Annotated in this window: 109 protein-coding genes and 1 pseudogene (2 of these 110 running past the window's edge); 48 read left to right on the forward strand and 62 right to left on the reverse strand. The window is 64.2% G+C overall.

Annotated features, from left to right (window positions below; translation table 11 throughout):
• Both pobA and SPBM01_RS12025 read right to left on the reverse strand, forming a co-directional pair.
• Positions 1-664, reverse strand: partial view of a 4-hydroxybenzoate 3-monooxygenase gene (gene pobA, locus SPBM01_RS12020; RefSeq protein WP_188062045.1) — the 5' portion only. It extends 506 nt beyond the left edge of the window; only the first 664 of its 1,170 coding nucleotides appear in the window; its start codon is at positions 662-664; the stop codon falls past the left edge of the window.
• 195 nt (positions 665-859) lie between these two features.
• Positions 860-1,318 (reverse strand): MarR family winged helix-turn-helix transcriptional regulator, encoded by a 459-nt coding sequence (locus tag SPBM01_RS12025; protein WP_188062046.1) that lies wholly within the window; start codon positions 1,316-1,318, stop codon positions 860-862.
• Positions 1,319-1,392: 74 nt separating this feature from the next.
• Here SPBM01_RS12025 and SPBM01_RS12030 point away from each other — a divergent pair, with 74 nt between their 5' ends.
• The 7 genes from SPBM01_RS12030 (at position 1,393) to SPBM01_RS12060 (ending at position 9,104) form a co-directional block, all read left to right on the forward strand.
• Positions 1,393-2,856 (forward strand): aldehyde dehydrogenase, encoded by a 1,464-nt coding sequence (locus SPBM01_RS12030; RefSeq protein ID WP_188062047.1) that lies wholly within the window; start codon positions 1,393-1,395, stop codon positions 2,854-2,856.
• A 55-nt stretch (positions 2,857-2,911) separates the two neighbouring features.
• The gene (locus SPBM01_RS12035) at positions 2,912-3,757 is read left to right on the forward strand and encodes a p-hydroxycinnamoyl CoA hydratase/lyase (RefSeq protein ID WP_188062048.1); all 846 of its coding nucleotides are present in this window, start codon (positions 2,912-2,914) and stop codon (positions 3,755-3,757) included.
• A gap of 86 nt (positions 3,758-3,843) precedes the next feature.
• Positions 3,844-6,006, forward strand: a complete 2,163-nt coding sequence (locus tag SPBM01_RS12040; protein ID WP_188062049.1) for an acetate--CoA ligase family protein — start codon at positions 3,844-3,846, stop codon at positions 6,004-6,006.
• Between the two features lie 24 nt (positions 6,007-6,030).
• Complete coding sequence (locus SPBM01_RS12045) at positions 6,031-6,591, forward strand: DUF3237 domain-containing protein (RefSeq protein WP_188062050.1); 561 nt, start codon at positions 6,031-6,033, stop codon at positions 6,589-6,591.
• A gap of 38 nt (positions 6,592-6,629) precedes the next feature.
• Positions 6,630-7,925 (forward strand): MFS transporter, encoded by a 1,296-nt coding sequence (locus tag SPBM01_RS12050; protein WP_262504138.1) that lies wholly within the window; start codon positions 6,630-6,632, stop codon positions 7,923-7,925.
• A 46-nt stretch (positions 7,926-7,971) separates the two neighbouring features.
• Positions 7,972-8,880, forward strand: a complete 909-nt coding sequence (locus SPBM01_RS12055) for a helix-turn-helix domain-containing protein (RefSeq protein WP_188062051.1) — start codon at positions 7,972-7,974, stop codon at positions 8,878-8,880.
• Entirely contained in the window at positions 8,877-9,104 is a 228-nt protein-coding gene (locus SPBM01_RS12060; protein ID WP_188062052.1) for a hypothetical protein, read from the forward strand. Before SPBM01_RS12055 ends, SPBM01_RS12060 begins: the two co-directional genes overlap by 4 nt.
• A 64-nt stretch (positions 9,105-9,168) precedes the next feature.
• Here SPBM01_RS12060 and SPBM01_RS12065 read toward each other — a convergent pair whose 3' ends face one another.
• The 6 genes from SPBM01_RS12065 to SPBM01_RS12090 form a co-directional block, all read right to left on the reverse strand.
• Positions 9,169-10,110, reverse strand: coding sequence for a Gfo/Idh/MocA family oxidoreductase (locus tag SPBM01_RS12065; RefSeq protein WP_188062053.1), 942 nt, complete (start codon positions 10,108-10,110; stop codon positions 9,169-9,171).
• Between the two features lie 84 nt (positions 10,111-10,194).
• Positions 10,195-11,040, reverse strand: coding sequence for a class III extradiol dioxygenase subunit beta (locus tag SPBM01_RS12070; RefSeq protein ID WP_188062054.1), 846 nt, complete (start codon positions 11,038-11,040; stop codon positions 10,195-10,197).
• Positions 11,040-11,462 (reverse strand): protocatechuate 4,5-dioxygenase subunit alpha, encoded by a 423-nt coding sequence (gene ligA, locus SPBM01_RS12075; protein WP_188062055.1) that lies wholly within the window; start codon positions 11,460-11,462, stop codon positions 11,040-11,042. The genes SPBM01_RS12070 and ligA overlap by 1 nt, the downstream gene beginning before the upstream one ends.
• Entirely contained in the window at positions 11,459-12,484 is a 1,026-nt protein-coding gene (locus SPBM01_RS12080; RefSeq protein WP_188062056.1) for an amidohydrolase family protein, read from the reverse strand. Before SPBM01_RS12080 ends, ligA begins: the two co-directional genes overlap by 4 nt.
• A gap of 119 nt (positions 12,485-12,603) precedes the next feature.
• A complete protein-coding gene (locus SPBM01_RS12085) occupies positions 12,604-13,497 on the reverse strand; it encodes a DUF1932 domain-containing protein (protein ID WP_188062057.1) in 894 nt (297 codons plus the stop codon).
• 64 nt (positions 13,498-13,561) lie between these two features.
• Complete coding sequence (locus SPBM01_RS12090) at positions 13,562-14,713, reverse strand: LysR family transcriptional regulator (RefSeq protein ID WP_188062058.1); 1,152 nt, start codon at positions 14,711-14,713, stop codon at positions 13,562-13,564.
• A gap of 104 nt (positions 14,714-14,817) precedes the next feature.
• Between SPBM01_RS12090 and ligK the strand changes: the two genes are divergently transcribed.
• The 3 genes from ligK to SPBM01_RS12105 are packed head-to-tail and all read left to right on the forward strand — an operon-like array spanning position 14,818 to position 17,454.
• Entirely contained in the window at positions 14,818-15,492 is a 675-nt protein-coding gene (ligK, locus tag SPBM01_RS12095) for a 4-carboxy-4-hydroxy-2-oxoadipate aldolase/oxaloacetate decarboxylase (protein WP_188062059.1), read from the forward strand.
• A complete protein-coding gene (locus SPBM01_RS12100; RefSeq protein ID WP_188062060.1) occupies positions 15,485-16,549 on the forward strand; it encodes a 4-oxalomesaconate tautomerase in 1,065 nt (354 codons plus the stop codon). Before ligK ends, SPBM01_RS12100 begins: the two co-directional genes overlap by 8 nt.
• On the forward strand, positions 16,546-17,454 hold the full coding sequence (locus SPBM01_RS12105) for an amidohydrolase family protein (RefSeq protein WP_188062061.1): 909 nt from the start codon (positions 16,546-16,548) through the stop codon (positions 17,452-17,454). The genes SPBM01_RS12100 and SPBM01_RS12105 overlap by 4 nt, the downstream gene beginning before the upstream one ends.
• A gap of 12 nt (positions 17,455-17,466) precedes the next feature.
• Here the strand turns inward: SPBM01_RS12105 and SPBM01_RS12110 are convergent, their stop codons facing one another.
• Positions 17,467-18,930 (reverse strand): carboxylesterase/lipase family protein, encoded by a 1,464-nt coding sequence (locus tag SPBM01_RS12110; protein ID WP_188062062.1) that lies wholly within the window; start codon positions 18,928-18,930, stop codon positions 17,467-17,469.
• Positions 18,931-19,038: 108 nt separating this feature from the next.
• On the opposite strand from SPBM01_RS12110, the gene SPBM01_RS12115 reads away from it, so the two are divergent.
• The 5 genes from SPBM01_RS12115 to SPBM01_RS12135 all read left to right on the forward strand — a co-directional run bounded on the left by SPBM01_RS12115 (position 19,039) and on the right by SPBM01_RS12135 (position 22,855).
• Positions 19,039-19,578 (forward strand): nuclear transport factor 2 family protein, encoded by a 540-nt coding sequence (locus SPBM01_RS12115; protein ID WP_262504139.1) that lies wholly within the window; start codon positions 19,039-19,041, stop codon positions 19,576-19,578.
• Positions 19,579-19,703: 125 nt separating this feature from the next.
• Positions 19,704-20,456 (forward strand): SDR family NAD(P)-dependent oxidoreductase, encoded by a 753-nt coding sequence (locus tag SPBM01_RS12120; protein ID WP_188062063.1) that lies wholly within the window; start codon positions 19,704-19,706, stop codon positions 20,454-20,456.
• A 25-nt stretch (positions 20,457-20,481) separates the two neighbouring features.
• The gene (locus SPBM01_RS12125) at positions 20,482-21,282 is read left to right on the forward strand and encodes an SDR family NAD(P)-dependent oxidoreductase (protein ID WP_188062064.1); all 801 of its coding nucleotides are present in this window, start codon (positions 20,482-20,484) and stop codon (positions 21,280-21,282) included.
• A gap of 71 nt (positions 21,283-21,353) precedes the next feature.
• On the forward strand, positions 21,354-21,929 hold the full coding sequence (locus SPBM01_RS12130; protein WP_316725873.1) for a TetR/AcrR family transcriptional regulator: 576 nt from the start codon (positions 21,354-21,356) through the stop codon (positions 21,927-21,929).
• An 80-nt stretch (positions 21,930-22,009) separates the two neighbouring features.
• On the forward strand, positions 22,010-22,855 hold the full coding sequence (locus SPBM01_RS12135; RefSeq protein ID WP_188062066.1) for a TauD/TfdA dioxygenase family protein: 846 nt from the start codon (positions 22,010-22,012) through the stop codon (positions 22,853-22,855).
• Between the two features lie 68 nt (positions 22,856-22,923).
• On the opposite strand, the gene SPBM01_RS12140 is transcribed toward SPBM01_RS12135, so the two are convergent.
• The 7 genes from SPBM01_RS12140 to SPBM01_RS12170 are packed head-to-tail and all read right to left on the reverse strand — an operon-like array spanning position 22,924 to position 29,008.
• Positions 22,924-23,235: a type II toxin-antitoxin system RelE/ParE family toxin gene (locus SPBM01_RS12140; RefSeq protein WP_188062067.1), complete on the reverse strand. Its 312-nt coding sequence runs from the start codon at positions 23,233-23,235 to the stop codon at positions 22,924-22,926.
• A gap of 3 nt (positions 23,236-23,238) precedes the next feature.
• Entirely contained in the window at positions 23,239-23,496 is a 258-nt protein-coding gene (locus tag SPBM01_RS12145; RefSeq protein WP_188062068.1) for a type II toxin-antitoxin system ParD family antitoxin, read from the reverse strand.
• Positions 23,497-23,549: 53 nt separating this feature from the next.
• The gene (locus SPBM01_RS12150) at positions 23,550-24,881 is read right to left on the reverse strand and encodes an aromatic ring-hydroxylating oxygenase subunit alpha (protein WP_262504140.1); all 1,332 of its coding nucleotides are present in this window, start codon (positions 24,879-24,881) and stop codon (positions 23,550-23,552) included.
• Between the two features lie 18 nt (positions 24,882-24,899).
• Positions 24,900-25,667: an enoyl-CoA hydratase/isomerase family protein gene (locus SPBM01_RS12155; protein ID WP_188062070.1), complete on the reverse strand. Its 768-nt coding sequence runs from the start codon at positions 25,665-25,667 to the stop codon at positions 24,900-24,902.
• 1 nt (position 25,668) lies between these two features.
• Positions 25,669-26,925, reverse strand: a complete 1,257-nt coding sequence (locus tag SPBM01_RS12160; RefSeq protein WP_262504141.1) for an acetyl-CoA hydrolase/transferase C-terminal domain-containing protein — start codon at positions 26,923-26,925, stop codon at positions 25,669-25,671.
• The gene (locus SPBM01_RS12165; protein ID WP_188062071.1) at positions 26,922-27,827 is read right to left on the reverse strand and encodes an HpcH/HpaI aldolase/citrate lyase family protein; all 906 of its coding nucleotides are present in this window, start codon (positions 27,825-27,827) and stop codon (positions 26,922-26,924) included. Before SPBM01_RS12165 ends, SPBM01_RS12160 begins: the two co-directional genes overlap by 4 nt.
• A gap of 14 nt (positions 27,828-27,841) precedes the next feature.
• Positions 27,842-29,008 carry an acyl-CoA dehydrogenase family protein gene (locus SPBM01_RS12170; protein ID WP_188062072.1) on the reverse strand — a complete coding sequence of 389 codons (1,167 nt, stop codon included), beginning with the start codon at positions 29,006-29,008 and terminating at the stop codon, positions 27,842-27,844.
• 182 nt (positions 29,009-29,190) lie between these two features.
• Here SPBM01_RS12170 and SPBM01_RS12175 point away from each other — a divergent pair, with 182 nt between their 5' ends.
• Complete coding sequence (locus SPBM01_RS12175; RefSeq protein ID WP_188062073.1) at positions 29,191-30,360, forward strand: CaiB/BaiF CoA transferase family protein; 1,170 nt, start codon at positions 29,191-29,193, stop codon at positions 30,358-30,360.
• 278 nt (positions 30,361-30,638) lie between these two features.
• Positions 30,639-32,036: an aromatic ring-hydroxylating oxygenase subunit alpha gene (locus SPBM01_RS12180; protein WP_188062074.1), complete on the forward strand. Its 1,398-nt coding sequence runs from the start codon at positions 30,639-30,641 to the stop codon at positions 32,034-32,036.
• A 41-nt stretch (positions 32,037-32,077) separates the two neighbouring features.
• Here the strand turns inward: SPBM01_RS12180 and SPBM01_RS12185 are convergent, their stop codons facing one another.
• Together SPBM01_RS12185 and SPBM01_RS12190 are read right to left on the reverse strand one after the other, a co-directional pair.
• Positions 32,078-32,992 carry an acyl-CoA dehydrogenase family protein gene (locus SPBM01_RS12185; RefSeq protein WP_188062075.1) on the reverse strand — a complete coding sequence of 305 codons (915 nt, stop codon included), beginning with the start codon at positions 32,990-32,992 and terminating at the stop codon, positions 32,078-32,080.
• Positions 32,992-34,137, reverse strand: coding sequence for an acyl-CoA dehydrogenase family protein (locus tag SPBM01_RS12190; protein WP_188062076.1), 1,146 nt, complete (start codon positions 34,135-34,137; stop codon positions 32,992-32,994). The genes SPBM01_RS12185 and SPBM01_RS12190 overlap by 1 nt, the downstream gene beginning before the upstream one ends.
• Positions 34,138-34,253: 116 nt before the next feature.
• On the opposite strand from SPBM01_RS12190, the gene SPBM01_RS12195 reads away from it, so the two are divergent.
• From SPBM01_RS12195 to SPBM01_RS12205, 3 genes are all read left to right on the forward strand, one after another.
• A complete protein-coding gene (locus SPBM01_RS12195; RefSeq protein ID WP_188062077.1) occupies positions 34,254-34,574 on the forward strand; it encodes a Rieske (2Fe-2S) protein in 321 nt (106 codons plus the stop codon).
• Positions 34,575-34,665: 91 nt separating this feature from the next.
• Entirely contained in the window at positions 34,666-35,859 is a 1,194-nt protein-coding gene (locus SPBM01_RS12200; protein WP_262504142.1) for an acyl-CoA dehydrogenase family protein, read from the forward strand.
• Positions 35,856-36,806 carry an acyl-CoA dehydrogenase gene (locus SPBM01_RS12205; RefSeq protein WP_188062079.1) on the forward strand — a complete coding sequence of 317 codons (951 nt, stop codon included), beginning with the start codon at positions 35,856-35,858 and terminating at the stop codon, positions 36,804-36,806. The genes SPBM01_RS12200 and SPBM01_RS12205 overlap by 4 nt, the downstream gene beginning before the upstream one ends.
• Positions 36,807-36,957: 151 nt before the next feature.
• Here the strand turns inward: SPBM01_RS12205 and SPBM01_RS12210 are convergent, their stop codons facing one another.
• A complete protein-coding gene (locus tag SPBM01_RS12210) occupies positions 36,958-37,971 on the reverse strand; it encodes an aldo/keto reductase (protein WP_188062080.1) in 1,014 nt (337 codons plus the stop codon).
• A 146-nt stretch (positions 37,972-38,117) separates the two neighbouring features.
• Between SPBM01_RS12210 and SPBM01_RS12215 the strand changes: the two genes are divergently transcribed.
• Entirely contained in the window at positions 38,118-39,020 is a 903-nt protein-coding gene (locus SPBM01_RS12215) for a dienelactone hydrolase family protein (RefSeq protein WP_188062081.1), read from the forward strand.
• A gap of 40 nt (positions 39,021-39,060) precedes the next feature.
• On the opposite strand, the gene SPBM01_RS12220 is transcribed toward SPBM01_RS12215, so the two are convergent.
• Together SPBM01_RS12220 and SPBM01_RS12225 are read right to left on the reverse strand one after the other, a co-directional pair.
• Positions 39,061-40,047: an alpha-ketoacid dehydrogenase subunit beta gene (locus SPBM01_RS12220; RefSeq protein WP_188062082.1), complete on the reverse strand. Its 987-nt coding sequence runs from the start codon at positions 40,045-40,047 to the stop codon at positions 39,061-39,063.
• Positions 40,044-41,039 carry a thiamine pyrophosphate-dependent dehydrogenase E1 component subunit alpha gene (locus SPBM01_RS12225; RefSeq protein WP_188062083.1) on the reverse strand — a complete coding sequence of 332 codons (996 nt, stop codon included), beginning with the start codon at positions 41,037-41,039 and terminating at the stop codon, positions 40,044-40,046. The genes SPBM01_RS12220 and SPBM01_RS12225 overlap by 4 nt, the downstream gene beginning before the upstream one ends.
• 217 nt (positions 41,040-41,256) lie before the next feature.
• On the opposite strand from SPBM01_RS12225, the gene SPBM01_RS12230 reads away from it, so the two are divergent.
• Positions 41,257-41,535 (forward strand): hypothetical protein, encoded by a 279-nt coding sequence (locus SPBM01_RS12230; RefSeq protein ID WP_188062084.1) that lies wholly within the window; start codon positions 41,257-41,259, stop codon positions 41,533-41,535.
• Here SPBM01_RS12230 and SPBM01_RS12235 read toward each other — a convergent pair.
• Positions 41,526-43,217, reverse strand: a complete 1,692-nt coding sequence (locus SPBM01_RS12235; protein ID WP_188062085.1) for an FAD-binding protein — start codon at positions 43,215-43,217, stop codon at positions 41,526-41,528. The two genes, SPBM01_RS12230 and SPBM01_RS12235, sit on opposite strands and share 10 nt — an antisense overlap.
• A 138-nt stretch (positions 43,218-43,355) precedes the next feature.
• On the opposite strand from SPBM01_RS12235, the gene SPBM01_RS12240 reads away from it, so the two are divergent.
• Entirely contained in the window at positions 43,356-44,156 is an 801-nt protein-coding gene (locus SPBM01_RS12240) for an enoyl-CoA hydratase/isomerase family protein (RefSeq protein WP_188062086.1), read from the forward strand.
• On the opposite strand, the gene SPBM01_RS12245 is transcribed toward SPBM01_RS12240, so the two are convergent.
• The 9 genes from SPBM01_RS12245 to SPBM01_RS12285 form a co-directional block, all read right to left on the reverse strand.
• Positions 44,157-45,263, reverse strand: coding sequence for a Gfo/Idh/MocA family protein (locus SPBM01_RS12245; RefSeq protein ID WP_188062087.1), 1,107 nt, complete (start codon positions 45,261-45,263; stop codon positions 44,157-44,159). It abuts the gene before it with no gap.
• Positions 45,260-45,490 carry a biotin/lipoyl-containing protein gene (locus SPBM01_RS12250; protein ID WP_188062088.1) on the reverse strand — a complete coding sequence of 77 codons (231 nt, stop codon included), beginning with the start codon at positions 45,488-45,490 and terminating at the stop codon, positions 45,260-45,262. The genes SPBM01_RS12245 and SPBM01_RS12250 overlap by 4 nt, the downstream gene beginning before the upstream one ends.
• A 124-nt stretch (positions 45,491-45,614) precedes the next feature.
• A complete protein-coding gene (locus tag SPBM01_RS12255; RefSeq protein ID WP_188062089.1) occupies positions 45,615-46,268 on the reverse strand; it encodes a carboxymuconolactone decarboxylase family protein in 654 nt (217 codons plus the stop codon).
• Positions 46,265-47,050: an acid phosphatase gene (locus SPBM01_RS12260; RefSeq protein ID WP_188062090.1), complete on the reverse strand. Its 786-nt coding sequence runs from the start codon at positions 47,048-47,050 to the stop codon at positions 46,265-46,267. The genes SPBM01_RS12255 and SPBM01_RS12260 overlap by 4 nt, the downstream gene beginning before the upstream one ends.
• A gap of 5 nt (positions 47,051-47,055) precedes the next feature.
• Positions 47,056-47,358 (reverse strand): DUF1330 domain-containing protein, encoded by a 303-nt coding sequence (locus tag SPBM01_RS12265; protein WP_188062091.1) that lies wholly within the window; start codon positions 47,356-47,358, stop codon positions 47,056-47,058.
• 20 nt (positions 47,359-47,378) lie between these two features.
• Complete coding sequence (locus tag SPBM01_RS12270) at positions 47,379-48,716, reverse strand: MFS transporter (protein ID WP_188062092.1); 1,338 nt, start codon at positions 48,714-48,716, stop codon at positions 47,379-47,381.
• Between the two features lie 36 nt (positions 48,717-48,752).
• A complete protein-coding gene (locus SPBM01_RS12275) occupies positions 48,753-49,508 on the reverse strand; it encodes an SDR family oxidoreductase (protein WP_188062093.1) in 756 nt (251 codons plus the stop codon).
• 79 nt (positions 49,509-49,587) lie between these two features.
• The gene (locus tag SPBM01_RS12280) at positions 49,588-51,006 is read right to left on the reverse strand and encodes an acyl-CoA reductase (RefSeq protein ID WP_188062094.1); all 1,419 of its coding nucleotides are present in this window, start codon (positions 51,004-51,006) and stop codon (positions 49,588-49,590) included.
• Complete coding sequence (locus tag SPBM01_RS12285; protein WP_188062095.1) at positions 51,003-52,355, reverse strand: hypothetical protein; 1,353 nt, start codon at positions 52,353-52,355, stop codon at positions 51,003-51,005. Before SPBM01_RS12285 ends, SPBM01_RS12280 begins: the two co-directional genes overlap by 4 nt.
• A gap of 90 nt (positions 52,356-52,445) precedes the next feature.
• Here SPBM01_RS12285 and SPBM01_RS12290 point away from each other — a divergent pair, with 90 nt between their 5' ends.
• From SPBM01_RS12290 to SPBM01_RS12300, 3 genes are read left to right on the forward strand one after another with little or no spacing between them, the layout of a single operon-like run.
• The gene (locus SPBM01_RS12290) at positions 52,446-53,105 is read left to right on the forward strand and encodes a TetR/AcrR family transcriptional regulator (RefSeq protein WP_188062096.1); all 660 of its coding nucleotides are present in this window, start codon (positions 52,446-52,448) and stop codon (positions 53,103-53,105) included.
• 20 nt (positions 53,106-53,125) lie between these two features.
• Positions 53,126-54,343 carry an MFS transporter gene (locus SPBM01_RS12295; RefSeq protein WP_188062097.1) on the forward strand — a complete coding sequence of 406 codons (1,218 nt, stop codon included), beginning with the start codon at positions 53,126-53,128 and terminating at the stop codon, positions 54,341-54,343.
• A complete protein-coding gene (locus SPBM01_RS12300; protein ID WP_188062098.1) occupies positions 54,340-55,203 on the forward strand; it encodes an SDR family NAD(P)-dependent oxidoreductase in 864 nt (287 codons plus the stop codon). Before SPBM01_RS12295 ends, SPBM01_RS12300 begins: the two co-directional genes overlap by 4 nt.
• On the opposite strand, the gene SPBM01_RS12305 is transcribed toward SPBM01_RS12300, so the two are convergent.
• A complete protein-coding gene (locus SPBM01_RS12305; protein ID WP_188062099.1) occupies positions 55,197-56,240 on the reverse strand; it encodes a dihydrodipicolinate reductase in 1,044 nt (347 codons plus the stop codon). The genes SPBM01_RS12300 and SPBM01_RS12305 overlap by 7 nt on opposite strands.
• Before the next feature lie 20 nt (positions 56,241-56,260).
• Positions 56,261-57,922, reverse strand: coding sequence for an MFS transporter (locus tag SPBM01_RS12310; protein WP_188062100.1), 1,662 nt, complete (start codon positions 57,920-57,922; stop codon positions 56,261-56,263).
• Positions 57,923-58,080: 158 nt separating this feature from the next.
• Here SPBM01_RS12310 and SPBM01_RS12315 point away from each other — a divergent pair, with 158 nt between their 5' ends.
• Positions 58,081-59,337 carry an acetyl-CoA C-acetyltransferase gene (locus tag SPBM01_RS12315; protein ID WP_188062101.1) on the forward strand — a complete coding sequence of 419 codons (1,257 nt, stop codon included), beginning with the start codon at positions 58,081-58,083 and terminating at the stop codon, positions 59,335-59,337.
• An 85-nt stretch (positions 59,338-59,422) separates the two neighbouring features.
• The gene (locus tag SPBM01_RS12320) at positions 59,423-59,884 is read left to right on the forward strand and encodes a MarR family winged helix-turn-helix transcriptional regulator (protein ID WP_188062102.1); all 462 of its coding nucleotides are present in this window, start codon (positions 59,423-59,425) and stop codon (positions 59,882-59,884) included.
• Positions 59,885-59,941: 57 nt separating this feature from the next.
• On the opposite strand, the gene SPBM01_RS12325 is transcribed toward SPBM01_RS12320, so the two are convergent.
• Both SPBM01_RS12325 and SPBM01_RS12330 read right to left on the reverse strand, forming a co-directional pair.
• Complete coding sequence (locus tag SPBM01_RS12325) at positions 59,942-60,250, reverse strand: hypothetical protein (RefSeq protein ID WP_188062103.1); 309 nt, start codon at positions 60,248-60,250, stop codon at positions 59,942-59,944.
• A gap of 167 nt (positions 60,251-60,417) precedes the next feature.
• Positions 60,418-61,209 (reverse strand): SDR family oxidoreductase, encoded by a 792-nt coding sequence (locus SPBM01_RS12330; protein ID WP_188062104.1) that lies wholly within the window; start codon positions 61,207-61,209, stop codon positions 60,418-60,420.
• Positions 61,210-61,433: 224 nt separating this feature from the next.
• Between SPBM01_RS12330 and SPBM01_RS12335 the strand changes: the two genes are divergently transcribed.
• The 5 genes and pseudogenes from SPBM01_RS12335 (at position 61,434) to SPBM01_RS12355 (ending at position 67,042) form a co-directional block, all read left to right on the forward strand.
• Positions 61,434-62,660, forward strand: coding sequence for a CaiB/BaiF CoA transferase family protein (locus SPBM01_RS12335; protein WP_188062105.1), 1,227 nt, complete (start codon positions 61,434-61,436; stop codon positions 62,658-62,660).
• Positions 62,661-62,673: 13 nt separating this feature from the next.
• A complete protein-coding gene (locus SPBM01_RS12340) occupies positions 62,674-62,973 on the forward strand; it encodes a hypothetical protein (protein ID WP_262504143.1) in 300 nt (99 codons plus the stop codon).
• A 10-nt stretch (positions 62,974-62,983) separates the two neighbouring features.
• Complete coding sequence (locus tag SPBM01_RS12345) at positions 62,984-64,480, forward strand: class I adenylate-forming enzyme family protein (RefSeq protein WP_188062106.1); 1,497 nt, start codon at positions 62,984-62,986, stop codon at positions 64,478-64,480.
• A 439-nt stretch (positions 64,481-64,919) separates the two neighbouring features.
• Positions 64,920-65,633, forward strand: a pseudogene (locus SPBM01_RS22155) (CoA transferase); the annotation flags it as partial.
• The gene (locus tag SPBM01_RS12355) at positions 65,624-67,042 is read left to right on the forward strand and encodes an amidohydrolase family protein (RefSeq protein ID WP_316723916.1); all 1,419 of its coding nucleotides are present in this window, start codon (positions 65,624-65,626) and stop codon (positions 67,040-67,042) included. The pseudogene SPBM01_RS22155 and the gene SPBM01_RS12355, both read left to right, overlap by 10 nt.
• Here SPBM01_RS12355 and SPBM01_RS12360 read toward each other — a convergent pair.
• Positions 66,974-67,969 (reverse strand): enoyl-CoA hydratase/isomerase family protein, encoded by a 996-nt coding sequence (locus SPBM01_RS12360; protein ID WP_262504145.1) that lies wholly within the window; start codon positions 67,967-67,969, stop codon positions 66,974-66,976. The two genes, SPBM01_RS12355 and SPBM01_RS12360, sit on opposite strands and share 69 nt — an antisense overlap.
• A gap of 325 nt (positions 67,970-68,294) precedes the next feature.
• Between SPBM01_RS12360 and SPBM01_RS12365 the strand changes: the two genes are divergently transcribed.
• Positions 68,295-69,122 carry a helix-turn-helix domain-containing protein gene (locus SPBM01_RS12365; RefSeq protein ID WP_188062108.1) on the forward strand — a complete coding sequence of 276 codons (828 nt, stop codon included), beginning with the start codon at positions 68,295-68,297 and terminating at the stop codon, positions 69,120-69,122.
• Positions 69,115-70,392, forward strand: coding sequence for an amidohydrolase family protein (locus tag SPBM01_RS12370; protein WP_188062109.1), 1,278 nt, complete (start codon positions 69,115-69,117; stop codon positions 70,390-70,392). Before SPBM01_RS12365 ends, SPBM01_RS12370 begins: the two co-directional genes overlap by 8 nt.
• Positions 70,393-70,449: 57 nt before the next feature.
• Here the strand turns inward: SPBM01_RS12370 and SPBM01_RS12375 are convergent, their stop codons facing one another.
• From SPBM01_RS12375 to SPBM01_RS12390, 4 genes are read right to left on the reverse strand one after another with little or no spacing between them, the layout of a single operon-like run.
• The gene (locus SPBM01_RS12375; RefSeq protein WP_188062110.1) at positions 70,450-71,184 is read right to left on the reverse strand and encodes a DUF2889 domain-containing protein; all 735 of its coding nucleotides are present in this window, start codon (positions 71,182-71,184) and stop codon (positions 70,450-70,452) included.
• Between the two features lie 5 nt (positions 71,185-71,189).
• Positions 71,190-72,359 carry a thiolase family protein gene (locus SPBM01_RS12380; RefSeq protein WP_188065696.1) on the reverse strand — a complete coding sequence of 390 codons (1,170 nt, stop codon included), beginning with the start codon at positions 72,357-72,359 and terminating at the stop codon, positions 71,190-71,192.
• Entirely contained in the window at positions 72,356-72,760 is a 405-nt protein-coding gene (locus SPBM01_RS12385) for a Zn-ribbon domain-containing OB-fold protein (RefSeq protein WP_188062111.1), read from the reverse strand. The genes SPBM01_RS12380 and SPBM01_RS12385 overlap by 4 nt, the downstream gene beginning before the upstream one ends.
• Positions 72,761-72,763: 3 nt before the next feature.
• A complete protein-coding gene (locus SPBM01_RS12390; RefSeq protein WP_188062112.1) occupies positions 72,764-74,014 on the reverse strand; it encodes a cytochrome P450 in 1,251 nt (416 codons plus the stop codon).
• A gap of 217 nt (positions 74,015-74,231) precedes the next feature.
• Between SPBM01_RS12390 and SPBM01_RS12395 the strand changes: the two genes are divergently transcribed.
• The 4 genes from SPBM01_RS12395 to SPBM01_RS12410 all read left to right on the forward strand — a co-directional run bounded on the left by SPBM01_RS12395 (position 74,232) and on the right by SPBM01_RS12410 (position 78,442).
• Complete coding sequence (locus tag SPBM01_RS12395) at positions 74,232-74,462, forward strand: ferredoxin (RefSeq protein WP_188062113.1); 231 nt, start codon at positions 74,232-74,234, stop codon at positions 74,460-74,462.
• Between the two features lie 25 nt (positions 74,463-74,487).
• Complete coding sequence (locus SPBM01_RS12400; protein ID WP_188062114.1) at positions 74,488-75,315, forward strand: coniferyl-alcohol dehydrogenase; 828 nt, start codon at positions 74,488-74,490, stop codon at positions 75,313-75,315.
• Between the two features lie 105 nt (positions 75,316-75,420).
• The gene (locus SPBM01_RS12405; RefSeq protein ID WP_188062115.1) at positions 75,421-77,631 is read left to right on the forward strand and encodes an acyl-CoA dehydrogenase; all 2,211 of its coding nucleotides are present in this window, start codon (positions 75,421-75,423) and stop codon (positions 77,629-77,631) included.
• A gap of 10 nt (positions 77,632-77,641) precedes the next feature.
• Positions 77,642-78,442 (forward strand): enoyl-CoA hydratase/isomerase family protein, encoded by an 801-nt coding sequence (locus tag SPBM01_RS12410; RefSeq protein ID WP_188062116.1) that lies wholly within the window; start codon positions 77,642-77,644, stop codon positions 78,440-78,442.
• Here SPBM01_RS12410 and SPBM01_RS12415 read toward each other — a convergent pair.
• From SPBM01_RS12415 to SPBM01_RS12465, 11 genes are all read right to left on the reverse strand, one after another.
• Positions 78,439-79,179, reverse strand: coding sequence for a TetR/AcrR family transcriptional regulator (locus tag SPBM01_RS12415; protein ID WP_262504147.1), 741 nt, complete (start codon positions 79,177-79,179; stop codon positions 78,439-78,441). The genes SPBM01_RS12410 and SPBM01_RS12415 overlap by 4 nt on opposite strands.
• Positions 79,180-79,195: 16 nt before the next feature.
• Positions 79,196-80,662 carry an aldehyde dehydrogenase family protein gene (locus SPBM01_RS12420; protein WP_188062117.1) on the reverse strand — a complete coding sequence of 489 codons (1,467 nt, stop codon included), beginning with the start codon at positions 80,660-80,662 and terminating at the stop codon, positions 79,196-79,198.
• A 27-nt stretch (positions 80,663-80,689) separates the two neighbouring features.
• Positions 80,690-81,448 carry an SDR family oxidoreductase gene (locus tag SPBM01_RS12425; protein WP_262504148.1) on the reverse strand — a complete coding sequence of 253 codons (759 nt, stop codon included), beginning with the start codon at positions 81,446-81,448 and terminating at the stop codon, positions 80,690-80,692.
• Between the two features lie 78 nt (positions 81,449-81,526).
• Positions 81,527-82,309: a hypothetical protein gene (locus SPBM01_RS12430; protein ID WP_188062118.1), complete on the reverse strand. Its 783-nt coding sequence runs from the start codon at positions 82,307-82,309 to the stop codon at positions 81,527-81,529.
• Between the two features lie 90 nt (positions 82,310-82,399).
• The gene (locus SPBM01_RS12435; RefSeq protein WP_188062119.1) at positions 82,400-82,828 is read right to left on the reverse strand and encodes a nuclear transport factor 2 family protein; all 429 of its coding nucleotides are present in this window, start codon (positions 82,826-82,828) and stop codon (positions 82,400-82,402) included.
• Entirely contained in the window at positions 82,828-83,589 is a 762-nt protein-coding gene (locus SPBM01_RS12440) for an SDR family NAD(P)-dependent oxidoreductase (protein WP_188062120.1), read from the reverse strand. Before SPBM01_RS12440 ends, SPBM01_RS12435 begins: the two co-directional genes overlap by 1 nt.
• Before the next feature lie 21 nt (positions 83,590-83,610).
• Positions 83,611-84,024 (reverse strand): nuclear transport factor 2 family protein, encoded by a 414-nt coding sequence (locus SPBM01_RS12445; protein WP_188062121.1) that lies wholly within the window; start codon positions 84,022-84,024, stop codon positions 83,611-83,613.
• Complete coding sequence (locus SPBM01_RS12450; protein WP_188062122.1) at positions 84,021-85,703, reverse strand: class I adenylate-forming enzyme family protein; 1,683 nt, start codon at positions 85,701-85,703, stop codon at positions 84,021-84,023. The genes SPBM01_RS12445 and SPBM01_RS12450 overlap by 4 nt, the downstream gene beginning before the upstream one ends.
• Before the next feature lie 21 nt (positions 85,704-85,724).
• A complete protein-coding gene (locus tag SPBM01_RS12455; RefSeq protein ID WP_188062123.1) occupies positions 85,725-86,708 on the reverse strand; it encodes an MDR family oxidoreductase in 984 nt (327 codons plus the stop codon).
• Positions 86,709-86,711: 3 nt separating this feature from the next.
• Positions 86,712-87,401: a TetR/AcrR family transcriptional regulator gene (locus tag SPBM01_RS12460; protein WP_188065699.1), complete on the reverse strand. Its 690-nt coding sequence runs from the start codon at positions 87,399-87,401 to the stop codon at positions 86,712-86,714.
• 306 nt (positions 87,402-87,707) lie between these two features.
• Positions 87,708-90,131, reverse strand: a complete 2,424-nt coding sequence (locus SPBM01_RS12465; protein WP_188062124.1) for a TonB-dependent receptor plug domain-containing protein — start codon at positions 90,129-90,131, stop codon at positions 87,708-87,710.
• Positions 90,132-90,361: 230 nt separating this feature from the next.
• Here SPBM01_RS12465 and SPBM01_RS12470 point away from each other — a divergent pair, with 230 nt between their 5' ends.
• The 4 genes from SPBM01_RS12470 to SPBM01_RS12485 all read left to right on the forward strand — a co-directional run bounded on the left by SPBM01_RS12470 (position 90,362) and on the right by SPBM01_RS12485 (position 93,362).
• Entirely contained in the window at positions 90,362-90,940 is a 579-nt protein-coding gene (locus tag SPBM01_RS12470) for a TetR/AcrR family transcriptional regulator (RefSeq protein ID WP_188062125.1), read from the forward strand.
• 73 nt (positions 90,941-91,013) lie between these two features.
• Complete coding sequence (locus SPBM01_RS12475) at positions 91,014-92,207, forward strand: aromatic ring-hydroxylating oxygenase subunit alpha (RefSeq protein WP_188062126.1); 1,194 nt, start codon at positions 91,014-91,016, stop codon at positions 92,205-92,207.
• Positions 92,204-92,545, forward strand: a complete 342-nt coding sequence (locus SPBM01_RS12480) for a hypothetical protein (RefSeq protein WP_188062127.1) — start codon at positions 92,204-92,206, stop codon at positions 92,543-92,545. Before SPBM01_RS12475 ends, SPBM01_RS12480 begins: the two co-directional genes overlap by 4 nt.
• Positions 92,546-92,555: 10 nt before the next feature.
• The gene (locus tag SPBM01_RS12485) at positions 92,556-93,362 is read left to right on the forward strand and encodes an SDR family NAD(P)-dependent oxidoreductase (RefSeq protein WP_188062128.1); all 807 of its coding nucleotides are present in this window, start codon (positions 92,556-92,558) and stop codon (positions 93,360-93,362) included.
• Positions 93,363-93,410: 48 nt separating this feature from the next.
• Here the strand turns inward: SPBM01_RS12485 and SPBM01_RS12490 are convergent, their stop codons facing one another.
• From SPBM01_RS12490 to SPBM01_RS12500, 3 genes are all read right to left on the reverse strand, one after another.
• Positions 93,411-93,791, reverse strand: a complete 381-nt coding sequence (locus SPBM01_RS12490) for a VOC family protein (RefSeq protein ID WP_188062129.1) — start codon at positions 93,789-93,791, stop codon at positions 93,411-93,413.
• Positions 93,788-94,261, reverse strand: coding sequence for a VOC family protein (locus tag SPBM01_RS12495; RefSeq protein ID WP_188062130.1), 474 nt, complete (start codon positions 94,259-94,261; stop codon positions 93,788-93,790). The genes SPBM01_RS12490 and SPBM01_RS12495 overlap by 4 nt, the downstream gene beginning before the upstream one ends.
• Positions 94,262-94,390: 129 nt before the next feature.
• Positions 94,391-95,278: a helix-turn-helix transcriptional regulator gene (locus SPBM01_RS12500; protein WP_188062131.1), complete on the reverse strand. Its 888-nt coding sequence runs from the start codon at positions 95,276-95,278 to the stop codon at positions 94,391-94,393.
• Positions 95,279-95,433: 155 nt separating this feature from the next.
• On the opposite strand from SPBM01_RS12500, the gene SPBM01_RS12505 reads away from it, so the two are divergent.
• Genes SPBM01_RS12505 through SPBM01_RS12520 form a run of 4 tightly spaced genes read left to right on the forward strand, consistent with a single transcriptional unit; the run spans position 95,434 to position 99,699 of the window.
• Entirely contained in the window at positions 95,434-96,252 is an 819-nt protein-coding gene (locus SPBM01_RS12505; protein ID WP_188062132.1) for an SDR family NAD(P)-dependent oxidoreductase, read from the forward strand.
• Between the two features lie 14 nt (positions 96,253-96,266).
• On the forward strand, positions 96,267-97,277 hold the full coding sequence (locus SPBM01_RS12510) for a zinc-dependent alcohol dehydrogenase (protein WP_188062133.1): 1,011 nt from the start codon (positions 96,267-96,269) through the stop codon (positions 97,275-97,277).
• Complete coding sequence (locus SPBM01_RS12515; RefSeq protein ID WP_188062134.1) at positions 97,274-98,536, forward strand: MBL fold metallo-hydrolase; 1,263 nt, start codon at positions 97,274-97,276, stop codon at positions 98,534-98,536. The genes SPBM01_RS12510 and SPBM01_RS12515 overlap by 4 nt, the downstream gene beginning before the upstream one ends.
• The gene (locus tag SPBM01_RS12520; protein WP_188065700.1) at positions 98,536-99,699 is read left to right on the forward strand and encodes a sulfotransferase family protein; all 1,164 of its coding nucleotides are present in this window, start codon (positions 98,536-98,538) and stop codon (positions 99,697-99,699) included. Before SPBM01_RS12515 ends, SPBM01_RS12520 begins: the two co-directional genes overlap by 1 nt.
• 165 nt (positions 99,700-99,864) lie before the next feature.
• Here the strand turns inward: SPBM01_RS12520 and SPBM01_RS12525 are convergent, their stop codons facing one another.
• The 3 genes from SPBM01_RS12525 to SPBM01_RS12535 form a co-directional block, all read right to left on the reverse strand.
• Complete coding sequence (locus SPBM01_RS12525) at positions 99,865-100,776, reverse strand: SDR family NAD(P)-dependent oxidoreductase (protein WP_188062135.1); 912 nt, start codon at positions 100,774-100,776, stop codon at positions 99,865-99,867.
• Positions 100,777-100,889: 113 nt separating this feature from the next.
• Positions 100,890-102,038, reverse strand: a complete 1,149-nt coding sequence (locus SPBM01_RS12530) for a MaoC family dehydratase N-terminal domain-containing protein (RefSeq protein WP_188062136.1) — start codon at positions 102,036-102,038, stop codon at positions 100,890-100,892.
• Between the two features lie 17 nt (positions 102,039-102,055).
• Complete coding sequence (locus tag SPBM01_RS12535; protein WP_188065701.1) at positions 102,056-103,621, reverse strand: acyl-CoA synthetase; 1,566 nt, start codon at positions 103,619-103,621, stop codon at positions 102,056-102,058.
• Positions 103,622-103,772: 151 nt separating this feature from the next.
• Here SPBM01_RS12535 and SPBM01_RS12540 point away from each other — a divergent pair, with 151 nt between their 5' ends.
• Positions 103,773-104,582 carry an IclR family transcriptional regulator gene (locus SPBM01_RS12540; protein WP_188062137.1) on the forward strand — a complete coding sequence of 270 codons (810 nt, stop codon included), beginning with the start codon at positions 103,773-103,775 and terminating at the stop codon, positions 104,580-104,582.
• On the opposite strand, the gene SPBM01_RS12545 is transcribed toward SPBM01_RS12540, so the two are convergent.
• The 5 genes from SPBM01_RS12545 to SPBM01_RS12565 all read right to left on the reverse strand — a co-directional run.
• Positions 104,568-106,166 carry an SMP-30/gluconolactonase/LRE family protein gene (locus SPBM01_RS12545; protein WP_188062138.1) on the reverse strand — a complete coding sequence of 533 codons (1,599 nt, stop codon included), beginning with the start codon at positions 106,164-106,166 and terminating at the stop codon, positions 104,568-104,570. The genes SPBM01_RS12540 and SPBM01_RS12545 overlap by 15 nt on opposite strands.
• Position 106,167: 1 nt before the next feature.
• Entirely contained in the window at positions 106,168-107,583 is a 1,416-nt protein-coding gene (locus SPBM01_RS12550; protein WP_188065702.1) for an aldehyde dehydrogenase family protein, read from the reverse strand.
• A 151-nt stretch (positions 107,584-107,734) separates the two neighbouring features.
• Positions 107,735-109,528 (reverse strand): thiamine pyrophosphate-binding protein, encoded by a 1,794-nt coding sequence (locus SPBM01_RS12555; RefSeq protein ID WP_188062139.1) that lies wholly within the window; start codon positions 109,526-109,528, stop codon positions 107,735-107,737.
• Positions 109,525-110,901: an aromatic ring-hydroxylating oxygenase subunit alpha gene (locus SPBM01_RS12560; RefSeq protein ID WP_188062140.1), complete on the reverse strand. Its 1,377-nt coding sequence runs from the start codon at positions 110,899-110,901 to the stop codon at positions 109,525-109,527. The genes SPBM01_RS12555 and SPBM01_RS12560 overlap by 4 nt, the downstream gene beginning before the upstream one ends.
• 100 nt (positions 110,902-111,001) lie before the next feature.
• Positions 111,002-111,607, reverse strand: partial view of a flavin-containing monooxygenase gene (locus SPBM01_RS12565; protein ID WP_188062141.1) — the 3' end only. It continues 1,224 nt past the right edge of the window; only the last 606 of its 1,830 coding nucleotides appear in the window; the start codon falls outside the window, past its right edge; the stop codon is at positions 111,002-111,004.

Below are 111,607 nucleotides of genomic sequence, written 5' to 3' on the forward strand. Positions count from 1 at the left end.
TATAATAGCGACTGCGCGTGGCCGACCGCATCGAAGCCAGAGCAAAGCCACGCGCATGATTGGCATAGATGAGTTCATGGTTACAGGGCGGCACATCGGCCAATATGCCCAGCCAGCCGAAGGGATAGACCTTCTCGTAAGCGGTCGCAACCGATGCCGGGATCGCCTGACGCGAAGGGCCATGGAAGCCATCGCAGCCGCAAATGAACTGCGCGTCGATCCGGTGAGCCGCGCCGTCCTTGGCATAAGTCACATAAGGCGCGTCGCCATCGACATCATGCAATGCCACATCGCCCGCTTCATAGATGATCTCCAGCCCACGTTCGGGCGCAGCGTCCATCAGGTCGCGGGTCACTTCGGTCTGGCCATAGACCATCACCTGCCTGCCGGTCAGCGCGGCAATGTCGATACGGATCAACCGCTCGCCATCGGCCAGATGAAAGCCGTCATGCGGAAGCCCTTCGGCGTGCATCCGCGCGCCCAGCCCCAGCCGGTCCATCAGGTCGGTCGCGGTCCGTTCCAGCACGCCCGCCCGGATGCGTCCCAGCACATAGTCAGGTGCCGCCCGCTCGACGATCACGGCCTCTATACCCTCCGCCCGCAACAAATGCCCCAGCATCAGCCCGGCCGGCCCAGCCCCGATAATAGCAACCTGCGTTTTCATGACACGCCTCTCCCATAATGTCTCGATTGTGGCGATCATGCCCGCGGATGATGGCAGGAGACATGGCTGGAGCAACGAATTATTTGGATGATCCACCAGCCAGGGGCGCAGGATTTACCCAAAAGCTGCCCGATCCTTGCCCCATGTCATGGATGATCCGGCGGTTATGCCGGATAGAGCGCGGGGCGCTACAACTCAGGCATCACTCTCGTCGCCGCGCTCGGCAATCACTCTCAATGCTTCGCGCAGACGCGCCTGATCGAATCCGTCGAGCAGTGCTTCGAACCGTGCCTCATGCGCGCTCATCAGCGCATCGACCTGCGCCCGCATCGCATCCCCCGCGTCGGTCAGCGACAGCGCCAGCGAACGGCCATCGACCGGCGACTTCGTCAGAAACCCCTTGGCGACCAGCCCGGCGATCAGCGGCACCATATTGGCCCGCTTTATCCCCAGCATCCGCCCGACATCGCTCTGTATGCAATCGGGATTGGCACCGACCAGGATCAGGATCGTCGCCTCCACTGGCCGCAGCGCAACCTGCGCCAGTTCCGCGCCCAGATCGCCCATCATCGCGGACGACGCGCGCCGCAACAAATAGCCAAGGCGCGGGGAAATCGGATCGTTCAGGCCAGAGGCTGCTGCAATGTCTGTCATGCAACTGCGATATCGCTCTTGCGCATAACAATCAACATTGATATGTTTCATAACAATAACAGTGGAGTCGGGATATGCCTGCAAATGAAGTGCTTCTGATCGTGGGCGGCGAGCAACGCCGCGCCGCCACCACATTCGAACGTATCGACCCGGTGACCGGCGACATCGCCACCATTGCCGCCGCAGCCAGTGTCGATGACGCCATTGCCGCCGTCGATGCGGCAAAGGCCGCTTTCCCCGCATGGTCGGCGCTTGGCCCGACCGCGCGCCGCAGCGCCCTTATGAAAGCCGCCGATGCGCTCGACGCAAAAGCCGCCGATTTCGTCGACGCCATGATGGGCGAAATCGGCGCGACCGAAGGCTGGGCGCGCTTCAACCTGATGCTGTCCAGCGCCATGGTGCGCGAAGCCGCAGCCCTCACCACCCAGATTGGCGGGGAAGTCATTCCCTCCGACAAGCCCGGCTGCATCGCCATGGCCGTGCGGGAAGCTGCTGGCGTCGTCCTGTCCATGGCCCCGTGGAACGCGCCGATCATCCTGGCCACCCGCGCCATCGCCGTGCCGCTCGCCTGCGGCAACACTGTCGTTCTCAAGGCGTCGGAGCAATGCCCGCGCACCCATGGCCTGATCGTTCAGGCATTTGTGGAGGCCGGGCTTGGCGGCGGCATCGTCAACCTCATCACCAATGCGCCGCAGGATGCTGCCGATGTGGTCGGCGCGATGATCGACCATCCCGCCGTCCGCCGCGTCAATTTCACCGGCTCCACAGCCGTTGGCCGCATCATCGCCACACGCTGCGCGCAAAACCTCAAGCCCGTCCTGCTTGAACTGGGTGGCAAGGCACCGCTGCTCATTCTTGAGGACGCCGATCTGGATGAAGCCGTAAAAGCCGCTGCGTTCGGCGCGTTCATGAACCAGGGTCAGATTTGCATGTCGACCGAACGGATCATCGTGGTGGATGCCGTCGCCGACGCCTTTGCCGCGAAATTCCAGGCCAAGGTCGCAACCATGGCCGTGGGTGATCCGCGCGAAGGCAAGACCCCGCTGGGCGCAGTGGTGGACACCAAGACCGTCGCCCATGTCCAGTCGCTGATTGCCGATGCGCTGGCCGCAGGCGCGACACAGCTCAACGGCGGCGACGTGTTAAACGAAGGCGGCGGCGTGCTGATGCCCGCCCATGTCATCGACGGCGTCACCCCGGACATGAAGCTGTTTCGCGACGAAAGTTTCGGCCCTGTCGTCGGCATCGTCCGCGCCCGCGACGAAGCGCACGCCATCATCCTTGCCAACGACACTGAATATGGCCTCTCCGCCTCGGTCTTTACCCGCGACACGGCACGCGGCCTGAACGTCGCGCGTCAGATCCAGTCGGGCATCTGCCACATCAACGGCCCGACCGTGCATGACGAAGCGCAGATGCCCTTCGGCGGCACCAAGGCGTCGGGCTATGGCAAATTCGGTGGCAAGGCTGGCATCGACAGCTTCACCGAACTGCGCTGGATCACCATGGAAACGCAGCCGGGCCATTTCCCGATCTGAACCGCATCCGCACGATCCAGTTGCTTATTCTTCCATGCCCTTGAGGAGCATCATCATGACCACCGAAATAGATCCCATCGAACTCGCGACCGTTGCCTACACTGTCGAAAACGGCATCGCCTGGGTCAGCTTCAATCGCCCGGACAAGCGCAACTGCATGTCCCCCCGCCTCAATCGCCAGATGATGCGCGTGCTGGACGAACTGGAATTTCGCAGCGACGTCGGCGTCCTTGTCCTGTCGGGCGAAGGCACGGCATGGTCGGCAGGCATGGACCTGAAGGAATATTTCCGCGAAACCGAAGCCGACGGCCTGCGCGGCACGCGCGGCGCGCAGCGCGAAAGCTATGGCTGGTGGCGGCGTTTGCGTTGGTATCAGAAACCGACCATCGCCATGGTCAATGGCTGGTGCTTTGGCGGCGGCTATGGCCCGCTGTTCGCTTGCGACCTCGCCTTTGCCGCTGACGAAGCGCAGTTTGGCCTGTCGGAAATCAACTGGGGCATCCTGCCGGGCGGCGGCGCGGCCAAGGTCGCGGTCGAACTCACTGGCTTCCGCAACGCCATGTATCACGCGATGATGGGCGAAAATGTCGATGGCCAGACGGCGGCGCAATGGGGCTTCGTCAATGAATCGCTCCCCCTCGCCGACCTCAAGGCGCGCGTCACCGACGTCGCCAACGTCCTGCTGAAAAAGAACCCCGTGGCGCTGAAAGCCACCAAGGACTCGATCCGTCGCGTCCGCGAAATGACCTATGACAATGCCGAGGATTATCTGATCCGCGCGCAGGAAGCGGCCAACAGCTACGACAATGAAGGCCGCAAGGAAGGCATCAAGCAGTTCATCGACGATAAGAGCTACAAGCCCGGTCTTGGCGCATACGACAAGTCCAAACATAGCGCCTGACCCTTTTCCTCCTCCCCCTGACCGGGCCGCCACATAAGGCGGCCCGGCTTTCTTCCTGCCTTCACAGTCTTTGGAGAGACAGACCCATGACGGTCGAGACCCTGAACCAGCCCGCCGCAACCGCCTCCGGCACCCACAGCCGCGCATCGCTCGACCGGCTGCTGCGGCCCCGCTCGGTCGTCATCGTCGGCGCGTCCGACAAGCCCGGCGCGCTGGGCGCATCGGTCCTGTCCAACCTCACCCGCAACGGTTTTGCCGGCGACATCCATCTCATCAATCCCAAGCGTGCGGAAATCGGCGGACGCCCCTGCCTGCCCTCGGTCGATGCGCTGCCTGACGGCGTGGACGCGGCCGTCCTTGCCATTCCCCGCGTCGCCGTGCTGGACACGATCAAGGCGCTGGCCGCACGCGGGGTCGGCGCGGCCGTCATCTTTTCCGCCGGTTTTGCCGAAGGGGGCGAGGAAGGCTTGGCGGAACAGCGTGAAATCGGGCGCGTCGCGGCCCAATCAGGCATGGTGATCGAAGGTCCAAATTGCCTTGGCATGACCAATTTCATCGACTGCGTGCCGCTGACCTTTGTGGAAACCAACGCCACGCCGCTCGGCGATCGTCCCGGCATCGGTATCGTGTCGCAAAGCGGGGCAATGGCCTGCGTCCTTGGCACAACGCTCGCCGCGCGCGACCTGGGCCTCTCCTTCTCCGTCTCCACCGGCAACGAAGCGGCCAGCGGCGTCGAGGATTATGTCGACTATCTGCTGGACGATCCCTCGACGCAGGTGATCGCCATGATCGTCGAACAATTCCGCAAGCCCGCCCGCTTCCTCGCCGCCGCCCGCCACGCGCGCGATCTGGGCAAGACGATCGTCCTGCTTCACCCCGGCAAATCCAGCGCCGCGCGCGAATCCGCCGCCACTCATACCGGCGCAATGGCGGGCGACTATCAACTCATGCGGGTCAAAGTGGAGCGCGCCGGCGTGATCTTCGCCGAAACGCTGGAGGAACTGGGCGACATTGCGGAAATCGCCCTGCGCTGCCCCACCATCCCGGCAGGCGGCGTCGCCGTGCTGGGCGAATCCGGCGCGTTCAAGGCGCTGACGCTGGACCTGTGCGAAGGCCTCGCCCTCGACCTGCCCCAAGTGGACGACAGCAATGCCCCCGCCCTGCGTGCCGCGCTGCCCGATTTCGTCGGCGTCTCCAACCCGCTGGACATCACCGCGCAGGGGCTGGTCGATCCCGACCTCTATTATCGCACCCTCGCCGCCCTGTTCGGCGACGATCGCTTCGGCAGCGTGGTCGCGGGCATCATTCAGACTGATCCGGTAACCGTCGGCATCAAACTGCCCCCCATCCTGCGCGCGGTCGGCGACCTCAAACCGACCAAGCCGGTCATTTTCGCCGGATTGGACGACGGCGCGGATATTTCGCCTGATTATATCGCGCAACTGCGCGCCTTCGGCATTCCCTATTTCCCATCGACCGAGCGCGCCTTCCGCGCCCTCAAGCGACTCAACGACCATGCCCGCCGCGACTTTGCGACCGGCGACACCAGCCCGCTACCTGCCCCCGGCCTGCCGGAAACGGGCGGCGTCATCCCCGAATATCGCGCAAAGGCCATCCTCGCCCCGCTCGGCATCCCCTTCCCCACCGGCGCTTTCTGCACCAGCGTCGACGAAGCGCTGACCGCCGCCGCCGCCATTGGCTATCCCGTCGCGCTCAAGGCCCAGTCGGCCGATCTCAGCCACAAAAGCGACGCAGGCGGCGTGGTCCTCAACCTGACCGATGCCGACGCCCTGCGCGCCGGATGGGACCGGCTCTACAATAATGTCGCTGCCTATAATGCGGGCCTGTCGCTCGACGGCGCCCTGCTCGAAGGAATGGGCGCGCGCGGCGTCGAACTCATCATCGGCGCGAAAAGCGATCCCGACTGGGGTCCGGTCATCCTCGCCGGTTTCGGCGGCGTAACGGCGGAAATCCATCAGGACGTTCGCCTGCTTAACCCCGACCTGACGCTCGAAGCAATCATCGCCGAACTCTACAAGCTCAAGGGCGCACCGCTGCTGCATGGCTTCCGCGGATCGCCCGCGCTGGACGTGGAAGCCGCCGCGCAGATGATCGCGACCCTCGGTCGCATCCTGATCGCCGAACCGGCAATACGGGAGATCGACCTGAACCCCGTCATCCTTTATCCCAAGGGCCAGGGCGCAATCGCACTTGATGCCCTCATGCTGACGGCGGCGAAAGACGACTGACGCAACACAGAAACAGGAGAGGGAATGACTGACGCCCTGCATCGCCGCACCTTGCTCAAGGCCATGCCCGCTCTTGCCCTCACGGGCGCAGCGACGCCTCTGGCCGCCACGCCACCGGCAGCGCTGGCTACGCCCGCGCTTACCCTCGCCATGCGCCTGCGCGTGCTGATCGGCGCGCCGCAGGAACTGGGCATGGTGGATGGCGTGCGCAAGCGCATCATCCCCATCACCGGCGGCACGGTGGAAGGCCCGCGCCTGACCGGCCGGATATTGCCCGGCGGCGCGGACTGGCAATCCATCCGGGCCGACGGCACTGCCGACATCCTCGCCCGCTATTCCATAGCGGCAAGCGACGGCACGATCCTCTCCATCACCAACCCCGGCTATCGCCATGGCCCCGCCCCGGTGCTGGCCCGCATTGCGAAGGGCGAAGCCGTCGATCCCGCCCTCTATTATTTCCGCACCACCCCCCGGTTCGACGTCGCCAGCGACGGTCCCCACGCTTGGCTGGGCCGCACCGTCTTTCTATGCACCGCCGCGCGCTATGGCGACCATGTCGCGCTCGACATTTTCGCCGTCGGCTGACACCAAAGACAATAATCAGAACAAGGACAGGATCGCCGATGACCGACATCAGACGTCAGCTGGATGAAGCGCCGATGGGACGGCTTCAGGTCGCGGCGATTATCCTGTGCATCCTGCTGAACGCGCTCGACGGGTTCGACGTGCTGGCCATCAGCTTCGCTTCCCCCGGCATCGCGTCAGAATGGGGGATTGATCGCGCCGCACTTGGCCTCGTCCTGTCGATGGAACTGATCGGCATGGCGGTCGGCTCGGTCCTGCTCGGCAATCTGGCCGACCGCATCGGTCGCCGCCCGACCATCCTGCTATGCCTTGTCGTCATGGCCGGCGGCATGGCCGCCGCGACGCAGGCCTTCAATGTCGTCTCGCTGTCCGCCATCCGCCTGGTCACGGGCCTTGGCATTGGCGGGATGCTCGCCTGCACCAATGCGATGGTCGCCGAATTGTCCAGCGCCCGCGCACGCAGTCTGGCCGTCGCCATCATGGCGGCGGGCTATCCGGTCGGCGCGATATTGGGCGGATCGGTCGCCTCGCAATTGCTGGTGTCGGGCGGCTGGCGCGACATCTTCCTGTTCGGCGGCATCGTCACGGCCCTGTTCCTGCCGTTAAGCTGGTTTCTGCTGCCCGAATCCATTGGCTTCCTGCTGCAAAAGCGGCCCGCCGACGCGCTGGCGCGGATCAACCGCCAGCTTGCGCGCATGGGCCACGCCCCTGCCGACGCCCTGCCCCCGGTCGATGCGGCCGCGCCAAAGCCCTCCTTCGCTGCCCTGTTCGGTCCTGGCCTTGCCCGCACGACAATTCTGCTGACGCTGGCCTATTTCTGCCACATCATGACCTTCTACTTCATCCTGAAATGGGTGCCGAAAATCGTCGTGGACATGGGCTTTGCCCCGTCGGCGGCGGGCGGCGTGCTGGTCTGGGCCAATGTAGGTGGCCTGCTCGGCGCGCTGTTGCTCAGCCTTTTGAGCTGGCGCATGTCGGTGCGCGCGCTCATCATCGTCGCCATGCTCTGCTCGTCGGTGATGGTGACCCTGTTCGGGCAGGGGCAAACCACGCTGGCGGGATTGAGCCTGATTGCCGCCGCCGCCGGTTTCTGCACCAATGCCGGGGTCGTGGGCCTCTATGCGCTGATCGCCCAATCCTTCCCGACCGCCGTGCGCGCCGGGGGGACAGGCATCGTCATCGGCATCGGGCGCGGCGGCGCGGCGCTTGGCCCGATCCTCGCGGGCTTCCTGTTCACCCTCGACTTTGGCCTGCCGACCGTCGCCATCGTCATGGCGTCGGGTTCGCTAATTGGTGCGGCGCTGTTGATGCTGCTGCGCGCGCGCCCCGCCTGACCGCTTGCGGCCGGGGACGGGCAGTGGCATATATGGATGATCCACCATGTCCATCCCGCCCGTTCCTAGCTTCTATCTCTATGGCGAACCACAGCGCAGCGTGGCCGAAGGCTTCGTCCATGTCGAAAGCCTGGACGACCGCTCTCGCCCCAGCGAATGGACGATCCGCCCGCATGTCCACCGCGACCTCAACCATATCATCCTGATCGCACAGGGCGGCGGCGCGATGCAGGCGGAGGGGGCGCAAGTCGCCTTCGACGCGCCCTGCCTGCTGCTGATCCCGGCGGGCATCGTCCACGGCTTTACCTGGCATCGCGAATCGTCGGGCCATGTCGCGACCATCGCCGACAGCTATCTGCGCCACCTCATCGCCCGCGACGCAGATCTCGCTCCCCTGTTCGCTCACCCCCATGCCGTGATGTTGCCGCATGATGAAGGCGACATCGCGCACGCCGCCATCACCCGCATGAGTCAGGAACTGGGCTGGGCCGGGCCGGGCCAGCGCGCGGCGGTCGAATCCACCCTCCTCGCGCTGATGGTGCAGGCGCTTCGCCACGCCACTGTGTCGCAACAGGCGCAACCCGGCACGCAGCGTCAGGCCGCGCTGGTCGCCCGCCTGCGCGAACGGATCGACCAGCGCTTTCGCCAGCGCGAAGCCGTGACCGACCATGCCCGTGCGCTGGGCGTCAGCCTCACCGCGCTGCGCCACGCCTGCGCCCGCGTCGCCAACAGCTCCCCTGCGCAAATGCTGGACGACCGTGCCCTGCTGGAGGCGCGCCGCCTGCTGCTATATTCGCAACTGTCGGTCACGGACATCGCCTATGCCATCGGCTTTGACGATCCGGCCTATTTCTCGCGCTTCTTCGCTCGCCATATCGGCCAGCCGCCCCGCGCCTATCGGGCAAGCCAGGGGAAGGTTGACGCGGGCGACGCCGCCTATATGGGTCGGGCATGACAGCGGAAAAGCTCATCGACCTGCTCGTGGCCCGGCTGCTGCGCGAACATGGCAAAAGCAAGCATCACTGGCGCAAGGTGATCGGCACCATTCGCCTCTACAGCATCGCCACTCATCCCCATTGCAACTGGAACGCGGCCCCCACCGGAAATTTCGCGGACGTGGCGCTGATCGAAAATATCCTCGACGACCTGCGCATGGCGCATCCCCTGCTGACCCGCTGACGCAAAAGAGGGCGCAGCGGGTTTCCCCCGCCACGCCCTCTGTGCGACCCCGAAGGGATAGCAATCAGCCCGCCAGTTGCGTTTCCAGCTCGCCCAGCACGCGATAGCAATCGAACACCTTGGTGACGCTCGAATTGGGATCGCGGCCTTCGCGGATCGCGCTGATGAACTCGCGGTCCTGCAACTCGATGCCATTCATCGACACGTCCACCTTGGACACGTCGATCGGCTCGTCCTTGCCGGTGAACAGATCGTCATAACGCGCCAGATAGGTGCCGGTGTCGCCGATATAGCGGAAATAGGTGCCCAGCGGCCCGTCATTGTTGAACGACAGCGACAGGGTACAGATCGCCCCGCTCTCGCTTTTCAGCTGGATCGACATATCCATCGCGATGCCCAGTTCGGGATGAATCGGTCCCTGCATGGCATGGGCCGACACGATCTTGCCCGCCTGATAAGCGAACAGATCGACCGTATGCGCGGCATGATGCCACAGCAGATGGTCGGTCCACGACCGCGCTTCACCCTTCGCATTGATATTCTTGCGGCGGAAGAAATAGGTCTGCACGTCCATCTGTTGCAGGTTCAGTTCGCCTGCCGTGACCAGATTGTGGACATATTGATGGCTGGGGTTGAACCGCCGCGTATGCCCGACCATGCAGGTGAGGCCCGTCTCCTGCTGCTTGGCCAGCACCGCCTGCGCATCCGCCCAGCTGTCGGCCAGCGGAATTTCCACCTCGACATGCTTACCCGCATCCATGCACGCGATGGCCTGCGCCGCGTGCATCTGCGTCGGCGTGCAAAGGATCACCGCATCGACATCGTCGCGCGCCAGCGTCTCATTCAGGTCCGTCGTCACATGGCCGATGCCATATTTCGCCGCGACCGCCTTGGTCGCTTCCAGTTCGCGGCCGATGATCGACGTGACGCTAACGCCGTCGATATTCTTGAGGCCATCAAGATGCTTTTCGCCAAAGGCACCGGCACCGGCAAGAGCAATACGCATGGGTTTCTCCATCTATCTTATGCCCCTCCCGTTCAGGGAAGGGGTCGGGTGGGTTGGCGAGCCACGCAAGCCCGCGCCAATTGCCTAGGCTACAGGTTCCAGCACCAGATGCCCGACCGCCGTGTTGCTGGCAGGCACATGATAATGGCGATGCAGCGCCTTGACCTTTGGTCCCAGCGCGCCGCGCATGATCAGCCACATGACCATCTCGATCCCTTCGGACCCGGTTTCGCGCAGATATTCGATATGGGGAATCGCCCGCAACGCCTGCCCGTCGCCCTCGATCATCATGTCGAGGAAGCGGTTGTCCCACTCCGCGTTGATCAGGCCCGCACGCGGTCCCTGCAACTGGTGGCTCATGCCGCCCGTGCCCCAGATCTGGACGTTGATGTCCTGCGGATAACTCGCCACCGCCCGCGCGATCGCTTCCCCCAGCAACCAGCAACGGTTGCCCGACGGCGGCGGGTAAGTGACCACATTGACCGCCAGCGGCACGACCTTGCACGGCCATGCTTCGGGCTGCCCGAACATCAGGCTCAACGGCACGGTCAACCCATGGTCCAGGTCCATCTTGTTGACCATGGTCATGTCGAATTCGTCGAGGATGCAGGATTGGGCGATGTGCCAGGCCAGGTCGGAATCGCCGATCACGTCCGGCACCGGGCGCGGTCCCCAGCCTTCGTCCGCCGACGTATAGCGATCGGCACAGCCAATGGCGAAGGTCGGGATGAAGTTCATGTCGAACGCGGTTGCATGGTCGTTATAGACCAGAATGACCACATCGGGCTTTTCCGCCGCTTCCCACGCACGGGTCCAATCGAACCCGGCGAAACAGTCCTTCCAATAGGGTTCCTGCGTCTTGCCATGGTCGATGGTCGCACCCAGCGCGGGGATATGGCTGGACGCGACGCCTGCGGTAATGCGTGCCATCAATAGGGATCCTTCTTGGAACGCAGGCCAACCGGCGACCGGCCGCCTGCGATCATCATCGCCTGATAGTCGGGGGCGCTCATGCCGGTCATGGTGCCGACCGCCTGCAAAAAGCTGATTTCGTCGGTGAAAAACACCTTGGCCAGGAAATAGATATTCCCGCCCAGATCCAGCGCGGCATTATAATCGCGGTCCAGCACGGCCTGCTTCTGCGGCTCGGTCATCGGCCATTCGTCCAGATAAGCCCGCTCGTCCGCCTTGAAACGGGTGCGATTGTCCGCATTCATCAACGTCATGCAGAACTGGTTGAGCCAATAGCCCTGCCGCGCCCGCGCCGTGGTGAATACCCGCGTGCCGGGAATATCCTCCAGCTCCGCCAGATATTCGTGAATATCCTGCCGCTTGGGGTCTTCGGTAATCACAGCCCGCGTTCCTTCAACTGCGCGTCCAGACGCGGGAATACGCGCCGGGCATTGCCCTCGAAAATCGCCGCCCGTTCCGTTTCGCTGATGTCCAGCGCATCGACATAGCGTTTGGTGTCGTCGAAATATTGCCCGGTCGTCGGGTCGATGCCACGCACCGCGCCGACCATTTCCGACCCGAACAATATATTCTTGTTGTCGATCACATCGGCCAGCAGGTCGACGCCGGGCTGATGATAGACGCAGGTGTCGAAGAAGATATTGTTCATCAGGTGCGTCGACAGGTCGGGCTTCTTCAACATGTCAGCCAGCCCGCGATAGCGCCCCCAATGATAGGGCACCGCGCCGCCGCCATGCGGAATGATGAAGTGCAGCGTCGGGAAATCCTTGAACAGGTCGCCTTCCAGCAACTGCATGAACGCAATCGTGTCCGCCGCGATATAATAGCCGCCCGTCGCGTGCATCGCCGGATTGCAGCTGCCCGACACATGGATCATCGCCGGCACGTCCAGCTCGACCATCTTCTCGTAAAAGGGATACCAGTAGCGGTCGGTCAGCGGCGGATGGGTGAAATGCCCGCCGCCCGGATCGGGATTGAGGTTGCAGCCGATAAAGCCCAATTCCGTGACGCAACGTTCCAGTTCGGCGATGCTGTTGGCCATGTCCGCCTTGGGCGATTGTGGCAACATGCACACTCCGACGAAGGTTTCGGGGAACATCGCCACCACCCGCGCGATCAGGTCGTTGCAACGCATCGCCCATTCCTTGGCCATCGCTTCATCGCCAACATGCGGGGCCATGGCCGACGCCCGCGGCGAGAATATGGTGAGGTCTGCGCCGCGTTCCTGAATCAGGCGCAACTGGTTCGCCTCGATCGTTTCGCGAATTTCCGCGTCGCTGATCTCCGGGTAAGGCGGCGCAGCCTCGCCCGCCTTGAATGCCGCCTTCTGCGCTTCCCGCCAGGCGTCATGCCCCTTGGGCAGGACGGTATAATGACCGTGGCAATCAATTATCAGGCTCATGCGCGCATATCTCCGACTATCCTAGCTGACTTGCCCCACGCCTGGCCGTGCTCCCGCGAAGGCGGGAGTCCAGTTCCGACGGCGGGACTAGGCTCCTGCCTGCGCAGGAGCACGTAACCCTATTCCGCAACCTCGCGTACCACAGGCACGGCCGATCGACCGATCACACCAATCTTGCCCGCCAATCCATCCGGCGGCACCTTCGCGCCCAGCGCACCAATCGCCCGCTGCCGCGCCACCGTGCCGCGCGTCATAGCGGCGCCCGTGCCAAGTCCATCGAGCGTCTTGACCACTTCCTCCATCTCCGCCGCGCGGCGCAGGCCATGCACCAGCATCCGATCGAGATTATAGTCCGCACGCGCGCCCCAGGGCTTTGCTTTCTCGCTCGCGTCCAGCGACGCCAGCACTTCGTCCAGCACATCGGCCGCATCCGCCGCCAGCACACATTCGGCCGTCAGCGCCTCGATCCCCTTGACCATGACCGACCGGATCATCTTGATAGACGATGCTCGCCCGACGTCCGCGCCGACAACGCGCATCTTGCCAAAGCCCAGCGCCCGCAAACCCACTTCCGCCGCTCCCGCCTGCGCACCGCTCAACAATAATGGCACGTTCAGCCGCGCCGGATCGACCGGGGCCATGACGGCTACGTCGACATAATGCGCGCCCGCTGCCTCGATCGCCCGTGCCGCTGCCTGCTTGGTCTGCGGCGCAACGCTGTTCATGTCGCAAAACAGCGCGCCCGGCGCGATCAGCGCAGCGGCCGCTTCCGCCACGGCCAGCGCCTGATCCGCCGTCACCAGCGACAAGATCATGCCGACCCCGTCCAGCGCATCTTCCAGAAAGCGCGCAGGCAGCACGCCCGCCTGCGCATAAGCCGCCAGCATCGGTTCGCGCGTGGTCGCACATTCCGTCTTGGCGTCATAGACATGGGCGGCAGCTGCCCAGTCCCCTGCCCGTGCAAAGGTGGACCCTGCTTCGCCAAAACCGATCAGACCGACTTCCTGCTCCATGCGTAAAAACATGCAATATCGCGCGCAGCGTCGCCAATCATATCCGGGAGCATATTATAAGAATTTACGAATGTATATCTACTACTGCCTGCGCGATGGCCGCCATGAACTGCTGCTGCAACCGCGTCGGTCGCCAGTCCGCCCGGCTCGTCAGCCCAATGGTTCGGCTGATGTCGCCCGGTGCCGGACCAATATCGGCCAGCATCCCGCTGTCCATTTCGACCCGCAACTGGTCGACCGACAACAGCGTCAGATAATCGCCGCTGACCAGCAATTGCCGCACCGTCATCACCGACCCGCACTCGATCGGCACGGCGGGCAGGTCGCCGCCCAGCGCCGCGAACATCGCTCGCCACAATTGCCGCAACGGCGTCCCTTCGGGCGGCAGTATCCACGGAAACCGGCGTAGATCGTCCGCATCCCAGCCGTGACGGAGCGGATGGCCCGTCCGCGCAAAAATCGTCGGCCTGTCCTCGAACAAGGCTTGCTGCACCAGATCCTGCCCCACCGACGCATCGCGCAGCGCGCCGACCATCATGTCGATTTCGCCGTCGCGCAATGGCCCGACCAGTTCGGCGTGCGATCCTTCGACCACCGAAATATCGACCTGTGGAAAATCCCGGCGAAACCGGGTGATCGCCAGCGGCAACAACCGCGCCCGGCTCAGCGGCATCGCCCCCACCAAAATCCGCCCGCTTTCCTCGCCGCGCAACTCGGCAATTTCCTCCAGCCCCTGCCGCAACTCCGCCAGCGCCAGCCGCAACCGCCGCGCCAGCGCCACCCCCGCGCGCGTCAGCATCAACCCCCGGCCCCGCCGCTCGGCCAGCCGCGTCCCCAGCGCCAGCCCCAGGTCGCCCACCGCCCGGTGCAACGATGGTTCCGCCACACCCGCCAGCGCCGCCGCACCGCCATAGCTACCCGCCTGCGCCAGCGCGACGAAGGCACGGACCTGCGCCGCCGTCACCCGGTTGCTGCCGATCAGCCGCAACGCCACCTCCACGCGCGGCGCAAAGCGTAACGCGACATCGGTCGGCGACATGCCGCCCGCCCGCCGCTCGAACAGCGCCACGCCCAACTGCCCCTCCAGCTTGGCAATGCCCTGCGTCACCGCAGGCTGGGTCAGGTTCACGGCCCGCGCGCCCAGGCTGACGCTGCCCTGATCGACCACAGCGACCATGGCGGCCAGGTGCCGGATATTGAACTGGTCTGCTTTCATTTCCTACGATTAGCAAAATCTAATGGCATTGCGCCAGAACGGATTTGAGAATTGCGCTGATACTGTCCATCTCGCTGTCTGTTTTGGGAGAAGGAGCAAGCCCCATGTCCGGCATCGTCGTCCAGAAAATCGAACGCGCAGACCTGTCCGTCATCGACGGCCTTGCCCAGTGCGGCGTGGCCACCGTGCATGAAGCTCAGGGTCGCACCGGCCTGCTCGCCCCGCACATGCGCCCCATCTATCCCAGCGCGCGCATCGCGGGCAGCGCCGTCACCATCTCGGCCCCTCCCGGCGACAACTGGATGGTCCATGTCGCGATCGAACAATTGCAGGAAGGCGACATCCTCGTCCTCGCGCCCACCAGCCCCTGCACCGACGGCTATTTCGGCGACCTGCTCGCCACATCGGCGCAGGCGCGCGGCTGCCGCGGCCTCATCATCGACGCGGGCGTCCGCGACCTGCGCGACCTGAAACAGATGAACTTCCCCGTCTGGTCGAAGGCGGTTCATGCCCAGGGTACGATCAAGGGGACGCTGGGCAGCGTCAACGTCCCCATCGTCTGCGCCAACGCGCTGGTCAATGCAGGCGACGTGGTGATCGCCGACGATGACGGCGTATGCATCGTGCCGCGCGCCGATGCAGCCGCCGTGCTGGAAAAAGCACAAGCCCGCGAAGCCGCCGAAGAAGCCAAGCGCGTCCGCCTGGCCGCAGGCGAACTGGGCCTCGACATCTACAATATGCGCCCGCGTCTGGAAGAAATGGGCCTGAAATATGTCTGACGTCTCCACTTCCGCAAAGGTGATGTGGATGCGCGGCGGCACGTCGAAGGGCGGCTATTTCCTCAGGGCAGATTTGCCCGCCGACACCGCCGCCCGCGATGCCTTCCTCCTGCGCATCATGGGTTCGCCCGACCCGCGCCAGATCGACGGCATGGGCGGCGCGGACCCGCTGACCAGCAAGGTCGCGGTGGTGCGCAAGTCGGAACGCGACGGCGTCGACATCGACTATCTCTTCCTGCAAGTGTTCGTCGACCAGGCCATCGTCAGCGACGCCCAGAATTGCGGCAACATCCTGGCTGGCATCGGCCCCTTTGCCATCGAACGCGGCCTTGTCCCCGCGCAGGATGGCGAGACGCAGGTCGCCATCTTCATGGAAAATACCGGCCAGATCGCCATTGCCACGGTCCAGACTCCCGGCGGCATCGTGACCTATGACGGCAACGCCCGGATCGACGGCGTCCCCGGCAGCGGCGCGCCGATCCCGCTCGAATTTCGCGACACTGCCGGTTCCTCCTGCGGCGCGCTGCTCCCCACCGGCAATGCCTTCGATATGGTCGAAGGCGTCCGCGTCACTCTGATCGACAATGGGATGCCCTGCGTCGTGATGCAGGCGCGCGATGTCGGCATCACCGGCTATGAGGACCGCGACACGCTGGACAAGGACGCGGATCTCAAGGCTCGGATCGAGGCGATCCGCCTGGCCGTGGGAGAACGCATGAACCTTGGCGACGTCACCGAAAAGTCCGTCCCCAAGATGATGCTGGTCGCCCCGCCCCGCAACGGCGGCGCCGTCACCGTGCGCAGCTTCATCCCCCACCGCGCCCACGCTTCCATCGGTGTGCTGGGCGCGGTCAGCGTCGCCACCGCCTGCCTGATCGAAGGATCGCCAGCGGCCGACGTCGCCACCATTCCCGATGGCAATCGCAAGACGCTGTCGGTCGAACATCCGACCGGCGAAACCACCTGCGTCATGGAACTGGACGATAGCGGCACCGTCACCAGCGCCGCCATGCTGCGCACTGCCCGCAAGCTGATGGATGGAGAGATTTTCGCATGACGACCCAGGAAACCGGACGTATCATCAGCTGGCATGGCAACCCGTCCAAGCCGCTCTACACCCCGCCCCCCGGCGCGGTCGATGCCCATTGCCATGTGTTCGGGCCGATGGCGGACTTCCCGTTCAGCGCGAAGGCGAAATATCTGCCCGGTGATGCAGGGCCGGACATGCTGTTCGCCCTGCGCGATCATCTGGGTTTCGCCCGCAACGTCATCGTACAGGCCAGCTGCCACGGCACTGATAATGCCGCCACGCTGGACGCCATCGCCAAATCCAATGGCCCAGATGGAATACAAAGGGCCCGCGGCGTCGCCGTGGTCGATCCGGCGATTTCGGACGCAGACCTCACCGCCTTGCACGACGGCGGGATGCGCGGCATCCGCTTCAACTTCCTCAAGCGCCTGGTCGATGACGCGCCCAAGGACAAGTTCCTCGAAGTCGCCAATCGCCTGCCAGCGGGCTGGCATGTCGTCATCTATTTCGAGGCCGACATTCTCGAAGAACTGCGCCCCTTCATGGACGCCATCCCCGTGCCGCTGGTGATCGACCATATGGGTCGCCCCGACGTCAGCCAAGGACCGGACGGCCCGGACATGAAAGCGTTTCGCGCGTTCCTCGACAGCCGCGACGACATCTGGTTCAAGGCGACCTGCCCCGACCGGCTGGACTCTAATGGCGATCCCTGGAACGCCTTTGCCGATGCCGTCGCGCCGCTGGTCGCCGACTATCAGGACCGCGTGCTGTGGGGTACCGACTGGCCGCACCCCAATATGCAGGACGCGATTCCCGATGACGGCCATCTGGTCGACATGATCGCGCGCATCGCGCCCACGGCGGACCTGCAACGCAAATTGCTCGTCACCAATCCGATGCGGCTCTACTGGCCCGAAGAAGTGGCAGGCTGAACATATTCGGGGTCAGGGGATCAGCCCGGCCCCGACATCCTGCCCGGCCCATGCCTGCCAACGCTCCGCGTCCGGCCGCGCGGCGACATGGTCGGACAGGTTGAAGACCTTTACCTGTCCCTTGTCCGCTTCATAACCGGGCCAGTCATCGCCCGGCCTGCCATGCGCCACGAAATGCGCGATATGGCGCGTCATCCGCTGACCCAGCGCCGCGCGGCGTCCGGTCATCCGCCCGCCCCGCGCCAATGCCGCGCGCCATCCGTGCATCGGCCAGGTCAGCGTCAGGTCCAGCCCATGAGTCGCGCCTGCAATCGGGTGGGCATAATCGAACCGATAGAACCATGTCGGGCTATGGGCGGCATGGCGATCGGCGAAATGGCGGGTCGGCATGACGAAGGTCAGGTCGCTCGCCAATGCGCGCCGTCCCGCCTTGGTGCGCGGATAGGCGGACAGGATCGCCTGCGCCCGCTCGCCGCCCAATTGAGCGCGCAGCAATGTTTCCAGCGCGTTCCAACTGGTCGGCAAGATATCACCCGGCATCAGCTCGAACAACCGCACCTCGTCCCGCGTCGCCCCCGCCAGCAAGGGAACCGCCGCTGCCTGCGCCCGATGCACATCGGCCAGCGTGCCGGGGACCAGATCGCCGTCCAGCCATGGCGACGCCGGGATAGTGCCGGTATTGGCGGCCCCGACAGCCGCCTGCGCCTCGAACAGACGGCGCAGATCGACCGCCTGCAACGCGGTCAGACTTGCGCCATCGGCGCCCAGCACAGCGCGATATTCGCGCGCGATCGCTTCGCTCTTTGCCCGGCCATGGATCAGGCTGACGGCTCCGCTCTGCATGATCGCCTGATGAAAGAAGGGCTGTGCCGTCTGCGCGTGCAGCAATAGTGAAACGGACATCGACCCCGCCGACTGCCCGCCGATCGTCACTCGACCCGGATCGCCACCAAAGGCCGCGATATTGGCGTTGACCCATGCCAGCGCCGCAATCTGGTCCCGCAGGCCGATATTGGTCGGGATCGCCGGATCATCCAGCGCTGCGCCGAAATTGACGAAGCCCAGCACGCCGATACGATAGTTGATGGTGACGACGATGATGCCGCCATCGCGCGCCAGCGCCGTTCCGTCATAGCCATTGCCGCTGCCCGCGACGAATGCTCCACCATGGATCCAGACATAGACCGGCAGCGCCGCTGCGGGGTCGCGGGCGTCGGGCGCGTAAATGTCCAACGTCAGGCAATCTTCGGAAAAATCGGGCGCTGCCAGCCGCGCGCGCTTGACGGCATTGCCATACATTTGCGGGCATTGCGGACCGGGCTTGAGTCCGTCGCGCACCCCCTGCCACGGGTCGACCGCGACCGGAGCGGCAAAACGCGCTGCCTGCGCATAGGGAATGGACAGCCAGCGCGCGACACCACCCGCGCTCGCCCCGCGCACTACGCCCGCCTGCGTCGTGACCAGCCGTTCCGCCATTTCTGCTCCCCTTTTTCGTAATATACCCTGCTATCAGGCGGCAGGGCGTGGCCCAATCGCCGGGCCGATATTGCGCCGTCGCGATGGTGGCAGGCGGCCGGACTTGCGATGAACATCATCGTCAAAATCACAGGAGAGGCGAAGATGGACGCATTGGCGCAACTGGTCGCAAAGGACGCGATCCGTGAACTGGCGCAACTTTATGCGCGCGGCATCGACCGCAAGGACGTGGCCCTGCTCAAAACGCTATACACCGCCGACGCGATCGACAATCATGGGCCATATTCCACCGGCCCAGTCGCGCGCTACTTCGCCTTTCTGGAACAATCGCTGCCACACATGCATATCGGCAGCCACCATATCTGCAATCACCTGATCAGCGTCGATGGCGACCGGGCGACAGGTGAAGTCTATGCTATCGCCTGGCACTTGATCCCCGATGGCAAGGGCGGCTTGGCGCATGATCTGCAAAGCGTGCGCTATGTCGACAACTACCGCAAGGAAGGCGGACGGTGGCTGTTCGCGCAGCGCGATGTCGCGTTCGACATGAAAATGCTGCTGCCCGCCGCCGACCATGGCGATCAGCCCGACCCGCTACAGGACGTCACCTATGCCGTGCTGCATTCCACGCTGTTCGCGCGCCATTGAACCGCGCGGCAGCTTCGCGGAGGCGATCTAAATCGGGCGTGCTTGACAGGGACAAGTCCCAAGTTGATCACCTGTTCAAACACAGATCAGGTTCGCATGGACCGGACGACAGGAAGGATTTTGCGATGACACGCTCTCTCAACGGCAAGGTCGCGGTAGTGACGGGCGCGGGTTCGGGCATCGGCCGGGCCATCGCCATCCGCCTGGCCGAAGATACCGCGAAGATCGCCATCTGGGACATCAACGCCGAAGGCGCGGCCGAAACCGCGCGACTGGTCGAGGCGGCAGGCGGCACCGCCATTGCCCTGACCGTCGATTGTTCGGACAAGGCCGCGATCCACGCGGCGGCACAGGAAACCCGTGCGAAATTGGGTCCGGTCGCGATATTGGTCAACAATGCCGGGATCGCGCCCTTCACCCCGTTCATGGATATTGACGATGATCTGTTCGACAAGGTCATCCATATCAACCTGCGCGGTCCCTATCTGCTGACCAAGGAAGTGCTGCCCGACATGCTCGCCGCTGGCTGGGGCCGGGTGATCAACATCACTTCTTCCTCGGTCCAGTCCGGTTCCTTTGCGCAGGGCCATTATGTATCCTCCAAGGGCGGCCTGATGGGCATGACCAAGGCGCTGGCGCTGGAATTTGCGGCAAGCGGCGTGACGTTCAACATGGTGCCGCCCGGCTTCATCGACACGCCGATGCTGCGCGCCGCGCCGATCGACGCCGACGCCTTTGCCCAGACGCTGCCAATGAAGCGCATCGGCAAGCCGGAAGATATTGCCGCTGCCTGCGCCTATCTGGCGTCGGAAGAAGCCAGCTATATCACTGGCCAGACGATCAGCACCAATGGCGGCCGCTATATGGGATCGCACTGAGGGAGCGCGGGAAAGGACAGCGTCCATGCGGCTGGCGGGCAAGGTCGCCATCATCACCGGCGCGGCGGGCGGCATGGGCGAAGCGGCGGCCCTGCTGTTCGCGCGCGAAGGCGCAAAGGTCGCTGCCGTCGATCTGGATGAAAGCAAGGTCGCACCCGTCGTCGAAGCGATCCGCGCGGCAGGGGGCATGGCAATCGCCATCGGCGCGGATGTCAGCAACACGACCGACATCCTGCGCATCGTCGCCCGGACCGAGGCGGAACTGGGCCTGCCCACGATCCTGTTCAACAATGCGGGCGTCGATACCGAAAACAAGCAATCGATCCTGACCATAGACGAAGATGCTTTCGACCAGTGCATCGCCGTGAACCTGAAAAGCGTCTGGCTGATGATCAAGCATGTCGCCCCGCGCATGATCGCGGCGGGCGGCGGGTCGATCGTCAACACCGCCTCCATTGCCGCGTCGATCGTTGCAGGCACGGTCGGCTATTGCGCGTCGAAGGCTGGCGCGGTGGCGATCACGAAAGTCGCGGCGGTCGAACTGGGGCGGCACAATATTCGCGTCAACGCGCTCTGCCCCGGCGCGACCGAAACGCCGATGGCCAAGCATCAACGGCAGGCAATGGAGAAAGCGGGCCTGCCCACCTCCAGCGTGCTGATGGACCGGATGGGCGTGCTGGGCCGGATGGCGCAGCCGGAGGAAATGGCGATGATGGCGCTGTTCCTGGCGAGCGACGAGGCGAGTTTCGCCACTGGCGGCATATTCAACAATGACGCAGGCTGGACCGCGATGAGCGGCATATCGGTGCAGGATTTCGCCCGATGAGCGTCCCGGTGGCCTCACCGCCATCCGTCCAGCGCCCTTGCGCACACGCCAGCGGCACCTATGGTCGCCCGATGGTCCAGAAACGTCGCATCGGGGCGGAAAGCTCCGAAACCCGCGCCCGCATTATCGATGCCGCCGAACAGGTGATCCGCGATGAAGGCTATGCCGCCGCCAGCAGCCGCCGGGTCGCGCTGCGCGCCGAATTGCCGCCGTCGCTGGTCCATTATTATTTCCCGACCACCGACGACCTGTTGCTGGCCGTATTCCGGCGCGGCGCGGAACAGAGCGACGCGATGATCGAACAGGCGCTGGCCAGCGACGATCCGGTGCGGGCGCTGTGGCGTTTTTTCGCCGATACCAGCCGCACCGCGCTGGCGATGGAATTTGTCGCGCTGGCCAATCACCGCAAGGCGATCCGCGCCGAAATCGCGCGCCACAGCGAAGCGATGCGCGCACGCCAGACGCAATGCCTAGAACAGTTGCTGGGCGATCGGCTGGCGCAGCGCGGCGTCAGCGCGGCGGGCCTGAGCCTGCTGCTGGCCAGCGCCGGGCGCGCGCTGGTGATGGAGGGCGGACTGGGCGTCAACGCGGGCCATGCCGATGCGCGTCAGGCCGTGGAACAATGGCTGGACGATCTGCTGGCTTAAAAAATGAGATATGTTGACTTTTTTTTCGCGCCATGCTGAACATGTGTTCAAACAACAGGCAAGACTGAGGAGAGTCGGACATGGCAACCACCGCGATCACGCGCTTCGCGCATGAAGAGATCAAGCCGAATATCGGCAGCCGCATCCTGAACAGCAAGGCAGAGTTGCTGGCCGGCGACCTGGGTCCGCAGATTCGCGAATTGCTGGAACAGCGCGGCGTGCTGGTATTCCCCAAGATCGATTTTGACGATGACGAACAGATTGCCTTCACCAAGACGCTCGGCACATTCGCGCCGGAAATGCAGGACGGCACGAACCACAAGATCCACAAGATCACGCTGGACGTGAAGGAAAACCCGCAAAGCGCCGAATATCTCAAAGGATCGCTCTACTGGCATATCGACGGCACGATGAACGACACGCCGATCCTGGCGTCGTTGCTGTCGTGCAAGGTCAAGGCGACATGGGGCGGCAATACCGGATTTTGCAACACCTATGCCGCCTATGAGGCGCTGAGCGACGAACAAAAGGCCGAATATGAAAAGCTGCGCGTGATCCATTCGGTCTGGGCGACGGTATTTTACTATGAACCCGAACCCAGCCTGGCCAAGATTCAGGGGATGCAGCGGATCGGCGAGAATGAACTGCCGCTGGTGTGGAACCACAAGTCGGGCCGCAAATCGCTGGTGCTGGGCTGCACCGCGCATCGCGTATTGGACGTGACGCCGATGCGGAGCGCGGAGGTGCTGGTTGGCCTTCGCGAATGGGCGACGCAGGAAGAATTTAGTTACAGCCATGACTGGAGCGTGGGCGACCTGGTGATATGGGACAATACCGGCACGATGCACCGCGCCGAAGCCTATGACCCCGCCTGCAACCGCATGATGCACCGCACCAAGTTGCAGGGCGAGGAACCGTTCGAATAAGCGCCTATGCGGAAAATAGGAAAGCCCGCCGCCAGCGATGGCGGCGGGCTTTGTTATGCCGGACCATATCAGGGCCGATCGTCGCGGAAACGATCCATCTGATGCATCCGTTCGTGCAGGATCGTGACGATCCCGACCGTGCCGTCCGGCAAGAGCCGCCAATATATATAATGATGTTCGAACCGGCGATAATAGCCGTCAACGCCAAAGTCGGCCGGGATCGCCCGCCATGGCACGGCGCGCGTTGCAATCCTGTCAAACTGCGCAAACAAGGCGCGCATATAGCGATCCGCTTGTTCGTCCCCCCAATTTTCGCGCGTGTAAACGTAGATTTCGTCAAGACGGCGACCGGCCGCTTCCTGAACCCGGACCGCAGTCACGCCTCAAACGCGGAGATTGCGGGCAATGACGGCGTCGGCATCCAATGGTTGATAGGTGATGTCGGGTGCAGCAAAGGCGTGCGTCAATTCCGCTTTCAACCGGTCGAAGCGGTCGGCCTCCACCCGTTCCTTGTCGCGGCGAATGAGGTCGCGGACATATTCGCTGACATTGTCATAGGCACCGACGTCGCCGACATTGGCGGCGACGAATTCGCTAAGCGCGCCGCTAACACGGACGTTGAGGGTCATGGGCTTGGACATCGCGCTCCCTTCCTGTCCTCAATATAGGGGATATCAAGGACAGGGCAAGCGCGTCAGTCGATCGGTTGCGGCGCGCCGGTTGCCATATAGCGCGCCAGATTTTGGTGCAGGCTGGCGACCGATCGCTCCATATAGGGGTTGGGCTGGGTGCCGCGAAAGCCGATATTCTTCATGCCCTGCTGGACGGCGGCCATGTTGGTGAAATCCTGTTGCAGGACGGGGGGCCATTCTTCGGGCTTTGTATATTCCCATTGTGTCGCGGGCGCTTCGCCTTCGGGAAACAGCTCATAGACGGCTGCTTCGAAAATGCACTTGTCGGGATCGCCCTGATAGGGACGGGCGGAATAGCAGAGCATGTTGTTGACGGCGTGGCCGATCTGGAAATTCGGGAATATCTGCCAGGCGGTGCCGCTCTTTGCGGTATGGGACGGTTCGACCACGGGCCAGATGACGCCACGCCGTGCGTCGTCGGCGCGGGCGGTGGCGAGCCAATGCTGCAACACCTGCGGCGCGGGGGTGCCTGCGGGCAGTTCGTCCTTCAGGCGGGTGGCGGCATTGACCAGCGTCATCGTCGTGTTGGTATTGGCATTTTCCCAGGTGAAGAGTTGCATTTCCGCCGTGGAGAGGCGCGGGTCTTCGCCTGAGCCGATGCGCAGCTTGGCCTGATTTTCGTCCATATTCTTGGGCGCGTCATAGCCGATATTGCTGTGCAGCCCATGTTGACGCGCCCAGCCGCGAAATTCGCCGAAAGCGTTGAATTCCGGGTGGGTGGTCTGGACATGATAGGTTTCGCTGAACGCTTCCATCGCGACTTTCCAGTTGCAGTCGAAAATGATCCATTTGCGCCAGCGGTAGCGCATATTCGCAAGGCCGAACGGGTCGAGCATGTCCGGCACCACGCCCAGATAGTCGGCGAGCGATCCGCCGTCGGGATCGAGGCTGATCCACGCCCAGCCGCCCCAGCTATCGACGCGCACCTTGCCCAGCGCGGTGCGATCCGCCGTCAGCTTTCCCTGCCAGTCGTCCTGATGGTTGACGAAGGTGCATTGCCCGGTCCTGTCGAACGTCCAGCCGTGAAAACCGCAGATCATGCTGGTGCGGTTGCCGCGCGCGTTGCGGGCGCCGGGCGGCGTGTCGATCAGGCGGCGACCGCGATGGGGGCAGACATTGTGGAAGGCGCGCAGTTCGTCCGGGCCGGTGCGCATGACGATGACCGAGTCTTCGAGAATGTCATAGGTGACGAAGTCGCCGACATTGGGAATGTCCTCCAATCGGGCGGCCTGTAGCCAGACCTTGCGCCACAGCCGGTCCTGTTCGGCGCGGGCATAGGCGGGCGAGACATAGGCTTCGACCGGGACGGTGACCGGCTTTGTCAGATCTGTCATAACATCCTCGCTTGTCATCTATTTGCCCTGCCATTGAGGCGAGCGTTTTTCGGCGAAGGCGCGCGGGCCTTCCTGCGCGTCCTCGCTCTGGTAGGTATATTCCGAAGCGGCGCGGGCTGCTTGCAGCGCGGCGGCCCGGCCCATTTCGGTCGCCAGCATCACCGTGTCGCGCCCGGCCTTCACCGACAAAGGCGCGCCGTCGAGTATCTCCGCCGCCAGTGCGATTGCCGTGTCGAGCAGCGCGTCCGGTTCGGCGATGCGGTTGACGAGGCCAATCTCATAGGCGCGCTGGGCGGTGATGGGTTTGCCGGTCAGAATGATTTCCATCATGATCCGTTGTGGGATCATGTGAATGAGTGGCGCGGCCCAGGGGGAGGAGCGGCCGACCTTGACTTCGGTGATGGCGAAACGCGCCGTGGTGCTGGCGACGCACAGGTCGCAAGCCTGCGCGATCATCCAGCCGCCCGCGAACGCCACGCCATTAACGGCGGCGATGGTCGGCTTGGTCAGTTCCACATTGTCATAGGGCAGCGGGAACATGGCGCGCGGCGGGACGGTCATGCCGGTTTCGACCATTTCCTTCAGGTCGCCGCCCGCGCAAAAAGCTTTATCGCCCTCCCCGGTCAGGATGGCGACGCGCAGGGCCGGGTCGGATTCGAACCGTTGCCATGCCGCGCGTAATCCTTCGCGGACTTCATGGCTGAGTGCGTTGCGCTGGTCGGGGCGGTTAATCGTCAGGATGGCGATGCCGTCGGGGCGGGCTTCGAAGAGGATGGCGTCGGTCATCTCAAAATCCCCTTTGCGCGATGATGTGGGCGGCCCGGTCCAGTTCCTCGCGGAAGTCGGGATGGGCGATGGCGATCAGGCGGCGGGTGCGTTCGGCGAGGCTTTGCCCCTTGAGTTCCGCTGCGCCATATTCGGTGACGATCACGTCCGCGTCGGTGCGGGCGGTCGTGACCGGGCCGGAAAGTTGCGCGACGATCTTGCTGAGCGTGCCGCCCCTGGCCGAGGCCGATAGCGCTATGATCGAGCGACCACCGGGCGATCTTGCCCCGGCGCGGACGAAATCGACCTGGCCCCCGGTGCCGCCCAGATAGGTGGCTCCCGATTGTTCGGCATTGACCTGTCCGGTCAGGTCAACCTCCAGCGCGGAGTTGATGGTGACGAGGCGGGAAAGGCGGCCGAGGATCGCGGCGTCATGGGTGTAGCTCGTCGCGCACATGTGGATGGCGGAGTTGCGATGCGCCCAGTCGTAGAGGCGCTGCGTGCCGATGAGCGCACCGTTGATCGAGACGCCGGGGTCGACTTCCTTGCGGGCGTTGGTGATGACGCCGGCCTCCACCAGATCGACCAGGCCATCGCCCAACATGCCCGAATGGACGCCCAGATCGCGCCGGTCGTGAAGCAGGCGCAGAATCGCGTCGGGGACGGCCCCTACCCCGGTCTGGATCACTGCGCCGTCGCCGATATAGGTGGCGCAATGACGGGCAATGGCTTCGTCGGTCGGGCCGATGGCAGCGGGGGCGACCTGAACCGGCGGGCGGTTGACATGGATGGCGACGTCGATGGCCGACGCCGGGATGGTTTCGCCCGGCGTGAAGGGGACCGCTGCGTTGATTTCGGCGATGACGACCCGCGCCTTGTCCACGGCGGCGCGGACATAATCGCTGATCAGGCCGCAGCTATGATTGCCATGTTCGTCCGCCGGGCTGACCTGAATCATCGCGACGTCGCAGGGGATGATCCCGCCGGTGATGAGCGGGCCGACCTGGCTGACATGGACGGGGATGACCTGCAATGCCCCCGCCTTGGTCATGGCGCGCAACGCGCCGATCGCGCCCATGCTGGACAGGGCAAAGCTGTCGGTGGTGGCGGGGGTGAAGAGGCCGGAGAAGCTGGTGGCGATGAAGGCGGAGAGGCCGGGAATGTCCCGGCCCTGTTCGATCAGCGCCTGCACAAGGCTGGTCGGTTCGCCGCAGGCCTGCCCCAGGACGATATGGTCGCCGGGCTTTAAGTAGACAGCAAGATGGACAATGGGTGTCACTGACCCACCTGTTGTAACAAATGTTTGGCCCGGCTGAGATAGGGGCGGTCGAGCATACCGCCCTTATAGCCGATCGCGCCGACGCCCGGATTTTGTTCAAATATTTCAACGATTTCGTGCGCCTGATCAATTTCGTCCTGCGTCGGCGTGAAGGCCGTGTTGATGACGTCCACCTGCGCGGGGTGAATTGCCAGCATCCCGCGATAGCCATCGCGTCGCACCTTTTCCGCGCGCACTTTCAGGCCGTCGAGATCGCGGAAATCGCCCTGAATCGTTTCGATCGCGGTGACGCCAGCGGTGGCCGCGCCCAGCAGGCACATGGAGCGCGCCAGTTCATAGGTGAAGCCATAGCTGCCATCGGCATTACGGTTGCAGCTGGCGCCGATCGAGTCGGCCAGATCCTCCGCCCCCCAGGTCAGCGCGACGACGCGCGGCGCGCCTTTATAATCGCCGGTGTGGAACATGGCCTGCGCAGTTTCCGTCACCAGCACGATCAGCGGGGTGGAGCCTTCCGCAATGCCATTAGCGACTTCGAGCGCGGACAGATAATGGTCGAGCCGCTCCACATCCTGCCGCCCATAGACTTTGGGCAGCATGATGCCGCCGGGCCGCGCGGGCATGATCGCGGCAAGATCCAGCAGCGTATAAGGCCCGTCGAGCGGATTGACCCGGACCCAGAGCCGTTCATGGCCCGCCGTGCGGCTGGCGAGAAAGTCGTGGACGAGCCTGCGCGCGAGCGGCTTGTTTTCGGTCGTGACGGCATCTTCCAGATCGAACAGCGCGATGTCGGCGGCGCTGTCGGCAGCCTTGGCCATCTTCTTTTCGCTGTCGCCGGGCGCGAACAGCCAGGAGCGCATCCTGATCGAGAGGGTGGCCGGGGTCGATGGGATGGGCGTGGACATGATCTTCTCTCCGGTCAGTAGGATTTGGGCAAGTCCAACACTTTTTCGGCGAGAAAGTTAAGGATCATGTGCGGGCTGACCGGCGCGGTGCGCGGAATCAGCACTTCGCGCAGTAGCCGTTCGACATGATATTCCTGCGCATAGCCCATGCCGCCCAGCGTCAACATGGCGGTATGGCACGCTTCGAACGCGAATTCGGCGGCGAGATATTTGCCTGCGTTCGCTTCGATGCCGCAATCCTCGCCTTTGTCGAATTTGGTCGCGGCCTGCATCACCATCAGGTTCGCCGCCTCCAGTTGCGCCCAGCATTTGGCGAGCGGGTGCTGTATGCCCTGATTCATACCGATCGGCCGGTCGAACACTATGCGTTCGCGGGCATAGCGCGCCGCGCGCGCGATGGCGTTGCGGCCGATGCCGATCGCTTCGGCCCCCAGCAATATGCGTTCGGGGTTCAGCCCTTTGAGGATGATGCGGAAGCCCTGCCCCTCTTCGCCGATACGGTCTTCTTCGGGAATGAAAAGATCGTTGATGAACAGCATGTTGGAGCCGACGGCGTGGCGGCCCATTTTGGGGATCAGCCGATGTTCGATTCTATCGCGATCCAATTTGGTGAAGAATAGCGAGAGGCCATGGGTCTTGTTCTGCACATCTTCGATCGGGGTGGTGCGCGCGAGCAGCATCATCTTGTCCGCGACATGGGCGTTGGTGATCCAGATCTTCTCGCCATTGACGCGATAGCCGCCATCTTCCCGCACGGCGCGGGTTTTGAGCTTGGTCGTGTCGAGGCCAGTATTGGGTTCGGTGACGGCAAAGCACATTTTTTCCGCGCCCGACAGGATCGGCGGAATCATCCGCTGCTTCTGTTCTTCGGTGCCAAACAAGGCGATGGGTTCCAGGCTGAAGACCGGGCCGTGAATGGTGGACGCGGCGGTCATGCCGCCGCCCGCTTGCGCCACCGCCTGCATCATGATCGCCGCTTCGGTGATGCCAAGGCCAGCGCCGCCGACCGATTCCGGCATGGCCACGCCCAGCCAGCCCGCCTGCGCCATCGCGCCGTAGAAATCGACGGGGAATTGGGCGTCATGATCGCGTGCCAGCCAATATTCGTCGCTGAACGCGCCGCATTGGGCCAGCACGGCATCGCGAATATTCTGCTGGTCGTCGGTAAAGGCAAAATCCACGTTTCTGGTCCCGCTTGCCGCACGTTGGCGGCGCTCATTTTGAGCCTTCGGGGTATCAGCGGGGGTTGGGGCGCACAATCGAACCGCCGCCGCGCGCCCGACATATCGGTGGGGCGAAGTGGTTGGCCATGGCGTCGGCGCGTCCCTTGTCCTAGCCCGATGGCATGGAACAGGAGAGTGAAATGGGCGAGCCGAAGGGGCATGGCGGGCCGCTGACCGGGGTGCGGGTGGTCGATCTGACCGCGATGGTATTTGGTCCCTATGCCACGCAGATCATGGCCGACATGGGCGCGGACGTCATCAAGGTGGAGCCGCCGGGCGGCGACCAGACCCGGTTCATCAATGGCGGCAATGCGCCGGACCTGGGCGGCGTGTTCACCAACGTCAATCGCGGCAAGCGCAGCATCGTGCTGGATTTGACCCAGGAAACGGACAGGCAAGTGCTGCGCGGCCTGATCGCCACTGCCGATGTGTTCATCCATTCGATGCGGGGCAAGGCGATCGCCCGGCTGGGGTTCGATTATGCGGCGGTGAAGGCGATCAAGCCCGACATCGTCTACACCAATTGCTATGGCTATAGCCGTCGCGGGCCGGAGGGGGACAAGCCGGCTTATGACGACACGATCCAGGCCGAATGCGGCATCCCGCATTTGCAGGCGCTGATGACTGGCAAGCCCGATTTCATGGCGACGATCATCGCCGACAAGGTGGCCGGGCTGACCGGACTATACGCCACGATGATGGCGTTGTTCCACCGCGAACGCACCGGCGAGGGACAGGAAGTGGAAGTGGGCATGTTCGAAACGATGGCCGCGTTCATGCTGACCGAACATGCCAGCGGCGCGATGTTCGATCCGCCGACTGGCCCTGCCCATTATCACCGCGTGGTGGCGCGCAACCGCAAGCCCTATGCGACCAGGGACGGCCATGTCGCCGCGCTCGTCTATAATGACAAGCATTGGAACGCCTTCATCGGTGCGGTGCAGCCCGAATGGGCGAGCGAGGAGTTTGACAGCCTGCCCAAGCGGGCGAAACAGATCGACCGGGTCTATGGCTTGCTGGGCGGAACATTCGCGCAGCGGACGACGCAGGAATGGCTGGATTTGCTGGAAAGCCTGCATATTCCCGCCGCGCCATTGCGCACCACCGACGAGCTGTTCGAGAATGAACATCTCAACGCCATCGGCTTTTTCGAGACGGTGGAGACGGAGCATGGCGCGGTGCGCTTTCCGGGGGTTCCGACATGGTTTTCCGCGACGCCGGGGAAGGTCGCGGGCGGTGCGCCGGGGCTGGGCGCGCATGGGGATGAAGTGCGGGGGGAGATAGGAGCGCTGGGTGACGCTTCATTGTAACGGTGGGACAGTCTCACATCACTGCCGTTCCAATATCTCGTCATGCTGAACTTGTTTAGCTGCGCTGGCCTGCGGCTCAGCATCCATCATGCCCCAAAATCATCTGCTCGTGACGAGAAATGGATCCTGAAACAAGTTCAGGATGACGATGGCGGATAGGTGTGGGTTATCGCCATTCCACCGCCACGGCGATGATGCGCGCCGCCCGCCCGATCCGTCTTGAACGGCCATCCCCAGCCTTTACCCTTCGCCCTTAGACAGACAGCGGACAGGGTGACATGGCAGAGGATTTGGCAGCGACGACATCGGTTCCGTTCGAGATTACCGACCCCGAACGCATCCCCACGCCGCGCTATTATGACGAGGGTTTCTACAAGCGCGAGTGCGAGCAATTGTGGCCCCATGTGTGGCAGATGGCGTGCCGGGTCGAGCAGGTGCCGGAGATCGGCGACTGGATCGAATATAGCAACCTTGGCCAATCGGTCATCATCGTGCGGACCAAGGACGGCATCCGCGCCTTTCACAATGCCTGCCGCCATCGCGGCGTGCCGCTGACCGAGGGGAGCCATGGCAATTGCAAGGGGAAGGGCTTCATCTGTCCCTTCCATGGCTGGCGCTGGAATATCGAGGGGAAAAACAGCTTCGTCTATGGCCGCCATATGTTCAGCGAGGGGCAGTTGGGCGAGGACGACCTGGCGCTGCGCCCGTGCCGCACGGAAATAGAGATGGGCTGCGTGTTCATCAATTTCGATGATGATGGGCCGGGGTTGCGGCAGCAGCTTGGGCCGCTGGCGGCAGGGCTGGACGCTTACAATGCCGATTCCATGCGCGCCGAATGGTGCTTTGCCACGGTGCTGCCCGCCAACTGGAAGATCGCGATGGAAGCCTTCATGGAGGGCTATCATGTCATGCGCACCCACCCGCAATTGCAGCAGAAGGTGCCGATCCTCTACAATATGATGTATGGCATGGACACCGGCGGGATCGGCGTGCCGATCAACCCCAATCGTTCGATGCGCGACAATATCGTCGATCAGGTCGACCATCTGCAATTGTTGAGCGATGGCATGGCGGGCATGTGCCATGCCAAGGACGTGGCCGTCGCGCGCACGCTGATCGACGTGGAATTGCCCGACGATCCGGGGCAGGCGATCATGCAATGGTTCGGCACGCTCAACCATTGCGTGACGCAGGCCGGGCTGGCGCGGGGCGAACCGGCGCCCGACCTCAATCACATCGCGGTCAATACGCCGGTGAAGGCAGTGGAATATATCTTCCCCAATTATTTCCTGCTGCCCTTCCTGTCGAGCATGGCGGCATACCGCATCCGGCCGCTGGGACCGGAAAGCTGCCTGTTCGAGCTATGGTCGCTGACCCATTTCGCGCCGGGGCAGGAACCGCCGGTGGTGATGGATGCGGTGATGCTGCCCTATGACAGCGACCAGTTCCCGCAAATCCCGCGTCAGGACTATGGCAATATCCCGATCCAGCAGAAGGGGCTGCACGCCAAGGGATTCGATTTCATGCGGCTGTCGAAGGATATTGAGGGGCTGATTTCCAACTATCAGCGGATCATCGACGGCTATCTGAAGGGCGTGGAGCCGGAGAAATTGAGCGCGGCGACGCAGAAGCTGGCGGGGAATTTCGACGGGCCGATACTGGATCTGGGGTTTTAGGCCCATCTGTTCCCCGGCGAAGGCCGGGGAACAGTGATTTTCTAACCCCAAAGCGTGTCCGCCGCCGCCAGTGCCTGCCCGCCGCGTCCACGCAGGTCGCCGATCAAGGCTTTCAGGCGATAGGTCCACAAATGGAGCGGATGTTCCAGCGTCACGCCCATCGCGCCGAAAAATTGGTGGAAGTCGTAGACGGTGGCGCGGGCAGATTCCTGGGCGTGGAGCGCGGCGAGCGCAGCGTCGCCGGGGTCGAGCGTCGCTGCGGCTTTGAGCGCCAGCCAGCGGACGCCATTGGCGCGCACCTGCGCTTCGGCGAGGCGATGGCGTAGCGCCTGGAAGGTGGCGAGTGGGCGGCCGAATTGCTGGCGGTCAGTGACATGGGCGACCGTGCTGTCGAGCGCGGCGGCGAGCAGGCCAGCGGCTTCGGCGGCGAGCGCGATGCGCCAGCGGGTGAGAATTTCGCTGGCGGGGACGGCGTGCGCGGTGCGGTCCGCCGGGACTTCGAGCAGCGTGGCCATGGGGTAGCCGTAGAGGGATTCGGGTTCGGCGCGGACCTGCACGGCGGTGGCGGTGAAGGTCGAAACGCTGGAGGGTCCGACGAGCAGCACGGTCGCGCCTTCGCACAGGAAGCGGATGGGGCGCGTCGTGCGGCTTTCCTCCACCAGACAGAGCGGGCGCGGGAGAGCGTCGCCCAGCAGCGGGCGGATGAGTGCGCTGGCGGCGGCTTCGACCGTTTGCGGCAGACGGGCGAGGCGTTCGACCACCAGCGCGGCGGAGACTGCGCCAAGATCAGGATCGAAACCGATGTCGAGGAAGCCGCCTTCGGCCAGATCGCGGTCCAATTGCGCATCGGGCAAGGCAAAGCCAGCATCATGCAGCGATGCGCCCGCATAGGGGCGAGTCAGCGTGTCGATCGCGTCGAGGATCGCGACCTGATCGTCGGTAAGGGACAGGTCCATCAGCGCGGCTCCCGTGGCAATTTGAGGACGTCGGTGGCGATGATGTTGAGCTGGATTTCCGCAGCCCCCGCCGCGATGCCCGCAACGATGCCGCGCTGGTGGTGCATCTTGAGATAGGGGTGCGCGTCGGCGAGCGCTTCGGGCAGATATTCGACTATGAACTCGCACACGCGCCGTTCAGCCATGACCGTGGCGAAGCGGGCGGAGCTGGATTCCGCGCCAATCGCTTCGCCCTTCGCGCGCCGATCGACAATGGCGTAGCTCGCCATGCGGGCCGCTTCGATCAGGGCGGCGGCATGGGCGGCTTCGATCTTCACCGCTTCGCCGTCGAACGCGCCCTGCGCTTTCAAAACGGAAACGGCGCGGTCGAGCGCGGCGCGGGCCAGCGCGTAACGCGGGATGCCCAGCCGTTCGTTGGTGAGCGAATAGCCGATAATCTCCCACGCCTGCCCTTCGTCGCCCAGACGCGCGGTGACGGGGACGGTCACGTCATCGAAAAACACTTCGTGAATGTCGCCTTCGCCGATCAGCGAGGGGATTTGGCGGACGGTGATGCCGGGCGTGTCCATCGGCACGAGCAGGATAGAAATGCCGCGCTTGCGGTCGTCGCTGGTGCGGCAGACGAGGAAGCAGGTGTCGGCAAGGCCCGCATAGCTGGTCCAGATTTTCTGGCCGTTGACGCGATAATGGTCCCCGTCCCGTTCCGCGCGCGTGCGCAGCGATGCGAGGTCGGAGCCGGAACCGGGTTCGGAAAAGCCCTGACACCAGAGCGCCTTGCCCGCTGCGATGGGGGGCAGATAGCGCGCCTGTTGATCGGGCGATCCGTAGCGGATCAGCGTCGGGCCGATCCAGTTGACGTTCATATATTGGCCGCCGCGCGGTTCGCCCGCGATCCACATTTCTTCGGCCAATATGGTCTGGTGCCATGGGTCCAGCCCCTGCCCGCCCAGCACGACCGGCCAGTGCGGAATCAGCAGGCCTTGTTCCGCCAGCGTGCCGCAGAATGTTTCGGCATAGCGGGTGAGCGCAGGCGAGGCCGGGCCGTGTTGCGAGAAACGCTCCCAATCGTCGGGCAGCGTGTCGGCCAGCAGCGCGCGCAGCCGGTCGCGGAAGGCGGTTTCCTGATCTGTCCATGCAAAGTCCATGGGTCCGTGATTAAGGGATGCGGCTGGGCGAGAATAGACGGCCGCCCAAGAGAACGCCCCGGTGATATGGCACGGGCGGGCTTGGACAAGCGCGGCGCGGCGGTAAAAATGGGGCCATGGATATGGACGATGCCCGCTTCACCCCCCTGTTGCCGCTGGACGCCGTGCCGGACGGCAGCGTTCATGCCGTGGAGGCGGGCGGGCGGTCGATCATGCTGTGCCATTTTGACGGGCATATCCATGCGCTCGATAATCTGTGTTCGCACGCGCAGGAGCCGCTGGCGTGCGGGCGGATGCGGCTGGGCTGGATCGCCTGCCCCGCGCATGGCGCACGGTTCGATCTGGAAACGGGAGAGGCGCTGACCGGCCCGGCGCGCGACCCCATCGCGACCTATAGGGTGCGGGTGGTGGACGGGATGATCGAAGTGGCGCTGTAGGCCATCGCCTTGGGGATATTGCCGCACGCCCCCTTGCGCCGAACCGCCCAAATGCGGCCTAGCTGATGCGTAATTAGTGGAGGCACGGGACTTGAGCGACGCACTGGACGGCTTGCGGCAGGAGGTGCGCGAATGGCTTGCCGTTCATGCGCCGGTGGACTGGCGCGCGCGCAGCACGAGCGAAGCGGCGTTCCTCGACCTGCAACGCAGCTGGTTTTCGACGCTGGCCAAGGGGAGCTATGCGGTGCCGCACTGGCCCGCCGAGTGGCCGGGCGGCGGGCGGTCGCTCGCCGAGCAGAAGGTGATTTACGAGGAGTTTGCGCGGGCCGATACGCCGCGCCTGCTGCTGTCCTTCATGTCCACTTATCATGCGGCATCCACTTTGTTCGAATGGGGCAGCGCGGAACAGCAGCAACGCTATATCCCGCGCATATTGGACGGTGAAATCTGGTGTCAGGGCTTTTCGGAGCCGGGCGCGGGGTCGGATCTGGCGGCGCTGCGCACACGCGCGGAGCGGAAAGGCGACGTCTATGTCGTCAACGGGCAAAAGCTGTGGTCGACCATGGGCCAGTTTGCCGACCAATGCCTGCTGCTGGTGCGGACCAGCAGCGACGGCGTGAAGCAGGCGGGGCTGACCTATTTGCTGCTGGACCTGAAAAGCCCCGGCGTGACCGCGCGGCCGATCCACCAGATTCATGGGGATGAGGAATTTGCCGAAATCTTCCTCGATAATGTCGAAGTGCCAGTGGCCGACCGGCTGGGCGAGGAAGGGCAAGGCTGGGCCGTGGCGCAATCGACCCTGTCGTCGGAACGGGGGCTGACGCTGCTGGAACTGAGCGCGCGGATGCGCGGGGCGATGTGGCGGATTGGCGATCTGATCCGCGCGAACGGGCGACAGGATGACGCCGGCGTGCTGCGCGATTTCGGGCGGCTGGCGGGTAAGGTGGATGCGACCTGCGCGGTGGCGGACCAGTTTCTGGCCAATCGCATCGCGGGCGCGGAGCAGGTGGGTGACGCCTCCATCGTCAAGCTGGCCTATGCGCGCACGTTGCGGGATTTTACGTCGCTGGGGCTGCGTGTCGGCGGGCTGGACGCGCAATATCATGCGCCGATCACCTTTGGCGGGGGGATGGAAACGGGCAACTGGATGGCCGATTTCATGAACAGCTATGCCTGGACCATCGCGGGCGGCAGCGACGAGGTGCAGCGTAACATCATCGCCGAACGGCTGTTGGGGATGCCGCGCGAACCCAAAAACTGGGTGCTGAAGGAGGGCGCGGCATGAGCATGACGCGGAACGAGTTGCAGGATGCGGCGGCCAAGGCTTTCGGCGGGGGCGACCTGGCCCCCGATGCGACGCAAAGCTGGACCCTGATCGCCGATATGGGATGGCTGATGATGGCCGTGCCGGAGGATCGGGGCGGGCTGGGGCTGGGGCGTGAGGCCGTGGGCGTGATCCATCAGGCGCTGGGGCGGACTTTGGTGGCCGGGCCTGCGATCGCGCAGATGCTGGTGATCGAGGCGCTGAGCGTGGCGGGCGGGCAGGACGATCTGCTGGGCCGGGCGATGGCGGGCGAAGTGATGAGCGCATCGCTGGCCGAGGGGCTGAGTGCGGTGCCGGACGCTGACCGGGCGAGCCATGTGTTGCGAGTCGAGGCCGGGCGCGTGGCGTTGCTCCCCATGGCGGGGCTGGCAATCACGGCGCGGGCGACGTGGGACAAGACGCGGCGCCTGTTCGATGTCGATGCGGGCGATGCGGCGGGCATCGTGCTGGCAAGCGGCGATGCGGCAACGGCGCTGGCGGATCGGCTGTCGGCGTTGCGCAGCATTGCGCTGGCGGCGGATTGTATCGGCGGGGCGGACGCGGCGCTGCGCCTGACGATCGACTATCTGGAAACGCGGCGGCAGTTCGACCGGCCGCTGGCGCTGTTTCAGGCGTTGAAGCACCGTGTTGCCGATATGAAGACGGCGCTGGTCGCCGCCGAGGCTTTATTCTGGGCGCGGGCGGGCGACGACGCGGCGGATGCGGTCACGATGGGCGCGATGAAGGCCCATGCCGCCACCGTCTATCGCGCCATCGCGGAAGAGGCGATCCAGCTGCATGGCGGCATTGGCCTGACCATGGAGCATCCCTGCCACCTGTTCCTGAAACGCGCGACTTTGAACGCCGTGCTGGGTGGGGATGGCGACCATTGGGACGAAGCGGCTGGACGACGGATGCTGGCCGCCTGATCGCTTTGAAAATGTGCATTCGCACATTCGTTCCGCACCAGCCCTTTCCCCCACCCGGCCACCCAACGGCAGTATCATATGGGTGGCCGGGTGGGGGAGAGGGCTGGTGCGGACTTCAAAATGCGCCGTTCCGCGTATTTTGAACTATTTGTTATTCCAGCGGTTCGCCGTCCCATGTTTCGGTGTCGACCTGCGCCTGCGCGGCGCGGGGATAGCGGGGGCCGGACACGGCTTCGAAGGTGAACAGCGCATCGACCGCCGCCAGCGTATCGGCGGAAAAATCGCACGTCAGGGTCGCCATATCCTCGTCCAGATGGGCGATGCTGGTGGTGCCGGGAATGGCGACGACATAGGGGCGGCGCGACAGCACCCAGCCAAGCGACAGTTGCGCCATGGTGCAGCCCGCATCCGCCGCGATTTGGCCGAAGGCAGAAACGAGCGCAAGATTGGCCGCCAGATGGGGCGGCTGGAAACGCGGCATGACGGCGCGAATGTCGCCTTCGGCCACGCCGTCCGGTCCCACGCCGCCCGCCAGCACGCCGCGCGCGACGGGTGAGAAAGCGACGAAGGCAACGCCAAGCTCGCCGCAGGCGTCCAGCACCGCGACTTCGGCATTGCGGGTCCAGGGCGAATATTCGGTCTGCATCGCCGCGATCGGATGCACGGCGTGGGCGCGGCGGAGGGTCGCTGCGGACATTTCCGACAGGCCGATCGCGCCGATCTTGCCCGCCTCCACTGCGCGGGACAGCGCACCGACCGAATCCTCGATCGGCACATTGGGGTCGAGCCGGTGGAGATAATAAAGGTCGATATGATCGACATTGAGCCGTTGCAGCGAAGCGTCGAGCGTGGCGGCGATCGCGGACGGCGATCCGTCGATGCCGCGCTGCCCATCCTTGCCGCCCAGCACGCATTTGCTGGCCAAAGTGAAATCGTCGCGCCGGTGCATGATCGTGCGGCCCAGCAATGCCTCGTTCGCGCCAAAGCCATAGAGTGCAGCAGTATCGAAGAAGTCGACCCCGCTATCGAGCGCGTGCAGCAGCAGCCGTTCGGCCTGTTCGGGCGCGGGCCGGGGCAAATAGGCGTGGCTCAGATTCATGCAGCCAAGGCCGATGGCCTTGACCGAGAAGGGACCGACGGTGCGGGGCGACAGTGGTGCGCTCATAGGCGGGGCAATTTCCTGTGTCCGGTGGGGCTGGCTCTCCCTTTAGCGAGCGTTCGCCGCGGGGGCCAGCCGATCAGTTTATGTTGGCTTGGACAGGAAAGGCGGCAATAGTCGCGCGACGGGGCGAAGGCGAGAAGGATGCTGGAATGACGCAGGATGCTGATATGACGGGCGCGGGCGCCTATCCCCGCGCGGTGCTGGACCTGTTCGACGCCTATGTGCATGGCGCGATCGACCGGCGCGGGTTCTTGAACCAGTGTGCGCTCTATGTCGGCAGCACGGCGGCGGCCACGGCGACGCTGGCAGCGCTCAGCCCCGATTTCGCGCGGGGGCAGGTGATAAAGCCCGACGACAGGCGGATCGTCATCAACCATGTCGATATTCCCTCGCCCGCTGGCAACGGCACGATCCGCGCCTATGTCGCGCGGCCCGCAGCCAAAAAGGACGCCAAGCTGCCGGTCATCATCGTCGCGCATGAAAATCGCGGGCTGAACCCGCATATCGAGGACATAACCCGGCGGCTGGCGATCGATGGCTATATGGCGGTCGCGCCGGATGCGCTGACCACGATCGGCGGCTATCCGGGGGATGAGGACAAGGCGCGCACGGCCTTTGCCACGCTGGACCGGACCAAGATCGGCGAGGATTTCGTCGCGGCGGCGACCTATGCGCGAACGATGGCGGGCAGCAATGGCAAAGTCGGCGCGGTGGGTTTCTGCTTTGGGGGGTGGATCGCCAATCTGCTGGCAACCCGCCTGCCCACATTGCGCGCGGCCGTGCCTTTCTATGGCAGCCCGGCGGCGCTGGCCGATGTGCCGAAAATCAAGGCGAAATTGCTGATCCATTATGGCGGCAACGACGCGCGGACCAATGCGGCCTGGCCCGATTATGAGGCGGCGTTGAAGCAGGCGGGAACACGCTACAAAGCCTATATCTATGCCGGCGCGGAACATGGGTTCAACAATGATACCACGCCCCGGTTCGACAAGGCGGCGGCGGATCTGGCCTGGGCGCGGACGATGGCGCTGTTCCGGCGGACTTTGGGCTGAGCGAGGGCTGTCCCGCCCGATGGGCGGGACAGCCGATCACTTATGCCATCAACGCCTTGACCGTTTCGACCACCCGTTCGGGCGAGACGATATAGGCGTCCTCCAGCACCTTGGCGAAGGGGACCGGCGAATAGGGTGCGCCAAGGCGGCGGACCGGGGCTTTCAATTGGCCGAACAGCTCCTCCGCAATGGTCGATGCGATTTCGCCGCCGGGGCCGAAATGGCGCACCGCTTCATGGGCGATGACGGCGCGGCCTGTCTTGGCGACGGACGCCAGCACGGCTTCCTTGTCCCAAGGCGATACCGTGCGCAGGTCGATCAGTTCGACCGAAATGCCCGCTTCCGCCAAAGGCGCCAGTGCCTGCTGGCAACGAATGACCTGCGAGGACCAGGAGACGATGGTGACGTCGGTGCCTTCCTGCACCACCCGCGCCTTGCCCAATGGAATGGGGGCCAGATCGTCCGGCACTTCGGCAGGAATGAACAGCGAGCCTGCGGATTCGATGAAGATACAGGGGTCGGGATCCTGAATGCAGGACAGCAGCAACCCCTTATAATCGACCGGATTGGAGGGGGCGACGACCTTCATCCCGGCGCTGTGCGCGAACCAGCCTTCCAGATGGTCGGCATGTTGGCCCGCCGTCTGCCATCCCGCGCCGGTCAGGGTGCGGATGGTGATCGGCACGGTGCTTTGCCCGCCCGACATGAAGCGCAGCTTGGCCGCATGGTTGAAGATCATGTCCATGGCGACGGCGGTAAAGTTCATCAGCATGATTTCGGCGACCGGCTTGTACCCGGCCAGCGCCGCGCCGATGGCTGCGCCAATGATCGCCTGTTCCGAAATCGGGGTCGATTTGACGCGGTCGTCGCCGAATTTGGTCGACAGGCCAGCCGTCGCGCCGGTGACGCCGCCGCCTTCGCGATCGGCGATATCCTCGCCCAGCACGATCACCTTGTCATCCTGTGCCATCGCCTGATGCAGCGCCGCGTTGACGGCCTGCAAGCTGTTCATTTTCTTCGCGCTCATGCCGGTATCTCCTGCGCAAAAACATCGCGGCGCAGTTCGTCCACCGATGGCAAGGGGCTGGCGAGGCCGAATTCCTGTGCGTCCTCGATCTCCGCCTCGATGGTGGCCTGCATCGCGGCCAATGTGTCTTCGGTGGCGTGGCCCTGTGCGACCAGCCATGCCTTGAAGGCGGGCAGCGGATCCTTGGCGATCGCGGCGGCCTTTTCTTCCTTGGTCATATATTTGTCGTCGTCGCCCAGCACATGGCCGTGGAAGCGGAAGGTCTTGCATTCCAGCAGCGTCGGCCCTTCGCCATCGCGGGCGCGGGTGATGGCGTCATGGGCAGCGGCAAACATCGCCAGCGGATCATTGCCATCGACGGTGTGGCCGGGCATCCCGTAGCCGATCGCGCGTTTGGAAATGAAGTCGACCGAAGTGCCGTTTTCATAACGGGTATGTTCGGCAAAGCCATTATTCTGGCACACGAAGATCACCGGCAATTTCCACACCGACGCCAGGTTGAGCGATTCATGGAAAGCGCCAATATTGGACGCGCCATCGCCGAAATAGGCGATGGTGACGCGCCGCGACCCGTCCAGCTTCGCCGCCCAGGCCAGGCCGTTGGCGATCGGCATGGACGAACCGACGATGCCGGTGGTGACCATCACGCCGCTTTCGGGGTGAGTGAGGTGCATCGGCCCGCCCTTCCCCTTGCAAGTGCCATCGACCCGGCCGGCGATTTCCGCCCATAGGGGACGCAACGGCATATCCTTGGCCACCATGTCGTGGATGCCGCGATAAATAGTGCAGATCTTGTCATCGTCGGTCATCAGCGATGACAGGGTGGCGGGGATCACTTCTTGGCCCCGCGCCGAATAATAGGGCATGACCAGCCGCCCAAGGCGAATGGTCTTGCGGATGGCGTCGTCGTTGCGCTCGATACGGATCATGCGCCGGTAGATGTCTACCAGTTGTTCCGGGGTCGGTGCCGGGGCGTTGCTCAACTCTGCCATGATGTCCTCAGGATGGCCAATGGGATGGTCTTTGAATTGGCGTTCAGGGGGCATTGGTCAACTCGCCGGGGCGATATGTGCCGGGGGCTGGCGGCGGGCCGTCGCAGCAGGCGTTTTATGAACCGGAACGACCGCCAATTCCGCCCCGCCGATATGCGTGCCGCACTCTTGCATCGGGCAGAGGCCGGGGCATGGTGAGGCAAAAGGACCAATGACGATGACCGATCCCAACGACGATGTGCAGGCTGCCACCCGGCGCGTGCTGCAACTGGAAGCGGAACTGGAGGCCGAAGGGGCAGCGGCGACGGGCGATGACGCCGTGGCCGCTGCGCGCATGATGCTGCACCAATGGGTCGACAGCGTGGTGGCGGTTGTATCCTCGCCCGGTGTCGGGCGCGTCAGCCTGATCCATGCGGACGGCACGGAATCACGCATATCCTCCCCTGCCCTGCCGTTCCTGCTGTCGCGGCCCGCGCGCTTTGACGATCAGGGCTGATTGTCCAGCCCCGCCGCATCGCGCGCGGCGATATAACCGAACACCATCGACGGGCCGATGCTGGCCCCCGCGCCGACATAGACATTGCCCATGACCGACGCTGTAGTGACGCCGGTGGCGTAAAGCCCCGCGATCACGCCGCCCGCGCCATCGACCACCCGGCCGCGCGCATCGGTGACGACCCCGCCATAGGTGCTGACATCGCCCGGCAGGACCGGCACGGCGTAATATGGTCCCTTCGCTATCGAACCGATGGAACTGCGTTCCGAAAAGGGATCGCCCACGAAGCCGCACTTGTCATAGGCGCGTTCCCCCCGGTGGAAATCACCGTCCACGCCATCCGCGACGAAACCGTTCCAGCGGGCCACGGTCGCCGCCAGCATAGCGGGATCGACGCCGATGCTTTGCGCCAGCCCCTCGACTGTATCGGCGCGGTGCAGATAGCCGCTTTCGACCCAGTTTTCGGGGATTTTCTTGTCGATATACTGGCCCGCAACCGCATAGAGCGCGGTATATTGCGCGTCGAATATCGCCCAGCTGGGAATCGCAGGCACCGTTTCGTTCCGCCGCCGCATCGTCTCGCAATATAGCTCGTAACTGCCGCCTTCGTTCATGAAGCGGGTGCCGCTCTGATCGACCAATATGGCGTGGGGCTTGCCGGTCAGGGACTGCGCGCCGGGCGCGACGTAGAGCGCTTCCCAGCCGGGCGCGGGGGTCATCTGATAACCGACCAGCTGGTCCATCTGCGCCAGTTGCCCGCCGATGCGTTCCAGTTCGCGGTGCATTTCGCCCGTGTCGCCTTCGGGCGTCTGCGACCATTCGACTTTGGAGCCGGGAATATAGCGATCGCGCATCGCCTGATTTTGCGCAAAGCCGCCCGCATTGACCAGCACGCCCAGCCGCGCACCCACGCGCCAGGGCTGGCCGTCCTTCACCGTGACCACGCCGGTCGCCGCGCCACCTTCGATCAGTATTTCGCTGACGGGTGCGTCCACGCGCACGTCCACGCCCGCCGCCAGCGCGGCTTTGAGCATCCGCCCCTGCAACGCTGCCCCGGCAGTGGTATATTTGCGCCCCAGCAACAGGTCGCGGATCGTGCGCCCGACGATGCGCAGCAGCATCTTGCCCGACGCCTTGTTGGTGCGCTTATGCCCCTGCGCCTCCATCCCCTCGACCAGAGTCACGTTAAATTCGGCAAAGCCCTTGCGCAGCTTGTCGCGCCATGGGCCAAGTTCCTTGCGGTCGAACGGCTTGGCGACAACCGTGCGCGACGTTTTGCAGCCGCCGGGCAGCTCGTCATAATAATCGGGCCAGAAGGTCGCCCCGCGTTGCAGCGCCACGCCCTTGCCCACCAGAAAATCGACCGCGCGGGGTGCCTGGCTGACATAGGCCAGCCGCTTTTCGCGCGATGTGCCGGGCGCGGGGTGACCATCCACCACCTGCACCGCATCCAGATAGGCCATGGCCGCGTCCACGCTGTCATCGTCGCCATCGGCCAGCATGAAACGATTGGCGGGAATCCACATCACCCCGCCCGATTTGGCCGTGGTGCCGCCGACGAACGGCGTCTTTTCGAGGATGACGACCGATTTGCCCGCGTCGCGCATGACCAGCGCCGAACTCATCGACCCTGCGCCGCTGCCGACCACGACCCAGTCGACCATTTCATCAAAGCCGGTCATGTTTCGCGCTCTCCTGTGCTTTTGGTGCAGGCTATATCGGCTATGGAGTACGCCGCCATGGCCGCGCCACGCTTATCGCCCCGGCGACGTTGGCGGCGGACAAGGCCGTGATATGGGGGCAGTCAAGGAGACGACCACATGACCCGCACGCTGCCCATCTATGAAACGATCCTGCTGGAACGGCGCGGGCGGTTGCTGGTGGTGACGCTCAACCGGCCCGATGCGCTGAATGCGGTCAACCGGGTGCTGCATGACGAACTGCCCGATGCGCTGGTCTTTGCCGGGACCGACCCGGAGTCCGACGTCATCCTGCTGACCGGCGCGGGCCGCGCCTTTTCGGCGGGCGGGGACATTGCGCATATGGAACAGAGCGCCGCCGACCCGCATCTGTTCGACCATGAGGCGCGGCAGGCCAAGCGGATCGTCTTTGCCATGCTGGACATCGAAAAGCCGGTGGTGTGCCGGATGAACGGCCATGCCGTCGGGCTGGGCGCGTCGATCGCCCTGCTGTGCGACATTGTGTTCGCCGCCGATGGCGCGAAGATCGGCGACCCGCATGTCGGCATCGGGCTGGTCGCGGGCGATGGCGGCGCAGTGGTGTGGGCGCAGCGGATTGGCCTAGCCAAGGCGAAGGAATATCTGCTGACCGGCGAATTGCTGACCGCGCAAAAGGCAGCGGAGATCGGCCTCATCAACCATTGCCTGCCTGCCGGGGAACTGGACGGCGCGGTCGATGCCTTTTGCGCGAGGCTGCTGGCGGGCGCGCCCAATGCGATCCGCTGGACCAAGATCCTCACCAACATGGAGTTGAAGCGGATCGCGGGCGCGGTGATGGAAGCCGGGATCGCCTATGAATCATTGAGCGTGCGCAGCGCCGACCATCGAGAGGGGATTGCGGCGTTGAAGGAGAAGCGCGCGCCGCGCTTTACCGGCCGCTGATCAGGTCACATCCGCCAGCCGCACCCAGCGGCGCGCTTCGCTCGACAGGCGGATCGCTTCCTGCAAGCGTTCTATTTCCAGCGCTTGCGCGAAGTCGGGGGCGGCACCGCCACGGCCATGAATCGCATCGACCATCGCCTGCATCGACAGCGCCATGGGGAAGCTGGGCTGCGGTTCGCTCTGCCAGTCGAGCGCGATGCCCGGCGCGCTGTTAAAGGCGTCGGGAATGGCGATATCCTCCATCGCCCCGCCCAATTGCCCGCCTTGCAAACGGCAATCGCGCGCCGTCGGGAAGGTCGGCGACGATGCGACCAGCCGCCCCTTGTCGCCGAATATATCGATCAGCCAGCCATCATGCAGCGTCATGCTCCAGCTGATCTGCATCTGCATCGTCAGGCCGCTTTCGAACCGTAGGATGACATTGGCGAAGTCATTGGTTTCCGGCGTGATCGTGTCGCCATCGGGGAAATGCCATGTGCGCAATATCTGGCTGTCGTCCGCGACCAGTTCCGCGACCGGGCCGAACAAATGGCGCAGCATATAGAGCGCATGGCTGCCATTGTTGCGCACCGCCGACACGCCCTGCCCGCCCTGCGCGAACCAGTTATAGGGGAAATGCTTGTTGGGACTGTTGAACAGCGAAATATTGAAATGGCAGGTGCCGCCCAAGGGCGCACCGACATGGCCCGCGTCCAGCATCGCTTTCATCTGACGGTGCGCGGGCAGCCATTGGGCAAAGGCATCGACCACGCCGATGCTAGTCCCGGCCCGCCAGGCCGCGTCGATCGCTTTCGCCCCGGCCCAGTCGGGAGCATGGGGACTGGCATTATAGACATGTGTCCCGTTCGCCAGCGCCGCCAGCACCATCGGCAGGCGGACGCCGGGCCGGGTGCCGAGGTCGACAATGTCGATGTTCGGGTCGGCGCACATCTCCGCCGCGTTCCAGAAGGCGCGCGGCAGGTTCAGCCGGGCCGCCGCCGCGCGCGCGGTTTCCTCCCGCGACGTGCAGATCGCCGTCACCTCCACGCCCGGTATCGCGCGCCAGGCGGGCAGATGCGCGAAGGCACCCCAGGCGGCGCTGACGATGCCGACGCGCAGGGGCTTCATTCTATGGTGCCAAGCACCGTGCCGACTTCATAGGTTTCGCCGGGCGCGGCAATGATGCGCAGCGTGCCGCTGGCCGGGGATTCCACTTCATTGGCCGACTTGTCGGCTTCCAGCAAATAGAGCGGCTGGCCTTCGGTCACCTGCGCGCCGTCTTCGGCCAGCCACTCTGCAATCTGGGCTTCGGTCATCGAAAAGCCGATCTTGGGCAGCAATATGTCGGTCGCCATGGTCTTGTCCCCTCACGCAAACAGGAATGTCTTTCAGGCACCTGTCATGCCCGTTCCGGCGACCATGCGGCAATGCGCGGGGGCGATGGCGCGACCGATATCGTTGCCGCGATAGCGCGCGCGCTCAGTAACCCCGGCTGTCGGTCCAATCCTCCGTCTCGCCGGGCTTGTATGTTTTGCCGGGAATCTTGCCCGACCCGGTTTTGAGGTCAAAGCCGATCGGGTCCGCCCCGCCCTCTATCCCCACGCCGAACGCCGACAGCGCCCAGCTGGTCATGACATAATGGCCAATCGAAAAGACCAGATCCATTTGCTGCTTCTTGTCGAAATGGCGGCCCAGCACCGCCCATGTCGCGTCGCTGATCGTGCCGTCGGCGATCAGTTCACCGACCGATCGCAGCACGGCGTCGTCCGCCTCGTCCCAATTGCCGCCCGCCGGATAATCGCGGATCGCGGCAATATCCTCAAGGCTAAGCCCCGCGTTCAGGCCATAGCCGACATGATTATGCCATTCATAGGCGGACTTCACCAACCAGGCGACGCGCAGGATCAGCAGTTCCAGATGCCGGGTGGACAGGGTGTTGGACATCAACAGATGCTTGCCCCAGATATTATAGACCTTCCCCAGATCGGGGTGGTTGGCCATCACCATCAGCACGTTGGTTTTCGACCCTTCCTCCCACGCATTGGGTTCGCCCCAATAGGCAAAGACTTCGCGCGCGTCGTCGGTCCAGTCGGCACGGGGCAGCGGCAATATGCGGGGGGTGATGGTCGTCATGGTCGGGACACTCCTTGGGTCAGGGCAGCCGCCTCCGCCGCGCAGTCCGCCGGTTTGGCGGTCGCGCGGGTGGCTTCACGGCGGGCGGCCTTCAGGTCTTTCTGAAATTGCGGATCAGCGTTCAGCCGGGCGAGCGTCGCAGCGGCGGCCAGCCGCCCTTCCTCGGTATCGCTGAGCCAGTGGGCGTTGCAGATGCGGCGGCTGTCGCCGAACGCACGGCCGCGCGCGACCAGCACGGGGGCAAGGTCCGGGCGCAACTGCGCCAGCATCAGCCCCCAGCCATAGCCGATCGCGCTGTGGCCCGACGGGTAGGATCCGTCCTTGCGCAGCGCCGCTTCCATGTCCGGCGTGCAGGTCAGCTCGCCGTTGACCATGAAGGGGCGCGGGCGGGCATAACGTTGCTTGACCGCGCCGGTGGAGCGGCCAAAGTCCGAAATCGTCCGGCGCAACAGCCTGTCCAGCCGGGGCGTCGTGTCCGGGCCGATCGCAATGCCGAGCGCGCAGGAAAATGTCGCGGTGGCGCGCGGCCCGAACAGATCGGCGTCCGCCGTCGCCAGCGTCCAGCGTGAACCACCCTGCAGCGCCAGCGCAGCGCGTGACGCCTCCTCATCGCGCGCCTGCGCCGGTGAACCGGGCGCAGGCGGCGGCGGCGCAAAATCGGGCGGCAGCACTGCATCCTTCAGATAGCCCGCGCCCAGCCGGGATGGTGCCATGGGCGTTTCCGCCGCGATGGCGGTGCTGGACAGCGCCAGCAGCAGGCAACCGGAAAAATAGGATTTCATCGCGCCTACAGCCCCTCTACCAGCAATGCCCGATAGGGCGCAGCCTTGTCGCGCAATGGTATAATCTTTTGATATTCATCACTATTATACCATGCACGCGCTTTGTCCGCGTCAGGAAACGCCAGGATGATGACACCATCAGGCGCATCCCCCTCCAACGTGTCGAGCGCGCCATAGACCGCCAGCGGCTTCAGCCCATATTCGGCCACGAAATGCGCCGCCTGCGCCCGGTTTGCCGCACTATAGGCGTCCATCGCTGCCTGATCGACGATCGGCCCTTCACGGGTGAAGATAAAATAGGCTGTCATTGTCCATCTCGCTGTCTGTTTTACCCATGCGTCGCATGGTTGATCGCCGCTCCGTTCCAACCGCCTGCCGATGCGAAATCGGCGCGGCAGGACCGGCTGGCGACCCAGGCGAGAATAGTGCTGGGAAAGCCGACCAGCAACGCCCAACGCATCGCCATGCCCAGCGAATCCTCGCCATAGATCGGGCGCAATATGTCGCTGAGCCAGCCGACCAGCACCGGCCCGCCGCCAAGGCCAATAACCTGAATCGACACCATCAGCACCGCAATCGCGGTGGCGCGCGACCGAGACGGGACCAGCCCCGCCACCACCGCCATCAGCGGCGCGGCGGACAGCCCGCCGATCAGCATGTTGAGGCCATAGAGCGGGAACACCCGGTCGGCAGAGCCGGTCAGGATCAGCCAGCCGATGCCGGTCGCCAACGCGCCGCTGATCATCAGCATCCACACATACCAGCGCATGTCGCGCCGCCCCAGAAAATCGGCCAGCGGCCCGCCGATCGTGTGGCCGATGGCGGAGCCGAAGAACAAAGCGCCGCCCATCTGCAACCCGGCTTCGTTGGCGGGCATCCCGTGCGTCCGCTCCATGAAGGCAGGCGCCCAGCTAATGAAACCCATGGTCAGCAACGCATTGAGCGAGGCGGCGAGGATGAGCGGCGGCAGCGTGCGGATCGCCATCAGTTCGCGCGCGGTCTTGAGGAAGGAGGCCGGTGGGCCTGTCTCCACCGGCGCGCCATCGGCCAGCCCCGCGCGGGTATCGCGCAGGGTGAACCAGACGATAGGGGCCAGGATGAAGCCGGGAATACTGGCGAACATCAGCGTGTTGCGCCAGCCATATTCATGCACGGCCCAACCGCCCACCGCCGGGCCAAGGAAGGTGCCGAGCGATGCGCCGAGCAGGAAGATGGAGAGCGCGGTCGCGCGCTGGCGAACGGGGAACAGGTCGGCGATCCACGCCTGCGACGGGGCCGTATAGCCCCCTTCGCCAAGGCCGATGCCCGCCCGCCCGATCAGCAGCACCCAGAAGCTTTTGGCCGCGCCGCAGACGATGACCGCCGCGCTCCACAAGGTCGCGGCGAGCGCGACGATCTTGCGCTTGGACCAGCGGTCGGCCAGCCGGGCCAGCGGAATGATCGCCACGATATAGACAATGGCGATGATCATGTCCTTGACCATGCCGATCGCCGCGTCCGACAGACCCAGTTCACGGCGGATCGGTTCGACCATCACTACCATCAGATAGCGTTCGCCCTGCACCGACGCGGACACCAGCACCATGATGAACAGGAACCAGGACCGATAGGCCATGCTGGGCAGCGCTTCTGATAGCGCGGGCGCGCGCGGTTCGATGTCGGCCATAAATTTCCTCGCCTTTATCGTCTGTCGGGAGTGGGCCTACATCGCCGCCGTGTCGGCGGTCGGGCGGATCAGGATTTGCGATACGTTCGCCCTTGCGGGCAATGAGGTGATGAAAAGGATCGCTTGCGCGATGTCGTCGGGCTGCATCGCGCTGTCCTTCCCCACATGGTCGGTCATCGCCGCGCGCATCGCCGGATCGCTGATGCCGTCCGCCACCTCCGTCGCGGTCGCGCCCGGCTCCACGATAGCGACGCGGATGCCCGCCCCGCCTACTTCCTGCCGCAGGCTTTCAGTCAGGCCGGTCAGGCCGAACTTGCTGGTGGAATAGGGACCAAACAGCCCCGCCGCGCGCCGCCCGGCAGTGGAGGAAATGTTGATGATGTCGCCGCTGCCCTGAGCTTTCATCGGGCCGATCGCCGCCTTACAGGTGTAGAGCGTGCCGAGCAGGTTGATGTCGATCACGCGGCGCCATTCGTCGAGCGACAGGCTTTCCACCCCGCCCGACTGGATGACACCGGCGGAATTGACGAGAATGTCGATGCGGCCAAGCTGTGCGACAGTGTCGGTCACGGCGCGGGTTGCCTCCGCCTCCACCGCCACGTCGCCGGGCAGGGCGATGGCCTTGCCACCCGCGCCATGGATGCGATCGACCAGTGCGCCGAGCCGGTCGACGCGCCGGGCCGACAGCGCGACCGTTGCCCCGGCCTGCGCCAGCGCCAGTGCGGCGGCTTGCCCGATGCCCGACGACGCGCCTGTCACCAGCGCGACCTTTCCTGCAAGGCTGCCTGCCATATCCGATCCTCTCCTGCCTGTTGCGGCGATGATCACCCGAAGGCGCATCGCCGCACAAGGCGAGCGGGCGACATATCGCTCAGGCGTCCTCCTCGCTCATCCAGCGGACCAGATGCTGCATCGGGAACATGCCGTCATGGGTGCCGCCCGCGACATGCTTCGCCGCGCCGCCCAGCCGCACCACCCGCTGCGCCCCCGCGCTGGCCAATCGGTCGCGCAAGTCTGTCTTGCGTTCGGGCGGATAGACGCCGATCGTCTGGGTCGCGACGTTCACATATTTGATCGCAGCGTCCAGAGACGCGACATGGACGACATTGGCGGTCTTGTTGCTGGGGTGGAAATCGACCGGCTCGTCGGTCAGGATGACAAGGCCGCGCCCGTCGGGCTTGCCCCAGACCTTGCAGTCGTCGCCCATCAGTTGCAACATTTCGATCTCGTCGCGTATTTCGCGCGGCGGGGGCGGTGCGTCGGCGGACGCGGTTTCGCGGTCCAACGCCAGCCGGTCGGCGAGGCGGGCGCAGAAATCCTCCACCCCGGCCCGGTCGCCCTCGACGAACAGGAAGCGGCTGGCAAGGCAGGCTTCCTGGTTCATGGTCGCGACGTCGATCGCGGCGGATTCGGCGACGTCGGCGATCACGTCAGGGTGGAAGCCTTCGGGACCGATCATTGAAATCGACGTCTTGGGATCGAACGACACCATCTGAAGGCCGGGACCGATATATTGGATGACGTTCCTGATCGCGTCGCCGCCGCCCCAGGCGACGATCCGGTCGAAATATTGCGGGCGGTAAAGCGTCCCTTCGATCCGCGTGTCGCCGCCGCGCCAATAGACTGCCGACATGGACTGGACCACCGGGTGGCTGGGGTCGACTTCCGCCATGGTGCGCAGCATAGCGACGCAGGTGAAAGGATCGCTCGACGGCATTTTGTAGAGGTTGACCGCCTTGACCAGCGCGCCCTGCGCGATGGAGGAGATGCAGCCGGTGGGGGAATTGCCCGCCAGCATATGCACCATGCGCAGGGGGAAGGCGCGCAGCGATCCGCGATTGCCATGCGCATCAGTGCGGTCGACCCAGCGATCCAGCGCCTGCGGGTTGAGGAAGCTGGATTCGATGCTGCCCATCAGCCCGTCCCGCGTCAGGAAATGCTTTGCCCGGCGGAAGAGATTTTCGACCACGCGGCGCGGCAACGGGTTGACCTTGACCGTATGTTCCAGCGCCTCGCGCAGATGGGGATTGGTTTCAAAGTCCATCCGCTTGCCCGCTTCGACCAGAAAATCGACGATCTCGGTCGTCGGCACGTCGTAGAGCGGTGGCAGTTCGGATCGCGGCGTCACCAGCGCGTTGAGGTCGATGGCGGGAGTGGCAAAATCCACGCCCAGATCGCGCAAGCGGTGGCGGACCGCGTCGCCCTGGACCAGCGTGCCGCGCACGAAATGGGCGACGGGGATCGCGGCAGGCGCGGCGTCTATGGCGGCGCTTTTCTCAAGGACAGTCATGCTACACCTCTTACATAAGCGTCGACCGTGCCTGCGCAGCCGATCTTGTCGTCGCCTTCCAGATCCGCGAACCGAGCGATGTCGTCGCGGATCGACGGGCCGCTATTGCCGCAGGCGCAGGGCCGGTAGTCGAGCGCGATCCTGTCGCCAGTAATGACCCCGCCCCAGCGACCATCGAGCGAGAGGTCGAAGAAAGCAGCGCGTCCTTCGACCTCCCCCTGCCCATCATGGTCGAGCAGCGCGTCGCCATCCTTGTTCAGGATCATCGGCACGATCCATGGCGGGACATGATAGCGCCCGCCGTCCCGGCATTTGGGCATCCCGCTGTTGAGTTCCTGCATCGAATAATTCTGGAAATGGCGCCCTTGCGGGATGTTGAACGTGTCATGCACGAACTGCTGATAATCATCGGGCAGTTGCGCCCGCTTGAGGCCGCCGCCGATATAGATGCAGTTGTCGGGGTTGAAATCCTGCGCGCTATAGCCGCGTTCCCGCACTTCCCTCGCGACATGATAGAGCGCGTTCCACATGCCTGCGATATAGAGTTTGTCGGCGCGATGTTCGATTATGGCGTCAGCGGCGATATGGACGGCGCGGTCCATCGCGTCCTGCCGCACGCGCGACGTGTCCTCCAGCTCGGCAATGTCCGCGGGCAGCGCGGTGCCGTCGGCAATGCCCTTGCGCAGCACGACCATGCGGGTCAGCGACCCGACGGTGATCGGCGGGACGGGATATTGGAACATAGGCTTGGCCGGATCGCCAAAGGCGTCGCGCTGGGCTTCACCGATGATGTCATTCTTTGGGACTTTGGCCACCGGAGCGAGGCCCATGATGCGGCGGTCGCGATTGGGCTGCACCCCCGATCCCCAGGCGAACACATTGACGGTGTCGATTTTCGACCAGTCCATGTCGGCCTGCGACGCGATCAGCATCGCGGATTTGCCAGTGGTGCCACTGGAACAGGACACATAATGGCCCGCTGCGGCCAGCCGGTCGATCCATTCATCGACATTGCTGATGCCGTCCAGATCCACGCCTGTGACAGGGTGCGCGGAAATCGTGTTCAGCCACTGGGTCAGCTTGTCCCACCGTTCCTGCATCAGCCACGCTTCGGGATAGCTTTTATAGGCGGTGTGCGGGAACAGCAGCTTGACCGCATCGTCCAGCGATCCGACCGCGTCGATCCCCGCTTCGCGTGCGCGGTGGCCGAGCAGGCGGATGACGTCCTTCTTTTCCTGAAAACGTTCGTCCAGCGCCGCGACCTGCGCATCGCGCAATTGCGTGTGGGGAATGTTGAACCTGGTATCCGAACCGGCGAGTTCGGTCAGGCGATCGACCTGCACACCCATATCCTTCTCCTTGCCTGAAAAGCGTCGATGCTTTAATAGCACCTGATACGTTTCATTATTCACGATTCGCAACTTTGCGCAAGGGCCATAATGATGCTGGTCATGGACAGCTTCTCCCCCGACCGAACCGGACGCGCCGGACGCCCCACTGCGCAACAGGCACAGGCGCGCCATGCGCAGTTGCTCGACACCGCGCTCGACATGTTCCTCGACAAGGGGTTCGAGCTGACGACGATGGAGGGGATTGCCGCTGCCGTCGGCATGACCAAGCGGACGATCTATGCGCGCTACCCGGAGAAGGCGGCGCTGTTCCTGGCGGCGGTCAGTCGCGCGATCGAGCGGACGGCGACCCGGCCCGACGCGATGCGCGCGGTGGAGAGCGATGATCTGGAAGCGACGCTGATCGCGCTGGCGCGGCTGCGCATCGCGGACCTTTCCACACCCGAAGGCGTGCGGCTGCGGCGGATCGTCACGACCGAATCCTACCGCTTTCCCGAAATATTGATGCTGTCCTACGACCATGGCGCGCGGCCGGTGGCCGATTATCTGGTCGACCTGCTGCGCCGTCACGATAGCGCGGGGGCGGTTTGCGTGGCGCGGCCGGACATGGCAGCCAGTCTGTTCCTGACCATGGTGCTGGGCGGCCCCGTGCGGCTGATCGCATCGCCCCAGGCCATGAGCGCGGCGGAAATCGACGATTGGGTGCAGGCGGCGGTCCGCCTGTTCCTCAACGGTGTCAGACGGACATAATATAACGACAGGAGACGAGGATGGGATCGGCCTATTGGGGAGAATTGCGGACGCATTGGCGACCGCTGCTTGCCGCGACGATGGGACTGGGGTTCGGCATCGGCCTGTCCGCCTATACGATGAGCCTGTTTGCGCCCAAGTTGATTGCCGAGTTCGGCTGGACCCGGTCGCAATTCGCGCTGCTGGGCAGTTTCGGGCTGCTGATGCTGATCGCGCAGCCGATCACCGGGCGGCTGACCGACCGTTTCGGGGTGCGCGCGGTGTCCGCCGTCGGCGTGCTGGCGGGGCCGAGCGCCTATATCGCCTTTGCGATGCAGCCCGGCAGCATCCGCGCCTTCTTTGCCATTGCCATGTTGCAGATCATCGTCGGCACGCTGACCACATCGCCGGTCTATACGCGGATCGTGGCGGAGCGGTTCGACCGGGCGCGGGGGCTGGCCTTTTCCATCGTCATGACCGGGCCGCCGCTGGTGGGGGCCGTCATTGCCCCGTTGCTGGGCGGGTTCATCGAAAGCGAGGGGTGGCGCAACGGCTATCTGCTGATCGGCGGAGTCACCATGGTGTTCGGCCTGATCGCGGTGTTCATGACGCCGCCGCATATCGGGGTTCATGCCGCGCCCGATGCGCCGGTCGAACCCAAGGCGGGCTATGGCGTGATCCTGCGCAATCCTGCTTTCTGGGTGCTGATCGTCGGCATGATATTGGTGAATTTCCCGCAAGGGCTGGTTTCGGCGCAGATGAAGCTGGTGCTGATGGACAGCGGCGCACCGTCGCAGACCGCGACCTGGCTGATTTCCATCTATGCGATCGGCGTGCTGATCGGCCGCTTCGCCTGCGGCCTGTCGCTCGACCGGATGCAGCCGCATCATGTCGCCGCGCTGGCGCTGTCGATGCCAGCGATTGGCATGGCGCTGATGGCGTCGTCCTTCGACGCGACCATCGTGCTGGCGCTTTCCGTCGCGATGATGGGGCTGGCGCAGGGCGCGGAGGGCGACATTGCCGCCTATCTGGTGTCGCGCCGCTTTGGGCTGGGCGTGTTCAGCCTGGTCATGGGGCTGGTCGGCGCATCGATAGCGGGCGGCGCGGCGCTGGGATCCCTGACGCTCAGCTATACGCTGGGCCTATGGGGCAGCTATGCGCCGTTCCTGGCGATCAGCGCGTGCGTGACGATCGTGGGGGCCGCTTTGTTCCTGACATTGGGCCATGGTCCGCGCAGGATGGAGGCCGTAAGCGCATGACGGATCGAGCGAAAGTCGCCGTCGTCACGGGCGCAAGCGCGGGCATAGGCAAGGAGGCGGCGCGCGCCTTGTTGCAGCAGGGGTGGCGGGTGATCGGCGTCGGGCGCGACCCGGCACGCTGCGCAACGGCAGAGGCGGAGCTGGCCGCCCTGCCCGGCGCGGATTTCGCCATGATCCGGGCAGACATGGCGCTGCTGGCGGAAACCGCGCGGGCGGCGCGGGAGATTGCAGCGATCGCGCCGCAAATCGACGCGCTGCTCAACAATGCGGGCGGGGTGATGGCGGAACGGATCATCACCGCAGAGGGGCATGAGGCGACTTTTGCGTCCAACCATCTCGCCCCGTTCCTGCTGACGCAGATATTGCTGCCCAATCTGGTGGCAGCAGCGGCGCAGTCACAACCCGGCGCGGTGCGGGTGGCGGCGGTATCGTCCACCGGCCATGAGCATTGCGACGGGATCGCATGGGACGATCTGAGCTTTGCCGAGGGGTTCGTCGGGGGGGCGGCCTATTGCCATGCCAAGCTGGCGAACATTCTGTTCATCCGAGAACTGGCGAAGCGGTTGGAAGGCACGGGCGTCGTCGCCCATGCGATGCATCCCGGCGTGGTGGCCAGCAATTTTGCCACCCACTGCGACGGACCGATGCGTGCCTATATGGAATCGATCGCCGACCGGGCGCTGACCCCGGCACAGGCCGCAGATACGCTGGTGTGGCTGGCCAGCGGGGCGGAGCCGGGCCAGTCGAGCGGCGGCTATTTCCACCTGCGGCAGGCCGTACCCTGTTCGGCGGCGGCGCAGGACGATGCCGCCGCCGCGCGATTGTGGGAGGTGAGCGCGGCAATCGTCGCGGGCTATTGAAAGCGGGCGATGACCTGCGGCAGGTCGGCGGTGGTGCGGATGCCGGGGGCCGCCTGACAGACCGCCGCCACCGCGTTGACGGCGCGATGGGCAGTCAGGCCGGGGGTGAAGGCGGCATAATCTTCCGGCGCGACGGGGAAGCTGATGGCGACATCGAGCGGGGTGTCGCCCTGCACCAGGATGCGCCAGCCCGACGGGCGCAAGTCCCAGTCGGTGCGGTCAATGTCCCGACCGCAATACCAGTTGGCGCGGAAGCGCAGGACCGGCTGACCATGGCGCAGGCCCGATATGGTGATGCGCTGCGCCGCGACGGTGCCGGCCACAATCGTCCCGGCGGCAATGGCGATGTCACGGGTGGCCACGCCCATTTCGCCGACCGCGTCCCATGCGTCGATGGCAATCCCCGCCGCGTCGGCCAGTTGCGCCAGCGATCCGGCGAAGTCGCCCTTTACATGGTCGATCTGGCGCGGGTCGAACGTGCGCGGGGCGCGGCCAAAGCCCATGATGTTGAACAGCAGGTCGGGCGAGTCCCGGCTCGACAGATCGGCATATTCGTCGATCGTCAGCAAATCGAGCCGCCGCGACAGCGAGAGCAGCGGGATCGGCAGGGCTTCGGTGATGAAACCGGGGCTGGAGCCGGTGCTGTAGATCGACGTGCCGCCCGCGCGGCAGGCCGCCTCGATCCTGTCACGGACGGTAGCGTCCATGGAAGCGGGATGATGGAAATCGCCACGCGTCGTGACGACATTCTTGCCCGACGCGAGCAGGCGGCACAGTTCGTTCATGTCCGTTCCCTGCCGCATATAAAGGACGCAATCGGCATCCATGGCGACCAGATCATCTACCGATCCCGTCGCGATCACGCCGCACGGGTCGATGCCCGCGATCACGCCTGCGTCCCTGCCCCGCTTGGCGTCGGAATTGACCCACAGGCCGACCAGATCGAGCGCGGGATGTTCGATCAGGGTGCGGAGCGCGCGGGTGCCGACATTGCCGGTCGCCCACTGGATCACCCGGTATCGCCTGCTGGCTGTCATTGCCTCTCCTCTTCCGGGCATCATGGCCCGATATAGTTGATCATGCCCTGTTGCGGGTCGGGCGTGTCGGTGCGCCAGCGGACCGACCCGAACGGTCGTTCCAGCCGCCGCCGCACGCGCAGGTCGCCATGCTTGTGGAAGGAGCGGGCGTGCAGCTGAATGTCCTTGTCCGCCTGGGTGAAGCGTTCGCGCATGTGCAGATAATCGCCCCAGGTCGGGCATTGATAGCGCTCGGTCCACTGCGCCGGGTCGGCAATGTCGCGCGATATGGACCAGTTGAAACCGCCGTTGCGCAACCGGGTGCGCTGCACCTGCAACATCGCGCCGTAGAAATCGCGTGCCTGCGCCGGATCCACATCATAGTCGATTTCGATGATGATCGGTCCCGACCGGCGAGTCAGCGCCATGCCGACTTCGGGTTCATTGTTGAGCAGGAAGGGTTCGACATCGGCTTCGTTGGTGTCGGGCAAGGGCAGCAGCAGCCCGATCAGCGGCAAGGCCGCAAGCGCCAGCCCCGAAAGATACAGCGCGCCATCGACAGCGATCTGGCCCGCGATCCAGCCCCATATCGCCGCGCCGATGGCAATGCCGCCGGTCAGTGCCGAAGAAAAGAGCGAGAGCGCCCGTGCCGTTACCCAGCGCGGCGCGGCCAGTTGCACCGCGACGTTGAACAGGGCGATGGTCAGGATATTCGCGCCGCCCGCGATGCACAAGGCAAGGCAGGTAAGCGGTACGGAGCGGCTGAAGCCCACCAGCGCGAGCGCCGCACCACTGACCAGCGCCAGAATGGTGACGGTGCGCTGCGTCCCGAAACGGTCCCGGCATGGTCCCACCAGCAATGCGCCGCCAACCGCACCGACGCCACTCGCCCCCAGCAACAGGCCGAAAGTGCTGGCGTCGCCGCCCAGCAATTGTTTGGCGATGAGCGGCGCGAGCGCGGCAGACGATGCCCCCGCCAGACCGAACAGGAAGGCGCGGACCAGCACGGTGCGGATCGGCGCAGCGTGGAGCGCATAGCGCGCGCCCGACACGATCGCGCGGTGAATCTGTTCGGGCGGCAGGCGGGAGGAAACATGGCGGCGCTGCCACAGGAAGAAGGCAATGAACAGCGGCAGATAACCGATGGCATTGACCGCAAAGGCCGCATGGGCGCCCGCCGCCAGCACGATCACCCCGCCGATCGCGGGGCCGAAACTGCGCGCGACATTATAGCTGATCGTGCCGAGGGCGATGGCAGCGGGGAGATGGTGCGCGCCGACTTGTTCGCTGATGGAGGATTGCCATGCGGGGGAATAGAGCGCGACCCCTGCCCCGATCAGCGAACAGAAGGCCAGCAGCATCCAGGGCGAACTATAGCCCGCCCATGCCAGCAGGGTCAGGATGGTTGCGCAGATCATGGAGAAAGCAAGGCCCGCCATGGCGATCCGCCGCCGGTCGAACATGTCGGCCAGCGCCCCGGCGGGCAATGCCACCAGCATCAGCGGCAGCATCAGCGCGCTTTGCACCAGTGCCACCATGCCGGGCGAGGGCGTGAGCCGGGTCATTTCCCATGCCGCGCCGACGCCCAGGATCAACTGGCCGAAATTGGACAGCAGGCTGGCGGTCCAGATGCGGCGAAACACAGGTTCGCGCAGCGGCGCAAAGGTGCCGCCCGACGACCGTTCATGCCCTGCATTGCCCATCCTGACTCCTTTGCCCTTTACCTCCGCTCTACCTTGGGCAGGCGGCCTGTCCCCCGTCCATCCTGCACGCCCCCTGCCCTGCCATCAATCGCCCGCGCGATTGGGGAAGCAGGTGCTTCCATGCGATAGCCGGGGCAACAATCCACAGGAGACGCGCCTTGGCAGAGGCCTATATCATCGACGCGGTCCGCACCCCGCGCAGCATTAGCAAGCTGGGCAAGGGCGCGCTGTCGCATTTGCACCCCCAGCATGTGGCAGCGACGGTGCTGCGCGCGATCCGCGACCGCAACGGCATCGACACGGCCGATGTCGACGACATCATCTGGGGCACCAGTGCGCAGATGGGGTTGCAGGGCGGCGACATGGGGCGGATGGCGGCGCTGGACGCAGGTTATGACCAGCGCGCATCGGGCGTGACGTTGGACCGTTTCTGCGGCAGCGGGCTGACCGCGACCAACCTGGCCGCCGGGCAGATCATGGCCGGGATGGAGGATCTGGTAGTAGCAGGCGGGACCGAGATGATGTCCCACGTCATGTCCTATGGCCAGTCGCTGCGGGAGGCAGGCGTGCCGTCTGTCGGCGGCCTTGGCACCGGCAATATGCGCTTGCAGGCGAAGCATCCCCAGTCGAACCAGGGCGTCGCCGCCGACGCGATCGCGGCGATGGAAGGCATTACGCGCGAACAGCTCGACGCCTTTGGCGCGGAAAGCCAGCGGCGGGCAGGCATCGCGATACAGGAGGGCCGCTTTGCCCGGTCGACCGTGCCGGTGGTGGACGATGATGGCGCGATCATATTGGCGCATGAGGAATATCCCCGGCCCGGCACGACCGCCGCGCAGCTGGCGCAGTTGAAGCCAGCCTTTGCGGCGTTTTTCGACATGCCGTCGCGGGCGGACGGGCCGACTTTTCGCCAGCTCATCAACCAGAAATATCCTGATCTGGACATCACGCCGCTACATCATGCCGGAACGTCTTCGGGCGTGGTCGATGGCGCAGCGGCGATCCTGCTGGCGTCGGCCGATTATGCGCAGCGCCACGGCCTGAAACCCCGCGCGCGGATCGTGGCGACTGCCAATATGGGGGACTGCCCGACGCTGATGCTGAACGGCCCTGTGCCTGCCGCGCGCAAGGTGTTGGCGCGGGCGGGGTTGACCATCGCGGATATTGACGTGTTCGAGGTCAACGAAGCCTTTGCAGTGGTGACGGAAAAGTTCATCCGCGACCTTGGGATCGACCGGGCGAAGCTCAATCCCAATGGCGGGGCGATCGCGCTGGGCCATCCGATCGGCGCGACCGGGGCAGTGCTGATCGGCACCGCGCTGGACGAGCTGGAACGGACGGGCGGGCGCTATGCCCTGATCACCATGTGCGCGGCAGGCGGCATGGCGCCAGCGATCATCATCGAACGTGTCTGAACCCCGACCCCAAATAACGCCACCCTGCCATTTGGAGGACGAGCTTTCTTTCGTTTCGCCACGGTGGCGCTATGGTGCGACGACGATGACCAAGCCGATTGACGATCTGATCGCGGAAAACCCCACGGCGCTCAAGCGCAATGCGTCGCTGAAACTGACAGTGATCGCGCGGCAGTTGCGCGCCCATTTCGACCAGAGCGTGGTGCGGTTGGGCGTGACCCGATCGCAATGGACCGTGATCGCGGCAGTGGCGCGGCATCCCGGCGCGACGCAGCGGGAAATCGCCAACATGCTGGAAATCGCCGAGGCGTCGGCCGGGCGGCTGATCGACCGGCTGTGCGCCGACGGGTTGCTGGAACGCCGCGCCAAGGATGACGACCGGCGCGCCCATGCCGTGTTCCTGACCGAAACGGGCAAGACGATCACCACACAATTGGCGGGCATCGCGCGGGAGAATGAGGAAGTCGCCTTTGCCCGCTTCGATGTCGATGACCTTACGCGCTTCAACGCGCTGCTGGACATGATTTCGGAAAATATCGCCAAATAGCAAAAGGGCCGCTTCCTTGTGGGAAGCGGCCCTTTTTGCGTCAGGTTGCCGGTGTAATCAGTGCGCGGTCAGCAGGTCGCGCTTGGACAGGCTGGTGACCAGCTTGCCATCGGCAGCGGCCAGGCTGGCGGCGGGAACGACGACCATCTTGCCATTGAGGATGATCTGCGCCGCGCCATCGGCAGCGACGCGATAGACGGCGGCCAGGCGGTCGCCCGACGCGGTATAGAGCATCTTGCCTTTATAGTCGGTGGCGCTGACCGCAGCGGCGGAAGACAGCTGTACCGCGTCGTCGGCAGCCGCGACCTGAGGGGCGGTGGCGACAGCGAGAGAGACAGTCAGGATGATATTGGCAAAAGCAGACATGGCGAACCTCTGGTCAAAAAGGGATAGTGATTCATTTAATACTAAGGCAGGTTAGTAGTTTGCCAAAAATATGTCAACCTAGCTTAGTATATTTTTTGCAGCTGCGAACGAACGAGGGCGCGCCGGTTGCCCGACGCGCCCTTTGCGACAGCATAGGATGATAGGATTCAGCGCGGCGGAAAGCGGATCGCGCCGTCGATGCGGAACGTCTGGGCATTGATATAGCTGTTGCGCGCCAGTTCCATGGCGAGGCTGGCAAATTCGTCCGGCTGGCCGAGGCGACGGGGGAAAGGCACCGATTTTTCCAGATTTTCATACATGGGCGGGTTCATTTCCTTGAACCGCAGCATCGGCGGAGTAGCGAAAATGCCGGGCATGATCGCATTGACCCGGATGCCCAGGTCCATCAGGTCGCGCGCCATCGGCAGGACCATGCCGTTGACCCCGGCCTTGAGCGATCCATAGGCGATCTGCCCCACCTGCCCGTCCTCTGCCGCTGCGCTGGAGGTCAGGATGATGCTGCCCCGTTCATTGTCCACCAGCGGATCGAGCGAGGCCATGCCGAGCGCGGAAATGGACGCCATACGATAACTGGCGACCAATATCCCTTGCGCGGAAAGGGCGTAATCTTCGGTCGAGAGGCGTTTGAAGCCGCCGCTTTCCTTGTCCTTCGACACGGTCTTGCCGCCCTTCGACACCATGGCGCAATGAACGAGCAGACGTTCCTGCCCTTGCGTTGCGCGGGCCTGGTCGAAACCGGCGATCGCGCTTTCCTCCGAAAGTATGTCCACCTTGCAGAACGTCGCGCCGACCTGCTCCGCGATTTCCTGCCCCTGATCCTGATTGATATCGAAGATCGCGACCTTCGCACCCGCAGCACGCAAGGCCTTTACCGTGGCAAGGCCAAGGCCCGATGCGCCGCCGGTGACGATGGCGGCAAGCGAAGAGTCAATGATCATGGCGGTCCTCCGGTATCTTTCCACCTGCCGCTATCGGCCCGTAAAGCGTGCCGCTCAATCCCCCGCCCACCATATCGCAGCGGCGGTGACAGGCCGCTTTGCATCGTGCCTGCGATAGCCCGCATCCAACAGCCTGTCGGGTCTTGCAGCGGTGGCCCCAGCTTCTACCCTTTGCCCATGACATGCGTCGCGTCGTGCGACGAGCGAGGGGATCGGGACAGACTATGACCCAGGTGATGAAGGGCGTGCGCGTTCTGGAAGTGGCGCAATTCACCTATGTGCCAGCCGCAGGCGCGATACTGGCCGACTGGGGCGCAGACGTCATCAAGATCGAGCATCCGGTGCGCGGCGACACGCAGCGCGGATTTCTGAACATGGGTGGCGTGACGCTGGACCCCCTGCGCCACACATTGTTCGAACATCCCAATCGCGGCAAGCGCAGCGTGGGCATCGACCTGTCGACGGCGGAGGGGCAGGAAGTCCTGTACGAGCTGGCCAAGACGGCGGACGTATTCCTGACCAATTACCTGCCGCAGGTAAGACAGAAGAACAAGTTCGACATCGAGCATATTCGCGCGGCCAACCCCGACATCATCTATGCGCGGGGGAGCGCGCTGGGCGACAAGGGGCCGGAACGGCTGGTCGGCGGGTTCGACGGCACCTGCTTCTGGTCGCGCAGCGGCGTCGCTTATGCCATGACGCCCGAAGGGATGCCCGGCCCGTTGACGCAGGGCATTCCCGCATTCGGCGATTCTATCGGCGGGATGTTCATTGCAGGGGGCATATCGGGCGCGCTGCTGCACCGGGAAAAGACCGGCGAGGCGACCGAACTGGACGTATCGCTGTTAAGCGCGGCCTGGTGGGCGTCGGGCGCGCTGATTTCGCAGGTGATGGAAACCGGGATCGAGACGCGCAACGGGATGCCGACATCGGGCGGATCGCTGCGTAACCCGTTCATGGGCAATTTCCGCACATCCGACGGCGGCACGATTAATCTGTGCATGGTCAGCCCCACCGGCCTGATCGCCGACACCTTCGCGCATATGGGCGTGCCGGAAGCGGCGGACGATCCGCGCTTCAAGGATGTATTGTCGCTGATCGACAATGCGGGCGCGGCAAGCGACATATTGGTCAAGGCGTTCGCCGGGCAGACATTCGATTATTGGCGCACGCACCTCAAGACCATGAAGGGCCAGTGGGCGCCGGTGCAGAGTTTCACCGACCTTTTGACCGACGAGCAGGCGCTGGCCAACGACATGATCATCGAGGTCGAGGGCGCGGATGGCGGCAAGCCGTTGCGGCTGGTGCGCGGGCCGGTGCAGTTCGATGGCAAGCCGCTGGAAACCACACGCGCGCCCCAGGCGTCTGAGCATACCGAGATCGTCCTGATGGAAATGGGCGTCGCGTGGGACAAGATCGAACAATGGAAGGCCTGCGGCGCGATTGCGTAAGGCTTTGAAAGGCATGATGACGATGAAACCGGGAACGAAACTGAAAAGCGCGGTGTGTGACACCGAAGTGATGGTGATCCGTAGCGGCACCGGCGCAATCGAATGTGGCGGCGTGGCGATGGGCGAGGGCAAGCCGGAGGCGGTCGGCACGCCGAACGCAGACTTTACGACCGGCACGCTGATGGGCAAGCGCTATGTCAATGATGCCGGCACGTTCGAATTGCTGTGCGTGAAGCCGGGCAAGGGATCGCTGTCAGTCGATGGCGTGGCGTTGCACGTCAAGGACGCCAAGCCCCTGCCCGCTTCGGATTGAACGACACAAGATGAACATCGCCCTTTTTCTGGAAATGGCCGCCGATGCCGCGCCCGACCGGATCGCTTTAGTGTGCGACGGCACGCGCTGGACCTATGCCGACCTGTTGGCGGGTGCGCGCGGGGCCGCTGCGCTGATCCGGCAAAGCGGCGTTGCGCATGTCGCGTTGCTCGACGAAAGCAGCGAGGCGGCGGCGATGGCGCTGTTCGGTGCGGCGCTGGCTGGTGTGCCTTATGTACCGTTGAATTACCGGCTGGCCGACGCGGATCTGGGCGCGTTGCTGGCGCGGATCAGCCCGGCGCTGATCGTTGGGGATGGCGCGCGGGTGGCGCGGATATGCCCCGATGCGGCCAATATCGTGCTGGCACGCGGCGATTTCGTCGCACAGGCGCAAGTGCTGGCGGTGGATGCGGCGACGGACGCGGATGAGGGCGACGATGTCGCGATCCAGCTATTCACCAGCGGCACGACCGCTGCGCCCAAGGCAGCGATCTTGCGCCACGCCAATCTGGTGTCTTACATCCTTGGCACGGTGGAGTTCGCCGCCGCGCCGGAGGAGGACGCTGCGCTGGTCAGCGTACCGCCATATCATATTGCGGGCATCGCCGCGTTGCTGAGTTCCATCTATGCGATGCGGCGCATATTGATGCTGCCCGCCTTTTCGCCCGAAGCCTGGCTGGCGCTGGCGGCGGAAGAGCGGGCGAGCAATGCGTTCGTCGTGCCGACCATGCTGGCGCGGATCATCGAGACGATGGGTAAAGGTGGAGCGCCAGACCTTTCCGCGTTGCGCGCCATCGCTTATGGTGGCGGCAAGATGCCCACCGAATTGATTCATCAGGCGCTGGACCTGTTTCCCGCCACGGGCTTTACCAATGCCTATGGCCTGACCGAAACCAGTTCGACCATCGCCCTGTTGGGACCGGACGAGCATCGCGCAGCCCATGGGTCGGCCGATGCGCAGGTGCGGGCGCGGCTGGGGTCGGTCGGGCGGCCGCTGCCCACCGTCGAAATCGAAATTCGCGACGAGGATGGCGCTGTGCTGCCGCCGGGCGCGCCGGGCGAAATCTATGTGCGCGGCGAACAGGTGTCGGGCGAATATCGCGAACGCAGCGCGCTGGACGCGGACGGATGGTTCCCGACGCGCGACGCGGGTTATATCGATGCGGAAGGCTATCTGTTCCTGTCGGGCCGGGCCGACGATGTGATCGTACGCGGGGGGGAGAATATTTCACCCGGCGAGATCGAGGATGTGGTGATGAGCCATCCCGCCGTGGCAGAGGCAGCGGCTGTCGCCATCCCGTCGCACGAATGGGGCGAGTCAGTGGGCCTGATCGTCGTGCCGCGCGCCGGGCATGATGCGCCGGACGCGGACGAGTTGAAGCAGATCGTGCGCGCCCGGTTGCGGTCGTCGCGGGTGCCAGAACAAGTGCTGTTTGCCGACGCGCTGCCCTATAATGAAATGGGCAAGCTGTTGCGGCGTGAGATCAAGAAATTGTTTGCGGCCTGACATGACGCCCCCTGCCCTGCCCCTTTCCGGCTGGGCGGATGCGCAATTGCGCGCGATCGGGGCATTGGGCGGCGCGGTGTCCGGCCTGTCCGGCGCGATGCTGATGGGTGAGCGGGTGGCGGGCAAGGGCTGGTGCGTGCCGGGTGCCGTGTCTGCGGGCGGCGGATGTCGGCTCTATCCCACGCGCGACGGGCATGTCGCGCTGACGCTGGCGCGGGATGATGACAGGGCGATGCTGCCTGCCTTGTTTCAGGATAGCGAACTGGACCCCGATGATGCGGCGCAAGTGGCGGCAGCGTTTCGCGCGGGCGATGCGGCGGCGCTGGTGGCGCAGGGGCGGATGCTGGGGCTGGCGATTGCGCGGACAGGGGAGCAGCCGGTGTCGCCCGCGTGCCAGATCAGCGCGCAGGGACTCGCGAAGGATCGGTCCGGGCCGCCGCTGGTCGTGGATCTTTCCGCCCTGTGGGCCGGGCCATTGGCCGCGCATCTTGTCAGGCTGGCCGGGGCGCGGGTAGTCAAGGTGGAGAGCCGCAACCGGCCCGACCGGATGCGCGACGGCGATCCGGCGCTGTTCGCGCGGATCAACGGCGGCAAGGATAATGTGACGATCGACCTGCGCGAAGCGGCGGATCGGGCCGCGTTGCTGGCGCTGATCGCGCAGGCCGATGTGGTGGTGGAGGCGTCGCGGCCACGGGCTTTGCGGCAATGGGGGATCGACGGCGATGCGCTGGTGCGGGCTGTGCCGGGGCTGGTTTGGGTGACTATCACGGGCCATGGCGTTGTGGGGGATGCGGGCGACTGGATCGGCTTTGGCGACGATTGCAGCGTGGCGGGCGGATTGACCGATGCGCTGGTCGCAGCGGGCGGGCCGGTCGGTTTCGGCGGGGATGCCTGCGCCGATCCGCTGACGGGTATATATGCCGCGCATCTGGCGCTGGCGCAGTTGCGCAACGGGCGGGGCGCGCGGATGATCCTGTCGATGAGCGGGGTGATCGCCAAGGCGCTGGACAGCGAGCGGCGGCGGGACGACAAGGCGCTGATGAAGCAGATGCAGCCATGGTCGGCGGCGCAGGGACGCCCTTTCCCGGCGGTGGCAGCACGAGCTGGCGGCGTGGTCGCGGCGATGGGAAGAGATACAGCGAGATGGACATAGGGTTGCTGTTTCGCAACGCGCAGGTGGATGGCGCGCGGGTGGACGTGCGGGTCGAGCGCGGACGGATCGGCGCGATCGGGCAACTGGCGGCAAGGCCGGGTGAAAGGGTGATCGAAGCGGACGGCGGCGCTTTGCTGCCGGGGTTGCACGACCATCATATTCATGGCGCGGCGCTGGCCGTCGCACGATCATCCGTGGCGTGCGGGCCGCCCGATGTGGTGGATGCCGATGGACTGGCGGTGGCGCTGGGTCAGCCGGGGACGGGCTGGTTGCGCGGGGTCGGTTATCATGAGAGCGTGGCCGGGATGCTGGACGTAGCGATGCTGGATCGCTGGGCGCACGATCGGCCGGTGCGGGTGCAGCATCGGTCGGGGCGGATGTGGTTCCTCAACAGCTTGGCGATGGACCTGCTGCTGCGCAATACTGCGCCGCCGCCGGGGCTGGACCGGGCGACCGGGCAGTTGTTCGATGCGGACCTGTGGTTGCGCCAGACGCTGGGCAGCGTGCCGCCGGACCTGTCGGACATAGGCCGGGATCTGGCGCGCATGGGCGTGACGGGGATGACCGACATGTCGCCTGCAAATGATGGCGTGATGGCCGGGCATTTTGCGGCGCAGAGGGACGGCGGGCGATTGCCGCAGCGGGTGGTGATGGCCGGCACGATCGGCCTGTCCGATGCGCCTGTCCCCGGCGTGACGGTCGGGCCGGTGAAGCTGCACCTGCATGAAAATGCGCTGCCCGATTTCGATGCCTGTGTCGCTTTCGTTGTCCATGGCCATGGATTGGGACGGGCAACAGCAGTGCATTGCACAACGCAGACCGAGTTGGTCTTTGCCTTGGCCGTGTTGCGGGAAGCCGGGGCGGTGGCGGGCGACCGGATCGAACATGCCGGGGTCGCGCCAGACATTCTGGTGGAGCAGATCGCCGAGATGGGCCTGCATGTCGTCAGCCAGCCGCATTTCATTGCCGAACGGGGCGACCGATATCTGGCCGATGTCGAGCCGCAGGACCGACCATTTCTCTACCGGCTGGGCGGCTTTGCGCGGGCGGGCGTGGTGCTGGCGGCGGGGAGCGACGCGCCCTATGGCAGCGCCGATCCCTGGGCAGCGATGCGCGCGGCGGTGGCGCGGCGGACGGCGGCGGGGGTGACGATCGGCGCGGATGAGGCATTGTCGCCCGAAGCGGCGCGCGACCTGTTTCTGGCCGATCCGATGGATTTGACGCAGTTGCGACGGGTAACGGTGGGCGTGCCTGCCGACCTGTGCCTGCTGTCCTGTAGCTGGGCGCAGGCACGCGAGCGGCTGGACGCGGACGATGTGCGGATGACGATAGTGGGTGGGTCAGTCGTCCATGATCGCGTCGACCAGCCCCCAGTTCAGCGCAGTCCGGGCGCTGATCCGGCGGCCTGAAATAATCATCAGCGCGGCGCGTTGCCGCCCGATCCGGCGCGACAACGATACGCAGCCGCCCGCACCGGGGATGATGCCCATGGCCAGTTCGGGTAGCTGGAACCAGGCATCGGGCGCAGCGGTCAGGCGCGCGGCGAAGGCCGCCATTTCCAGCCCCGATCCGACGCAGCCGCCCTGCACATGCACGTCCAGCCGATCGGCGCAGCGCGCGATTTCATGGGCGGGCAGCGTGATCATGCGGATGGCATGGGCGGTCGCGGGATCGCGCGTGGTGCCAAATTCCGTGAGGTCTGCGCCGACGCAAAAACTGCGTCCGGCGCCGCGCAGGGTGATGCGGGTGATGTCGCGGTCCATGGCGGCGATGGCGAAGGCTTCGTGCAGGGCGTCGCGCATGTGCCGGTCGATGGCATTATGGGCGTGGGCGCGGTCCAGCCGGATGTGGAGCGTGTCGCCTTCGCGCTCCAGCGCGACATTGCCGGGTGCTGTGATGGGCGCGGGTTGGCGGGTGGCGAGCCAGGCGGCATGGCCCGCGCTGCCCTGAAGCAGGCCATAGGCCATGGATTCCGCGACCAGCGCCGGGGCCATTGCCATCCCTGCGATCAGGCGCAGCAATTGCACCAATATGGCGGCGGCATGGGGCTGCGCCGCGATGGCCGCCTCGATCGAAGGGAGTTGCGCCGGGCTGTCGAGCAACAGGTCGACATGGGGCGCGAGCGGATGGTGCGGGTTGCCGATGCCGATCAGGGGTATGGGCGGCAGGTCGGGGATCATGTCGGCCTCCCCTGCCTCGCCCAGATCGACGATGGCGCAGCAGGCCGCATCATCCTGCCACGGGAGAGTCAGCGCCTTTGGCGCGATGCGGGCGGCGTGGCCAGTCATGGCGGGAGGATAGAGGGGCGCGGCGATCGGCGAAACTGCCCGTGCCATTCATCGCCATGGCGGTGCGAGTCGACCATGCGGTCCCCCCCCCGCACCCGACCCCGGCATGGCGCGATTCGGGCGGGATGCCCGACATGATGATGCCTTTTTGCGCCGCATGACATGCCCCGGTCGCGTCGCTGATCTAGCGACGGAGGATGCGATCATCCTATTGGTTTTAGGTCATTATCATCCTTTCACAAGGGGCAGGGACGGCCACTCTATGCGGATGCTCCCGGCTCATTGCAGCGCAATAAACGAGACTATCTCATTTTTTATTGACAGCCTTCCCGCGTTAGTGAACAACTATGTTCATAAACAAGAGGAGAGGACCATGGCTCAAGTCGAGTCCAACAAGGCAAAGATCGCCAAGCGCGTCATCGAAGTGCTTGAGTTCTTCGATGAGGATCATCCCCAGGCGACCGTGATGGACATCGTCCGCCGGTTCGACCGTCCCCAGTCCAGCACGTCGGAATTGCTGTCGAGCCTGGTGGATCTGGGCCTGCTCCACAAAGACCCCTGTTCGCGTTCCTATTCGCCAACGCCGCGCGCCGCGATGCTGGGTGCCGCCGTGCAGCCCAAGCTGGTGCGTGACGGCGCGCTGACCGGCCTGATCGACCGTTTGTCGGCGCAGACGGGCCTGGGCGTCGCCGTGTTCGGCATGGTCGGCCTGAAGGTGCAAGTGTTCAACTGGCGCGCGGGCAAGCGCACGTTCCGCACCGCCGGGGCCGCTGGTTTCTGTGGCGGGCAGCAGGACCATCTGTCCGATTCCGCCGCGGGCTGGCTGATGCTGTCCACCATATCCAACCCGCGCCGCGACGGTATGATCCGTCGTCTGAACGCCGAAGCGACGATCGACCGCAAATTCGTGGCCGCCGATATGGCAGGCCATATCCAGTCGTGCCGGGAACAGGGCTTTGCCACCGGACGGGCCGGTTTCGGTTCCATCGCCGACGTGACCGCCGTGTTGTTGCCCAACATGCCAGACGGCCAGCCGCTGGCGATCGGCTTCGTCTATGAACCGTCCGACCAGATCGACACGGACGGCCTGTTGCGCACGTTGAACGATGCTGTGCGCCGCTGTGTCGAGGAACCGGCACCTGCGCCGGTTTCGCCGCTGTTCGAAGCGGCCCGCCAGCCGCTGGAGGTCAAGCATGGTTGATACCAAGGACAAGGTCGAAAGCGAACTGGCCGCGTCGGCGCGCAAATATTGGTCGGCCGAGGGCTATACCGAAGGCGGGATGATCCGCGAGGTCGACTATGCGTCGCAATCGACCGGGCTTGATCCGTCGTTGGCGGGGATCAAGATCGTCGATACCGACACCCATATTACCGAAGCGCCCGACCTGTTCACATCGCGCGCGCCAGCGAAATATAAGGCGAAGGTGCCTTATGTGAAGCTGGACAATGATGGCGTCGAACGCTGGTATGTCGGCGACCGCAATTTCGGGTCGATGGGCGGCAATGTGATCCGTGCCGACAATAACAAGCTGCTGGGACGGCTGGCCTTCCCCAAGCTGGCGCAGGCGCATCCGGGTGGCCACCTGATCAAGGAACGGGTGCAGGCGATGGACGATATGGGCGTGTACGCCCAGATCGGGTTCCAGAATTCGGGCGTGACGCAGGCGGGATCGCTGATGTCGCTGGGCGACCCTGATCTGGCGCTGGCCATCATCCAGATGTATAATGATGCCTCCGCCGAATATCAGCAGGTGTCGGGCAACCGCATCTTCAACATGGGGCATCTGCCCTTCTGGGACCAGAAGGCGCTGGAGACGGAAGCGCGGCGCTGCTTCGACATGGGCCTGAAAGGCTTCGTGCTGCCCGACACGCCGGAGCGTGTGGGCGTACCCAGTTTCATGCATGATTATTGGACGCCGTTCCTTGAGATGTGTGAGGAGACGGGTATGCCGCTCAACTTCCACCTCAACAGCGCGGTCGACCCCAATACGCTGACCTGGGAAGGCTTTGGCTTTGAACAGACGCTGTCGGTGGTGGCGACGATGTTTTCGATCGGCAATGCCGCGACGCTGGGCAACTGGATGGTGTCGGGACGGCTGGACCGCCACCCGAAGCTGAAGATCGGGCTGATTGAAAGCGGCATGGGCTGGCTGCCCTTCGCGATCGAGGCGCTGGAACATCAGTTCAACGAAATGCTGCCGAGCAAGAAGGGGCTGCTCAACAAGCGTCCGTGGGAATATTTCCGCGACCATTTCTGGGTGACCTTCTGGTTCGAAAAGGTCGGTCCCAAGCTGTTGCTGGAAACGATCGGCGTGGACAAGGTGATGTTCGAAACCGACTTCCCGCATCCTACATCGCTCTATCCCGGCGTGCAGGCGCATGTCGTCGATGTGCTGGGCGGCTATGACTTTGGCGTGAAGAAGAAGGTTTTGCAGGACAACGCGACGAAACTCTACAACCTCCCCTTCTGACCGGGGAAGGTACAGGGGCGCTTTCTTCCTCTCTCGGAAAGCGCCCCTTTTTCGTGCCTATCGCGGGAGAAAGACCGCCCCGTCGAAATGATCGAGCGGGGTCAGCGGCGTGGCGGTGAAGTCGATCACCTTGCCCACCCGGATCGCCTTTGCCGCATTGTCCGGCTGAAACGTGAAGCAGTTTGGCGGCACGCGACTGGCAGTGGATTGGCGCTCCATCGGGATCAGGCGGCCATTGGCCAGAATCGCGCCCCATTGCAGCAATCTGGCGGCTTCGCGGTGCGGGGCGTCGAGGCTGTCGATCCAGTCGCGCAATTTCAGGATCGACAGGCCCGCAATTTCGGCGGGCGCTTCCATCAGATGGTTGCGGTGCGCGACCTGGAGCAACGCCACGCCGTCGCGGCGAATTTCGGCGGTGGCCAAGCCGTCGACAGGGTCGCAGGTGACGATCTCATAGAGGATCGGGGCCGTTTCGCCTGCATGGGCAGCGGCCAGCACGGTCAGGTCGTGCAGATGGGTGCAGTTCGCTTTCTTTTCGCCGCGCGCCGGCACATCGGCCAGTGCGACGCCAGTGAAAGTCGCCGCCAGCACCGCAGGCGCGCCGGGGCAGGTCGTCCAGGGGACACGCTCCATCACGGAATCGATGCCGGTAACGCGCACCCCGTCATGGCGCAGGATGACGGCCATGCAATGATAGTCATCCTCCAGCGCCGCGATCACCTGACCCGGCGAGGGCGTGACGCGCAAGTGCCGCCGGAAGCCGGGCAGCGCGTCGAGCGTAGCGCTCTCCATGACCGTCAATCCTTCGCCAGCAGGAGCGCCGCCGCCATCGGACCGCCGCCCGACGTCGCAATGGCGACGCGGGGATCGCCGCCGATCTGGCGCGCGCCGCCATCCCCGCGCAACTGGACGACCGCTTCATAGGCAAAGCCAAAGCCATGGAGGCGACCCCAGCCAAGCTGGCCGCCGCCGGTGTTCATCGGCAATGCGCCATCACGCGCGATGCGGGTGCCGCCTTCAAGGAACTGGCCGCCTTCCCCCACTTCGCAGAAGCCCAGTCCTTCGAGCCAGGTGATCGGCTGGAAGGCGAAACCGTCGTAAAGCTGGACGGTGTCAACGTCCTTCACGCTGTAATCGGTGTTGCGCCACAGGTCGCGGCCTGTGGGATAGGCACCGGCCCATTCCGCCTGATCCCAGCTATAGCGTTCGACCGAACCGGCGCTGGCGGCGATACGGATGGGGGTAGCCGTCACTTCGTCCAGCGCGTCGCCCGCCGACACGATCACTACGGTCGACGCATCGGTAAAACGGTCGCAATCATAGAGGCAGAAGGGGGAGCTGATCATCCGCGCGGACATATAATCGTCCATCGTCAGCGGTTTCTTGACCAGCGCACGCGGGTTGATCGCGGCATTGGCATGATCGTTGAGCGCGACCTGCGCCAGTTGCTCGCGGGTCAGGCCATAGCGTTTCATGTGGCGCATCGCAAATTGCGCGGTCCAGTTGGCGGCGGAGAAGGCGCCGAAGGGGGACACCCATTGGGAATTGCCCGACACGTCCTTGCGCCGTTCCATCGGCGGAAATTCATCCGGGCGGGCAAGGGCGGCGGCTTCATAGACGGTGCGGAAGCAGAGGACGTGGCGGGCGAGGCCTGCCTTGACCGCATGGGCCGCCTCAACGATCGCGCCCAACTGCGCGGTCGATTCCGCTGCGCCGATATGCCAGCGGGTTTTCAGCCCCAGCACTTCGATCAGATCGTCCGAACTGACCGGGGAAAAGCCAAGGAAGCTGGGCATCTTGCCGGGATAGGTGGCGACGCCGTCAATCTGGTCGAGCGTCAGTCCGGCGTCGGCAATGGCTTCGCGCACGGCGTCCACGGTCAGCAGCAGCGGCGAGCGAGTCAGGCGCACGCCCACGTCCGACATGCCGATGCCGCTGATATAGGCTTCGTTCTGCGCCATGGTCAGGCGACCTTTCCGAACAGGGGGAACCAGATGCCGTCCTGTTCCTCGAACAGCACATGCACCCGGTCGTCGATGTCCACGGCATCGACCGGGCAGCCGACGATATTGGTGGTCAGATATACGCCCGGCGCATCGTCCAGCTTTACGCGCGCGATGACGAACGGCACCTCCATATCCTTGGCCCATGCCTGATGATTGACGGTGTAGGTGTCGACTATGCCGGTGCCAGCGACCGCGTGGGGGGCGACATTTTCCGACTGGCAGTGGCGGCAGATTTCACGCGGCGGATGGGTATATTGGCCGCAATCGCCGCAGCGGGTGATGTGCAGCTTCCCGTCCGCGCCCCCGGTCCAAAAGGCGCTGTTTTCCCGGTCGAGGCGCGGGCGCGAACGTTGCCAGGCCATGGATCAGACGTCCCAGACCAGATGCAGGCTTTCGATGCCGATCACATGGCCGCCATGGAAGACTGGCGCATGATCGGGATCGAGCCGGAATTCGGGCATCCGCGCGAGCATTTCCTCATAAAGAACCTGTAATTCTACGCGGGCGAGGTGGGAGCCGAGGCAACGATGCGGGCCGACGCCGAACGCGATATGGACGTTGTTTTCGCGGTCGAGGTCATAGACGTCGGGCTGGGGAAATTCCCGCGCATCCAGATCGGCGGCGGGCAAGAAGAGTTTGAGCCAGTCGCCCGGCATCAGCGTCGCCCCGGCCAGCACCCCTTGCTTCTTCACGATGCGCATCGGCACGGTGAAGGTGTAGCGGCGCAGCATTTCTTCGGCGGCTTCGGCGATCAGTTTGGGATTTTCGCGCAATTTGCGTTGCAGCGGCAGGTCGGTGGCAAGACCGCGCATGGCCAGCCCCATGCCGTTCATCACCGTGTCCAGCCCGGCGATGAACAGCAGCACGCCGTAATTTTCCATGTCGGCGAGCGTCGTTTTCTGGCCGTCGATTTCCAGCTTCCACAGCATGGAGAGGATGTCGTCGCGCGGGTTGTCGCGCCGGTCCAGCACGGTGTCGCGCATGGCGGCAGCGATCTTTTGCAGGCGGCGCATGGAGCCTTCGCGGTCGCTGTCGATCGCCTCCATATGCTCCTTCACGATGGCGCGATATTCGGGCAGCCGGTCGAGCGGCAGGCCCAGCATCTTGAGAAACACCTGCACCGGCAGCGGTTCGGCCACGGCGGTCATATATTCGCAGCGGCCCGCCGGCTTCATTTCCTCGATCAGGGCGGCGGCCAGTTCGCGGATGCTGTCGCGCAGCGCCGCAATCGTCTTGGGCGAGAAGACCTTCTGCAAAGGCTGGCGATATTTGGTGTGTTCGGGCGGGTCGAGCGTGATCGGAATCGGCTGGGGAATGTGCGGCGCACCGGGCGGCAGCGACGCGAGCAGCGCCTTCATCTTGTCCTGCGGCACGAATTCGCTGGAATAGGTTTCCGTGTCGCGCGACGCTTCATGATTGGCCGCATGGGTCAGCGCGACCCAGCCGCCCCCGTTGCGCGGGGTCCAGAATACCGGCGGCGCGTTTTTGAGCAGGTCGAGGATACGGGCATGCGGATCGGTCAGCAGGCCCGGATCGGCATGAATGTCGAAGTCATAGACCAGTGCGTCCGGCACATGGGCAGGCTGTGGCGCGGCGGGGCTGAGTGTGTGGGCCATGATGATCTCCGGCACTTGGGATTGCTGTTTGTGCCGGTGTCGCGCGGGCCGCCGACAAAGGCAAATGGAGCGCGCGCCGCCACCCAAGATACCGCACCGACGATTGCCAGGCGCTGCACCGGCCCATCCGTATCGTGGCGGCGATTGAGCGGGTGAGCCGGTTGATCGGCGTCCATATCTCCTTTCTAAGGTGGGCCAAGCATCGCTGGAGAGCGCCATGAAGATCCGCATCGAAAAGGCCGGTTGCGTGGGCAATGCCCGCTGCGCCGCCGTGTCCGAAACCCTGTATCCGCTGGACGACGACGGCTATATCGACACCAGCGGGTTCGACGTACCCGTCGGCGAGGAGCGGGCCGCGAAGAACGGTGCGCGCGCCTGCCCCGAACGGATCATCATCGTCGAGGATGACGATGGCACCATCATCTGGCCCCCGGCGGCCAAGGGCTGAACACCCCCAATAATCGGAGACGAAAATGAGCGACCTGTTGGGTTACAAGGGCAAGCGCGTCATCGTGAGCGGCTGTTTTTCGGGCATGGGCGAGGCGACGGCGAAGCTGCTGCTGGATCTGGGCGCGGAGGTGCATGGGCTGGATTACAAGGACAGCGCATTGCCGCTGGCCTCGTTCCACAATGTTGACCTGCGCGATCCGGCGTCGATCGACGCGGCGGTGGCGGGCATCGGCGGCAAGGTGGACGCGCTGTTCAACTGCGCGGGCCTGCCGCAATCCTTTCCGGCGATGGACGTGATGAAGGTCAACTTCATCGGCCTGCGCCATCTGACGCAGCAGGTGTTGCCGCTGATGGGACCGGGCGGGGCTATCGCCAGCATCGCGTCCACCGGTGGGCTGGGCTGGAGCCGGCGGATCCCGACCAATATGGAATTCGTGACGACAGACGGCTTCGACGCGGCGGTCGCCTGGTGCGATGCCAATGCCGACACGGTCAAGGAAGGCTACAGCTTCTCCAAGGAGAATGTGATCGTGTGGACCCAATATATGGGCGCGCACCTGATCAAGCAGGGCATCCGCATCAATTGCACCCTGCCATCGCCGACGCAAACGCCGATGATGGCCGCGTTCGAGGCGACGTCGGGCAAGGATGTGGTCGCTGCGGCCGCCGAACCGATGGGCCGCTATTCGACGCCGGAAGAACAGGCGGCGGGGCTGGTCCTGATAAACAGCGATCTGGCCAGCATCGTCAACGGCGTGGTCTTCCCAGTCGATGGCGGGTTCATGGGCGGAGTCGCCACGGGCCAAGTGGACCTGAGCGTCATGATGCGCCGGTCCGCACCTGCACAATAGGGGAATGACAGCGGGGTATCCCGCCGTCGCAAGGGCTACACCCCTCCACCACTTCATGGTCCCCCTCCCCTTGAAGGAGAGGATTGAGAATAAAGGCACACTGCCATGAATTTCGACCTGACCGATGACCAGCAGATGATGCGCGATATGTTCGTGCGCTTTCTGGACGAAAACAGCAGCATGGCGCGGGTGCGTGCGGCGGCTCCTTCCGGGTTCGACGCGGCGTTGTGGTCGGGGCTGGCGGAATTGGGTGCCTTGTCGATCCGCGTGCCGGAGGATGCGGGCGGGTTGGGCCTTGGCCTGTTCGATGCGGCGATCCTGATGGAGGAAGCGGGGCGGACTCTGGTGTCCGGGCCGCTGGCCGAAACGCTGGTGGCGGCGCGTATGCTGGCTTTGCTGGGCGGGGACGCGGCGGCAGAGTTGCTGGGGCAGGTGATGGCGGGCGATACCGTCGCCAGCATCGCTTTCCACGATCTGGCCGATCAGCCGGTGCAGTGGATCGGCGGCGGTCAGGTAGCGCGGGCAGTCGTGGCCCGGCGCGGGGATGATGTCGTGCTGATAACGGTGCCGGAAGGCGCGGTTGAGGCGGAGGAGAATCTGGCCGCTACGCCAATGGCGGAAATCGACCTGGGTGGCTTGCCGTCGGTGGTGCTGGCGTCGGGCGCGGCGGCGCTTGCGATCTTTGCCGCCGGGGTCGAGGAATGGAAGCTGCTGGTTGCCGCCGGGCTGGCGGGGATAGGGCGTGAGGCGTTGAAACTGGCGGCGGCCTATGCGTGCGAGCGCAAGCAGTTCGACCAGTTTATCGGCCAGTTTCAGGGCATTTCCCATCCGCTGGCCGACCTGCTGTGCGATGTCGATGGCGGCAAGTTCCTGGTGTGGAAGGCGATCCGCGACATTGCCGACGGCGCGCCCGAAGCGGGCGCGGCGATCAGCATCGCGGCATGGTGGAACAGCGATGCAGCGGCGCGCACAGTGGCGCAGGCCTTGCACACCTTCGGCGGCTATGGGCTGACGACCGAATATGATATTTTCCTGTTCAACCTGCGCGCCAAGGCATGGCCGCTGCTGCTGGGTGATCCGCAGCGGTTGATCGTGGAGGCCGGGCGGCGGATCTATGGCGGAGAGCAGGCGGCGCTGCCCGATGCGGGCGATATGCCGATCGATTTCGATCTGGGACCGGACGCGCAGACCATCACGGCGGAGATCGACGCTTTTTTTGCGGCCAATGTGACGCCGGACATGCGTGAGACGTTCCACTATAGTTGGGAAGGCTATAACCCGGAACTGAACCGCAAGCTGGCGGCGCAGAATCTGCTCTATCTGGGCCTGCCCAGGGATGTCGGCGGGCGTGGCCTGTCCGCCTATGAAAAGACCGCCGCGATGGATGCGTTCGAGGCGCAGGGTTATAATAATCCGGCGGCGGGCGTGACGCAGATGGTCGCGCTGATCGTCCATCGCTTTGGGTCCGAGGAATTGAAGGCCGCCATCCTGCCGGAAATCATGCGCGGCGAAGTCATTTGCTCGCTGGGCTATTCGGAGCCGGGCGCGGGGTCCGACGTGTTTGCCGCGCAATGCCGCGCGACGCAGGAGCCGGACGGAAGCTGGCGGATCGACGGGACCAAGATGTTCACCAGCGGGGCGAACCTGTCCACCTATGTGCTGATGCTGTGCCGGACCAACCCGGATGTGGCCAAGCATAAGGGGCTGACCATGTTCATCGTGCCTTTGAAGGCCGATGGCGTGACGATCCAGCCGGTCTATACGTTTCAGGACGAGCGGACCAACATCACCTTCTATGACGGCGTGAAGATACCCGATAGCTGGCGGCTGGGCGACATTGATGGCGGCGTGCGGACGATGAGCGCCAGCCTGGAACTGGAACATGGCGGCGGCTTTGCCAAATATCAGCGCGCGATGCTGCACGCGGCGGAAACTCTGTGCCGGGAGATACGGCGCGACGGCCAGCCGCTGATCGCGGACGCCGATGCGCGGGCGCGGCTGGCGCGGACGGCCGCGCATCTGTGGATGTCGGAGCTGATCACCTATCGTGCGCAATGGGCGGCGACGGAAAAGAAGCCGAACCTGGCCTATGGACCGATGGCCAAGATGTTCAGTTCGGAGAAGTTCCAGAGCGATGCGCGCGACCTGATCGACCTGACGGCACCTTTGTCCCTGTCCAAGCGCAAGGGCGCGGCGGCGGAAATCAACATGTTCTACCGCCATGCGCAGGGCGCGACTATTTATGGCGGGACAAGCGAGGTCCACCGTTCCATGATCGCCGAGCGCGCGCTGGGCCTGCCGCGCACCCGCGCCTGAAGGATAGGATATGAGCGACGCCCCGCATCTGTTGAGCGAAGACCGGGACGGCGTCCTGATCGTGACGCTGAACCGGCCCGATAAGCTGAACGCCCTGTCGGCGCAGACGATGGCATTGTTCGAGGATGCGCTGTTGCGGTTCCGCGATACGCCGGACCTCAAAGTGATGCTGATCCGCGCGACCGGGCGCTATTTCTGTTCGGGTGCGGACCTGAAGGGCGGGAACAACCCGGACTATCCGCGCACGCCGTCGGGTATCCGCGAAAATCACCGGCTGAACCTGAATGGCATGCAGCGCATCTATGACGAGATGGAGCATGTCGAAAAGCCGATCGTCAGCGCCATTCATGCGACCTGCGTGGGCGGTGGGCTGGAAATGGCGCTGTCGTGCGATTTCCGGCTGGCGGCGAAAAGCGCGGCCTTCTCTTTTCCCGAAGGCCTGTTCGGCGTGCTGCCTGCGTCCAACGGCGTCAGCCGCCTGACGCGCATCTGCGGGCCGCACTGGGCACGATGGCTCATCATGGGGAACCAGCGGGCCGACGCGGATCGCGCGCTCATCATGGGTCTGGTGCATGACGTGTTCCCTGACGAGGGATTCGACGAAGCGGCGCTGGATTTCTGTCGCCATCTGACGAAACAGAATGGCGAACAGATGGGCGCGGCCAAGATCGCGATCGAACTGGCCGCCGAAGTCGGGCCGTCGATGGGGCGTCATGTCGAACGGATGGCCAACAGCGCGCTGATGCTGAACCCGGCCTATCTGGAGAATATGGAACGCTATCTGAAGGGCGTGGGCGGCAAGAAGGATTAACCCGCCGCCAACGTCCGGTAATCGCGGATACCCAGTTCCAGCAGCCGCGCTTCGGCGCGCAGCAAATGCGCGCGGCCGAGCGGATTGGGCGCGTGCAGCGTATTTTGCAGCGTCACGTCGGTCGTCACCGTGACGATACGTTCGAGGCCGGTCATCAGCGCGGTCGCCATGCTGAACACCGGCGATTGCGGCGCTGTCAGATCGCCATCCATCTGTTCGACCATCAGGCGCATCACCGGTTGCGCCGCGCGAACACGGTGCATCATCATCCGTTCATTCTGCGCATCGGCCATGCGGTTGCGCAGATGGAGCAGGCGCGAATGTTTGACCCAGAATTCCCGATATGCCGTAACGAAGGCCAGCGACCGATCGCCCAGTTCGTCGTCGGTCCAGCGCGCGCGCAGCAGGCCGATATAGTCTTCTTCCGCCGTGGCCATCACCGGGTCCAGCACGGCGAGCAGCAATTCGGTGAGGTCGTTGAAATAATTGTAGAGCGATGTCATGCCGATCGACATCTGCCGCGCGACCGCGCTCAGCGAGATTTCGACGTCTGGGGGACCGGCCAGCAATTCGCTGGTCGCGGCCAGGATGCGATCGCGCGTATCGCGCCCCTTGCGCCCCAGCCGCTGGCCATTCAGATTATGGCTGAGCGCCTTTGGCGTAGCGGCAGCACGCGCACGGGGGGCCCTGGTGACCCCCTGCCCTGCCGTCGCGTCCGCCTTTACGCTCAAGATCATATCCCTAGCCTGCCTGTCAGGCGCGCCATGCGATCAGTTTGGTTTCGAGAAATTCCTCGATTCCCTCCAGACCCCATTCGCGACCGATGCCACTGGCCTTGTAGCCGCCAAAAGGCAAGTCTCCCGCGATGCACATACCGCCATTAACGCTGACCGATCCGGTTCGGATCCGCCTGGCCACCGCTATCGCGCGATCCAGATCGGCGGAAAAGACCCCGCCGCACAGGCCATAGGCGCTTTCGTTGGCGATACGGACGGCGTCATCATCATCCTCGAACGGGATGACGACCAGCACGGGGCCGAAAATCTCTTCCTGGGCGATGCGCATGTCGTTGGTGACGTCGGCGAAACAGGTCGGTTCTATGAAATAGCCTGTCCCCTTGTCCGGCCGCGCCTTGCCCCCGGCCAGCAGCGTCGCGCCTTCGCCCACGCCGATGTCGACATAGGACAGGACTCGCTCCATCTGCCGCTTCGAAATCACCGGACCCATGATGTGCGCGGGGTTTTCATAATCACCCCAATTGTCGCCGAAGCTGGCATAGGCATGTTTGAGGACCGCCTTGGCCTCCTCATAGCGGCTGCGCGGAACCAGCAGGCGCGAATGGACGGCGCAGCCCTGCCCCGCATGGAACACCAGCATCGACTGGGCGACATCCATCGCGAAGTTGGCGCTGTCCTCCAGCACGATCTTGGCCGACTTGCCGCCCAGTTCGAGGAAGACGCGCTTCAATGTCGCGGCCCCCTGTTCCATGATGCGCTTGCCCACCCCGGTCGAGCCGGTGAAGGAAATGAGATCGACACGGGGATCAGTGACCAGCATTTCGCCGGCCAGCGCAGGATCACTGCCGAAAATGACGTTGAGGACACCGGCGGGGAAGCCGGCCTGCTGCGCCAGTTCGCCGAAGATCGCGCCCATGCCCGGCGTGTTGGGTGCGGGTTTCAGGATGACGGTGCAGCCTGCCAGCAGCGCGGCGACCACCTTGCCGACATTGACGTAAAGCGGCACATTCCAGGGTGTAATCGCGCCAACGACGCCGACGGGCTCATAGACCGCCTGCCGCAGCGTTTCAAAGCCGTAGCCGGTGCGACCGCCATAATCCTTGTCCCACTTCAACTGCGGGAACAGGCGCAGATAATCATCCCAGCCATCGAGCGCCATGTCGACATGCGCACGACCGACCGCGCCGATCGCCGCGCCAGCTTCGTTGCGGGCAAGGTCGGACAGGCGTTCGCGATTATCCTCGAACAGGGCGCGCAGCTTCGTGACCAGTGCGACGCGCTTTTCGACATTGGTGGACCAGTCGGTAGTGTCGAATGCGCGGCGGGCAGAGGCGATGGCTTCGTCCACATCGGCGGCGGAGGCATCCGCCGCCTTGCCAACCGGCTCGCCCGTCCAGGGGCTGATGACATCGAACGTCGCGCCGCCCTGCGCATCGCGCAGCACGCCGTCGATCATGAGTTTGGCGTCGGGAAGAATGGCCATGGCGTATCCTGTCGAAAAAGGGGGAGATCAGCGCTTGCGCGCGGTCAGGGCGACCGTGCCCATATGGAGGTCGGCGGGCATGTCGAGAATGGCGCGGAAGGCGTCCGTCACGCTGTTATAATGGCTGATGCCACGCTCGCGCAGGTTGATGCCGACCTTGGCATTTTCCTGAGCGAACCGGATGGAAACGTCCATCGGCCAACTGCTGCCGGTCTTGGTCTCGTCCATCATCATGCCCGCCTGCACCGTGGTGACGCGGATGCCATCGGCATCCAGTTCGCGCGCCCACATGTCGGACATCAGTTCCAGCGCGGACTTGCCGCCCGCATACATCCACAGCATCGGCATCTTGATGGCGACGGATTCGCTGCTGACGTTGATGATATGGCCGCCGCCGCGCAGCAGAGACAAGGCTTCGCGCGCGCAGTAGATCGGCCCGGCGACGTTGGTGGCCAGCGCGGTCTGGATCTGGTCGTCGCGCCCTTCGGCCAGAGTGAAGGGTTCATAGACGGCGGCATTATTGATGAGAACGTCGATTTTGGGATGCTGGGCTGCGATCTGCGCAAAGGCGGCGCGGACGGAATCGGGGTTGCCGACGTCGCAACCGATCGCCAGATGCGGCGCGCCAAGCTCCGTCGCGACGGCTTCCACCTTCGACGCGGTGCGGCCCAGCAGAATAACGGTTTCACCATCGCGGGCAAAGCGCCGGGCCAGCGCACGGCCAAGGCCGTCGCCTGCGCCGGTAATCACGATTATCTTGCCCATGTCCTGCTCCGTTTCTTTCATTGTCGGATCATTCCTTCCCGCACCCGCGCGCGCGCGGCAAGAGGGCGGGCCATCGCGCGCGCGATAGCTGCATGGAGGTCAGGTCGCAGGTCGCGCGAAGTCGGCGGGATAGACCGACAGGTCGCCATCATAGGCGATGCCACCGGGCCAGAAACTGCTGCCGCTGACCCTGGCGAAATAATGGACCGTGCGCGCGACCGATCCGGCAGCGGAGCGCGGCGCGAAGGCGACGCCGCTAGGGCTGACCCCGCGCGCGCGAGCACTGAAATCCCTGACCGTGAACAGCAGGTCATCGGTCTGTTGCGCGCAGAAAACCAGATCGCTGCCGGGGCAATAGCGTCGGGGTTCCAGTTGGACCGGCGACAGCCGCCCGCGTTTCATGCCGACCTTTCCGGGGACGCGCGTGACTTCCGGGGAATGCACGGTGTCGTACCAGCGATGATATTCCGCTTCGCGCCCCGCGACGAAATTGGCCAATATGATGCTGACGCCGGAAAAGGGCTGGTCAGCCCGATGGTTGGGGCTGAACGCCCAGTCGCCATACATTGCGTAGCTGTGGATGCGTTCGCTTTCGTCGCTGTCGTCGATCAGTCCGGCGTCGCGCGCCTGCGCGAGCAGCGGTGCCAGTGCGGGCAGGTCTATTTCCGGCGTGGCGGTATCAAATTCATAGACGCTCAGGAACCGCCAGGGCTGGGGAATGTCGGCCATGATCTGCTGCACCGTGACTTCATAACGGTCGGCCGACCGAAAGCCGCGCAGGCGGGCCAGATCGTCACGGTGTGCGCCATCGAACCAGGCCGCATAATCGGCCTCCCGTCCGGCGGGGACATTATGCAGGTGGATGGTGGTGTGCAGCGACATATCCTCGGATCCTCATGGCTTTTTCGGCCTGTGGAACAATCCAGCATGGACAGGGCCACCGCGCCAGAGGGCGTTGGCAGACTGCGCCCATCAATCGCCGGGGCGGGATGGCTGCATGGTGATGTGCAGCCGCGTCAGGCGCGATTCCGCAATCCGCCATTCACCCGCAACGCGCCTGTAGCGGTCATGATAATGGCCATAGCCCGTCAACATGCGTCCGTCGGGCCAGACCAGATGATCCATCATCGGCCAGATCGCGGTGGCTTCGTCGCCCGACACCGTGATTTCGGGCATATGGACATGATGCACGGTCACGGCGGCATCCAGCGACCGGCGGATGCTGGCGACAAAGGCATCACGACCGGCAATGCGCGGTCCGCCCGACGCCGTGGCGTCGAGCAGGAAATCGGGCGTGAACAAGGCGGCCCAGCCATCCCAGTCCTTGCCGTCCATCAGCCGGCAATAGCGCGCCTTGAGTTCGGCGATCGCGTGCCAGTCAGCAAAATCGGGCGCGGTCATCAGAAGCGGAATCCGCGCATCTGGTTGCCGCCGTCGCACAGGATGACCTGATTGTTGACGAAGCTGCCTTCGTCGGAAGCCAGGAACAGGGCGAGATTGGAAATGTCGCCCGCCGTCCCCTGCCGCTTGACCGACTGCATCGCTTTCAACCGCTCCCAATTGGCGGGATCGACCCCTTGCAGCGCGGCTTCGGTTTCCATCAGGCCCGGTGCGATGCCGACGCAGCGGATTTCGTCCGCGCCAAATTGCTGCGCCATGGCATGGGTGAAGATGTTGAGCGACGCCTTGGTAATGCCATAGGCGGTCGCGGGATTATAACTGGCCATCGAGCATTTGTTGATGATGACGCCCTTGGCGCGGGCCAGCGCCGGGCGCAACGCTTCGGCCAGCAGCATCGGGCCAAAGGTGTTGACCGCAAAGAAATGCTGCCACTTGGCCATGCCAAGGCCAAAGAAGCCGCGCGCGATTTCGCCCGCATGAAGCCCCGCATTGTTGATGAGAACGTCCAGCCGGTCATGGTTGGCCAGCACGGTGGCTGCGAAGGCGGCGATGTCGGCCTCTTGCCCCATGTCGACGCGGTGGACTGACGCGGTGGTGCCCAGCGCCTCGACCAACGCCCTGCTTTCCGCCAGCCCGGCTTCGTTGATGTCGGCCAGGATCAGGTGCGCGCCCTCCCCTGCAAAAGCCAGCGCATGGGCGCGGCCAAGGCCGCCTGCGGAGCCGGTAACCAGCACGGTTTTGCCGCTGAAACGATTGGCCATGATCCTCTTGTCCTTTTTTGATTATTGCAGGCGGGTGAAGGTTACCCGTGCGATCCGCCAGCCCTGCGCTGTCAGGCGGAAAATGTCGCTGTAGCGGCCGATAACGGTGTCGATTGCGCCGGTGGCACGACGCTTCATATAGCCCAGAACGGTCCAGTCGCCGGTCGCACGATCGCCGTTCACGTCTATGCAGGGCGAATGGAGCATATGAATCATCCATTCGCTGTTCGCGCTGATCGCGGTGCAGAGATAGTCGGTGATCGCCTGCGGACTTTCGAGCAGACCGGCACCATAATCGCCAAGAAAATCGTCGGCGAATATAGCGGCGAACAGGCGGCGGGCATGATCGGGGTCGCTGGCGGACAGGTCGGCAGCCGCGCAATAGCGGGCCTTGAGGTTGGCGATCGCCAGTGCCTGATCCGCCTGCGCAGTCATGCCGGTTCGGCGGCAAGCTGCTTGACGACCAGCGCCTTGAGGTCCGCCGTCTTGATCTTGGCGCTGCCGGTCAGCGACAGGTCATCCTCGCTGAAGAACAGGACGCGCCGTGGCACCTTGTAGCTGGCAAGCTGGTCTTTGGCGAAAGCACGGATGGCGTCCTCGTCCAGCGGCGCGCCGACATGGGGGACGATGCAGGTCACCACCAGTTCGCCCAGCGTTTCGTGGGGCACGCCGACGGTCTGCGTCACTTTGACGCCGGGGCAGGATTTGATGACGGTGTCGATCTCGATCGGGGAAACATTCGCGCCGCCGGTTTTGATGATGTCGTTGAGACGCCCTTCCCAGTGGAGGCGACCTTCGGCATCGAACCAGCCGCCATCGCCCGTGTGGAAGAAGCCGTCGGCGTCCACGCTTTCGTCCAGCGGCACGCCGATATAGCCCAGCATCAGCGTCGGTCCCTTGACCGCGATTTCGCCACGATCGCCCAGCGGCACGACCGCGCCGGTCAGCGGGTCGAGGATTTTGAAGATATTGCCGGGCAGCGGCGCGCCATGGGTATCGGCGATCCGTTCCTTGGGCGTGCCGGAATCGAAGATCGTGCTGATGGTGAAGGTTTCGGTATTGCCATAGGCCGCCATAGGCTCCTGCCAGTCGGTGCTGACGGTAGGATGGCGCCCCAGAGGATTGGTCGGGTTCACATAATGAAGCGAGGACAGGTCCACATCCGCCCAGTTAGCGGCGGCCTCCAGTTGCGCCCATTGATGCGGCCACGCAAAGGCCATGGTGGCGCGTTCGCGCTCCATCAGCATCAATGCTTCTTCCGGCTGGAAGGTCGCTTGCAGGATCAGGCTGCCGCCAGATGACAGCGCGCCGCCGATGGCCATGGCGAAATTGCCCGACCAGAAAAAGCCGTTGGCCGACCAGGCGCGCGCATCCTCCTTTGCGGCGAGAAAGCGTTTCCAGCGCCATAGTTGCAGCGTGACGCCCCGGTGCATCGACAGGATGCCCTTGGGCCGGGCGGTCGAGCCGGACGAGAAGAACAGCACGCCGGGGTCCGCCGGCGTGACGGTCGCGGCGGTCGCATCGACCAGTGCCTGATCGACCGCATTACCGCGCGCGAGGAACGTCGCCCATTCCTCCACCATGCCCGCGCCGCCGCCGACCGACGCGATGTGACGCAGGAAGGGAAAATGGGGCGATGCCAGCGCACCGGGCGTGGCGCTCGCTATGGCCGGTTCCAGATCGGTCAGGATCGCGGCAAAGTCCTTTTTCAGGACGATGCGCTCCATCAGCAGGACGTGGCAGGCGGAGGACGCAAGCAGATGGTCGAGTTCGGCCGGAGTGGAAAAGGTGCTGAACGTCGCCGCAACGCCGCCCGCCAGCGCAGTGCCGAACACCGCCGCCAGAAATTCCGGGCGATTGGTCATCAGCACGCCGACGCGGGTTCCCTTCCCAATGCCGGACGCGATCAGCGCACGCGCAACGGCATTTGCCTGCGCCCACAGGTCGTCATAGGTCCAGCGGGTGACGCTATCCCCTTCGTGCATCACCAGCGCTTCGGCCGGGCCGGAGCGGGCGGTCACCTCCCGCAACCAGCCGCCAAGCGTCAGCGTCCCCAGCCCCGGCTCCTCATGGAGCGGGGGACCGGCGACGATCGAAAGCGGCTGGTCGGTCATGATGCGTCCCCGTGGCAGCGCTTAACGGTTCACGTCGACGATGATGCGCCCGCGCACCTTGCCGTCGATCAGGTCGACGGCCGCCGCGGGTGCTTCCGACAGGCCGATTTCATGCGCGATGACGCCGAGCAGCGCCGGGTCCAGATCCCGCGCCAGTCGCGCCCATGCGGCAAGGCGCGGGGGTTTGGGTGCCATCACGCTGTCGATGCCGAGCAGACGGACGCCGCGCAGGATGAAGGGCATGACGGTGACCGGGAAATCCGCGCCCTGCGCCAGACCACAGGCCGCAACAGCGCCGCCATAACGGGTCTGCGCGCAGCAATTGGCGAGCGTGAAGCTGCCGACCGAATCCACGACACCGGCCCAGCGTTCCTTCTGGAGCGGCTTGCCCTTTTCGGAGAGTTCGGCGCGGTCGATGATGCCCGCTGCGCCCAGTTGCGTCAGATAATCGGCTTCGGATGCCTTGCCGGTCGAACCGACGACCTTGTAGCCTGCCTTGCTCAGCAGGGCGACGGCCACGCTGCCCACGCCGCCGGTCGCGCCGGTGACCAGTATTTCGCCCTGTTCAGGAGTCACGCCGGCCTTGACCAGTGCTTCCACGCACAGCGCGGCGGTATAGCCCGCCGTGCCGATCGCCATCGCCTGCGCGCCGGTGAAGGCGGCCGGCAGCGGCACCAGCCAGTCGCCCTTCAAACGGGCCACCTGCGCCAGCCCGCCCCAATGGCCCTCGCCCACGCCCCAGCCGTTCAGCACGACCTTGTCGCCCGCCTTCCATTCGGCATGGTCCGACGTGCGGACCGTGCCGACCAGGTCGATGCCCGGCACCATCGGGAATTTGCGGACGACCGGCGACTTGCCGGTGATGGCCAGACCATCCTTGTAATTCAGGGTAGAATAATCGACGTCGATGGTGACATCGCCATCGGGCAGGCTGGTTTCATCCACCTGCGCAAGCGATACGCTCTGCTTGTCGTCCGTCTTGTCGATCACAATTGCTGAAAACATGGATCATTCCTTTTTGGAAGAAGAAGGGGGTCGGGTCCGGGCCAGACCGTCGCGCAGGCGATCGGCGATGCCGGGAAAACGGTCGGCCCGCATCGAGCCGTACATGCACAGGCGCAGCGATTCCTGCGCCACGCGGCGGGCCAGGTCGCGGCGCTCCTCATCGGGGCGAGCGTGGGAGCTGGCCCATACCGGCCAGAGAAAGGCACCCGCCAGCATCATGACCGACAGCACTTCGACATCGATCCCGTCCTGGGCCAGGTCGGTTTCGGCAAAACGCTGAAGCGAGCCTTCATATTCGCGCCAGAAGGGGTCGGCCATCGGATCGGGCGAGGACAGGAGTTGCAGCAGCCAGATGCGGCAGAGTTCGGGATTTTCCATCGCGAAGATGGCAAGGCGGTCGGTCGTGTCGGCAATATCGACCTGCTCCACCCGCCGTTCGCCGATGGTTTCAGGGTCGCCGAATACGGACCGGAACATGCGATCCGACACCCAGTCGGCGGTCGCCTCGATCAATTTTTCGCGCGTTTCGAAATGCTGATAGGCAGTGCCGCGATTGACCCCGGCCAGTGCGGCCACTTCGGACAGGCTGATGCCTTCGGGTCCATCCTTGGCCAGCAGCGCGCGCGCGGCTTCCAATATGGCTTCCCGCGTCGCCACGGGATCGCGCGAGCGTCTTTTGCGAATATCGGTCATTGCGCCGTTCCTGTCCTCTCGTTCCGGCATCGCGCCTGCCGGGCGACGCGCGTCGCGAGGCTGGGCAGCGGCCGATGTCCCGGCGCACATCACCATCACATGGTCCTTGAGGCAAGATCAGTTGATCATCACTGTTGTTGATCAAGCCCATTCCTGCCCGCCCCGGCCGCTAAGTCAACATGACCCGCGCGATCATCGCCGCTGCGAAGAATCTGCGCGTTTTTCTGGGCATCCAAACGAAAAAGGCCGGGCAAATCCATGGGACTGCCCGGCCATTTTTACAGGCCTAGCCTGGCGTCACCCGTGTCAGCGCGACCCGAAATAGAAGCGGACGTTGACACCAAATTCACGCGGCGGGGTAACCGTGCCGCCGGTATAGGGGCTGTTGACGGTGGTTGCCGCCGTGGTCGCCCCTGTCGCGGTGAAGCCGGTGATCTGCTGATAGCTGGTGAACAGCTGCGCCGTGCGCGTCAGCACCTTGGTCGTGTCGAACAGGTTCTTGGCGAACAGTGACACTTCCCAACCGCCATCGGGGTCGCGGATGCCCGCATAGAGGTTGGTCAGAGCATAGGCACCGACCTGGTCGAAGCTGTTGCCCGGATCGCCCTGCGACTTGCCGTTATAATTGACGAGGCCGCGCACGAAACCATCGACCTTGCCCGAAATCGCGGTGTGATATTCGCTCTGCAACGTCACCGTGACCGGCGGCATGAACGAAGCGCGCTGCGACACGTTGCAGGACGCCAGGTTGTTGGATCCGACTGCGGCCTGCAATTGCGCCAGAGTGGGCGCGGCGTTGGACGCATCGGGGGTGCCATCCTTGTTCAGGTCGTTGCACGGGATGTTGCCGCCCTTGATCTTGCCCAGCGAATAGCTGGCGCTTAGGCCGACATTGAAGCCACGGGCGACTTCGACGTTGAATTCGCCTTCGACCCCGTTCACTTCCACCGGCACCGCGCCGACGAAGTTGAAGGCGGCAACCTGCTGCGCTGTTCCCGTCACCGCGCCTGCCGCGTTACGGACAGCAACGGTGTTGATATAATAGACGCCGTTATTGGGCACGCGGAACGGGAAATTCTTGTAGGTCTGGTGATAGAGCGTGCCGTTGAAGCGCGCCCGGCCACCCATCAACGTGCTTTTGAAGCCCAGTTCATAGGATTTGGACGTTTCGGGCGGCAGGTTGAGGAAGCTGTTTTCCAGCGCCGACTTCACGATGTTGAAATCGCCCACCACGTTCAGGCCCGGCCGCATCGAGCTGCCCGTTGCGGCATAGACCAGGAAGTCGGGGGAGAAATTATGCTTCACCGACGCGCTGTAGATCAGCTTCTTGAGATCCTGCGTATCGTTGGTCAACGCATTGCCATTGACCGCAAGCCGGCTGAGCGAGGTATATTTGATCTGGCGCAGACCGCCGGACAATTCGGTCTTTTCACCCAGATGCGCGGTCAGGTTGCCATAAAATGACTGTTCATGGGTTTCGTTGCCACGGGCCACGTTGGTGGTCACGATCGACGCGATACTGCCACCGAAGCTAGCGGGCAGACGAACGACGGTCAGGCTGCTGAGGTTGGTTGGGGACGTCAGCTTGCTGTCGAAGAAGCCGACCACATAGTCGAACATGCCGAACACACGTTCTTCATTCTGAAGCCGGACTTCATGCGATGTCGCCTTTGCCACGGTCTGCGTGATCTGGTTGATGTCGCGGCCGATGAAGACGTTGGCATCATCCGAATTGTCGGTCGAGTAGAATTGCTGCTTCGTCCGCTGCCCCTGATAGATCAGCCGCTGGCCCCACTGCGCCACTTCCGCGCGCCAGTTGTAGATGTCGAACGTCTGGTTGACGATGCGCGGCGTTTCCTGGATCGACAGGCGGTCCTTTGCGGTCAGCAGCACCGGGCTGACCGGCGCGGCAGGGTTCACTTCGCTGAAGGAAATCGCCTGATCGTAGGTCCGGGCTTCCCGGTCCATAAACTGGTAGGTGCCTTCCAGCTTGATCCAGTCCGCAGGCTCGATCGCGCCAGTGACGCGATAGCTTTTTGTGCGCGAATGGGGATCGGGCGCACCGGCGGTGCGCACCAGCGGACGGACGCGGTCGGCTTCATTTTCGTCCCACAGGCCGGAAACGCGGATCGCCGCGATGCCTTCGATGATGGGAAGGTTCAGGCCGCCCTTGAAGTTCAGCGTGCCGATGTCGTTGCCGGTCCAGTCGGCAAAGCCGCCAAACTGGTTCAGGTCGGGCTTGCGCGCGGTGATGGTGATCGAACCCGATGGCGAAGCGCGACCGCGCAAGGTGCCCTGCGGCCCGCGCTGCACTTCGATCTGGCCGATGTCATACATTTGCTGAAGGATGGCGCCCGCCGAAATCGGGGCGTCGTTGAAGTAGAATTCGACCGTGCCGTTATTGCCGCTGGCATTGGCGTCGAAATTGACGCCGCGCAACCGGGCGTTGCCGCCAATGCCATTGGCGTTGGTGGTCAGTTCCAGACCCGGCGCGAGCGATTTGACTTCGGTGAATTCGCGAAAGTTGAGGTTGCCGATCGATGCTGCGGTCACGGCGTTGATGACGGCGGGGACGTCCTGCACATCTTCTTCACGGCGACGGGCCTGCACGATGATGGTGGCCGCATCGAAGCCGCCGTCCTGCGGCGCTTCCTGCGCCATGGCAGGGGTCGACACGGTCAGGGCCGCCATGCTGGCACCCATCAGATAATAGGCTGTCATGCGTTTCACAGAAAAATCCTCCCCATCAAGGCGCCTCACCCGATCTTGGGCCTGGTGCGGCGCAGTCGTCATTGTGCTTTTGTGAGTCTCGTTATGCCCGATTAAAATGATGCGCGAAGCCCTTACCCAACAGGTGTGTCTATATATCGCCGCTGCGATTCTGACCTGATCTTGGGGGTTTGGCGCACTATCGCCCAGGCATTTTTGCAAAGCAGGCGCAGTTGCGGCATGACGCGGCCATGACCGACCAGCCAGCACAGCGCCGCCGCAACCGCGCGTTCGACGAGACTCACCAGGCACTGATCGAAACGGCTGTGCGGCTGATTTCGGAAAAAGGGGCGTCAGCACTGTCGATCGCGCAATTGGCACGCGAAGCGGCGATCGACCGCACGAGCGTCTATTATCATTTTCGCAGCCGCGACGAATTGATGGGTGCCGTCCGGCAATGGTCCTCTGCCCAACTCGCCGCCGCCTTCACAGGGCCAGGTTCGCAGGATGAGCGGATCGACCATATTACGCGTTTCGTGCTGAACCACCCGGCGCTGATCCAGCTCTGGATCGCCGATTTCCTGTCTGGCGACGATATAAGGGACAGTTATCCGCATTGGGACGAACTGGTGAAGGCCATTTCGGGGATGGCCGAGAATCGGGGCATCGACCCCGAAATTTTCTGCACCATGCTGATTACCGGATCGGTGATCGGTCCACGGATATTCCGTAACGCCGTCCGCCCGGACATGTCCGACGAAGAGATAGTCGCGCGATTCCGTCATGAACAGAAGCGGTTGCTGGAAGGGCTGAACCTGCTTCGGGCATAATTTCTACACACCTGTTGAATTTAATGCGGATCGCGCTATTCTCTGCTGCATAAGATGTAGCGAGAGGATCAGCATGAACGCGCCCGTTCCCGCCTTTACGCCCGTGTGCGATGGCGATGTCGCCTTTCTGGGCACCGATCCCATTCCCGCCGGGCCATATCACGAAGCCAGTTGGTATGAGGCCGAACGGCAGGCGATATTCCTGAAGGACTGGATCGAGATCGGCCATGTCTGCGAACTGCCCGAACCGGGCAGTTTCATGCGGCGCGACCTTGAATTCGCCAAAGCATCGCTGCTGATCGTGCGTGGAAAGGATGGCATGATCCGCGCCTTCCACAATGTCTGCACGCATCGCGGCACGCAGTTGGTGGAACAGGCGCAGGGCAAGGCGGCGACCTTCAGCTGCCCCTATCATCGCTGGACCTTCGGTAGCGACGGAGCGCTGATTTCAGCGCCCGATTTCGAGCAGTTTCATGTTTCCAAGGCCGATTGCGCATTGCCGCAGGTCGCGCTGTCCCTGTGTGCCGGGCTGATCTTCATCAGCTTTGCCGCGGACCCGCCGCCCTTGCGCGACTGGCTGGGCGGTCTGGCGGAACGGCTGGAAGCGTTGCCGGTGGCGCGGGCGACGACCTTCTCCGAATATGTCTATGACATCGACGCCAACTGGAAGCTGACCTATGATAATTTCCAGGAAAATTATCATCTGCGCTTCATCCATCCGCGCACCGGGCTGGCGACGCTGGGAACGGACAATCCCTATGGTTATCCGCTGCGCTATGATTTCTACGGCGTCCATCGCACCCAGACCATCTGGTCCAACCCCGCCCCGCGCGTTCAGCCGATGCAGCGTTTCGCGTTCGGCAAGGGGTTTGGCGCGGCGGCCGCGCGCGATCTGGTCGGCGGAGCGCATGACCGGGACTATTTCGCGCTGTTCCCCAATTTCTTCCTGCTGGGCACCCCGGCGCAACATTTCTCCCATGTCGTCTATCCGATCGATGCGACCAGGTCGCGCGGGGTGATCCGCATCTATTGGGTGGGCGAGGATGGCAGCGCCAGCGAACGCTTCGCCCGCGAATTTGCCATGGCGACCGCGCGCGACATCCATGCCGAGGATCGCGCCGTGATAGAGGCGGGACAGCGCGGACTTTCCAGCGGGGCGCTGACACATATCCATTTCCAGACGCAGGAAGCGCTCTGCCGTCATCTTTACAACGGCGTGCGCGATGCGGTCGAAAGCTGGCGCGCAACGCAGGAGGCCAAGGCATGAGCATGTTGCCCACAGGATTTGAGGCGCTCGACCCGTTCGTCGCGGACTGGGCGATCGAGGGCGCAGCGGCGCGGGCCGCGCGACGGACCCGATCGACCCCGCAAGAGCGGCAAGGCTTTTTCGATGCAGCCGCCCCTCTGCTGGACGCGGCGCTGGATCGGCTGGACGCGACTCCCCTGCCCGATCAGGACGACGCGGAACGGCGATTGATGCTGCTGTGCCTGTCGCTGGCCCATGTCGCGCAGGCGGTGGAGATACAGGCGGAGGACGAGATTCGCCATGCGCCGCACCGCGAAGCGATGCGCATCGTCCGCGCGCCTGCCGACACGCATATCTAGGAATCGCGTCATGGACATGGGATTGAACGGCAAGATCGCAATCGTCACCGGCGCGACCGCCAATATCGGGCGAGCCATCACGCTGGGACTGGCGGCGGAGGGCGCCGCGATCGTTGCGGTGGGGCGTGACGAGGCAGCAGGCGCGCGGTTGGTGGCGCTATGTCTGGAACGGGGCGCGACGCGCGCCACCTTCATAGCCGCCGACCTCACCGATCCGGCGGCTCCGGCGCAGATCCTGACTGCGGCTGGCGGGCCGGTCGCGGTGCTGGTCAACAATGTCGGGGGCAATGTCGGTGCGGGCTTTTTTGCCGAGTCCGATCCGGCCACATGGGCCGGCGATATCGACATCAATCTGGGCACCGTTTTGCGCATGACCCATGCGGCGCTGCCCGGCATGATCGCCGCGAAGGCAGGCGCGATCGTCAATATCGGGTCAACGGCGGGAATCGTGGGCGACTATATGCTGCCGGTCTATTCGGCGGCCAAGGCAGCGGTGCATGGCTTTACCAAAGTGCTGGCCAAGGAAGTTGGCCAGCATGGCGTGCGGGTCAATTGCGTTGCACCCTATGGCACGGTGTCGACCGATCCCGATGCGTTCAGCGCGGGTAGTCGGTTCAACCGCGACCATGGTTTTTTCAGCACGGCGTTCGCGGGAACCGGCGCGGAGGATATGGCCAGACGCGCGCGCCAGACCGTGCTGGGTCGCCCGGTCGCCACGGCCGACGAAGTGGCGTCGCTCGCCATATATCTGGCGAGCGACAAGGCCAGCTTCATCACTGGGCAGGTCTATCCGGTGGATGGCGGCAGCCTGCTCTAGATTTGCGTTTGGTGCATTTTCGCAGAAGCCACCTGCTTTGAAAATGCTCTAGTCGGGCGGGCCGAAGCGGAAGATGACCAGCTTGTTGCCGTCGAGGTCGCGGAAATAAGCACCGTAAAAGCCGTTGGGATCGTCGCCCCGGATGCCGGGCTTGCCTTCGCACTGGCCACCCAGTTCCAGCGCCCTGGCATGGACGGCGTCCACCACGGCGCGGCTTTCGGCCGGAATGCCGACCTGATTGCCGTTGCCGGGCGATGCTTCGCCTTCAAACGGCCGACCGATCAGCAACATGCCGCCATCGCCCGATTTATAGGCGACGACATCGGGCCGGTCGAAGGCGCGAACCGCGCCCAGCAGGGCGGCGATGGCATCGTAGAAGATTTTGGCGCGATCAAGGTCGCGCGTGCCGAAGCGGGCCATGCCGATCATGCGGGGCGTCCTCCCATAGCGGCCCAGCGGTCGGGCACCATCCAGCAATATTCGGTATAATGGCCCAGCCAGGCGCGGGTATCGAGATAGAGAAACTCCAGCATGCCGGGCGTGCCGCCTTTCAGCACGATGGGATAAGGCTGTTGATCGACCCGCGCCATGAAGGCGTCCCAATCGTCCACCAGATGGCAGATATGGTGGAATTTCAACCGGTCGTCGGCGGGCAGCGCGTCGCGATAGAGCGACAGCACGTCGCCGTCGATTGGCTGGATCAGTTCGAACTGCGTGTCGCCGACCCAGACGAAGGCGAGTTTCTGCACGCCCACGCCCTCCCCCTGCGGGGTCCACAGATTGACCGATACCTGCGTTTCCATGAGCAGCCGGATATCCGCGCGTTCCTTGAACTCCGACACGGCCTTGTCGACATTGCGGGTCACATAGGCGTTTTGATAATGGCGTCCGACGATCATCGTCCTGACCTCTCCCGATCCATGATTTTGTCGTTATCGTGGACAGCAAGATGGACATAGCAATCGCATTTGGCCAAGCCGCAGATATGTCGCCATCCGGACGAAATATCGCCAAGCAGCCATAGCGGATCAGGCCGGTGGGGGCAGGCGGCGCTGGCGGAACTGGCGCGGCGTAGCCCCGGTGGCGCGGCGGAAGGCGAAGGCGAAACTGGACGGGGAAGCAAAGCCGAGCGCGAAGGCAATGGCCTTCACACTGTCGCTGCTGGCCAGCAGCCGCTTGGCCATGTCGATGCGGGTCTGGGCGATATGATCGCCGATCGAATGGCCGCGCGCGGCGCGGAAACCGCGCGTCAACTGCCGGGCGGACATGTTGCACAGCGCCGCCAGTTCCTCCAGCGCGGGCGGCGGGCCGGGCTGGTGCAGCCGTTCGTCGATGCGGCGCAACCGCCATGAGGCAAGGCCGCCGGTAATCGGTCCCTGCGCAATCGCCTGACAATAGCGGGCGACTTCGATCGCCAGTTGCTGGGCGATGAGTTCGGCCAAAATCGCGCTGCCTGCGCCGGGATGGCGCACTTCTTCGGCCAGCCGGAACAGGCAGGCGCGCATATGGGGGTGCGCGATGTCCAGCCCCGCCGCCAGCCGCCGGTCTGTCCATTCGATGCCGCCATCGTCCAGCCAGCGGTCGATGGCGGCGGCGGGAATTTCGCACACGACCGACGCCTGCCGTCCGCCCGATTCGCTGCGGACATGGATGCCCTCACCCGGCGGCACGAGGAAGATTTCGCCCAGCGGTTCGTAGCGATGCGGCCCCCACCGCTCACGATAGCAGCCACGCGCCTTTTCCGGGCGGGGCGTCAGGCACAGGTCCAGCCAATAATGATCGGTGCGGCGAAACAGCCGGTCGGTCGGCTGTTCCAGATGCAGCCGCATGATCCGCACCTGCGCCGACGGGACGACCAGTTCCGCTTCGAAAATGGATTCGGCATATGTTTCTCTTGGCGTTTCGCCTGATGGCATTGCCCTCTCCTGCCCTTGCTTGGTCTTGGCCCTATCGGTGGATTATGGCCCGATTACGACAGTCAGGTCAATTGCGGGGCGAACCGCGCTGATCGACAATCGCCCCAGCAGAATGACCGCCAGCGGGCGGCGATATTTCTTTAGGAGAGCGACAGGTGGCGGGTCTTTTCGACTGTTCGGACAAGGTGACGCTGGTGACCGGCGGCAATGGCGGCATCGGGCTGGGCTTTGCGCGTGGCGTGGCCAAGATGGGCGGCAAGATCGCCATCTGGGCGCGCAATGCGGACAAGAACGCAGCGGCCAAGGCGGATTTGCTGGCGGCGGGCGCGAGCCGGGTGGAAACCTATCAGGTGGATGTGGCGTCCGAAGAGGCGATCATCGCGGGCTATGCGCAATTGCTGGCCGATTTCGGGCGGGTCGATTGTGTGTTCGCCAATTCGGGTCGCGCGTCGCGCAGCCGGTCAGTGCTGACGCTGGATTCGGCCGAATGGCATGATCTGATGGCGGTGAACCTGCACGGGGCTTTTTTCACCCTGCGCGAAGGGGCCAAGGCCATGGTTGCACGGGCGGAAGCCGGCGAGCCGGGCGGCAGCCTGGTCTATTGCGGTAGCCTGTCCATGTTCCACGGCATGCCGGGCATCAACAATTATGCCGCGTCCAAGGGCGGCATGGGCGCAGCGGTGCGCGGCATGGCGGCGGAACTGGGCAAATATGAGATCCGCGCGAACAGCATCGCGCCCGGCTATGTCAAAACCGGTATTGGCGGCGGCGATGATCTGAGCGAGGAAATGAAGGCGCGCATGGCCGCCGTGGACGCGCATTTTTCCGCCAAGACCCCGATCCACCGGCCCGGCGCGATCGAGGATTTCGAGGGGATCGGCGCCTATCTCTGCTCCGATGCATCGCGGTTCCACACCGGCGATACCATCGTGATCGACGGCGGCAGCCTGATCTATCCCCCCTACGCCTTCTGATCGGAACCGCCCCCATGCGCCTGCTCACCATCCATGACGTCAATGACGTGCGATTGGACCCCTATGAACGGCCCGAAGCGGGGCCAAAGGATGTGGTCGTGAAAATGAAGGCCTGCGGCATTTGCGGCAGCGACCTGAGCTACATCAAAAATGGCGGCATCCCGACGCCGGGCAAAAAGACCGCGCTGGGCCATGAAGGGGCTGGCGAACTGATGTTCGTGGGCGCGGACGTGACCGGCGTGTCGGTGGGGCAGAGCGTCATCATCAACCCGATGATGACGCCCAGCTATATCGGCAGCGGCGGGCCGGAGGGTGCCTTTACCGAGGAATTGCTGGTCCGCGACGCGCGGCTGGGCGACAGTCTGCTGCCCATTCCCGACGGCATCCCCTATGATGTCGCCGCGATGTGCGAGCCGCTGTCGGTCGCCATGCACGGGGTCAACCGCGCACAGGCGAAGGCGGGCGACAGGATCGTGATCTTTGGCTGCGGGCCGATCGGCCTTGGCATGATCCTCTGGGCCGTGGATCGGGGCTGCGACGTGATCGCGCTCGATCTGGCCGAGGAAAGGCTGGAGCGCGCACGGGCGCTGGGAGCGACGACGATCAATCCGGCACAGGAAGATTCGATCGCGCGGATCAAGGCGATTCACGGCACGGTCATGGTGTTCGGGCGGGAAAAGTCACTGACCGACGCCTATATCGACGCGGCGGGTGCGCCGTCGATCCTGCATGACGTGGTGACGCTGGCCAAGACCCATGCGCGCCATGTCATTACCGCCGCCTATCTCAAACCGATCGAACTGCCCGCCGGGCCAATGCTGACCACCGAAATGACGATCACCACGGCGGTCGGTTATCCGACCGAAATGCCCGACGTGATCGCCGCCATGCCGCGTTTGCAGGACAAGATTGCGGCGCTGATCAGCCACATATTGCCGTTCGACCGGGTGATCGAGGGGCTGGACATCGCCGCGCGGCCGCAATCGGCCAAGGTGATGATCGCATTCGAGGATGCAGCATCATGAGCGAGAAGCAGCAGACGCCTTTGGGCGCACTGGTGATGGCCGGTCAGGGGCAGACGGACGCCGAACGCATTGCCGATGGCATCTTCATGGTGAAGGATATTTCCAACGCCTATCTGGTGACCACCAGCGACGGCGACCTGTTGGTCAACACCGGCTTTCTGGGCAATGGCGCGCGCAACAAGGGACTGTTTGCCGCGCATCGGACCGGGCCGCTGCGGCGGATCGTCGTGACGCAGGCCCATGCCGACCATTATGGCGCGTTGCCCGACCAGAAGGAGGAAGCTACGCAGGTCATCACCGGCGCGGGCTTTACCGAGACGGCGGAGTATTTCGACCGGCTCGCGCCTTTTCTGGGTCGCCGGTCGGGCAAGCTGTGGGCGTCGATGACCCGGCGCGACGGACCGCCGCCCAAGCCGCCGGTGATCGTGCCGGACGTGGAAGTGGCGACATCGCTGGCTTTCGAACAGGGCGGTCGCCGGTTCGAGGTGGTCAAGACGCCGGGCGGTGAGAGCCTGGATAGCGTGTTCGTGTGGATGCCCGACGAGAAGACCGTCTTTACCGGCAATCTGTTCGGCCCGGTGTGGCGCGCGATGCCCAATCTGGTGACGATGCGCGGCGACAAACCCCGGCTGGTGCGCGCCTATCTGCGGTCGGTCGAACAGGTGCGGGCGCTGGGCGCGGAGTTGGTGATTACCGGCCATGGCGATCCGATCCGGGGGGCGGAGACGATCCGCGCGAATCTGGACGCGATGCACGCGGCGGTCAGCTATCTGGAGCGTGAGACGATCGCGGGGATGAATGCGGGCCGGACGGTGCAGGATCTGATGCGCGAGGTTGCGCTGCCTGCGGACCTGAAGATCGGCGAATTTCATGGCAAGACCAGTTGGGTCGTGCGCGCCATATGGGAGGAAAATGGCGGCTGGTTCCATTATGCCGATGGCACCACCGCGCTCTATGGCGTGCCGCGTGCGGCGGTCAGCGCCGATCTGGTCGAACTGGCCGGTGGCGCAGGGGCGATCGTGGGTCGCGCCCATGTGCATGCGGCGGCGGGGCGGCCATTGGAAGCGCTGCACCTGATCGACATCGCGCTGGGCGTCGCGCCCGACCATGAGGCGGGATTGAGCGTCCGAAAGTCGGCGCTGGAACAATTGCTGGCCGCGAGCGGCAGCACGAACCTGTCGGAAACCATGTGGCTGAAGGCGGAAATCGCTGAGACGGGCAAGCGCCTCGCCAGCCAAACACAAAAGGGAGAAGGATGATGACCACCACCACCGCAGGGCTGGACGCCGATGCGCTGATCGCCGCCGCGCGCGAACAGACGGGCCTGACCGATCTGGGCGACGACGCTATATTGGAGGGGCTGCATGTCCTCACTGACGCGATCAACCGGGAAGCCAAGCTGACCGAGGCCGCACAGGGCCGGTGGGCGCAGCAAATCACCGCGACGCTGGCGAACCGCTTGCAGGTTGAGGATTATCTGGCCAAGCACCCCGCGTTGCTGGACGCGCCGGTCGAAAAGCCGCTGTTCGTATTCGGCCTGCCGCGCACCGGCACGACGCTGACGATCAATTTGCTGAACGCTGATCCGGCGCGCCGATCATTGCTGCGCTGGGAAGCGTTCAACAGCGTGCCCCCCGCGGCCAAGGGCGCGCTGAGCAGCGATCCGCGCTATGTCGCGGAACAGGCACGGCTCGACATGATGCTCAAATATGCGCCGCATATTTCGGCGATGCATCATGAGGATGCCGACAGCCCGACCGAATGCCAATTCTCGATGGCACCGTCCTTTTGCGCGCAATATTATGACTCGGTTCTGAATATTCCGAGTTATCAGAAGTGGTTGTTCAGCACGAGTTACCTGCCCGCCTTCCGCTATCAGAAGCGGCTGTTCCAGTTGTTGCAGGAAAATGAGGGCGGCCAGTGGACGCTCAAAAATCCGTGGCATCCGCTGTTCCTGAATGACCTGACCACCGTCTATCCCGACGCGCAGCTGGTCATGACCCATCGCGATCCCGCCGATGTCGTCGCGTCGGCGTGCAGCCTGGTCTATCAGGTGCGCAAGATGTTCAGCGACGATGTCGATCCGGTCGAGGTCGGCAAGTCGCAACTGCGCACGTTCGACCTGATGATCGAACGGATGCTGGCCTATCGGGAGAAGCATGGCGCGGATTCGATCCACGACATCCAGTATGACGCGCAGGTGCGCGACCCGATTGGCACGATGAAGCGGCTCTATGCGCGGTTCGACACCGAACTGACGGCGGAAGCGGAAAGCGCGATGCAGGCGATGCTGGACGCCAATCCGCAGGGCAAGCATGGCAAGCATAGCTATGACCTGGCCGATTACGGGCTGGATCGCGCGGGCATCCATGCGCATTTCAAGGATTATACCGAGCGGTTTGGGATTAAGTGCAAGGCATGAATAGTGGGCCGGACAGTCGGCCCCATCTACCCCCGTTCGGGCTCAGCCTGTCGAAGCCTTGCCCTTCTGTTCAAGAAGTGCGGCCCTTCGACAAGCTCAGGGCGAACGGAGGAAGGGGATGAACGCAAATCGGCGAAGGTCATCGCCGCGCGAGGATGAAAGGCTTTACCCCGCCCGCGCTATCGCGAAACAATAGCGCAGATGGTCCATATGCCCGTCGGGCACTGGCGGGAAATGCAGCGCGTCGTCGGTCGCGCGGATGATGTCGAGATTGTCCGCGACCTGCTCGATGGTCCAGTCGGGGCGGAACATGCCTTTGGTTTCCATCGTGTAGGCGCGCGCGACCCGGCCCGCCATGGCGATCAGCATTTCGCCCGATACCGCGCAATCCTCATGCGCCAGATAGCCGACCGTGGGCGCGACCAGATCCGGGTCCATCGGCGGATAGGCGCTGGTGTCGAGGCCATCGGCCATGCGCGTGACCGCCCCGGGCAGGATGATATTGCTTTTGATATTGTGCCCCGCCCCCTCGATCGCGGCGACATTGGACAGGCCGGTCATCGCGGCCTTTGCCATCGAATAATTGACCACGCCTGCATTGCCATAGAGGCCGTTGATGGAGCCGGTCAGGACGATGCGGCCATAACGGGCGGCGGCCATATGCGGGAAGGCGGCGCGCACGACATGGAAAGCGCCGCGCATATGGACGTCCAGCACCGTCTCGAAATCGGCATAGCTTAAGTCGTTGAGCGAACCGCGCCGCACGATGCCCGCATTGTGGATCAATATGTCGATGCGGCCATAATGGGTGATGGCGGCGTCAATGATCGCCTGCCCGCCCTGCGGCGTGGCGACGCTGTCGGTGGAGGCGATCGCCTCTCCCCCGGCTGCGCGGATTTCATCGACCAGCGCCTGCGCGGGGCCAGCGTCGGTCCCCTCCCCCTGCATCGACACACCCGGGTCGTTGACGACGATCTTTGCGCCCCGCGCCGCCAGCAGCAGCGCATAGGCACGGCCCAGCCCCCGGCCCGCGCCGGTTATGGCGGCGACCCGGCCATCGAAACGCATCTCGTCCATCCTGCGATCCTCTCTCTCATTTGCGCCGATCCTAACGACGCGGGCGCAACGCAAAAGGGTCGCCGCCGCATATCGCTGCGGCGACGACCCTTCCTCCCCTACCACTTACAGGATCAGGCTGGCTTGCCGGGCAATTCGGCAATCGAAGTGCCGAAAGCGGAGACTTCACCGCGATGGGTGGTCGCCTGCTGCTGGATCTCGACGAACTTCTTGCCGTTTTCCTCGAACTTGCGGATCACGCTGCCGTCGATGTAGATCGCGTCACCATCAGGATTGTGGCGGCGGATCTGGCATTTGCTGCGCGTCAGGAAGCCGTCGTCACCGATCCAGTTGGTGATGTGATGAGTCAGCCAGCTGCAACGCTCCGGACCATAATCATAGGCGCCGGGCGCGCCGACTTCGAGCGCGAAGGCTTCGTCCCAATGCACGCGCTCTGGGCAATCGGGCACGTTGAAGCGGTTGCGGATGCCCAGGCCCGGATGCGCCTGCTGCATCTGGTTGGCCAGCTTGTTGGCGCGGATGTAAAGCCCGCCCCAGCCCTGCGCATAACAGATGAAGCCGGTGACCGTCATCGGTCCCTTCATCATGCGCGGCAGTTCGACGCCGACATTCACATCCTCCCAATAGCGAGGAACGGAGCCGCGAATTTCCTCATTCTGATAGAGGCGGGTGAATTCAGCCAGTTCCTCCTCGGTATATTGCTCCACCCGGCCACGGGCTTCGGTATATTTGGTGCCGCGTTCGCGCGCTTCGTCGCGGTCGGTGCGGAATACCCAGCTGTCGCCCTCGGCCACCTTGTCGCCCGACTGGTTGAAGAAATCGACATGGTAGATCTGCTGGAACGAACGCCCGGCGAACTTGGTCTGATGCTCGACCAGATCCTTCAGATAGGCTTCGGTGCGGATCGTGTCGTTGCGCAGCACCGGCTTGTGCCAGGTCCAGTCGGCCCCCGCCCACATGGCATGCACGCCCGACAGGCCGCCGCAATAGCCCGAAATGATCCGGCTGGTGGTGAACAGGAAGCTGGGCAGCGCGACGACCGAGCCGTAGCGCGTCTTGTCGGCATAAGACGGGTCGCACCACAATGGGTTATCGTCGCCAATGCCATGGGCGTAGTGGCGGATCGCGTCGCGGGTCGCTTCATAATTCCACGGTTCAACCGTATTCTCGATCTTGACGCCGATGCGCTTGCGCAGGTCGTCCAGACCTTCCTCGGTGATCTTGGGGAATTTGTTGGTGGGGGCTTTCGCCAATGTTGCCATGTCTCTTCTCCTAGGGTTCAGTTGACGAGTTCGGCCGCTTTTGCAGCCTCACGATCTCGAAGGATTTTGCGGTGGACCTTGCCCGCCGGGGTCTTGGGCAGTTCGGTCACGAATTCGATCAGGCGGGGGAATTCATGCTGGGCCAGCTTTTCGCGGGTGAAAGTCTGGAGTTCCTTGACCAGCGCGTCGCTGCCATCGACATTGGCGATGACGAATGCCTTGACCACCTGCCCCCGCTGCGGATCGGGCACGCCGATAACGGCACATTCCAGAACGGCCGGATGCTTGAGCAGCGTGTTTTCAATCTCGACCGCGCTCATCGTCCAGCCAGCCGAAATGATGACGTCATCGGCGCGACCGCAATGGTAGAAATAGCCGTCGGCGTCGATCTTCGCGCGGTCCTTGGTGGTTTCCCACCTGTCGCGGCGCCACAGCATCAGTTCGCCAATCTCACCGGGGTCGGACGGCGTGCCGTCTGGGCGCTGCACCTGCAAACGCTGGCCCGGCACTGCCTTGCCGAGCGAACCCGGCTTGACCGTGAAATCCTCAGCGCCGGGATAATTGACCAGCACCACGCCGATTTCGGTGGTGCCATACATGGAGCAGGCGGGCACCTTGAAATATTGTTCGATGAAATCAAGCGTCGCCGGGTCGATCGGCTCGCCGGTGTAGGACAGCTTCTGGAAGTGGAAGACAAAGTCCCCGGCCTTGCCGCTATTCTTCATCATGCGATAATGGGTCGCGGCGGCCGACATGTTGGTGATGCCATAGCTGTCCAGCGCCTGCATCAGTCGCACCGCGTCGAACCGCCCGGCAAAGGTGCCGGTGGTGACGCCCATGCCCAGCGGGGCCAGCGTGCCATGCCATAATCCATGGCCCCATGCGGGCGAGGAGGGGCAGAAAAATTCGTCGCCCGGCCGGATGCCGGTGCCGTAAAGCGCGGCGAACATCAACGTCACGAGCGCGCGATGGCTATGCTTGACCGCTTCGGGCAGTTCGCGGGTGGTGCCTGAGGTGTATTGGAACACCGCCAGATCGTTCGCCTTCGTTTTCGGCATGTAGGTCGCGGGATATTTCTCGATCTCGTCGAGCAGGCCATCGTCGGCGACGATGACGCGCGGGCCGTTCATGCTGCGGGCCAGATCCGCCTTTTCCGCGTTGGTTATCAGTATGGTCGGCTTGCAATCATCCACGCGCAGGCGCAGCGCGTCGGGACCGAACAAGGTGAACAAAGGCACCGAAATCGCGCCGGTCTGCATCGCCCCGAACAGGCAGACATAGAAGGGCAATGAGGGTTCCAGCATGAAGGCGATACGTTCGCCCGGTTGAACGCCCTCCGCATCGAGCCAATGGGCAAAGCGCGCCGCGCCCGCCGCGATCCTATCGAAGCTGAGAATTTCGTCGCGGCCATCAGCATGGGCGATCCGCACGGCGGCGCGGCCGGACCCATCGGCATGGCGGGTGATACATTCATGCGCGATGTTCAGGTGATCGCGATCGCCATCGAACAAATCCCACGGCGCGGCGGATGTCGCATGGGCCTGCGCATCGGCATAGCTTCTATAGTCGGTCAGCTTCGCCATAAATCTCGTCCGTTCATTATGGCGAATGGCAGGAAGGCCATCTGCACCATGATGAAACTGGAATGTCATGCCGACTCCCTTGTTGTAAATCATGAACGATGTTCTATATTTTGAATGATCGTCCATCGCCGGGGCGATGGAGATATGCGCCATGGCCGACCCCGTTTCCCTGCCCACCCCCTCCCCCGTGCGAAAGGTCGCGCGCGCGGTGAAGGACAGCAAAGCCCCCGCCATCACCCGCGCCGCCGCGATCCTGCGCCTGCTGGGGCGCAGCGAGCGGCCCCTGGGGGTGCAGGCGATAGCCAAGGAACTGGGGCTGGTGCCGTCCACCTGCCTCTATGTGCTGCGCGCATTGGCGCAGGAGGAACTGGTGTCGTTCGACCCGGACACCAAACGCTATGCGCTGGAGGCTGGCGTGCTGACGCTGGCGCGGCACTGGTTGCGGCGCGACCCGTTCAACGATCTGGCGCAACCGTTGCTGGACCGGCTGGCGGGGCGTTTCGGCCTGACCATGCTGGGCGTGCAGGCGGTGGGGCTGGACCATATGATCGTCGTCGCCATAGCGCAATCGGGCAGCGGCTTTCAGCTCAGCACGCAGGTCGGCAGCCGCTTTCCCGCGCTGATCAGCGCGACCGGGCGCTGCATCGCGGCGTTCGGCGACTATCCGGTCGAGGAGTTGAAGGCGCGGTTCGACCAGTTGCGCTGGGACGATCCGCCCGCGTTCGACGACTGGATGGGGCAGTTGCGCCGGACCCGTGCGCAGGGCTTTGCGGTGGATGAAGGGCAATATATCGCAGGCGTGACCGTGGTGGCCGCGCCGGTGTGGAAAGGCGCGGGACGGCCCGTCCATGCGCTGGTCGCGATCGGCATCGGTGCGGCGCTGGGGCGGGATCTCGACGCTTTGCAGGATGCGCTGGTGGAGGCGGCGCGGGCGCTGTCGGGGCAGTTAGGCGGGGCGTAGCGCCAGCACACTGCCTTCGGCGTCGCCCGACAGATAGAGCGTGCCGTCCGGCCCGGCGGTCACATCGGCAAAGTTGATCATCGGCCCGGCCATGTCGCCGATGGGGCCGAGATAGTGCGGCGTCACGCCGACCGGCGCACCGACCGGCAGGTTGGTGGCCAGCGTCTTGCGCCCGCTGCCGTCCAGCGCGCAGGCGATCAGCGCCTTTGCCCGGCTGTCCAGCGTGACGAGGCGGTCGCCGCTGATGGTCATGCCTTCGGGGCGGGACAATCCGTCCAGCACCGTTTCGGCCCGACCACCCGACAGGCGGACGATGCGCCCTGCCCCGGCTTCGGTCACATAAACTGCGCCGTCACCGGAAACTGCGATGCCGCCGGGCTGGTCCAGCCCTTCGGCCATGATATCGACCGATCCATTGTCCGCGCACAGCACCCGGCCCGTCCCCTGTTCGGCAAATACGACAGCCCCACCCGACGCGACGGCGACGCCCATCAGCCGGTCATGGCCGTGGCTGATAAAATCGCTTACCCCCTCCCCTGGCCGGTAGCGCGCGACGCTACCGGTGCCGGTGGTGACGATCCATTCGCCCGGTCGTGCGCCCGGTGCGACCCCCCGCATATAGCCGGGGCAACCGGGGTAGAAGATCATGCCCGCCAATAGCGGCGCGCCACCGGGGCGCAGCGTGTAGCCAAAGGTGCCGTCCGCCACGAACAACGCGCCGTCCGCGCCCATGGCCAAACCAAGCGGCCATTGCAGCGCGCGCGGCACGACGGACCGCACCTTGCCATCGCCCAGCAATTCGGTGATTTCGCCGGGGATGCTGGACACGAAGATGCGGTCGCCGATGAAGCTGACATTGTCGAGGCCGGGGCCAAGATCGGCCAGTATTTCGCGCGTGCCGCTGACCGGGTCGATGCGCAGCACCTGCCCGCTGGCGACCTGAGTGGTGACGATGCGGCCCTTGGCGTCGAACTTGACCGAGTCCGGCACGCCCAGGTCGCCCGCGACGACATCATATGCGCCGGTGTCGATATCGACGCGCCAGATCTGGTTCGCGCCCATGACCGGGACATAGAGCTTGCCGTCCGGCCCGACCTGAAAGGCGTTGGCCATCGGGATATTGTCGAGGATCACGCGCGGCGCGCTGCCGTCCAGCGGCAGGTCCAGTATCCGCGCGCCCATGCGACATTCGCCCGCGATCAGGCGACCCTGATGCCAGGTGATGGGATTGGCAACGGGAATGTCGCCATGGATCACCCGCGCCTGCCCGCCGGGCGTCAGCATCGACACGCGGTTTTCGGTGATTTCGGTCAGGTAGATATTGCCCGCTTCATCGAACACCAGATCGTCGGGCGCGACGATCGCGCCGCCCATCGGGCTGACGGTGGCGATAATGCCGCTGTCCACGTCGATCGCGCTGACCTGACTGCCGCCGACCTGCGCGACATAGAGGCGGCCGTCCGGGCCGGTGGCAAGGCCATTCGCGCCATAGAGCCGACTGGGCGGAGTAAGCCGTTCGAGGCTCCACCCCTGCGCCGCCGCCATACCGCTGGGCGCGATCCGGCCCGAAGCGCCCTGCGTCATGTCAGGCGTAACCCAGCATGGATTTGACTTCGAGATATTCGTGGAAGCCAAACTCGCCCCACTCCCGCCCGTTGCCGCTGCGCTTGTAGCCGCCGAACGGGGCATGGAAATCGAAACCGCCATTCATGCTGACCCAGCCGGTGCGCAGGCGGCGCGCGACGGCGTGGACCTGCGCGGTGTCGAGGCCGTTGACATAGCCGGCCAGACCGAACGGGCTGTCATTGGCGATGGCTACCGCGTCATCGACATGGACATAGGGAATGATGACCAGCACCGGCCCGAAAATTTCCTCGCGCGCTATGTCCATGTCGTTGTCGCCAAGGAAGACGGTCGGGCGCACGAACCAGCCCTTGTCGATGCCATCGGGACGACCGGGACCACCCGCGATCAGCGTCGCGCCTTCGGCGACGCCACGGGCGATATAGTCCTGAATGATATTATATTGCGCCTTGGACACGACCGGACCCATGGCGACGTCGCCCGCAGGATCGCCCACCGTCACACCGTCCGCCGCTGCCTTCGCTGCGGCCAGCGCTTCGTCGAGGCGCGCGGCGGGGACGAGCAGGCGCGATCCCGCACTGCATGTCTGGCCGCTATTGCCCATCATGCCGGCCGTCGCGCCCGTGACATTTTCAACCAGCGCGGCGTCGTCCAGCACGATGAACGCGCTCTTGCCGCCCAGTTCCAGCCCGACGCGCTTGACCGTGGTGGCGGCGTCCTTCTGAATCTGCACGCCGACCGGCTCGGAGCCGGTGAAGGACACCATGTCCACATCCTCATGGGTGGACAGTGCCGTGCCGATGACACTGCCCTGCCCCTGCACCATGTTGAACACGCCCGGCGGCACACCCGCCGCGTCGAGAATTTCAGCGAGGATTTGCGCGGAGAAAGGCGCAAGCTGTGGCGGCTTCAAGATCATGGTGCAGCCGGTGGCAAGCGCGGGAAATACCTTCACGCAGGTCTGGTTCATCGGCCAGTTCCATGGCGTGATGAGCGCGCAGACGCCGATGGGTTCGCGCCGGATCATCGTGACGCCGCGCAATTCCTCGAACGCGAAATGCTCAAGCACTTCGATGGCAGTCTGAAGATGGCCAGCGCCCAGCCCGACATGGAAACCATTGGCGAGGCCCGACGGCGCACCCATTTCCTCTCGGATCGCCGCGCCAAGATCGGGCAGGCGGCGCTGATATTCGGCCTGTATGGCGCGCAGCAGGTCAAGCCGCTGGTCGCGCGTCGTTTCCGACCATGCGGGGAATGCGCGGCGTGCCGCAGCGACGGCACGGTCCACGTCCGCGACCGAACCCAGGGAGATATGCCCCGCAACCGCCTCGGTCGCCGGGTTGATCACTTCGGCGCTCCGGGGTTCGACCGGATCGACCCATTTGCCGTCGATATAAAATTGCAGATGGTCGCGCATGGGTTTCTCCGTCGTTACATCCTCCCCCGGCGGGGGAGGTGGCTGGCCGAAGGCCAGACGGAGGGGTGTCATGCTATCGAGAGCGCGACACCCCTCCACCACCCGCTGCGCGGGCGGTCCCCCTCCCCTTGCAGGGGAGGATTTTCACGGCTTATTGCGTGCCTTCCGCGTACCAGGTGCGGAATTCGGCATATTTGGGCATTTCTTCGGAGTTGGCCTTGGGGTCGATGACGACATGGACGACGCCCACCTTGCCGCTGGCATAGGCGCGCTCGATCGCGGGCTTGATGTCCTCCGCCTTCGTCACATATTCGCCGTGGCAACCAAAGCCTTCGCCGATCTTGTCGAAGCGGACGTCCTTGCTCCAGTGGGTGCCGGTTTCTTCCGTCCCCTGACCGAAGGTGCGCTTGTACACGCCCACTTCCAAACCCCATTGATTGTCCACGCCGATGACGCAGACCAGAGGCAGCTTGGTGCGGACCGCGACTTCCAATTCGGCGATATGGAACATGAAGCTGCTGTCGGACGTCAGCAACAGGCCGGGGCGGCTGACACCCGTGGCCGCCTTGTCCGCCAGCATCGCGCCGGTGGCATAGGGGATGCCGGTGCCGATATGCCCGAAATTCTGGTTCCAGATCACATCCTGCGGCTTGCACTGCGAATAGGTCCACTGGAAGATCACGCCTGCCCCGCCATCGCGGATCAGGATGCCGTCCTTGGGGAAGGCTTCGCTTGCTTCCACCGCCAGGCGCGCGGGATGGATGGCAAGGTCGCCGGTGCCATCGCTCTTGGTCCGCGATTCCGCCGCCAGTTCGTCCAGTTCCGCCTGCCCGTCGCGCATGAAGGCTTCCAGCATCGGTGCCGGACCGCGCGGCGTATCTTTCAGCGCGGCGACCAGTTGCGGCACGACGCCGCGCAGATCGCCGACCAGTGGCACGTCGATCGGGCGGTTTACGCCGATCGCGGAGGCATCCTGTTCGACATAGATCCATTTGCGGATCGCTTCATTCTTCTGCCAGTAACGCCATTTGCCGAAATGGACCGGCTCGCCCAGTTCGGTGCCAAGCGCCAGCACCAGATCCGACTCCGTGACCGCGTCGATCGAAGCCTTGGAAAAGACATATTGGAAGGTGCGATCTTCCAGCCCCTTGATGTAGCTGGTGCCGCCCGATGTCTGAATAACGGGGCAGTTCATCAGGTCCGCCAGTTCCTTGACCGCCGCGCCCATGCGGGTGGTGTGGACCGCATGGCCGAGCAGCAGGATCGGGTTCTTGGCCGCGCGGATCAGGTCGGCGGCCTGTTTCACCCGGTCAATGTCCGCGCCCTGATTGACCAGGCGATAGCGTTCGGGCGGCAGGGGCGCCGGAACGTCCAGTTCCTCCAGAATGATATGGCTGGGATATTCGATATAGACCGGGCCGGGCGTGCCGCCCATAGCCTTGCGGATGCCTTCGCGCACGACTTCGTCGGTCTGGTCGGCATATTCGATGGATGCGGCATATTTCACCGAATTTTCGAACAACGGCATCTGCTTGACGAACTGGATGCGGCCACGGCGGACCCGCTGTTCGGTCACGCGGGCGCGCTGGCCCGACAGGAAGATGACGGGCGAATGTTCGACCAGCGCGCACTGGATGGCAGGGGCCATATTGGCGATGCCCGGCCCCAACGTGCCGATGGCGACGGCGGGCTTGCCAGTGATGCGCGACGCGGCTTCGGCCATGAAGCCGGCGGCCGCTTCATGATGGGGGGCGACCACGGTCCAGCCGCGCCGTTCCGCTTCCAGAAACATATGGACGAAATTGGGGTCGGGAATGCCGAACAGGGTGTTGATGCCTTCGGCTTCGAACAGGTCCAGCATCCGCTTGTAGACCGGGGTGCCGCTCTTTGCATTGCCGTCGGCGTCGGTCAGCGTCGCTGCGGGCTTGGGATCGTCATAGCTCATTTCAATAGCCTCGGTGCGCCAGTTCCCATGAAGCTGGCGAGGTTGCGGTGGAAATTGGTGATCTTGCGTTCCTGATGCGGATTGGGCAGCGGCCCGCGAAAACCGCGCGACTTCATGCCCTTCTGCACCCATTTCATGTTCGAAAAATCCTGCGCCAGAACCGCGCCCCATCCTTCTGCGGTCGGTTGCGCATGGTCCCATTGCGTCACTGGCGCCTGCCCTTCGGGGAAGCGTTCGATGGCGTAGGATTCGAATATGCACATGTCGGGATCGTCACCGAACGGGCGCGTGCGATAGCAGAGCGCGAAGGTGATCCCCTGCAACACCGACATGTTGGGAAAAACGTGCCAGGCCAGCCCAGCTTCGGCCATGACGTTTGGCGGAATATCGGGCCAGAACACGCCGCGCGCCGCATCGTCGGCCCTGGCGGATTTGAGCCAATGGGCAATCACTTCGCCAGCGGGCGTACCTTCGGGCAGTTCGTCGACCAGACGGCTCGCCGCATTGACGAGCGTTTCGGTCGACGCAGCATAGTTGAGCGTCTCGTAATTTTCGCGGATCAGTTCGTAGGTGGAACGGCGCGGATCGTCGCCCTTGCCCGCCCGCGTCACGCTGCTGCTCTGGCTCATGGCGAAGGCGGGGTCGCGCTGATCGAAACCGCTGACGCCGTGCAGGCCATAGGCCGCGCTGTAGGCGTAATAATCGCCATAGGCGAGCAGCTGGCTGTGTGTGCCGGCCACATGATAGGGTTCCATGAACGCTTCGAGCGCGGTCTTCCAGTTGGCTGGATAAACCACCCATTTGCGCCATTTGTAGCGCATCTGGTCCATTTCGAAATGCGCCAATATGCGCCCGGCATCGCCCAGAAACTCCGCGACCGGCTCGGCGTCCGGGTCCATATGGATCCAGATCCAGCCGCCCCATATGTCCGTCTTCACTTCGGACAAATGGGTGCAGTCGGGCGTCAGCGCGCCCTGCCAGTCCTGCGGGTCGAGGATATAGCTGTTATTGCCTTCAATATCGAAGGTCCAGCCGTGGAAGCCGCAGATGAAGTTGCGGCGCTTGTTGCCCGTCACCGAATGGACGCCTTCTGGCACATCCACCAATTGCCGCCCGCGATGGGGGCAGACATTGTAGAAGGCTTTCAACCGGTCCGGCGCGGTGCGGATGATGATGAAGCTGTCGTCGCAAATGTCGTAGGTCAGCCAGTCGCCAACCTCCGGCAATTCCTCCACCCGTGCGGCGACCTGCCACACTTTGGGCCACAGCTTTTCCTTTTCCGCGCGCGCATAGTCGCGCGACAGAAACGCTTCGACCGGGTAGGTCAGTGGCTTGGCCAGGTCGTCCATGTCGATGTTGGTCGGGCTGTTCATGCCATCCTCCCGCATCCATTTTGCGTCTGTCGGATTATCGCGATCAGGCACCCGCGCCCAAGCGAAAGCGGGCGGGACGGCGACATCATCCCCCCGGCGATCATGACCGCAATTCCATGCCCGAAAGGTCACCGCGCGCGCGCCAGTCCTGCAACATATTCTGGAACGCCCCCCAGCCCGGACCGTAGCTGCGGAACAAGGCCCAGGGCGATTTCACTTCGCCTTCATTGGTGAAATAGCTGGGGGTGCATTCGATCTGGAATGCGGACGTGTCATATTCCACGTCGTGGAAATGCTGGACATAGGCGTCCTGCGCCGCTGCCGTGGTTTCGACCGATGTTGCGCCCTTGTCCATCGTGGCGTGGATGATGTGGGCAATATGTTCCGCCTGCCGCCCGAACTGTTCGGTCACGCTGGCGTTCAGGCCGCCCTGAATATAGCCGATGAAGAACTGGTTGGGGAAACCATGGGTCATGGTGCCGTGCAGCGTCTTTGGGCCATTTGCCCAATGATCGTAGATGGATACGCCATTGCGCCCCTCCACCACGTCGATGCCCCAGCGGCGCTTCAAGTCGCTGGTGACTTCGAAGCCGCTGGCGAAGATCATCGCATCGACTTCATATTCCACGCCATTCGACACGAAGCCCTTGGCCGTCATCCGCTCCAGCCCCTTGGCGTCGGACACGTCGATCAATTGCACATCGGG

The organism is Sphingobium sp. KCTC 72723 (genome assembly GCF_014280435.1).
Taxonomy (GTDB): Bacteria; Pseudomonadota; Alphaproteobacteria; order Sphingomonadales; family Sphingomonadaceae; genus Sphingobium.

Excerpts from the sequence above, each read along its gene's own strand:
- SPBM01_RS12180 (WP_188062074.1), top strand. The coding sequence starts at position 30,639 with ATGGCAGAGGATTTGGCAGCGACGACATCGGTTCCGTTCGAGATTACC.
- SPBM01_RS12070 (WP_188062054.1), bottom strand. The coding sequence starts at position 11,040 with ATGGCACGCATTACCGCAGGCGTCGCGTCCAGCCATATCCCCGCGCTG.
- SPBM01_RS12490 (WP_188062129.1), bottom strand. The coding sequence starts at position 93,791 with ATGATCGGCATGGCCCGCTTCGGCACGCGCGACCTTGATCGCGCCAAA.
- SPBM01_RS12270 (WP_188062092.1), bottom strand. The coding sequence starts at position 48,716 with ATGGCCGACATCGAACCGCGCGCGCCCGCGCTATCAGAAGCGCTGCCC.
- SPBM01_RS12135 (WP_188062066.1), top strand. The coding sequence starts at position 22,010 with ATGGCAACCACCGCGATCACGCGCTTCGCGCATGAAGAGATCAAGCCG.
- SPBM01_RS12325 (WP_188062103.1), bottom strand. The coding sequence starts at position 60,250 with ATGTCTGCTTTTGCCAATATCATCCTGACTGTCTCTCTCGCTGTCGCC.
- SPBM01_RS12090 (WP_188062058.1), bottom strand. The coding sequence starts at position 14,713 with ATGAAAGCAGACCAGTTCAATATCCGGCACCTGGCCGCCATGGTCGCT.
- SPBM01_RS12515 (WP_188062134.1), top strand. The coding sequence starts at position 97,274 with ATGAGCGAGAAGCAGCAGACGCCTTTGGGCGCACTGGTGATGGCCGGT.
- SPBM01_RS12260 (WP_188062090.1), bottom strand. The coding sequence starts at position 47,050 with ATGAAATCCTATTTTTCCGGTTGCCTGCTGCTGGCGCTGTCCAGCACC.
- SPBM01_RS12375 (WP_188062110.1), bottom strand. The coding sequence starts at position 71,184 with ATGGAGAGCGCTACGCTCGACGCGCTGCCCGGCTTCCGGCGGCACTTG.
- SPBM01_RS12385 (WP_188062111.1), bottom strand. The coding sequence starts at position 72,760 with ATGGCCTGGCAACGTTCGCGCCCGCGCCTCGACCGGGAAAACAGCGCC.
- SPBM01_RS12285 (WP_188062095.1), bottom strand. The coding sequence starts at position 52,355 with ATGGGTGTGCAGGTCGATCGCCTGACCGAACTCGCCGGTTCGGATACC.
- SPBM01_RS12215 (WP_188062081.1), top strand. The coding sequence starts at position 38,118 with ATGACGCAGGATGCTGATATGACGGGCGCGGGCGCCTATCCCCGCGCG.
- SPBM01_RS12410 (WP_188062116.1), top strand. The coding sequence starts at position 77,642 with ATGAGCGACGCCCCGCATCTGTTGAGCGAAGACCGGGACGGCGTCCTG.
- SPBM01_RS12130 (WP_316725873.1), top strand. The coding sequence starts at position 21,354 with ATGGTCCAGAAACGTCGCATCGGGGCGGAAAGCTCCGAAACCCGCGCC.
- SPBM01_RS12495 (WP_188062130.1), bottom strand. The coding sequence starts at position 94,261 with ATGATCGTCGGACGCCATTATCAAAACGCCTATGTGACCCGCAATGTC.
- SPBM01_RS12435 (WP_188062119.1), bottom strand. The coding sequence starts at position 82,828 with ATGACCGCGCCCGATTTTGCTGACTGGCACGCGATCGCCGAACTCAAG.
- SPBM01_RS12150 (WP_262504140.1), bottom strand. The coding sequence starts at position 24,881 with ATGACAGATCTGACAAAGCCGGTCACCGTCCCGGTCGAAGCCTATGTC.
- SPBM01_RS12220 (WP_188062082.1), bottom strand. The coding sequence starts at position 40,047 with ATGAGCGCGAAGAAAATGAACAGCTTGCAGGCCGTCAACGCGGCGCTG.
- SPBM01_RS12030 (WP_188062047.1), top strand. The coding sequence starts at position 1,393 with ATGCCTGCAAATGAAGTGCTTCTGATCGTGGGCGGCGAGCAACGCCGC.
- SPBM01_RS12210 (WP_188062080.1), bottom strand. The coding sequence starts at position 37,971 with ATGAGCGCACCACTGTCGCCCCGCACCGTCGGTCCCTTCTCGGTCAAG.
- SPBM01_RS12175 (WP_188062073.1), top strand. The coding sequence starts at position 29,191 with ATGGGCGAGCCGAAGGGGCATGGCGGGCCGCTGACCGGGGTGCGGGTG.
- SPBM01_RS12425 (WP_262504148.1), bottom strand. The coding sequence starts at position 81,448 with ATGAAAGAAACGGAGCAGGACATGGGCAAGATAATCGTGATTACCGGC.
- SPBM01_RS12165 (WP_188062071.1), bottom strand. The coding sequence starts at position 27,827 with ATGTCCACGCCCATCCCATCGACCCCGGCCACCCTCTCGATCAGGATG.
- SPBM01_RS12480 (WP_188062127.1), top strand. The coding sequence starts at position 92,204 with ATGAGCATGTTGCCCACAGGATTTGAGGCGCTCGACCCGTTCGTCGCG.
- SPBM01_RS12110 (WP_188062062.1), bottom strand. The coding sequence starts at position 18,930 with ATGGCGGAACGGCTGGTCACGACGCAGGCGGGCGTAGTGCGCGGGGCG.
- SPBM01_RS12205 (WP_188062079.1), top strand. The coding sequence starts at position 35,856 with ATGAGCATGACGCGGAACGAGTTGCAGGATGCGGCGGCCAAGGCTTTC.
- SPBM01_RS12185 (WP_188062075.1), bottom strand. The coding sequence starts at position 32,992 with ATGGACCTGTCCCTTACCGACGATCAGGTCGCGATCCTCGACGCGATC.
- SPBM01_RS12065 (WP_188062053.1), bottom strand. The coding sequence starts at position 10,110 with ATGCGTATTGCTCTTGCCGGTGCCGGTGCCTTTGGCGAAAAGCATCTT.
- SPBM01_RS12230 (WP_188062084.1), top strand. The coding sequence starts at position 41,257 with ATGACCGATCCCAACGACGATGTGCAGGCTGCCACCCGGCGCGTGCTG.
- SPBM01_RS12455 (WP_188062123.1), bottom strand. The coding sequence starts at position 86,708 with ATGTTTTCAGCAATTGTGATCGACAAGACGGACGACAAGCAGAGCGTA.
- SPBM01_RS12105 (WP_188062061.1), top strand. The coding sequence starts at position 16,546 with ATGACGACCCAGGAAACCGGACGTATCATCAGCTGGCATGGCAACCCG.
- SPBM01_RS12520 (WP_188065700.1), top strand. The coding sequence starts at position 98,536 with ATGACCACCACCACCGCAGGGCTGGACGCCGATGCGCTGATCGCCGCC.
- SPBM01_RS12080 (WP_188062056.1), bottom strand. The coding sequence starts at position 12,484 with ATGAGCCTGATAATTGATTGCCACGGTCATTATACCGTCCTGCCCAAG.
- SPBM01_RS12470 (WP_188062125.1), top strand. The coding sequence starts at position 90,362 with ATGACCGACCAGCCAGCACAGCGCCGCCGCAACCGCGCGTTCGACGAG.
- SPBM01_RS12085 (WP_188062057.1), bottom strand. The coding sequence starts at position 13,497 with ATGGAGCAGGAAGTCGGTCTGATCGGTTTTGGCGAAGCAGGGTCCACC.
- SPBM01_RS12060 (WP_188062052.1), top strand. The coding sequence starts at position 8,877 with ATGACAGCGGAAAAGCTCATCGACCTGCTCGTGGCCCGGCTGCTGCGC.
- SPBM01_RS12560 (WP_188062140.1), bottom strand. The coding sequence starts at position 110,901 with ATGAACAGCCCGACCAACATCGACATGGACGACCTGGCCAAGCCACTG.
- SPBM01_RS12535 (WP_188065701.1), bottom strand. The coding sequence starts at position 103,621 with ATGGCGAAGCTGACCGACTATAGAAGCTATGCCGATGCGCAGGCCCAT.
- SPBM01_RS12355 (WP_316723916.1), top strand. The coding sequence starts at position 65,624 with ATGGACATAGGGTTGCTGTTTCGCAACGCGCAGGTGGATGGCGCGCGG.
- SPBM01_RS12330 (WP_188062104.1), bottom strand. The coding sequence starts at position 61,209 with ATGATCATTGACTCTTCGCTTGCCGCCATCGTCACCGGCGGCGCATCG.
- SPBM01_RS12300 (WP_188062098.1), top strand. The coding sequence starts at position 54,340 with ATGACGGATCGAGCGAAAGTCGCCGTCGTCACGGGCGCAAGCGCGGGC.
- SPBM01_RS12250 (WP_188062088.1), bottom strand. The coding sequence starts at position 45,490 with ATGGCGACCGACATATTGCTGCCCAAGATCGGCTTTTCGATGACCGAA.
- SPBM01_RS12340 (WP_262504143.1), top strand. The coding sequence starts at position 62,674 with ATGATGACGATGAAACCGGGAACGAAACTGAAAAGCGCGGTGTGTGAC.
- SPBM01_RS12235 (WP_188062085.1), bottom strand. The coding sequence starts at position 43,217 with ATGACCGGCTTTGATGAAATGGTCGACTGGGTCGTGGTCGGCAGCGGC.
- SPBM01_RS12255 (WP_188062089.1), bottom strand. The coding sequence starts at position 46,268 with ATGACGACCATCACCCCCCGCATATTGCCGCTGCCCCGTGCCGACTGG.
- SPBM01_RS12345 (WP_188062106.1), top strand. The coding sequence starts at position 62,984 with ATGAACATCGCCCTTTTTCTGGAAATGGCCGCCGATGCCGCGCCCGAC.
- SPBM01_RS12415 (WP_262504147.1), bottom strand. The coding sequence starts at position 79,179 with ATGATCTTGAGCGTAAAGGCGGACGCGACGGCAGGGCAGGGGGTCACC.
- SPBM01_RS12440 (WP_188062120.1), bottom strand. The coding sequence starts at position 83,589 with ATGGCCAATCGTTTCAGCGGCAAAACCGTGCTGGTTACCGGCTCCGCA.
- SPBM01_RS12055 (WP_188062051.1), top strand. The coding sequence starts at position 7,972 with ATGTCCATCCCGCCCGTTCCTAGCTTCTATCTCTATGGCGAACCACAG.
- SPBM01_RS12145 (WP_188062068.1), bottom strand. The coding sequence starts at position 23,496 with ATGTCCAAGCCCATGACCCTCAACGTCCGTGTTAGCGGCGCGCTTAGC.
- SPBM01_RS12240 (WP_188062086.1), top strand. The coding sequence starts at position 43,356 with ATGACCCGCACGCTGCCCATCTATGAAACGATCCTGCTGGAACGGCGC.
- SPBM01_RS12460 (WP_188065699.1), bottom strand. The coding sequence starts at position 87,401 with ATGACCGATATTCGCAAAAGACGCTCGCGCGATCCCGTGGCGACGCGG.
- SPBM01_RS12225 (WP_188062083.1), bottom strand. The coding sequence starts at position 41,039 with ATGGCAGAGTTGAGCAACGCCCCGGCACCGACCCCGGAACAACTGGTA.
- SPBM01_RS12120 (WP_188062063.1), top strand. The coding sequence starts at position 19,704 with ATGACACGCTCTCTCAACGGCAAGGTCGCGGTAGTGACGGGCGCGGGT.
- SPBM01_RS12510 (WP_188062133.1), top strand. The coding sequence starts at position 96,267 with ATGCGCCTGCTCACCATCCATGACGTCAATGACGTGCGATTGGACCCC.
- SPBM01_RS12485 (WP_188062128.1), top strand. The coding sequence starts at position 92,556 with ATGGACATGGGATTGAACGGCAAGATCGCAATCGTCACCGGCGCGACC.
- SPBM01_RS12390 (WP_188062112.1), bottom strand. The coding sequence starts at position 74,014 with ATGGCCCACACACTCAGCCCCGCCGCGCCACAGCCTGCCCATGTGCCG.
- SPBM01_RS12050 (WP_262504138.1), top strand. The coding sequence starts at position 6,630 with ATGACCGACATCAGACGTCAGCTGGATGAAGCGCCGATGGGACGGCTT.
- SPBM01_RS12100 (WP_188062060.1), top strand. The coding sequence starts at position 15,485 with ATGTCTGACGTCTCCACTTCCGCAAAGGTGATGTGGATGCGCGGCGGC.
- SPBM01_RS12540 (WP_188062137.1), top strand. The coding sequence starts at position 103,773 with ATGGCCGACCCCGTTTCCCTGCCCACCCCCTCCCCCGTGCGAAAGGTC.
- SPBM01_RS12195 (WP_188062077.1), top strand. The coding sequence starts at position 34,254 with ATGGATATGGACGATGCCCGCTTCACCCCCCTGTTGCCGCTGGACGCC.
- SPBM01_RS12545 (WP_188062138.1), bottom strand. The coding sequence starts at position 106,166 with ATGACGCAGGGCGCTTCGGGCCGGATCGCGCCCAGCGGTATGGCGGCG.
- SPBM01_RS12045 (WP_188062050.1), top strand. The coding sequence starts at position 6,031 with ATGACTGACGCCCTGCATCGCCGCACCTTGCTCAAGGCCATGCCCGCT.
- SPBM01_RS12365 (WP_188062108.1), top strand. The coding sequence starts at position 68,295 with ATGGCTCAAGTCGAGTCCAACAAGGCAAAGATCGCCAAGCGCGTCATC.
- SPBM01_RS12335 (WP_188062105.1), top strand. The coding sequence starts at position 61,434 with ATGACCCAGGTGATGAAGGGCGTGCGCGTTCTGGAAGTGGCGCAATTC.
- SPBM01_RS12430 (WP_188062118.1), bottom strand. The coding sequence starts at position 82,309 with ATGTCGCTGCACACCACCATCCACCTGCATAATGTCCCCGCCGGACGG.
- SPBM01_RS12395 (WP_188062113.1), top strand. The coding sequence starts at position 74,232 with ATGAAGATCCGCATCGAAAAGGCCGGTTGCGTGGGCAATGCCCGCTGC.
- SPBM01_RS12530 (WP_188062136.1), bottom strand. The coding sequence starts at position 102,038 with ATGGCAACATTGGCGAAAGCCCCCACCAACAAATTCCCCAAGATCACC.
- SPBM01_RS12555 (WP_188062139.1), bottom strand. The coding sequence starts at position 109,528 with ATGAGCTATGACGATCCCAAGCCCGCAGCGACGCTGACCGACGCCGAC.
- SPBM01_RS12400 (WP_188062114.1), top strand. The coding sequence starts at position 74,488 with ATGAGCGACCTGTTGGGTTACAAGGGCAAGCGCGTCATCGTGAGCGGC.
- SPBM01_RS12450 (WP_188062122.1), bottom strand. The coding sequence starts at position 85,703 with ATGACCGACCAGCCGCTTTCGATCGTCGCCGGTCCCCCGCTCCATGAG.
- SPBM01_RS12320 (WP_188062102.1), top strand. The coding sequence starts at position 59,423 with ATGACCAAGCCGATTGACGATCTGATCGCGGAAAACCCCACGGCGCTC.
- SPBM01_RS12305 (WP_188062099.1), bottom strand. The coding sequence starts at position 56,240 with ATGACAGCCAGCAGGCGATACCGGGTGATCCAGTGGGCGACCGGCAAT.
- SPBM01_RS12040 (WP_188062049.1), top strand. The coding sequence starts at position 3,844 with ATGACGGTCGAGACCCTGAACCAGCCCGCCGCAACCGCCTCCGGCACC.
- SPBM01_RS12475 (WP_188062126.1), top strand. The coding sequence starts at position 91,014 with ATGAACGCGCCCGTTCCCGCCTTTACGCCCGTGTGCGATGGCGATGTC.
- SPBM01_RS12550 (WP_188065702.1), bottom strand. The coding sequence starts at position 107,583 with ATGCGCGACCATCTGCAATTTTATATCGACGGCAAATGGGTCGATCCG.
- SPBM01_RS12290 (WP_188062096.1), top strand. The coding sequence starts at position 52,446 with ATGATGCTGGTCATGGACAGCTTCTCCCCCGACCGAACCGGACGCGCC.
- SPBM01_RS12525 (WP_188062135.1), bottom strand. The coding sequence starts at position 100,776 with ATGGACGAGATGCGTTTCGATGGCCGGGTCGCCGCCATAACCGGCGCG.
- SPBM01_RS12265 (WP_188062091.1), bottom strand. The coding sequence starts at position 47,358 with ATGACAGCCTATTTTATCTTCACCCGTGAAGGGCCGATCGTCGATCAG.
- SPBM01_RS12190 (WP_188062076.1), bottom strand. The coding sequence starts at position 34,137 with ATGGACTTTGCATGGACAGATCAGGAAACCGCCTTCCGCGACCGGCTG.
- SPBM01_RS12025 (WP_188062046.1), bottom strand. The coding sequence starts at position 1,318 with ATGACAGACATTGCAGCAGCCTCTGGCCTGAACGATCCGATTTCCCCG.
- SPBM01_RS12125 (WP_188062064.1), top strand. The coding sequence starts at position 20,482 with ATGCGGCTGGCGGGCAAGGTCGCCATCATCACCGGCGCGGCGGGCGGC.
- SPBM01_RS12115 (WP_262504139.1), top strand. The coding sequence starts at position 19,039 with ATGAACATCATCGTCAAAATCACAGGAGAGGCGAAGATGGACGCATTG.
- SPBM01_RS12295 (WP_188062097.1), top strand. The coding sequence starts at position 53,126 with ATGGGATCGGCCTATTGGGGAGAATTGCGGACGCATTGGCGACCGCTG.
- SPBM01_RS12420 (WP_188062117.1), bottom strand. The coding sequence starts at position 80,662 with ATGGCCATTCTTCCCGACGCCAAACTCATGATCGACGGCGTGCTGCGC.
- SPBM01_RS12280 (WP_188062094.1), bottom strand. The coding sequence starts at position 51,006 with ATGACTGTCCTTGAGAAAAGCGCCGCCATAGACGCCGCGCCTGCCGCG.
- SPBM01_RS12245 (WP_188062087.1), bottom strand. The coding sequence starts at position 45,263 with ATGAAGCCCCTGCGCGTCGGCATCGTCAGCGCCGCCTGGGGTGCCTTC.
- SPBM01_RS12035 (WP_188062048.1), top strand. The coding sequence starts at position 2,912 with ATGACCACCGAAATAGATCCCATCGAACTCGCGACCGTTGCCTACACT.
- SPBM01_RS12445 (WP_188062121.1), bottom strand. The coding sequence starts at position 84,024 with ATGACTGCGCAGGCGGATCAGGCACTGGCGATCGCCAACCTCAAGGCC.
- SPBM01_RS12155 (WP_188062070.1), bottom strand. The coding sequence starts at position 25,667 with ATGACCGACGCCATCCTCTTCGAAGCCCGCCCCGACGGCATCGCCATC.
- ligK (WP_188062059.1), top strand. The coding sequence starts at position 14,818 with ATGTCCGGCATCGTCGTCCAGAAAATCGAACGCGCAGACCTGTCCGTC.
- SPBM01_RS12500 (WP_188062131.1), bottom strand. The coding sequence starts at position 95,278 with ATGCCATCAGGCGAAACGCCAAGAGAAACATATGCCGAATCCATTTTC.
- SPBM01_RS12310 (WP_188062100.1), bottom strand. The coding sequence starts at position 57,922 with ATGGGCAATGCAGGGCATGAACGGTCGTCGGGCGGCACCTTTGCGCCG.
- SPBM01_RS12360 (WP_262504145.1), bottom strand. The coding sequence starts at position 67,969 with ATGGCACGGGCAGTTTCGCCGATCGCCGCGCCCCTCTATCCTCCCGCC.
- SPBM01_RS12370 (WP_188062109.1), top strand. The coding sequence starts at position 69,115 with ATGGTTGATACCAAGGACAAGGTCGAAAGCGAACTGGCCGCGTCGGCG.
- SPBM01_RS12275 (WP_188062093.1), bottom strand. The coding sequence starts at position 49,508 with ATGGCAGGCAGCCTTGCAGGAAAGGTCGCGCTGGTGACAGGCGCGTCG.
- SPBM01_RS12405 (WP_188062115.1), top strand. The coding sequence starts at position 75,421 with ATGAATTTCGACCTGACCGATGACCAGCAGATGATGCGCGATATGTTC.